This is a genomic window from Cytobacillus sp. GQ23, from assembly GCF_059758675.1.
In genome coordinates, this window is the sequence record NZ_JCAXER010000003.1 from 1 (window position 1) to 115,343 (window position 115,343).

A 115,343-nucleotide genomic window follows, 5' to 3' on the forward strand; every position below is an offset into this window, starting at 1 on the left:
AATCGAAAAGAGAGGCCAAGCCTCTCTTTTCCCTGATTTCTATAATTTTCTTAGCGAGTACCGTCGTTTTGAACTAGCTTTACCATCATATTGGCAATCGCATGCTGCTCTTCAGGACTTGCTACAGACCAAAGATCAGCCAGGATTTTTTCCTGGTCATTCTTAGGCTCAACTTGCTTAGCTAAATAATCGCCGATTTGAAAAGCAAGGTCATTTACTGTTTCTTTATTCATTCCCTGATCCATTCCCTGATGAAGACGATCGCCAAGGAAATCTTTCCATTGCTGCCAGTTATCTAGTACAGACATGATTTTGCCTCCTTTAAATGTTGTACAATTATATTGTGCTTAGGAGCTGAATAAAATATGCATGCACATGGAAATGACTCTTAAAAATAAATGACACTTCTTTTAGCGATTTGCAGTTACGTATACCAGCCGCCGTTTACTGCCATGACCTGCCCGGTAATATACGAGGCCTTATCTGAAAGAAGAAAGGCAATGGCGTTGGCTATATCAGCAGGCAAGGCAAGCCTGCCCATAGGAATTTCACTTTTTACAGTTTCAAGCTCTTCTTCAGTAAAATCATTCAGCATGGCTGTCTCAACTGCACCAGGGGCTATAGCATTAACCCTCACCCCGTTCAGGGCAACCTCCTTGCTTAAAGATTTTGCAAAAGCAATTTGTGCACCCTTTGCAGCTGAGTAAGCAACTTCACAAGCAGCACCTGTTTGGCCCCATATTGAGGAAACCACTATAATATTTCCGCTCCCCTTTGACAAAAGTTTTGGCAGAAGCTCTTTGGTCAAAAGAAGCGGCGAGTTCACATGAAGGTTCATTAGAGCTTCCAATTCGGTTTGATTTATTTCAGTAAGTAGTCCATATTGAGCGGTTCCGCTATTATGGATAATGGCATCAAGCGAAAATATGTTAGAGCTAATTTTTTTATAACCGCCTGGCACAGAAAGGTCTGCCTGGATCGGAATATATTCTCCGCCAATCCTTTGCAGGCGGTCGAGGAGCCTGTTGATCTCCTCTTTATTTTGATTGTAATGCAAATAAAGCGAATAGCCTTCTTCTGCCAGTTTGACGCTGACTGCCTGGCCGATTCCTCCGCTTGCTCCAGTTACTAATGCAAATTTCCTCATTTCAATTCCTCCCGAAAAAAGCAAAGCGCCATTTAATGGCGCTCTGCAGCAACTGCTTCTTATTTCTTAGGGACAACCTGGCAAACCGTAAACCTTTCTTCGCTTATTAAGTTTCCAGCCGCATTTTCCACATCCTCAAGCGTGATGCTTTCAAGGGTCGGCACAACATCGAATAAATCCATATCATTAAAAGCATACCGGGTAAATTGGTTGGCGATATATTCCGGTGAATTGACAGCCCGCAGGAATGCACCTATTTTCTTCTTCTTTGTCCGATCAAGTGTTTCCTGTGAAATTGCTCCCTTTTCCCTTGAATCGAGCAGCATCTTTTGCAGCGTTTCAGCCAAACGGTCAGGATTATTTGTGTCTCCGCCTACCATGGCAAAGCCAAAGCCCTGCTCCTGTGTATAATCATAGGAGAATGTGTCATCAATTAACCCTTCATTATACAGTGTGCTGTAATGCTCAGAACTTTTACCAAATAAAATATCCAGCAGCACATTCAGACTCAGTTCATTTAAAAGCATTTCTTTGCCAGACTGATTTGCCGTACTGCTCTTGATCCCAACCAGGCACTTAGAGGTCTGGACATTCATCTCTAGAACTTTTTTCTTTTCAGCCGTTTCAGGCGGCTCTTCCTCGAATTGGCGTTTGATTTCCGGCATCTCTTTATAATCCTTTTTGCTTTGATTATTCTTCACCTGAGACATAATCTGATCCGGATCAACTGGTCCAACGATGAACAGCAGCATGTTGCTTGGGTGGTAGAACGTTTCATAGCATTCATACAGCATATCTTTTGTGATATCGGAAATGGACTCAATCGTACCTGCGATATCGATTTTAACAGGATGGTTTTTGAACATATTTTCTATTAATCCAAAATATAAGCGCCAGTCAGGATTGTCATCATACATGGTGATTTCCTGGCCAATGATGCCTTTCTCTTTTTCAACAGTCTTCTCTGTAAAATATGGGTCCTGCACAAAATCTATAAGCGTTTCAAGATTCAACTCTACATTTGACGTGCTGGAAAATAGATAAGCTGTCCTTGTAAAAGATGTAAAAGCATTAGCTGATGCTCCCTGCTTGCTGAATTGCTGAAACACATCACCGTCCTCTTTTTCAAAGAGCTTATGCTCCAAAAAATGAGCAATCCCATCCGGAACCTTTATAAACTCCTCTTTTCCGGGGGGCAGGAAATGGTTGTCAATTGATCCGTACTTTGTCGTAAAGGTGGCATAGGTCTTGTTAAATCCCTTTTTCGGCAAAATATATACATCGAGACCATTATCAAGCTTTTCATAATACAATGCTTCCTGAAGCTGGTCGAAAGTGATTTTTTCCATTACTTGCCTGCCTCCTTTCCTGTCAGAAAATACACAGTATCCAAACTGACCTTCTTGGCTGTTAGGGCAATTTCCTCTTTTGTTACCTTATCCATTTCATCCATCCAGGTTTGAAGGGTAATTTCTTTTCCTGAAACAACATTATGGTAAAGGACTTCGACAATCCCGCGTGCTGTATCAACAGTCTCCAGAAGCTGATTTTTAATCACTGCTTTGGTCTGTTCCATTTCCTGTTCAGTAAAGTCACCGTTTTGCATGGCTTCCAGTTGTTCTTTAATGATACTCACTGCCTGATCATAGTTATTGTTATCGATCCCTGACATTACCATCATTAATCCTTTATGGCTTTCCAGACGGCTGGCTACGTAGTAAGCGAGACTGGCTTTTTCCCTGACGTTCAAAAACAGTTTTGAGTGAGAAAAACCACCGAAGATTCCATTGAATACCTGAAGAGCATAATATTCCGGGTCACCGTAAACGACATTTGTCCGGTAGCCGATATTTAGTTTCCCCTGCTTCACATCCTGTTCTTCCCTGACTTCGTTTACAGATTCCTTGGTATTAACAGGGGATGAAGGGGCTGCCTGTGGTGTTCTCTTCTCAAAAGTTAAAAGTTCACCTGCATAGGCTTCGGCATCTGCCTCTTCCACATCACCAATAACATATAAATCGAGTTCATCCTGCGCCAAGGCCTGCTGATAATATTCATAGAGGCTTTGAGGAGTGATATTGTCCACATCATCCTTCTCGCCATGCACATGCAGAGCATATGGCTCATTTTTGCACATTTCCTGAACCAGCCGAAAATTGGAATAGCGCATTTTATCATCGTAAACGGATTGAATTCTCTGTTTAAGCGTCCTTTTTTCTTTTTCAACGGTATCCGGGTCAAAAGCGCCTTCATGCACATTTGGCTTTGTCAAGATTTCCGCTAAAAATTGGAACGCTTTTTTCAAAAGAGGAGTTGGATCTGAAAGAAATTTTTCGTTTGCAATTTCAACTGAAATGGTAATGACATGATACTCGCCCTTTTTGGCCAGATCTACGAAAAGCGTTGCACCATATAATTCATCAAGGTATGCGCGCAGTTTTCCAGTCGCAGGGTAGGACGAGCTGCTGCTCTGCAATACATGAGGCAAAAGGGATCTTAATGTAACAGTACTCTTTTCCAGCGGGGCTTTCATTTTCCAAACCAGGGTATTGGTTTTATATTTCTCTGTTTTAACCACGTGAAGCTTATAGCCATTCATGGGTTTTACGGATTCAGAGATTACGGCCATGTCTTTTCCTCCTGTCAGTTAATTAATGAGTCCAAAGTTCATTCAATAGTAAAAAGAGGGAACATCCCCTATATGTAAACACTTTGCTGCTATCTTCTATAATATCCTTTGTAATAAATCATATTCTTACTATACCTTGCCCTATTTCTTTATTTCAAGTTATTGGCTGTATTGGAAGGTTTATATATATATGATAAGCGCTAGCGGCTTGTACATGAGTGAGCGAACTCCCACAATAAATCTGAGCAAAAAAACCCCATTTCCGAGAAGAAATGAGGCTTTGCTTTTTAACGCTTTCCTTTTATATAAGGAGTACCAGATGCTTTTGGAGCATCGGCACGTCCGATGAAACCTGTTAATGCCAGAATCGTTAATACATATGGTGCAATGAGAAGATATACATTTGGAATATTCTCAAGGAATGGAAGGCTGGAGCCGATGATGCTCAAGCTTTGCGCAAATCCGAAGAATAAAGCCGCACCCATAACACCAAGCGGATGCCACTTACCAAAGATCAATGCCGCCAGAGCCATAAAGCCCTGTCCGCTGATGGTCGCATGCCCGAAATCTGAAGAAATCGATTGTGCGTACACCCCGCCGCCTATTCCTGCAAGTGCTCCGGAGATTAATACCCCAATATATCTCATCCTTGTTACATTGATACCCATTGTATCGGCAGCCATTGGATGTTCACCAACCGCCCGAAGCCTTAGCCCGAATGGGGTTTTAAACATCACAAACCAGGCCAGGAATGCAACGGCGATGGCAGCGAATGACGTATAATACGTGTTTGAAAAAAACAACTTGCCGATAACAGGTATGTCACTCAAAAATGGGATATCCACTTTGCTGAATCCTTTTTGAATGATATCTGTCTGCCCTTTTCCATAAATGTATTTAACCAGGAACAGTGCTGCACCAATTGCAAGAAGGTTAATCGCAACCCCTGACACAACCTGGTCTGCTCTAAACGTAATAGAAGCAACAGCATGCAGGATGGATAGTAAAGCGCCCACAACCATAGCTGCAAGTAATGCAACCCACGGAGTCATACTGCCAAATACATCAACAAATGTCAGGTTAAAAACAATGGCAGTGAATGCTCCAATTACCATCAAGCCCTCTAAACCGATATTTACAACACCGGAGCTTTCTGAAAAGTTTCCGCCCAAACCAGTGAATATAAGCGGGGCTGCCCAAAGCAAGGTTGATGGAATAATAATTAATAAGATCTCCATTAAGCCCACTTACTTCACCCCCTTTTTGCTGATACGGTCAATTAAGATGCGAATCATATAACTTGCTGCAACAAAGAAAACAATAAGAGCAATGATAATATCAACCAGTTCATTTGGAACTCCAGCCTCAAGCGGCATGTTCAAGGCGCCAACCTTCAAGCTTCCGAATAGCAATGCTGCAAAAATAATTCCAATTGGGCCATTGCCGCCTAATAATGCTACCGCAATACCATCAAAGCCTACTCCGGTAAATCCGCCCTTAATAGCTGCATAGCCGAATGTCCCCAACGCTTCCATCGCACCCGCAAGACCTGCAAATGCTCCTGAGATTACCATTGACAGGATGATATTTCTGCTGACACTCATGCCTGCATATTCAGATGCATGCTGGTTAAAGCCTACAGCGCGCAATTCGTAACCCTTTGTTGTTTTTTCCAAAAGGAACCACATAATAAACACACAAGCTAAAGCAATTAAAATTCCCCAGTGCAGACGGGAATAATCAGTTAATCCCTCTAGAAACGGGGAACGCAATGATGCAGATTCTGCAATCATTTCTGTCCGGTCACTTTTTTCTGAAAGAACCGTACGGATAATATAGTTCGTTACATGCAAGGCCACATAGTTCATCATAATCGTGACAATTACTTCATGCACTTTAAACTTGGCTTTCAAAAGGCCCGGTATGAATGCCCACAGCGCACCAGCCGCAGCTGCTGCGAGAACCGCAAGCGGCAGATGAATGAATTTTGGAAGTTCAAATGCAACCCCTACCCAAACAGCTGCAAGCCACCCGACGATCAGCTGTCCTTCAACACCGATGTTAAATAAGCCAGTACGGAAAGCAAATGCAACCGCCAAACCGGCAAGAATATAAGGAGTCACCTGTCTGATTACTTCACCAGTGTAGTAGATTTCTCCGAAAGCACCGTTCCATAGGGCAATAAATGCAGATCCGGCATTATACCCTGTTGCTATCATAATGATTGTCCCTACTAATACCCCGAGGAGAACGGCAACTAGAGGTACGACAATATTCTTCATGCGATTAGACATGGTTTTCGCCACCCGCTTCCTTCCGTTTAGAACCGGCCATCAATAAACCTAATTCTTGTTCTGTTGTTTGTGTCGGGTCAACTACCGCTACAATTTCACCCTCATAAATAACAGCAATCCGGTCGCTGACATTCATAATTTCATCTAATTCAAATGAAATAAGCAGCACTGCTTTCCCCTGGTCGCGCTGTTCAATCAGACGCCTGTGAATATATTCAATTGCACCAACGTCAAGGCCACGTGTCGGCTGAGCAGCAATCAGAAGATCCGGATTGCGGTCAATTTCACGCCCGATTATGGCTTTTTGCTGATTACCGCCGGAAAGTGCCCTGGCAAGAGTAAATTCACTCGGAGTTCTGACATCGAATTCTTTTATCAGCTTTTTTGCTTTGCTGTATATTTCTTTAAAGTTGAGAACTCCCTTATTAGAGAATGGAGCTTTATAATAAGATTGCAAAACCATATTTTCTCCGATAGGAAAATCGAGAACTAGTCCATGTTTATGGCGGTCCTGAGGAATATGCCCTACACCTGTCTCCGTAACTTTACGAGGAGGCATATTCGCGATTTCTTTGCCATTCAATTTAATTGAACCGCTTTCAGACTTCCTCAAACCGGTAATCGCTTCAATTAACTCTGACTGTCCATTTCCGTCTACACCGGCAATACCGACAATTTCACCTGCGCGCACATTAAGGTTTAGATTATTAACTACACCCAGTCCCCGTGAATCTTTCACATTTAATCCTTGAATCTCAAGCACCTGATCCTGCGGGTTAGAGTCTGATTTATCTGTTTTAAAAGTAACTTCCCTTCCCACCATTAAGCTGGCAAGTTCATTCGGGTTGGTTTCAGTGACATTTACTGTTCCAATTCCAACTCCTTTGCGGATAACTGTTACCCGATCACACACTTCCATTATTTCTTTCAGCTTGTGAGTGATCAGAATAATAGATTTGCCTTCCTGAATCAGCGTTTTCATAATTTGGATTAACTCTTTAATTTCCTGCGGAGTCAGAACAGCAGTAGGTTCATCAAAAATAAGGATTTCAGCACCCCGATAGAGAGTCTTTAAGATCTCCACCCGCTGCTGCATTCCTACTGAAATATCTGAAATTTTAGCCTGAGGGTCAACAGCAAGTCCATATCGCTCGGATATCTCCCTCACTTCTTTTTCAGCCTTTTTAATATCTATTTTTCCGCCTTTGGTTGTTTCTTTTCCTAGAATAATATTTTCAGTGACAGTGAAACGGTCTACAAGCATGAAATGCTGGTGGACCATACCGATGCCCAACTCGTTTGCTATATTAGGATCTGTGATGCGCACCGGTTTTCCTTTAACTTTGATTTCACCCTTTTCAGGCTGATATAGGCCAAAAAGGACGTTCATCAACGTTGACTTGCCTGCACCATTTTCGCCAAGCAGCGCATGAATTTCACCTGGTTTCAGCTGAAGCGTGATATTATCATTCGCAACGATTCCAGGAAACTCCTTGCGAATGTTGAGCATTTCAATAATATAATCCATTCGTTTCACTCCTTGCTCAAAATATAAGGAAATCATTAGTAGTAAGAGGTCAGACCTTGGGATTTCTTAGAAAAACCCGGCCGAAAGGCCAAGCTCCTAAATAATATAAAAAATAATTAATGCATTAAAAATCTAAGTGAAATACAGAATCTGTTCTGTCCTTCAATTAAACTTTTAATTTCTATAAAAAAGGAATAAGAGGCCGCAGTGCAACCTGCTTATTCCTTAATTTTATTTATTCAACTGAGAAAGAAGCCAGTTCATCTTTTGAAGATGGAACAGTCAGGTCACCATTCTTAATCTTGTCCTGCCATTCTTTAACTGCACCTTCAATTTCTGCTTTTGTAGATACTTCAGGGTTGATAGGAGCAAGGCCTACACCATCTTCAGCCAATCCGTAAGTAGTTGTTTCTCCGCCAGGGAAATTGCCGTCTTTAGCTTTAGTAGAAAGGTCCTTAACAGCATTATCTACACGCTTTAGAGCAGATGTAAGAATTACATTGTGCTCTTTCCCATCGATTTCAACTACACCTTCAGCTGTCTGATCTGAGTCAACACCAATTGCCCAAATTTCTCTTGCCGGGTCTTTCTTTTTAAGGTCACGAGCTTCCTTGAAAAGACCGTTCCCAGTTCCGCCGGCAGCGTGGAAGATTACATCTACGCCAGAAGAGTACATTTTAGAAGCAATTGTCTGACCTAATTCAGCTTTATCAAATGCTCCAGCATATTGTACTTCTACTTTAATATCAGGGTTTACCGCTTGAACACCAGCAAGGAAACCAGATTCAAAACGCTCGATTACCGGAATTTCCATACCGCCGATGAAACCAATTTTGTTTTCTTTAGTTGCATTTGCTGCAGCTACACCTGCAAGGAAAGCAGCTTCCTGCTCTTTAAACATAATGCTTGCTACGTTCGGCTGATCTACGACCGCGTCAACGATACCGAAATGAGAATCTTTTTGCTGCTGGGCAATCTCATTGATTGCACCTTCCATTAAGAAACCGATTCCAAAAACAAGATCAAAGTCCTGACGTGCTAATGTATTCAGGTTTGTAGAATAGTCAGCATCTGACTGCGATTGAAGATAGTCAAATCCGCCTTTTCCTTTTTCAAGTTCATTTTCTTCACCAAATGCTTTTAAACCTTCCCAAGCAGATTGGTTAAATGATTTATCATCTACACCGCCGACATCTGTTACCATCGCTACAGAGAATGCTTTTTCTTTATCGTCTCCGCCAGCTGTTTCTCCGCCTTTTTCCTCACTTTTGCCGCAAGCACCCAGAATTGTTCCAGCAGCAAGAACTAAAGATAGCGCCAATCCAAATTTACGCTTTTTCAAGGTTGGTACCCCCTAAGAAATTGTTTTTGCATTAGCGGAATGAATGATTGTATTTTCACGCATCCTCAAAAGCTAGATTCTTTTTCTGAGGACATGGAAACTGAACTTATCAGCTCTGAAATAATTGACCGAATATAGAATCGGAGTATCCGCTTCATCGAAATGCATCTGCTTAAGTACAAGCAGTGCAGTTTCCGGGTCACATTCCAGAATAGGCGAAATTTTCTCGTGATAGCCAATAGGCTCGATTTGGGCAACAGCATAAGTGATTTTCCGGTTAGCCTCTTCTTCAAGCATGTTGAAAATCGACTCCTGCTCGTGGGAAAATGTGTCCGGGAGAATATTCTCAGGAACTTTATCCACACAATAAACGACCGGTTCACCATTTGCCGTTCTAACCCGCTCAATCACAGCAATTTCCTGGTCTGAAGCACATGAGAATCTGCGGATATCATCTTCTGTAGGTCCCATTGTTACAGAACTCAAGAAAACGGTTCCAGGCTTCATCCCTGCCTGTAAAATCATATTTGTGACACTATTAAGCTGTTCGATGCCGGATGTAAATAGCGGCTTTGCATTGACAAAGGTGCCTACACCATGACGGCGGATGATGACGTTTTCTTCTTCAAGAATGCGCAGCGCCTCCCGCAGTGTAGCTCTGCTGACACCAAGCTGTTTGGCAAGATCAAATTCGGAAGGAAGTTTTTCTTTTTCTTTATACACTCCATCTTCAATGTCTTGTTTTAATCGATCGATGACTTGCAAATATAAATGCCGGTTATCTGACTTAATAGACATGCAGGGTTCCTCCAACTTCAGTTCTCAAGACATCAGACCTCTGATGTTCAATCATTCCTACTAATCGAAAATACTATAACACTTTTTACCCAATAAAGAAATAGAAATTTATCAATTTGTCGAAAAAAGGTGAAAAGAACAAAAATGTTTATGAATCCCTCTGTACCAATTCTTTTTTTCTGGTATAATACCATATTGAAAACGGTTACATTTACTCCCCATCCATAAATGCACCTCTCAATTAATACTATTTCATGATGAGATGAAAGTACCATACCTCTTTCATTTTATGTAAGCGCTTTTAGTAGTATGGCTTATTCAAGTATATTTTTTATTGTCCTCGTTTTTCAGGCAAGTAAGTTCTTTATACATAAAAAAAATGGCCGTCCGGAGACTGGCCATTTTTTAATATGTCATACTTATAAATTTTAAGAGCTTGCTTCTTCCGAAGGCTTGCCCTGCAGCACAGCCCTTGGCTTACTGCCTTCATAGGGTCCGACAATGCCCCTTGCTTCCATTTCATCAATAAGCCTTGCCGCTCTCGTATAACCTATCCTGAATCTTCTCTGAAGCATGGATACAGATGCCGTCTGCATTTCCAATATTAATTCAACGGCTTCTTCATATAGATCATCATCCACTTCACCTGCAGCTTCCGGGATATCCTCCGGAATCATTTCTTCCTGATATTGCGCCTTTTGCTGGCCAATAACGAAGTCCACTATTTCTTCAACTTCTTCGTCTGACAGAAAGGCACCCTGTACACGGACTGGCTTGGAAGCACCTACAGGCAGAAAGAGCATATCTCCTCTTCCTAGAAGTTTTTCCGCTCCTCCCATATCCAGGATAGTTCTTGAATCAGTCATCGATGAAACAGCAAACGCTATCCTTGAAGGAATATTTGCCTTAATTACACCTGTGATAACATCCACTGACGGACGCTGGGTTGCGATGATTAAATGAATGCCTGCTGCCCGTGCCATTTGAGCAAGGCGCGTGATTGCATCCTCAACATCGGAGGATGCCACCATCATTAAGTCTGCAAGCTCGTCCACTATCACAACAATATACGGCAGGAGAGGCTGCTGTGCTTCCTCCTCGGCATTATGCCTCTTTACATACTCATTGTAGCCTTCGATATTCCTTGTGCCAGTATGGGAAAAGAGCTCATATCGCCTTTCCATTTCGCTGACGACTTTTTGAAGAGCCTGCGCCGCTTTCTTCGGATTTGTCACTACCGGCGCCAATAAGTGAGGCACCCCATTATAAACATTCAATTCAACCATTTTAGGGTCAATCATCATTAATTTTACTTCATGTGGTTTTGCCCTCATTAGAATGCTGGTAATAATTCCGTTAATACAAACACTCTTCCCGCTTCCTGTCGCGCCGGCAACAAGAAGATGGGGCATTTTGTTTAGTTCTGCCAGGACAGCTTCTCCGGTGATATCACGGCCAAGTCCGATCATAAGCTTGGAGTCCGGTCTGTCATTTTGTTTGGATTCAATTACTTCCCGCAGAGAAACCATTGCCACTTCAGAGTTAGGGACTTCAATCCCAATAGCTGATTTACCCGGGATTGGCGCTTCAATCCGGATATCCTTAGCTGCCAGCGCGAGTGCCAAATCATCATTCAGACTGACTATTTTGCTTACCTTAACCCCTACATCGGGATGTACCTCATATTTTGTAACAGCCGGTCCTAAATGAACCTGTGTCACCCTTGCTTTTACTCCAAAACTCTGAAATGTTCTTTCAAGCTTAGCAGCATTCGCGTGGATAAGCTCATATTCACCGCTTTGATCAGTTTGCCTTGGCAGTTTTAAGAGTCTGATAGGCGGCAGCTCGTAATCTTTATTTTCCACTTCTGTAAACGTGATTGGAGGTGCATTCTCATCCTCCGGCTCTGTGACTGCCTTTTCCTGTGGCTGATTAGAAGGTGCTTCGAGAACATCATCCTGATAAGCTCTTTCAGCAAAGCTTGAAATAATTGGTTCGGGAGCTGGCTCAGATAGCGCTTCAGCAGAATTATTGATTGTTATTACTGTTTCAGGTTCTTCTTCCTCCTGAGAATCCTGCTGTGCTTCCTCTCTTCTTGCCTGCCTCTCTTCTCGTCTTTCTCTGCCTTTTTGTATCCATTCTTTCATATCATCTATAAATGCAGTCCATTGTTTCTTGCAGAAATTCAGAATTGCGGCCATCATTTTCCCTGCAGCATCTCCGAATGTTTTTCCTGTAATAAGTACAAAGCCTATTATTATTAATAAAAAGGCTACAATTTTTGAACCTGCTTCATCAAAAAGATAATAAAAGAGAGCAAAAAAGATAGCTCCAAGCATTCCGCCCCCTAAGTCGGTTGTGCTTGTTTCACCCCTGACTTCCATCCGGAATAGTTCCCATGTATTGGCTATTACACTCGGATCATCAAACTTCCCTCCATTTGAGAGAAGCTGAAATAATGTTACATGACTCAACAGCAGAAGGGAGCTGATGATAAGATAAATACCGATTAGTTTAGTGTGGAATAAATAGGGAAGTGCCCTCTTCCACATCAGGTAACCTGAAAAGATAACGAGCCCAATGAGGCTAAGCATGTACCATTCTCCCATAAAGAACCGGAAAAAAAGTACCGTTGCATTGCCGACTGCTCCAAGCTTAGCAATTGATATTACCGCAAGTGCCAGTAAAATCAGGGCAATTAGTTCAAATTTCATCGTCCGTTTCAATGTTTCGTTCTTTTTAGACTTTCTTTTCTTTCTCTTGGCCATATTATCACCTTATCATTGTTCTTATTAACATCTTCATCAAAATTGCATTATGTAATACTTCAGGTCTGTTATGAAAGAAGAAGCAGCCATTTTTTGGCTGCTTCTAACGTTACTTTTATTATATCATAACGCTCCTTAATTAAGTTGTTTTTTGTAAGGAATTATCAGCTTAACTGCGTTAAAGTGATCATGGACCCGGGAGTACATCTTTCATCCATATAATGGGTAGGATCGCTGCTCATGATTCTTAAAATTCGGCACTCCTGTCCTGCATTCATTTCAACCAATAGAGGGATTCCTTCATATGAGACAATCTTCTGCCTGCCAAAATCGTCCTGCTCACTTTGATAAATGAGCTCTTGCGGCATCATTGTATAAAGGATCATTGTACAATCACTTCTTCTTTTGGTTTATTTATATCAATCAGCTCATTCAGCTTTGCAAGCGCAGGCCCGACCCCGCCTACTTCATCAATCAGTCCATATTCAACAGCATCCCTGCCGACCACATTCGTCCCAATATCCCTGGTCAGGTTGCCTTTATCAAACATAAGGTCTTTAAATTTTTGTTCGGAGATATTAGAATGCTTCGTTACAAAATTAATTACCCGATCCTGCATTTTATCCATATACTCAAACGTTTGCGGCACACCGATTACCAGTCCGGTCAGTCTGATAGGGTGAATGGTCATCGTAGCCGTCTCTGCAATAAAGGAATAATCGCATGATACCGCAATAGGCACACCGATGGAATGCCCTCCTCCGAGGACAATGGAGACTGTTGGCTTAGATAAAGAAGCAAGCATCTCTGATATTGCCAGCCCGGCTTCCACATCTCCGCCAACAGTATTCAAGATGACCAAAAGACCTTCTATTTTTGGGTTTTGCTCAATCGCTACGATCTGAGGAATTAAGTGCTCATATTTTGTCGTTTTATTTTGCGGCGGAAGCTGAAGATGCCCTTCGATCTGTCCAACAATGGTCAAGCAGTGAATTTTGGAATCCTGAGAAAGCTGCGGCACATTTGTTTGGCCAAGCTGCTGAATTTTCTCCATAAGGGCAGAAGGTTTATCCTCTTTCGTCTGTTCTTGCCCTTCACCGCTCTCATTGCGGTTATTTTTCATATCGTTTTCCATCCTTATTTCTCCCTTCAAGCAATATATTGTTAGTATGAACGCGAGATCATTTTTCATGCGCTAAATTGCGTGAGGGGAGAGAGCAAAAAGCACAGTCCGGCAATTGATGCGGGCTGTGCTCTAATTGTTATCCCTCCATAAGAATAGGAAGGATCATTGGTCTGCGTTTTGTTTTTTCATAAAGATACTGATTAAGGCTGTCACGCATATCCTGCTTAATGCCTGACCAGTCAAATGCTTCTCTGGCAAGGTTCTGTTCTACCGCTTCTTTTACTATTCTTACAGCTTCCTCAAGAAGCTTTTCTGATTCCCTGACATATACAAATCCTCTTGTTATGATTTCAGGGCCTGCAGATATTGTCTTTTCCTTTTTATTAAGAGTAACCACCACTAATAAAACGCCATCCTGAGAAAGGAGCTTTCGGTCTCTTAAGACAATATTCCCGACATCACCGACACCGATCCCGTCAATCAGCACATTGCCTGATGGGATTTTTCCTCCGGAAACGATTGAACCTTCCGTAATTTCTGCTACATCGCCTTTATCCGGGATGTAAATTTGTTCGCTAGATAATCCGCATTCCATAGCAACCTTTGCATGGGCTTTCAGCATTCGGTACTCCCCATGAACCGGGATGAACAATTTGGGACTCATCAGATTAATCATAAATTTAAGCTCTTCCTGGCTGCCATGGCTGGAGGTATTAAAGGTACCCTTTCCTGGGATCACCTCAGCACCCGCTCTAAACAGCATATCAATCGTTTTAAAAATAAATACCTCTGTACCTCTTAATGGTGATGCTGCAAGTAATACCGTATCACCCTGTTTAATATTGACCTGTCTGTGGGACTGCTTCGCCATTTTTTGAAGGGCCTCGATCGGCTCACCCTGTGTACCCGTAGTAAGAACAACGATTTGATCATCACTGTATTTGCCTATCTCAGTGACAGGAATAATTACATCTTCTCCTACCTGCAAATACCCGAGCTGCAGAGCAATATCATAGATTCTCTGCAGACTTTTGCCGACCACTGCCATTTTTCTCCCTGTTTCGATCGCCGCATCAAAAATATGCTGTATTCGAATTAAGTCAGATGCAAATGAAGCTGCAATGACTCTCCCCTTAGCAGCATAAAATGCAGCTGTCATCTCTCTGGCTACTATAGATTCAGAGTTGGTGTAGCCAGGTTTTTCTGCTTCTGTACTGTCAGATAGAAGGCAAAGAACCCCCTCTTCACCTAAGCGCGCCATCTTGCCGATTTCAGGTTTGTATAAGTCAGCAGCTGCCTGATCGAATTTAAAGTCGCCGGTATACACAATTGCACCCTCTGAAGTATGTATCGCCACTCCGACACTGTCAGGTATGCTATGGCTCGTCCTAAAGAAAGTTACATCTGCCGAATCAAATTCAACCTTGGTATCTGAATTAATCTCAATAAACTGCGTTTTTCCTTTGTATTCCTGTTCCTTCATTTTGGCTTTAGCCAGCGCCAGAGTCAGCTTTGTTCCGTAAACAGGAACATTGACCTTTGCAAGCACATAAGACAGGGCCCCGATGTGATCCTCGTGTCCATGTGTCAGAAAAATCCCTTTTACCCTTTCCTTATTTTGAACTAAATATGTAACATCCGGTATCACTATGTCAATTCCGAGCATTTCGTTTTCAGGAAACATTAATCCGGCGTCGATAACATAAATATCCTCGTCCACCTCTGCCAAATACATGTTCTTTCCAAGTTCTCCGACTCCTCCGAGTGCTGCCACCTTGATGCTTTCATTCTGTCTCTTTTTCAATGTATTATCCTCCCATGCATGTTCAGCCGATCAAGATCAGTTATCCATATTATACTTGAAGTCGTAAAACCATGACAACCAAATTTATACATGGGCATTATTTGCGTGTTCTGAGGTGTTTAAAAATTATTGTCTCTGTTTCTGGAGGTTAAGACAGCTCTATGTCTATCTTTTTTATTTTATAGCCGTTGAGTTTGGTCGCCATGATAGCTTTTTAGCGACTTTTTTCTTTTAAGGCCTTTGATTTTGGAAGTCATAAATTCCCCAAATAAAAAAATAAATGCCAACCAGCAAAACACTGGTTGGCATTCCTGCTATTATTTAAATAAGGCAGCAACTGCACTGCGTTCCTGTTCTGTTAACGGAACCATTGGAAGACGGACTGATCCGACATCAAGTCCTTTAAGCTGCAGCGCTGTTTTAACTGGCACTGGGCTTGGTGCAGCAAAAAGCCCTTCCATAATCGGAAGAATTTTTTGATGAATTTTTGCAGCTTTCTCATTCTCGCCATTCAGGTAAGCTGTGACCATTTCCTGCATTTCATTTCCTATTACATGGGAAGCAACAGAAACAATTCCAGTCCCGCCTATTGCCATGCACGGAAGAGTAAGCCCGTCATCACCGCTGTAAACCATGAAGCTCTCATCCGTATTAGCAATAATCTTTGCCATTGCATTCAGATCTCCGCTTGCTTCTTTCACTGCTGCGATGTTAGAGATTTCCGACAGGCGTATGATTGTCTCAGGCAGAATATTCACTGAAGACCGTCCCGGAATATTATAAACCATTACCGGGAGGTTTGTGCTTTCCGCAATTGCCTTGAAATGCTGGTAAAGCCCTTCCTGGTTTGGCTTATTGTAATACGGTGCCACGATCATGATGGCATCTACACCCAATTGTTCTGCCTTTTTCGTTAACTCAATGGATTCATACGTATTATTGCTTCCAGTGCCGGCAATTACAGGTACACGTTTGTCAGCTACTTTCACTGCGTGTTTGAATAATGCCAGCTTTTCCTCTTTTGTTAAAGTTGGCGATTCTCCGGTTGTCCCGGCAACGACCAATGAATCTGTACCGTTTTCAATCAGATGATTAATAAGCTGTGTGGTCTTGGGAAAATCAATATGTCCTTTATTATCGAAAGGGGTTACCATTGCTGTTGACACTCTGCCAAATAGAACCATATTTACACTCCTTGCAGATGTTTAAAAGATTGGAAAAAACGGGCGGATCTGCCGATTAGGATGCAAATCCGACGTTAACCGCTGAGTGGTTCTTTTTCCTTTTTTTAAACATGTTATTTTCTAATATTAAATATCTGTTCTCTCATATTCCGATAAATCTTCTTCCAGGCGGAAAGCATCGTGCAATGCATTAACAGACTTTATCAAATCTGCCTGTTTGACCAGTACCCAGATTGTTGTATGACTGTCTGCAGATTGCAGGATACGGATTCCCTGCTCAGACAATGCCGTAACGATCTGTGAGGCCACACCGGGTACGCCCTGCATTCCAGCACCCACAACCGAAACTTTTGCACACTCTCTTTCAACCAGCGGATCATGACCAAGGCCCTTTAATATACTAATGGCTTTATCGGTCATTTCTTCCGTAACTGTATAATTGACGCCATTCGGATAGATATTGATAAAGTCAACACTGATCCCATGGTTTGCCATGGCTTTAAAGACTTCAGACTGAAGATCATATTGGTCTTTTTTCGCAAGTACCTTTATTTGTGTCACATTGGAAACATGGGCTATTCCAGTTACCGAACGTTCTTTAATATCAGTTCCGCGTCTGTTCTTATTTAATGTTGTAACAAGCGTTCCAAGACTGTCGGAGTATGTTGAGCGGATTCTGATCGGAATTTTAGCCTGCATGGCAATTTCGACTGCGCGGGGGTGAATGACCTTAGCCCCCTGATAAGCCATATTGCAGACCTCTGTGTAAGTGACCACAGATAATGGGCGGGCATTTTCTGCAATACGCGGATCTGCGGTCATGATGCCTTCCACATCCGTAAAGATATCTATCCACTCCGCATTTAGGGCTGCTCCTAGAGCCGCAGCAGAGGTGTCACTGCCACCCCTCCCAATTGTTGTGACATCACCGGTTTTAGAAGATCCCTGAAATCCTGCTACTACGATAACATCATGATTTTCAAGCTCTTTTAAAAGTCTGTCACATTTCATATCAATGATTTTTGCGTTAGTATGATCATTATTTGTTCTAAATCCTGCCTGTGCCCCGGTCAGAGCTGCTGCAGGGATTCCATGTACATTCAGCATGTTTGAAAATACAACACTTGAAATGACCTCACCGCATGATAACAGAAGATCTGTTTCTCGTCTGCTGATTTTGGCATTATTGCCTTCTACAAGCGAAAGCATTGTGTCGGTTGCATATGGATCTCCTTTTCGGCCCATTGCCGAAACAACAACAACAACCTTGTATCCATCTGCCAGCGCTTTTTTTATATGTGTCATAGCATGCTTGCGGCTGCTCTCGTCGCGTACTGATGTGCCTCCAAATTTTTGAACGATGATATTCATTAAAACACCTCTAACCTCTCAACATGAAGAGAATACGATACCTATTTTATTTTACTATTCCTAGATTAATTAGACTTTCGGCGATTTGCACGGAATTCCATGCTGCTCCTTTAAGAAGATTATCAGAAACTACCCACATATGGAAGCCTTTATCCTCGTCAAGATCTTTGCGGATCCGTCCCACAAATACATCGTTTTTTCCGACACAATCAGCAGGCATAGGGTAAATCTGATTTTCCGGGTCATCCTGCAGGACAACACCTGGAGCATTTTCAAGCAGGCTCTTTACTTCATTTGCAGAAACGCCGTCTGATTCCACTTCAAAATATAGGGACTCTGAGTGTCCGGTTGCCACTGGGAGACGCACGCATGTAGCAGCTACTTGCAGCTCAGGCATATGCATGATTTTCTTTGTCTCATTGATCATTTTCATTTCCTCAAACGTGTAGCCATTTTCCTGAAACTTATCAATTTGCGGAATCGCATTGAAAGCAATCTGATAGTGTTTTTTATCGCTTTTAACAGGAAGAATTGCAGGCTCATATGGCTCATTATTAATTATGGCTTTTGTCTGCTCATTCAGTTCTTCAACTGCAGCTGCCCCTGAACCTGATACAGCCTGGTAAGTAGAAACAATCACTTTTTTCAAGCCGAATTTTTCTTTAACCGGCTTTAGTGCTACAACCATTTGAATTGTTGAACAGTTTGGATTGGCGATAATGCCATTATGCGTATGAAGGTCGTCTTCATTTACTTCAGGTACGACAAGAGGCACATTAGGATCCATTCGGAAAGCACTTGTATTATCTACCACAATGGCACCATGTTCCACTGCATGCGGAGCCAAATCCAGTGAAACGCTTCCTCCCGCGCTGAATAGGGCGATGTCTACGCCTTTAAAGCTCTCTGGCTTTGCTTCCTGAACCGTATACTCCTGGCCCTTGAATGCTACCTTTGATCCGGCAGAACGGGCTGATGATAAAAGGGTTAATTGAGAGATTGGAAAATCTCTATTTTCCAGCGTTTGAATCATTTGCTGGCCAACTGCACCAGTTGCTCCAACTACCGCTACATGAAATCCTTTTTTCTGTTCCAAATTTCTTTTCCCCTTCCAGTACCATTATATTTTTCTAGCAAAATTAATTTTTAGTGAAAACCAATAGCCCAAAATTCAATAGAACGGCAGCCAAAGTCAATTGGCAGCCGTTTCCTGCCTGATTATAAAGATGGCAGGCTTCCATTTATATTATCAGCATATTGTCAATACTCCAAGTGGTTAATAATTTTTTAAACATAGCTTGGAGGTTGGTTATCTTAGTAATCTTTATTCTAACATATTCGTTCACTAAAGGACTAAAATTTTTGCTAGAAAAAATAGGGGGGGCTAAATATCGTCTTTATATCTTTCCACTAAAACCGGCTGAATCTGTTTGCCCTCAATGGCATGAAGCACTGTATCAGATAATGCTGTCATTCTTGCCACCATAGAATTTGGCTTTTTAACTGGATCATCCTGGCCATATGGAATAAAATAAATATTTTTCGTAGCCATTAGTCTCATTAAGTTTACTCCGTTTAAACCCAATGCATCATTTGTGGATATTCCCAGGACGACTGGTTTTCCGTTTCTTAGAGTTGCCTTTGCTGCCATCAGCACAGGAGAATCAGTCATGGCATTCGCGAATTTGCTCATCGAATTTCCGGTAAGCGGGGCAATCACCATGCAATCAAGCGGGATCTTAGGTCCCAGCGGTTCCGCTTTCACTATGGAATCAATCACTTTATGCCCGGTCAAATCCTCAATTCTTTGAACCCAGTCCTCCCCTTTTCCGAATCTGGTCTCAGTGCTCTTTACCGTAAAGGTAACGACTGGAAGAACTTCTGCTCCTGCAAGAACAAGTCTCTCTATTTCAGGGAACACTGCATCATAAGTGCAGTGCGATCCCGTTAATCCGAATCCGATTCTTTTTCCTTTCAAGCTCATATTTTATTCCCCTTTCTCTTTTGCAAATCTTCCTTAATCAGTTGAGAAAGAACATTCGCCAGTATTTGTCCGGCTGTTTTCGGAGCAACGATTCCTGGCAGCCCAGGGGCAAGCAGTGCTTTTACACCCCGTTTTTCTGCGTATCGAAAATCGGTTCCTCCGGGCTTTGAAGCCAGATCAATGATGAGCGTATGTGTCGGCATCTTTGATATGACGGACGCTGTCACCACTAAATGGGGAGCTGTGTTTATGCAAATATCAACATCTTTTACTGCATCCTCAATCTCTTTCAGGTTAAATGGGGTTAGGCCCATTTCCGTTATCCTGGCGATGTGCTCACTTTTTCTTGCACCCACCTTCACTTTTGCCCCTAGTGCATGAAAGGTTCTTGCTACACTCATTCCAACCCTGCCAAGGCCGATTACGGCAATATTAGAACCATGAATGGTGAAATCTGTATGCTGGATCGCCATCATGATGGTTCCTTCAACTGTTGGGATGGAATTATAAATAGCTACATCATCCCTTTCAAATAACTGAACAAGACGCCGGTCTGCCGATTTCGTAATTCCGGTTAAATATGAATTGGTAATGCCGGAATACACTGTACAGTGTGGTGGAGTCTGGGAAAGAATTTCCTCTTCAAAAATCACTTTTTCATTGGAGAAAATGGTATCAATCTGACCCTCCAGCCCCGTACCGGGAACTGGCAGAATAATCGCGTCTATATTGGAAAAGTCCACTTCATCAATTTTTTCTTTTACCGCACCAGAGAACGCATGATCGAGCTGCTCAAAACCAATTAATGCGAGCTTGGCATCAAGCTCGGTCAGTTTACGGATGATTTCAAGCTGCCTTGCATCACCGCCGATAACTGCAATTTGGGTTCCTGTCAGCATGCAACACTCACCTTCTTTTTTCTTTCTTTTTAGAAAGCATTTATTTTTGAAGCCATAAACTGCATGACTTCTGGTAAAAAGTATCTTCGCACCGGCAACGCCGCTAAACTAAACAGTTGCACAAGACAGCAATTGCAAGCAGATTTATCTTTAAACGAAATGTGGCGTTATTTTTTAGCCGGCAATTCAATTAATAATCGTAAGGGAATTGTTGTATTGAACTACTTCAACATCTTATGTATGAAAGGAGCAATAGGTGAGTTTTCCACTTAAAAGAAAATGGTCAAAGGGGGATGGGGTTTAAAGGAAGTTCAAGGGGAGGAGGGAAGTATACAAACTGATAGAAACAAGAGGCTCTTGACGTATCAATTGCTGCATTTCGCCTCTAAATGCTGACCTTTGTTTTTCCCGGGCTGCTCAGCGAACCGCGGATGGGCGGGCGGTGAGCCTCTCTGACAACTTCGCGCCTGACGGGTTTTATCTGTCCCGCTAAGCCGCTGGAGGTTGAAACTTCCTCGAAAGCACACTGAACGAAGAAAATGCGCATGCATTTTCGAGGATCTCAGGACCTTCCGCTGCAATAAAATCTGTAAATAAGATACAAAAAGCACCAAACCTTCCGAAAACAGCCATACAAAAAGGACCTGACTAGGCCCTTTCGTTTAAATTAATCCTGATCTTCTTCCGATTCAGGAATATCAATAATGATCATGTCATTGCCAATCTTCTTGATATGCTGCCATGAAACCCGGATTTCGTCTCCCTGGCGCATGAAACCGAACCACTTTAATGAGGGGATGAGCAATGCCTGAATCTGTCCATTTTTTTCATTTATCTCAAGGTCTGTCTGCCCAAGTACCCCCAGCCGCTCGGCACGCTTCACATCCACAATTTCCTTTCCGCTCAGTTCACTTAACCTCATTATCCGCCCTCCTTTTCTCCTTCTCTATATTTTTATCGCTTAGCCGGAAGTTTTAGAAGTCCTGGACAAAGAAAAGCGAAAGCGCCCAGTTAACGAAGGAACGAAAACTGGGACCAAAAGCTGCCCCTTTTGGTCGTTTGATATATCGCTGCCGTATGCCTCAGCTTTCCATGTCCCGTGGCAACGGCTGGATGCCGGTCATAGGGCCAAACACAAAAAAATCTTACCGGAAATACATTCATTGTTTTTATAGGAAGCTTGCTCGAAAAGTGGAAGCGACTCGCCCAGGGGCGCCAGGCAAAAACCGTTCCTTTAAGCAGGCGTTTTTCCTTCTGAAAGGAAACGGCATATGCCCCCGAGTCCTGGGAGCCGCAGCTAGACAGGATTATGACCTCGAATGGCAGGGGCTGGAGCAGGAAAGTTATATATAAAAATGAAACAGCCTGCTCGAGCAGGCTGTTTCCCTAAATTTGCAATCATACCTCAATATTAAAGATTTTTCGGAAGTTCACCTTCCGGGCTAATTAAAGCCACAGAATAACGATCTGTGAAAATGGAATTTGCCATATTATTTACGCCCTCCATGGTAACTGCATCGATTTCATCGACAATTTCATCCATAGACCGATGGCGGCCAAGAAGCAGTTCATTTTTGCCATTTCGGCTCATCCTGCTGTTTGTGCTTTCAAGGCTTAGCATTAAGCTACCTTTGAGCTGTTCTTTACTGTTATTCAGCTCTTTATCTGTGATGCCTTCTTTTTTCAGAGTGGCAAGAGTTTCCTGAATCGTATCAAAAAGAACATCCAGCTGTTTAGCACCTGTTCCGCCGTAAAGCGTCACAATACCGCTATCCTGGAAGGCAGAATGATAGGAGAAAACAGAATAAGCCAGTCCTTTTTGTTCCCTGACATCCTGGAATAGACGGCTGCTCATGCTTCCGCCCAAAATATTGTTTAAAACAATCAGATTGTAGATATCCTCATGCCCTACCTGCAATCCCTCGAACCCTAAGCAAAGGTGAGCCTGCTCGGTATCCTTTTTACGGGCAAGATGGTTCGAATGAAACTCAGGCTTCTGCTCTGTTCGTTCTCTCTTACCGCCTTCGTAGGAGCCAAAGTATTTTTCAACTTCCTTAATGAAAGATTCCTCGATATTTCCGGCAATGGAAATCACGACATTTTCAGGTGTGTATGTTTCATTCATATACTGCTTTAATGTTTCACCATTAAACGTGGCAAGCGTTCCTTCAGTGCCAAGAATCGGATAACCAAGTGAGTGGTCTTCGTAGATAGCTTTGCTCAAAAGGTCATGAACGATATCATCAGGCGTATCTTCATACATTTTAATTTCTTCGTACACAACATTCTTTTCTTTGTTCAATTCCTCATCCACAAATGTGGAGTTAAAAAACATATCAGAAAGCACTTCAAGAGCAAAATCAGAATGGGTATCCAGTACTTTTGCGTAGTAACATGTATATTCTTTTGAAGTGAATGCATTCACCTGCCCGCCAATGCTATCAAAGCTTTCGGCAATTTCCCGGGCTGATCTTGTTTTCGTTCCTTTGAAGAACATATGCTCAAGGAAATGAGATATCCCATTATTTTCGGGAATCTCATTTCGTGAACCTGTTCCAATCCATACTCCTATCGCTACAGAACGGACGGTTGGAATATTTTCCAGTACGACTCTTACTCCGTTTTGGCATGTATATTTCTTGATCAAATAAATTCCTCCTGTTCTGAAACACTAAGACATCTGCTTACATTAGTTTATATTATTATTGTTATTTTTTCCAAAATCCTGATTATTATTTTGGATTCTCTCTTCGCTTAACAGCTCGGATACGGTTCCAATCTCGAGGTTCATCTGCTTAAGTCCTGTTATAAGTCTATCAAGTGACCTTTCGGTGGATTCTGTAGGATGCATTAGAATTAGTGCTCCATTATGAACTTTTGATAACACTCTGTTTATCAGCTCATCCGGCGAGGGCTTCCTCCAATCCACTGTATCTACAGTCCACATGACAGTGCCAAGGTTTTTCTCGGCAGCAATCTTAACTGTTTCATCTCTATAGCTGCCGCTTGGAGGAGCAAACCACGTAATAGGCTTACTGAGTTTCTCATCCATTGTGGCTTCAATCACATCATTTGTCTTTTGTATTTCTTCCCTTGTCCTGGCTGAAGAAATCACTTTCATATCCGGGTGAGTGTACGAATGGTTGCCTACTTCGTGGCCTGCATCGATAATCATTCTGGCAAGTTCCGGATTATTCTTTACCCATCTTCCTTCAAGAAAAAAACTTGCAGACACATTATGTTTCTTTAAAGTAGCCAGCATATCGGACAAATATTCATTCCCCCATGCCACATTAATGACGAAGCTGACCATCGGTTTATCTGGATGGCCTTTATAGACAGGTGACGGAGGCAGATCCTTTAACCTCACCTTCGGTTCAATTTTTTTAAATACAAGCTTATCCTCATTGAACTTTTTACCCGGCTTCATTTTTTTATATGATGCCTCGACATCTACTTCCATCCCGTTAAGACCGGGAATCGCTTTCCATACAGGGTCTATTATTGCATCCTGTGCAGGAATACTGTATTCCTCTTTTTTTACTGTTATTTCTTCATATAGTGAATCCTTCGGCTTAGAAACAGTTACGGCATCTGTTTCTGGTTTAAGGCCTGTTACATACTGATCAGTAAAAGGATTATTGATAAAAAAAAGTGCCATCACAAACATGATAGTAATATGGATAAACTTTCTCATTCTTCATGCCTCCTTCAATTCATAGTATGATTCGAAGGGACAAGGTAGAACGGAACCACATATCAAGTATGCAGGTTAAGGCAAAAGCCTATAGTAATTCACATATGTAAAAAGCCAGGGTTTCCCCTGGCTTTTAGGAAAGATCGCCCGCAAAAATGCTTCTCCTTTTAAATAGAAGTTAGTATTATTGCTGTGCTTTTTCCTTTTGCTCACGCTGTTCACGCAATACGGCTTTGCGGGAAAGATTTACGCGGCCTTGCTTATCGATTTCAGTAACTTTTACCAGAAGTTCGTCTCCAATTGAAAGAACATCCTCCACTTTCCCTACACGCTCTTCAGCAAGCTCAGAAATGTGGACTAATCCATCTTTACCTGAGAAGATTTCAACGAATGCACCGAATTTTTCAATCCGTTTTACCTTACCCAGATACATTTGTCCAACTTCTACTTCACGTACGATATCTTCAATAATTTTCTTCGCTTTTTGATTCATCTCTTCATTTACAGATGAAATGAATACTGTTCCATCTTGTTCAATATCAATCTTAACGCCTGTTTCTTCGATGATCTTATTGATCTGCTTTCCGCTTGGCCCAATAACATCACGAATTTTATCAGGGTTGATTGACATCATCAGAATCTTAGGAGCGTATTCAGACAGCTCTTTTCTTGGCTGTTCAATAGTGCTCAGCATTGACTCAAGAATCTGCATGCGGCCTTTCTTCGCCTGCTGCAATGCTTCCTCCAGAATCTCACGTGACAAGCCTTCAATTTTAATATCCATTTGCAGAGCTGTAACTCCCTTAGAAGTACCTGCAACTTTGAAGTCCATGTCGCCAAGGTGATCTTCCATGCCCTGAATGTCTGTTAAAATTGAATAATGTTCACCTGATTTAATCAGTCCCATTGCTATACCGGCAACTGGGGCTTTAATTGGCACACCTGCATCCATCATAGCCAAAGTACTTGCACAAATACTTGCCTGTGATGTTGAACCATTTGATTCCAGCACCTCAGATACAAGGCGAATCGTATAAGGGAAATCCTTCTCAGAAGGAATAATCGGCTCAAGAGCACGTTCTCCAAGAGCTCCATGCCCAATTTCACGGCGGCCCGGCCCTCTGATTGGCCCAGTTTCACCTACACTGAAGTTAGGGAAGTTGTAATGGTGCATAAATCTTTTTTCTTCTTCAATTCCAAGCCCGTCCAGAATCTGTACATCTCCAAGAGCTCCCAATGTACAAATGCTCAGTGCCTGAGTTTGACCGCGTGTAAATAAACCTGAACCATGTGTGCGCGGCAGAAGATTTACTTCTGAGGACAGCGGGCGGATAACATCCAAGCCGCGGCCATCCGGACGCACTTTATCTTCTGTAATTAAGCGGCGCACTTCAGCTTTAACAATTTTATCTAGGATCTGTTTGATTTGCTTCAGCTTGTCGTCATCTGCTTCTTCAGCTTCATATTTAGCTGTGATTTCTTCTTTTACTGCTTTAATGGCAGCTTCACGGGCATGTTTCTCCTGCACCTGGATAGCTTTAATCATATCCTTTTCACAGATGCCGCGAACTTCAGCCTCTAAATCCTGGTCAACCTGGTATAAAACAACCTCCATTTTTTCTTTCCCGATTTCAGAAGCAATTTCCTCCTGGAAAGCAATAAGGCGTTTAATTTCCTCATGACCAAACATAATAGCTTCAAGCATTGTTTCTTCAGGCACTTCCTCTGCACCTGCTTCAACCATGTTAATCGCATCTTTTGTACCCGCTACAACAAGGCTGATATCGCTTTTTTCAGCCTGTTCTACAGATGGATTAATGATGAATTCTCCATCGATGCGGCCTACGCTGACTCCCGCAATTGGTCCGCCAAATGGAATATCTGACACAGAAAGGGCTAATGATGATCCGAACATTGCAGCCATTTCTGATGAGCAATTTTGATCCACACTCATCACCATGCTTACAACCTGTACATCATTTCTGAAACCATCAGCGAATAATGGACGAATTGGCCTGTCAATTAAACGGCTTGCCAAAATCGCTTTTTCACTTGGACGGCCCTCTCTCTTAATAAAACCGCCAGGAATTTTTCCGACAGCATACAGTCGTTCTTCATAGTTAACTGTCAGCGGAAAGAAATCCAGATTTTTCGGTTCTTTTGATGCTGTAGCTGTACTTAAAACTACAGTATCACCATAGCGCACTAAAACTGCACCGTTAGCCTGTTTAGCCAGCTGGCCAATCTCTACGGTCAATTTGCGCCCAGCCCAATCAAGGCTGTAGACATGTTTATCTTGTCCCATAATTGTACCCCTCTCTGCATTCACTTAAGGACAGGCTTCTTTTCCGCCTGATCCGTTTAATTTTTCATTATCCTGCATATTCAACATGCATTCCTGCGATAACAGAAGCAGAAGCTAATGAGCCTTGCCTGTTAGCAGTCCAGTTTTATATAAAAGCATGAAATGCTCATTAATCATAATAAAATTAGGCATTCTATAGTATGCACAATTTTCCCGTCTGCTAAAATAGAATAAGTTATGTATGTACATGATCAGGAAGAAAATTCAAGTTTTTAAAGCTAATAAAAAAGCGGGAAAAAATCCCGCTTCTGTTGATTATCGACGTAAGCCAAGCTTATTGATTAACTCACGGTAACGTGCAACGTCTTTGTTGCGAAGGTAAGTTAATAGGTTACGGCGCTTACCAACCATTTTCAAAAGACCGCGACGTGAATGGTGGTCTTTCTTGTGAGTACGTAAATGGTCGTTCAAATTGTTGATTTCTTCAGTAAGGACAGCGATTTGAACTTCTGGAGATCCAGTGTCGCTTTCATGAGTTTTGAACTCATTGATTAGCTCATTTTTACGTTCTTTAGTGATTGCCATCCGGTTCACCTCCTAAATTTTCAATCCCCTGTTACTGAGCAAGCGTCGGTGACTCGACTTGCCAAGCAAAGGTTCATTTGGTACGTTACTTAGAATACAACTTTTTATGACAAAAAGCAAGGCTAAACCCTGTTTTTCTCAAAATATTGCTCAGTCTGCTGTTTATCCTTTTCAATCTGGGCAATCAACTCCTGAATGCCGGCAAATTTCCTTTCGCTTCTAAGGCGATTATGCCATTCAACTGTAACCTTTCTGCCATAAATATCTGAAGAGAAGTCAAAAATATGCACCTCAACAGATGGCCTGTCCCCTTTTTCCTGATTAAAAGTAGGTTTGTAGCCAACATTGCAGACACCTTCATACCAGCTGCCATCTACTTCTAGTCTTACAGCATATACGCCAGGCGGCGGGATGATACTGTCTTCAGAAACGTCCACATTCGCTGTGGGAAATCCAATTGTACGACCTCTCTTATCACCATGGATAACGATTCCGGATGTTCTATAAAATCTTCCTAAAAGGCCTGGCAGCTCAGCAGTTTTCCCTTCACGGATATATTTTCTTACTCGCGTAGAGCTGATTTTTTCGTCTTCTTTTGCCAGTTTTGCAACTACTGAATAATCAAATTGATCCCTCGAATGGAACAGCAAAGTTTCCATTGTGCCGCGTCCCATCCGTCCATAGGAATAATCAAAGCCTGCCACCACATGCTTGGCATTAAGACCAATTAGGTATTGGTCCACAAACTCCTGAGGCAGAAGATTAGCAAATTCCCGTGTAAAATTGATAATAAACAAATAATCTATACCGAGATCAGCCATTATTGCAATTTTATCCTCAAGGGGTGTAATATACTCCACATGCTGAATGCTTTTTCCCAAAACAACCGAGGGATGCGGATCGAATGTCATGACAGCACTTTTTAATCCTTTTTGTTCAGCTATTGACTTTGCTTCACGGATCACTTTCTGGTGACCCAGATGAACTCCATCAAAATATCCAAGTGCTATTGCCAATTCAGGCATTTCGTTACTATCCATTCGATGGGGATGATGTATATGAATAACTTCCATATTAATATTTCACCTTTTCTCTGGACCTATATAAATGTGCAGCTTTTAACAAGTTCCTTATTGATCATTCCTTAACACCTTTACTGGCTTCATTAACCCTGGTTTGCTGGGGTGATGCTCATAAATTGCCAGAACAAGACCCTCTTTTTCCTCTACTGCGATTGGGCCTTTAGTGTCAAGCAATTGATCTGGAATAGTTAATACAGCCCCATTTTTAACTTTCTCTGCTACTTTATCACTTATTTGAAATTTCGGCAAATGAGAAAGCGCTACTTCCATAGGCCGAAGAACTTCGGCCATTGTCCCCTTCTCAGCTCTTTCTTCTATTTCTTCAAATGTCAGGCAATCCTCAAGTGTCAGTGAGGCCGACTGGATCCTTATCAGGTCAGACATATGGGCGGGGTATCCCAACTCATATCCAATCATGACAGCAAGCGTACGGATGTATGTACCTTTGCTGCAGGCTACACGGAAACGGAAGGTAATATTCTCACCCTCGAACATCTCTCTGTCATCGAGAAGCTCGATTGAATAGATTGTGACTTTCCGGGTCGGCCGTTCCACCTCTATTCCCTGCCTTGCATATTCATAGAGGCGCTTCCCATTTACCTTTACTGCTGAATACAGGGGAGGAGTCTGTGTAATTTCCCCAGTCAGGCTTTGAAGTACTTTCATTACTTGTTTTCTGGAAATAGGTTCTGAAACATCTTTTCTCTGCACGACGTCACCTGAGGCATCTTCTGTTGTCGTAGAGTAGCCGATTGTGACTTCTCCCTCATATGACTTCCCTGCATCTGTTATATATTCAGCCACCTTTGTTGCCCTCCCAAGGCAGATAGGAAGTACTCCTGTCACATCTGGGTCCAGTGTTCCGGTATGTCCGATTTTTTTCATTCGCAAAATCTTCCGAAGCCTGAAAACACAATCATGGGATGTCATACCCTTAGGTTTAAAAAGCGGCAAAATTCCTTCCATATTATGTACCACCTTGTCTGTTTGTGTTTAGAAAAAAATGGATAGACACAATGTCTATCCATTCCATTATTCTTCTTCTTTGGAGCTTTCCTCATCTTTGGAACGGTCTTCGTCCTGAATTTGATGTAGCAATGATTCAATACGGTTGCCGTAGTCGATTGATTCATCAAACTCGAATAGAATTTCCGGTGTTTTCCGCAGCCGGATTCGCTGACCGATTTCAGATCGGATAAAGCCTTTTGCTTTAGCCAGCCCGCGAAGCGTATTTTCCCTCTGTTCCTCATCACCCAGAACGGAGATAAACACGGTTGCCTGCTGGAGATCCCCGGTAACTTGAACATCAGTGACTGTTACAAAACCAACCCGCGGGTCTTTGATTTTTCGACTGATGATTTCGCCCAGTTCTTTTTTCATCTGTTCTCCAACTCGATTTGCTCTAAGGCTCATTCTATTTCACCTCTTCTTAAAGCCACTCTAAATCTGTAATTGTCCGTTCAATTTCCGGGAACGAATCAATCAATTTCAGCGCATTTTGCAGCTCGTGCTCAGTTGAAACCTGGGTGGACGAAACGGCCACAATGGCAATTTTAGTCCGCTGCCATAGGTCCTGGTAGTCCACCTCAGATACAGAAACATTGTATCTTTGTTTCAGCCGGGTTAGAATACGCTGCAAAACAGCCCGTTTTTCTTTCAAAGAATGTGTGTCATAAATGATACATTCACAGGCAGCGAGCCCAATTATCATTAACGTTCCACTTCTTCCATAATATATGCTTCGATTACGTCGCCTTCTTTAACGTCATTGAAGTTTTTGATGGTAATACCGCACTCATAGCCTTGGGCTACTTCTTTAGCGTCATCTTTGAATCGCTTAAGAGCGTCAACTTCGCCTTCAAAAATTACAACTCCGTCGCGGATTAAACGCACGCCGCTGTCACGGGTGATTTTTCCGTCCGTAACATAAGAACCTGCAATGGTACCGATTTTGGAAACTTTGAATGTCTGGCGCACTTCAGCCTGCCCGATAATTTTCTCCTGGAACTCAGGATCAAGCATACCCTGCATCGCCAATTCAATTTCCTCGATTACTTTGTAGATGATGCGGTGCAGACGGATGTCAACATTTTCTGCATCTGCTGCACGTTTCGCGTTATTGTCAGGACGTACATTAAATCCAATCACAATAGCATTGAAAGCAGCAGCTAAAGTGATGTCAGACTCGTTAATGGCACCTACACCTGTATGAAGAATACGTACATTAACACCTTCTACATCAATTTTATGAAGAGCAGCAGTTAATGCTTCCGCTGAACCTTGAACGTCCGCTTTCACAACGATGTTTAAGTCTTTCATTTCCCCCTGTTTCATATGCTCAAACAAGTTATCCAGACTTACACGGGTTTTTTCATTTCTTTGAGCCTGCAATGCCTGCTGTGCTCGAGCTTCACCAATCTGGCGTGCTGTCTTTTCATCATCAAGAACAGCGAAGCGGTCACCTGCTTGAGGAACATCGTTAAGTCCTGTAATTTCAACTGGTGTAGATGGTCCTGCATTTTTCACACGGCGGCCAAGATCGTTAACCATTGCACGAACACGTCCAAATGTATTACCGACAACAATTGGATCTCCTACCTTCAATGTACCGTTTTGCACTAGTAGGGTTGCCACTGAACCTCGCCCTTTGTCAAGCTGTGCTTCGATAACCGTACCAACGGCATTGCGGTTAGGATTTGCTTTGTATTCTTCCACTTCACCTACAAGAAGAATCATTTCAAGCAGCTCATCAATTCCTTCGCCTTTAATAGCTGAGATAGGAACAAATATAGTGTCTCCGCCCCATGCCTCTGGAACCAGTCCATGTTCAGTCAATTCTTGCATTACACGGTCAGGATTTGCTGCTTCCTTATCCATTTTGTTTACCGCCACAATAATCGGAACTTCTGCTGCTTTTGCATGGTTGATCGCTTCAACCGTTTGCGGCATAACACCATCATCTGCTGCAACAACAAGAATTGTAATATCTGTGATACTCGCTCCACGGGCACGCATAGTCGTAAACGCTGCGTGACCTGGAGTATCAAGGAATGTAATCTTTTTGCCGTTTTCTTCAACTTGATAAGCTCCGATATGCTGTGTGATTCCACCAGCCTCACCAGCTGTTACTTTCGTGTTGCGGATGGAGTCAAGCAATGTTGTTTTACCATGGTCAACGTGTCCCATGATGGTTACAACAGATGGGCGTTCCACTAGTTCGGCATTTTCATCCTCTGCGAAGTATACTTCAAGATCGGTTGTATCAATTAATACCTCTTCTTCTACTTCTACACCATATTCCCCAGCGATCAGCTCAATGGCATCTTTGTCAAGGTCCTGGTTAATGGTTGCCATAACACCAAGCATAAATAACTTTTTAATGATTTCAGATGGCTCGCGGTGAAGCTTCTTTGCCAATTCTGCTACAGTCAGTGATTCGCTGAAAGTAATTTTTGAAGGCAGTTCCTTCACTTTTTTAGGAGCTGGAGCCACATGCGTCTGCTGCTGTCTGCCTTTGTTGTTTTTATTCTTATTGTTGTTGCGGTTATTGTTATTGTTTCTATTGTTATTGTTTCTGTTGGCATTATTTCCCCTATTATTGCCGGAGAAGTTTTTGCCGGCCTGGCTTCCCTGCCCCTGGCTTCTGTTTTCACCAGGTCTATTCTGAGGCTTACTTTTCGCAGCTGCCGAATTGCCAGCATTAGAATTTGAAGCCGGTTTTTGATTTCCCTGAGGCCTCTGCTGGTTTTGAGAGCTGCTCTGGTTTTGAGCCTGGCTGCCATTCTTGATAAAAATACCGTCAAGCTTTTGGACTGCCGCCGGCTCAATCGTAGTCATATGATTTGAAACCTCAATATTCATGTCTTTTAATTTTGTAATAACATCCTTGCTTGAAATGTTATGTTTTTTCGCATATTCATATACGCGCATTTTACTCATACTTTCACCCCCGCTAGTATTAATCGAGCAACGTTAACAGCTTTTTTGCAAATCCGGCATCTAACACTGCCACTACAACGCGGGCTTCCTTCCCTATAGCCTTGCCGAGTATTTCCCGATTTTGAATCAGCTTATAAGGAACCCCATATGATTTACATTTATCTGTAACTTTTTTTGCCGTATTTGCGGATGCATCTGCAGACAGCAAAACAAGCTTTGCTTTGCCGTTTCTAATCTCTTTAACAGCAAGCTCTTCTCCTGAAGTAATTTTCCGTGCCCGATTGGCTAAGCCAAGCAATGACATCCATTGATTTGAGTTCATTTGGATTGCCGTTTCTCCTTCTCTATTAACTCCAAGAGTTCTTCATAGATAGCATCATCTATGGAAACTTCTAAATGATTGGCTAAGATATTCTTTTTCTTTGCTAACAAAACTGCTTCCTTTTCTTTGGAAAGATAAGCCCCGCGCCCTGATTTTTTTCCGGTAGGGTCAACAGATACTTCGCCGTCTTTGGAGCGAACGATGCGAACGAGTTCTTTTTTCGGCCTCATTTCACCGGTAGCGACACATTTTCGCAAAGGAACTTTTTTACGATTGTTCACGATCATTCACCTCTTCCCTATTCTTTTTCCTCTAAAAGCTCATCATTAAATTCGAAGTCTGCATCATTTTCGTATTCTTCGTTTTCATAATCATCATTATCAAAGTTCAACAGTTTTTCATCCCTCGGATAAATTCCGGCTTCACGGGCATCTGTTTCTGATTTGATATCTATTTTCCAGCCTGTAAGCTTTGCTGCAAGCCTCGCATTCTGACCGCGTTTTCCGATTGCCAGTGAAAGCTGATAATCAGGAACTACAACAGTTGTTGCTTTGTCTTCTTCATTTACGATTACGTCAAGCACTTTTGAAGGACTTAGTGCATTTGCAACGAATACGACCGGATCTGAAGACCATTTTACAATATCAATTTTTTCGCCCTTCAGCTCATTGACTATCGCCTGTACACGTGTGCCCTTAGGACCTACACATGAACCTACCGGATCAACTTCTTCATTGTCTGAATGAACCGAAATCTTGGAACGGTCTCCTGCCTCACGTGCAACAGATTTAATTTCTACAGTTCCATCATAGATTTCAGGAACTTCAATTTCAAATAATCTCTTCAGAAGGCCAGGATGGGTTCTGCTAACAAAAATTTGTGGTCCTTTTGTAGTCTTTTCTACTTTTGTAATAAAAACTTTAATCCGGTCATGGGGCTGATAACGCTCATTTGGCATTTGTTCGTTCGCCGGAAGGATCGCTTCAATCTTTCCAAGGCTCACATAGATGAACTTAGGATCTGTACGCTGAACAATTCCCGTCATGATATCTTCTTCACGGTCGATAAATTCAGAATATATGATGCCTCTCTCCGCTTCACGGACACGCTGGGTAACAACCTGTTTCGCTGTCTGGGCAGCAATGCGGCCAAAATCCTTAGGTGTTACTTCCATTTCAACGACATCTTCCACCTGGTAGTTCGGATTGATTTTTTGAGCATCCTCAACAGAGATCTCAAGACGCGGATCAAATACTTCATCCACTACTTCTTTGCGGGCAAAGACTCTCATCGTTCCGTTCCCTAGGTTTAAATCAATGCGCACATTTTGTGCCTGGTTAAAGTTTCTGCGATAGGCTGACACCAATGCTGCTTCAATGGCTTCGATAATCACATCGCGAGAAATGCCTTTTTCTTTCTCAAGCAATGTCAGAGCATCCAAAAGTTCACTGCTCATGAGATTTATATCCCCCTTTATTTCTCTTATAAAAATAATCAACTCTAAAGCAGCAATTTGCTTTTCTGAAAGACAAGTATTGATTTTTGACATCAATACACGTACAGCTAAAAGCCGCCTATCCCCTTTAAGGTGAGACACCAGATGGGGCTCATGCCGACGCTGCCACAGGCTATGAAATTCTCAGACTGCGTTCCATTACCGGCAAGGCGCCTCCGCTTTTCTTAATAAGCAAGCCCGCAATCAGCCGGTATTAAAAAACAACGGCTAAACGGGCATTCGCTACCTTCTCATAAGGAATTTCAATATTTTTCTTCCTTGTTTTAATTTTGACTTCCACCGTAACGGTTTCGCCGTCAAATTGGGTTAACACACCTTCGAACGTTTTTTCGCCGTCAATTGGCTCGTAAGTTTTAATAAAAACATTCTTGCCGACTGCTTTTACAAAATCACTGTCTTTTTTAAGAGGGCGTTCAGCTCCCGGCGATGAAACTTCCAAGAAATAGTTGTATGGAATCGGATCTTCAGCATCAAGCTTTTCGCTTAGTCTTTCACTGACCATTCCGCATTCCTCGATATCAACACCAGTTTCTTTATCAATAAATACGCGAAGGAACCAGTCTTTCCCTTCTTTAACATATTCAATGTCGACTAATTCTAAATTAAGTTCATCCACAATAGGGGTGACCAGTTGTTCCACCGTTTCAGTCACTTTGCTCATTCATATCCCTCCTTTTTACTGAATTCTAAAGCGTGTTTTCCATTCAATCAATTAGATATTGGCTCTGCTAAACTTTAATTAACATATAGTTTTAACATAGATCCGATCTAAGGAAAAAACCGTACACAACACGAAAGAGTGGGTTGCCCCACTCTTCCTTTTGCGAGAGTTATTCTTAGTATTTCCAATAAAACTATACCATAACCAATTTTTTTATGCAAATGGAATAGCTGTCAGCAGAAGGGTTTGGACCCTTTGCTGGTCTTTTTTTTAGAATAGGGACAGCTGATTTTGTTCCGGAAGGGATTCCAGGCAGCCATGATTATCGAGATACTCGATTATCGTCTTAGATACTTTTCCGCGCTGCTGCAGGTCTTCCTTCGATAGGAATTCCCCTTCTTCTCTTGCTTTAACTATATTGAATGCTGCGTTTGTACCCAGACCCGGAATGGAATTAAACGGCGGGATCAAAGAATTGCCTTCAATGATAAACTCACTTGCACTTGAGCGGTACAAGTCCACCTTCTGGAAGTTAAAGCCCCTTTCGTTCATTTCCAATGCCAGTTCCATTACAGTTAAAAGATTCTTTTCTTTCGTTGAAGCTTCAAGTCCCTTTGCATTGATTTCTTCGATTCGAGCACGTATTGCCTGTGATCCTTTAACCATTGCATCCACGTCAAAGTCCTCTGCGCGGACTGTAAAATATGCTGCATAGTAAAGGAGCGGATGGTGCACTTTGAAGTACGCAATCCGGACAGCCATTAATACATAAGCAGCCGCATGGGCTTTGGGGAACATGTATTTAATCTTTTTACAGGAATCAATATACCATTCAGGGACCTCGTTCTTTCTCATTTCGGCTTCCATCTCATCGCTCAGGCCTTTACCCTTACGGACAGATTCCATTATTTTGAAAGCAAAAGCAGGTTCGAGGCCCTGATAAATTAAATAAACCATTATATCATCACGGCAGCCGATTACTTCGCTAAGATTACAAATGTTATTATGAATTAATTCCTGGGCATTTCCGAGCCAGACATCCGTACCATGAGAAAGGCCGGAAATCTGAACAAGTTCTGAGAAAGTGGTCGGCTTGGTATCTTCGAGCATCTGGCGGACAAATCGCGTACCAAATTCGGGAATGCCAAGCGTTCCTGTTTTACACATGATTTGGTCTTCGGTCACACCAAGTGATTCAGGCCCGCTGAAAATTTTCATTACTTCCGGATCATCTGTGGGAATAGTTTTTGGGTCAATTCCGCTCAGGTCCTGAAGCATCCTTATAACGGTCGGATCATCGTGACCCAGTATATCAAGTTTTAACAGATTATCGTGAATAGAATGGAAGTCAAAATGGGTTGTTTTCCATTCCGATGTCCTGTCATCTGCAGGGAACTGAATTGGCGAAAAGTCGTAAATATCCATGTAATCCGGCACAACAATGATACCGCCCGGATGCTGTCCGGTAGTTCGCTTTACCCCTGTACATCCGGAAGCCAGCCTGTCAATCTCCGCACCTCTTATTTGCAGATTATTATCGTTCTGATACGCTTTGACGTAGCCATAAGCCGTTTTATCGGCAACAGTACCGATTGTTCCTGCGCGATATACATAATCCTCGCCGAATAGCACCTTTGTATAGTTATGGGCTCTAGGCTGGTATTCACCAGAGAAATTCAAGTCAATATCGGGAACCTTATCCCCCTTAAAACCAAGGAACGTTTCGAACGGAATATCATGTCCATCTTTTTTATATTTAGCTCCGCAGCCAGGACAATTTTTATCAGGCAAGTCAAAGCCGGAGCCCACTGACCCATCATTGAAAAACTCAGATGTTTTGCATTCAGGGCAAACGTAATGCGGCGGCAGCGGGTTTACCTCCGTGATCTCGGTCATCGTCGCAACAAATGATGAGCCGACAGAACCACGGGAACCAACCAGATAGCCGTCATCCAATGATTTTTTTACCAGCTTATGAGAAATCAGATAGATAACCGCGAAACCATGTCCAATAATACTTTTAAGTTCTTTTTCTAAGCGTGCTTCCACGATCTCAGGAAGTGGATCACCATAAATCTTTCTTGCCATTCCGTAACTCATGCTGCGCATCTCTTCATCTGCGCCTTCGATTTTTGGCGTATACAAATCATCTTTTATCGGCTTTATTTCTTCAATCATATCAGCAATTTTGTTCGTATTCTCAACAACAATTTCCTTCGCTTTTTCTTTGCCCAGAAATGAAAAAGCGTCAAGCATTTCATTGGTAGTCCTGAAATGAACATCCGGAAGCTGATGGCGATTCAGCGGATTCGCTCCGCCCTGTGAATTAACAAGGATTTTCCGATAGATTTTATCATTTGGATTCAGGTAATGGACATTGCCTGTCGCGACTACCGGCAAGCCAAGCTTGTCCCCCAGCTTTACAATATTGCTGATGATTTCTTCCAGCGCTTTTTCATCTCTTACAAGTTCAAGCTCTAAAAGGTGTGCATAAACGGCTTTTGGATGCACTTCAAGATAATCATAGAATTGTGCTGTATCTTCTACTTCATCTGGAGATTTCTGCATCATGCCTTCAAAAACTTCCCCTTTATCACATCCGGAACCTACCAGTATTCCTTCGCGATGTTTTTGAAGAACTGACCTGGGAATCCGCGGCACTCTGTAAAAGTATTCCATATGAGAGATGGATACGAGTTTAAAAAGATTTTTCAGACCGGCTTCCGTTTGTGCCAGCAGGGTGCAATGGGCCGGCCTTGCACGCTGATAAGCATTTCCCTGACCCATATTATCATTGAATTGATCATGATATTCGATCCCTTTTCCCTCTGCGCCTTTTAGCATCTTAAGAAGCAGATAGCCTGTTGCTTCCGCATCGTATATAGCACGGTGATGCTGGGTGAGTTCTACATCGAATTTCTTGGCAAGGGTATTCAGACGGTGGTTTTTCATGTCGGGAAATAAAAAACGTGCGAGTTCAAGAGTATCTATTACAGGATTAGGCGCTTTTCCAATACCGATCTTTTTATAGCCCACATTCAAAAAGCCCATGTCGAAAGAAGCATTATGAGCTACTAAAATAGCATCTCCTGTCCATTCATGAAATTTCTTTAGAACATCTTCCACTTCCGGTGCATTTTCCACCAAATCATCTGTTATTCCAGTCAGATTAATGGTAGTTGCGGATAAAGGGTGATGAGGGTTTGCAAATGATTCAAATCGGTCAATGATTTCGCCATCATGAATTTTAACTGCTGCAAGTTCAATAATCGTATCATATACAGCTGATAAGCCGGTTGTTTCAACATCAAATACAACAAAGGTGTCATCAGCAAGCTTGCGATGCGCATCATTATATGCAATCGGCACACCATCATCTACAAGGTTTGCTTCAATTCCATACAAAATCTTAATATCATTCTTTTTCCCGGCACCATAGGCTTCAGGGAATGATTGGGCAACAGCATGGTCTGTAATGGCGACTGCTTTATGGCCCCATTTCTTCGCCTGGGAAACCAGTGCACTGACTGATGAAACTGCATCCATTTGACTCATTGGTGTATGAAGATGCAGTTCAACCCTTTTTTCGTCAGCAGGCGATGTATCCTGCCTTTGAATTGGTTTGATTTCATTAATATCGTTGCCGATCATAACCAGGTCACGGACAAAAGTATCGTTCTGAATGCTTCCTCGGACCTTTAGCCACATTCCTTTTTGAATATGCTGGTATAGAGCGGCATCCTCTTTATCACGGGAGAACATTTTTACCAGGATGGAGCTGGTATAATCCGTAATTTTAAAAGTTAATAGTGTCCGGCCGCTGCGGAGCTCTCTTGTTTCAGCAGCAAACACGTAGCCCTCAATAGCTACTCGGCGCTCTTCATCTATAATATCAATCAATTTGCGGTAATCTGCATCGTCCTTAATGGTAAGACCGATTGTTAGCGGCCCCTGTGGTGCAGTGTGATCTGCAGATTCAGCTTCCGCTTCTTTCTTCTGCATCTCGATTGCTGCCTGGAGACCACGCTCTTGATCTTCTTTGCGTTTGGCTTCCATAAATTTTTCATATTCTTCATTGGAACCATCAGCGGCTACTTCAGTGTCCACTGTTAGGGCAGGAAAGCCAAAAACTTGGAAAACATCTGAAATAATGCCGGCATATTTTTTCTTAATAGATAATCCTTCTAAATCATTACGGACTTTAATGATAAGTTTGTTGCCCTGTACAGAAGGAACCTGTTCATTCAGTAGCTTTAAAAGCGGCGGTGCCATTCCATCCATTTCTTTAATGCAGTTATGCCAGTATTCAAGTACAAGCTGTTCAGTAAAATCTTGATTTCTCACAGAGATGCTATATGAAACTTCTGCGATGTGGGAAAATGTCTTTTCAAGCTGATTTGTGAAACGGCTATATACACTGCAGGGCATTATCTTTGGAAAAGCAAAATAAAAGTGCCATTTCCGTGACTGTCTTTCGACTATGACCCTTTCGATCTGGGCATCATGAAAGTGCTGAACAAAGGCATCCTCAGTTAGCTGCATCTGCTGGAGCAAGAGCTGAAATTTAGAAGGTTCGCTCATCTTTCTCTCTCCCATCCATTAATCTTGGTTTCTATTTTTAAGTTAAATTTTATGTGCAATAAAAAACAGACGGACTTAATTATAACATATCGCTTCATGTAGTGATTGAAAAAACGGATTCCATTTTGGAACCCGTTTTTTCGTCTGACTTAGAGGATCATACACATTTTTTATGCAGTAATCCTGGATTCACTTTTTACAGGAAAAATCTCTGAATATCGTTCCAAGTGACCACCAGCATTAATAGCATTAATAGAGCAAAACCAATAAAATGGACCATTCCTTCTTTGTGACGGTCAATTGGCTTTCCTCTTACAGCCTCAACTGCAAAGAACATTAATCTTCCGCCATCAAGCGCAGGAATTGGAAGCAGGTTCATTATTCCAAGATTAATACTTAGAATTCCTGCCCATTTCATCAGATAGTAAATACCGGATTTGGCCACAGTATCTGTTGAAACATAGATACCTACCGGACCTGATAATGCATCAATTGAAAACTGGCCCGTGACAAGTTTGCCAAGCATAACAAAAATTTCTTTCGTCCAGAAATAGGTTTCCTTGGCTCCGTAGGTAATTGCCTTTAATGGAGACTTTTCCATCGGGCTATAAACACCAATTATTCCTATTTTTTCACCTTCTACATCCTGAACCTTTGGTGTAACCGAAATGGTATGCTCCTGGCCGTTTCTTTCCACTAGAAATTCCAGTTCTTCACTTGGATTCTTTCTAATGATTTCCACTACATCTGACCAGCTTGATATCTCGGCTCCATCCACACTTTGAACTACATCGCCTTCCTTAAGGCCAGCTTCATATGCTGCACCATCAGGAGTCAGCTTGCCAAGGGCAGGTTCATTTGTTGGAATCCCCTGCAATAAGGCTATTAGTACAAAAACGATAAAAGCCAAAACAAAATTCATCATTGGGCCTGCAAAAATCGCCATTGTTCGCTGACCTAAGGTCTTTGATGCAAACTGACGGTCATACGGAGCAATGAGCGTTTCGGCACCATCCTCAACCAGTACAGCTGAACGGCTAATTTTAAAGTTTTGGATTGACTCATCCTCTTCGCCCTCAACATAACCTTTTATTATTAAGTCATGCTCTGTATCAGCATCTTCAACTTCAACAATTCTTGCATCAGGATATTTATCTTTGTTGTTTAAAATAATTTTGCTGACTTCCTCATTTTTATCAAGGATTAAGCCAATGCGATAGCCGGGCTTGATTTCCACCATTTCAGGATCTTCACCGGCCATACGTACAAACCCGCCGATTGGCAGAAGACGAATTGTGTATACTGTCTCAGCTTTTTTAAAGGAAAACACCTTTGGCCCGAATCCAATTGCAAATTCCCGGCAGAGTATTCCTGCTCTTTTTGCAAATATTAAATGTCCGAGTTCATGAAAAAATACCAGTGCCCCGAAAATAATAATAAAGGCTATTACTGTACTCAAGTTTTAACCACCTTTTTTTTAGAGGTTGCTCAAATGCCGCTGGTAAGTGCATAAAGTTAGGCACTTTCGTCTAAATTGTTTTTTCGCTTGTCAATGCCGTCTGTTGCTTGCAGCGAAGGGATGCTCGCTGTAATCAGCTCAATAAATATAATTCAAATAACAGCAAACTTTGCGAAAACAGCCTAAAGTTAAATTCTGTTACACACTCTTCAGCACTTGAACACGAGCTTATAAAAGTGAGCTGACATATTTTCTCGTTTCCAAATCTGTTTCCATAATTTCATTCAGACTTGGATTTGAGATAATATCATGGCTGTCCAGTGCTCTTTCGATGAAATCTTCTATTTGCAGGAATGTTATCTTTCCATCCAGGAATGCAGCAACAGCAGCTTCATTCGCTGCATTTAATACGGCTGGCATTGAACCGCCAGCTTTTCCAGCTTCATAGGCAAATTTCAGGCAGCGAAAACGATTAAAATCCATTTCTGTAAAATGCAGCTTGCCAATCTCAGCAAGATTCAGCCGTTTTGCTGTCCGCAGCGGAAGCCTGTCAGGATATGTTAAAGCATATTGTATAGGCACTCTCATATCAGGCGTGCCTAGCTGTGCGATTACACTGCTGTCATGATATTCCACCATGGAATGGATAATGCTTTCTTTATGAAGAAGGACATCTATTTTACTGTAATCAATGGAGAAAAGCCAATGCGCTTCAATAACTTCAAGTCCCTTATTCATCATAGTGGCAGAATCGATGGTGATCTTTGCTCCCATTGACCAATTCGGATGATTAAGCGCCTCTTCAACAGTCACATTCTCCAGTTCCTTGCGGGAGCGGTCTCTGAAACTGCCTCCCGAAGCTGTTAAAATGAGCCTTTCAATATTTTTTTCTTTTTCCCCCTGGAGGGATTGAAAAATTGCAGAGTGTTCACTGTCTACAGGCAGGAGAGCTACACCATTTCGCTTTGCTGCTTCCATGACCAGATGGCCGGCCGTTACAAGCGTTTCCTTATTCGCGATGGCAATTGTTTTCTTTTCCTCAATCGCCTGCATGGTGGGGTTAAGGCCAACACTGCCTAATACAGCATTAACCAGTACCTCTGATTTTTCGTAAACAGCGACTTCCACCAAACCATCATGTCCATATGTAAATGTTATGCCGGGAAACTCCGCTTTAAGAATATCTGCAGAACTTTTTTCTGTTAGTGAGACAAGTTCTGGCTGAAAGTCAGAGATAATCTTCCTGGCAAGATCTATATTCCTGCCGGCAGACATGGCTGCCAGCTTAAATTCCTCCGGGTGCTCCTTAATTATATCGAGAGTCTGCGTACCAATAGACCCTGTAGCCCCCATCAAACTGATATGTTTCATAGTCTCCTCCTAATAAGAAAAGCGGAAGCGCCTCGCTCACCCCTGAAAAGCACAAGTCAAGCATCAGTGAAAAGCGATCTTTGCCTTTCTGGAGCAACGGCTTATGTCTTTTGAGGCGGCAGACGCTGGAGCCTAACAATTATCTAGTGTCCAAAAGGTCCTGCTCTTTAAGTTTACAGCAGGTGAAAAAAGTGCAGCAATGGCAGGACGAATAACAAACTGTCAAAACGGTCCAGAATTCCCCCATGGCCAGGCAGAATATTTCCTGAGTCTTTTACATTATAATGACGCTTTAAGGCTGATTCCACTAAATCCCCTATTTGCCCAAACACGGACAGGATGGCTGTAATTACCAAAAGCCCCAGCAGAGATTCATCAATATCTGTAAAAATAATAAATAATACTGCAACCAGAAGCGCACAGGCTACACCGCCAAGTGAACCTTCGACAGTCTTATTTGGGCTGATTTCAGGCCAAAGCTTTTTCTTTCCCATAGCTTTTCCTATAAAATAGGCACCTGAATCTGTCGCCCATATAAGGAATAATGCAAAAAAGAGATAGGTCAGACCCTGGTCTGCGAAGCGGGTCTCCATAAAGTAGTAGAAACCAATGCCAACGTATAGAGTAGACATAATCGAAAAAGCCACATCATCAAATGTAAATTTATTTTTTGTAGCTACAGTATACGTTAAGAAAAGAAGCACCCCAAAGAGAGCTACCTCAATTTTTGTATAATTCAAGTCGTCCAGGACTGACTGATATTCTTTAGGCAGAAGGAAAACCCACAGTAAAAGTAAAGAAATAATACCTGATATCGAGAATAAACTTAAATTCCTCATTTTTAATAATTCATATAGTGCAATGGATGCCAGCAAGTATGCCAGGATAATGATTGGCATGCCCCCATAGATTATGACTGGCAGGAGGATTGCACCAAAAATAATTGCTGTGATAATACGCTGCTTCATTCAATAGTTCAACACCTTTATTGTACTCCTCCAAAACGCCTTTGGCGGCTTTGGAATACTTCGATTGCTTCAAGCATTTGCTCTTCATTGAAATCCGGCCATAATACATCCGTAAACCAGAATTCTGTGTATGCAAGCTGCCAAAGCATAAAATTGCTTAGTCTGATCTCACCGCTTGTGCGAATCAGCAGATCGGGATCCTTAAGCCCGCCCGTCATTAAGTAGGATGAAAATTTTTCTTCATTTAATTCATTTTCATCCATTATACCACTTTTGCAATCATTTAAGACATGCTTGACGGCTTCGAGTATCTCGGCTCTGCTTCCATAATTAAGTGCAAAGTTCAGCACCAGGCCGGTGTTATTTTTTGTCTCTTCCATCGCTTTGGAAACTGCTTTGCGCGTATGGGCAGGCAGGTGATCGAAATAACCAATCATTTTTACTTGTACATTCTCTTCTATCAGTTCTGGAAGGAAAGTTCCCAGAAATTCTTCTGGCAGCTTCATAAGAAAGTCCACTTCCATCTTAGGCCTTTTCCAATTCTCAGTTGAGAATGCGTATAAAGTTAGGGTCTTCACCCCTATATCACTTGCAAATCTGGTGATCTTTCGGACAACCTTCATTCCTTCATGGTGGCCGGCTACTCTTGGAAGCGCCCGCTTCTTTGCCCATCGGCCATTCCCATCCATAATGATGGCAACATGCTCAGGAATTTGCAATTCTTTTATTTTTTTAACTCTCTCTCGGAGATCGGAAGAACTGTTTTGGGACTTCCATAACTTCATTTTATCAAACATAAGTCTGCTCCTTTAAAATAGGTTAATCCTCCGATAAAAGACAAAGTGTGAAACTTCAATTAGCAAGGGACTTTTCCCGCTTATTGATAGTTGTGATTCAGTCATAGTATCTTTTAGAGATTATTCTAATGGTAAAATGATTGCCTCTTTCCGCATGATAATATCATACCAAAAATAATTAAATATATCTCTATAAAAGAGTATGTTGCCAGAAGTTAATTCAGGTCAGGAAATTGCCTTCATAGCATATTTCAGCAGAGTAAACGCCTAAACGCCTGATCAGATTATGTATGCTTTCCCAAAGAGTAAAAGAACCCCCTATTGATAGAGGGTTCTAACTATAGCATCAATTAGACTGCAAGGATTTCTTTTTCTTTTTCCTTTGTCAATTCGTCAATCTGGCTGATGTGGTCATCAGTAAGTTTTTGAATATCATCAGAAAAACCGCGAAGATCATCTTCAGTGATTTCTCCATTTTTCTCAAGTTTTTTCAGGTCATCATTGGCATCGCGACGAACATTTCGGATGGCTACTTTTGCTTCTTCTGATTCTTTTTTAACCACCTTAACAAGCTCTTTACGGCGTTCTTCTGTAAGCTGTGGAATAGCAAGTCTGATTACACTTCCGTCATTTGAGGGGTTTAAGCCGATATCAGATTTCAGGATGGCCTTTTCAATTTCGCCCAAAATTGATTTGTCATAAGGAGTTATGACTAAAAGGCGTGCTTCAGGAGCAGATACCCCGGCAAGCTGGTTAACAGGTGTCGGCGCACCATAGTAATCAACAGTGATGCGATCAAGCAAAGAAGCATTGGCTTTACCTGCACGGATGCTCGCAAGCTCTCTCGTATAAGCTGAAATTGCTTTAGTCATTCTTTCTTTTGCATCTGCAATAACTTGTTTTGGCATTATTTTTTCCCCCTAACGATTGTTCCGATTGTTTCACCCATTACGGCGCGATTAATATTGCCTTTTTCCATGATTGAAAAGACTATTAATGGAATATTGTTATCCATGCATAAAGAAGATGCTGTAGAATCCATTACAGCCAATCCTTCTTTCAATACATCAAGATAGGAAAGTTCATCATATTTTTTTGCGTTTTTATCAACGCGTGGATCAGCCGAATAGACGCCATCCACATTGTTTTTCGCCATAAGAATTACTTCTGCTTCAATTTCTGCTGCTCGCAATGCTGCTGTAGTATCAGTAGAGAAGTAAGGATTTCCGGTTCCTGCAGCAAAGATTACAACCCGCTTTTTCTCAAGATGGCGGATGGCTCTTCTGCGGATGTACGGTTCAGCAACCTGTCTCATCTCAATTGAGGTTTGAACCCTTGTCTCCACTCCAAGATTCTCAAGGCTATCCTGTAATGCCAATGAGTTCATGACGGTTGCAAGCATGCCCATATAGTCGGCGTTTGCTCTGTCCATACCCATTTCTTCTCCGATCTTACCCCTCCAGATGTTTCCGCCGCCGACAACAACAGCAACTTCAACACCTAGTTCAGCCAGATCCTTAACCTGTTCAGCAATTGATTTAATCACTGAAGGATTAATTCCGAAGCCTTGCTCTCCTGCTAAAGCTTCTCCACTTAATTTCAAGACCACGCGTTTGAATTTTGGGCTGCTCATAAGAACCTCCATATGTAGTATAAAAAGCTCATGCGCTTTAAAAGCGCTATTACTGGATTTACAATTTCATCTCATTCTTGAAAAACAGGGAACACAAAGTGTTCCCTGAGTCATAGCCTGATTAATACTATTCGAAATTACTTCTTAACTTGGCTCATTACTTCTTCAGCGAAATTGTCTTCACGCTTTTCGATGCCTTCTCCAACTTCATAGCGAACGAACTCACGGATTTTTCCGCCTTTAGATTCAACGAATTTGCCAACTTTTTGATCAGGATTTTTAACAAAAGCCTGGTCGTTTACGCAAACATCTTCGAAATACTTGCCAAGGCGGCCTTCAACCATCTTAGCAACGATGTTCTCTGGCTTGCCTTCATTAAGAGCTTGCTGAGTCAATACTTGGCGCTCGCGCTCTACTTCGTCCTGTGATACTTCATCACGGGATACATATTTAGGGTTTAGGGCAGCGATATGCATTGCCACATCTTTCGCTGCATTTTCGTCGGTTGTTCCTTCAAGAACTGTTAACACACCGATGCGGCCGCCCATATGAAGGTATGCACCAAATGCATCGCTGTCAGTTTTTGTTTTGATTTCGAATCGGCGAAGAGAAAGCTTTTCTCCGATTTTAGCAATCGCACTGTTAATGTGAGATTCTAAAGTAGCGCCGTTAGCCATTGTCTGGCCAGCTGCTTCTTCTACAGAAGCCGGCTTCGCTGAAAGTATATGCTCAGCGATTTCTTTAACAAGAGTTTGGAATCCTTCGTTTTTAGCAACGAAATCTGTTTCAGAGTTTACTTCAAGGATAACTGCTTCATTTCCGTTAACCTTTACAGTAGTAAGACCTTCCGCAGCGATACGGTCGCCTTTTTTAGCAGCTTTAGCGATTCCTTTTTCACGAAGGAAGTCGATTGCTTTATCCATATCACCTTCAGTTTCCTGAAGTGCTTTTTTGCAGTCCATCATGCCTGCGCCTGTTTTTTCACGTAGTTCTTTAACCATTTGAGCAGTAATTGCCATTATGAGATCCTCCTTAATGAGTTATGTAATAATATCTTTACCATTTATTGCTGTATAGAAAACTAAACTTTGCCTTTTCTTTAAAAAAAGGTGATAAAGGGTGCTCCCTCTTATCACCTTCTTTAAATCAAGAAAAAGCAATTTAGAGCTCTAAAGCTCCAGCGCCCAAGAGCGCTTCTACTTTTCTATTAAGCAGTTGTAACTTCTTCACCTTGTTTAGCTTCAAGGATAGCATCTGCCATTTTGCCTGTTAACAATTTAACAGCACGGATAGCATCATCGTTTGCAGGGATTACAACATCAATTTCATCCGGATCACAGTTAGTATCAACGATACCAACGATAGGGATGTTTAATTTATGTGCTTCTGCAACAGCAATGCGCTCTTTGCGAGGGTCAATGATGAATAGAGCATCTGGAAGGCTCTTCATGTCTTTAATTCCGCCCAAGAATTTCTCTAAGCGCTCTTGCTCTTTCTTCAATTGAACAACTTCTTTTTTAGGAAGAACTTCGAAAGTTCCATCTTCAGACATTCTTTCAATATCCTTCAAACGAGAAATACGCTTTTGGATTGTTTCAAAGTTTGTTAAAGTACCGCCCAACCAGCGCTGGTTAACATAGTACATACCAGAACGGATAGCTTCTTCTTTAACAGAATCTTGTGCTTGTTTCTTAGTTCCTACGAAAAGGATTGTACCGCCGTTTCCAGCAAGCTCCTTAACGAAGTTGTAAGCTTCTTCTACCTTCTTAACAGTCTTTTGAAGGTCGATGATGTAGATGCCGTTACGCTCAGTGAAGATATATTTCTTCATCTTAGGGTTCCATCGGCGTGTTTGGTGTCCGAAGTGTACACCAGCTTCAAGCAATTGCTTCATTGAAATTACTGACATTTGTGTTTCCTCCTAATGGTTTTTATTTCCTCCGCCTATATCATTTTCAGCCGGCAACTGCATGTAAACAGCACCATCCGGCTAAATCCATAAGCGTGTGTATTAACACCATTTGTTAATATAGCATAAGTGCTTTTCACAATCAAGCTATTCTTGCTGATTTTGACGAAATTTAAGCAATAACTCAACTTCCGTCTTCCCTTTTCCTAGTTTTTTGGCAATATCCTCCGCGCTCATTCCCTTTTTATTCAGAATTAACACTTGATCATTTATTGATGGAGGAATCTCTTCCTTGTATGACTGGCTGCTATCTGTCGGTTTGACAGATTCAGCTTCTTCCAATAAGGATGATAAGCTTTCTTTTTCTATCAATTTTTCCTCAGGCACCCTCGAATTCTGTTTGTAGGCTTTAGTTGCCTGGTGGATGGACACTCTGGCTGCCCGCATTGTTTTCTCATCCGCTTTAGCTGTATCCTGATCCTTTTTCCTATCCATATGTACCGGAATACTTTTCTCATTTACAGAAGGATCGCTTTTTTCATTGATCTTCGAAAATTTGCTAATAAAATCATCGTTTTCTTCTTTCATTTGTATAAGGTAAGATGATATAACCTCTTCCATTTCAACAAGCACTTTTTCCTGTCTTTTCTCTGTATCCATTAATTTGTTCTGACGCATATAGAGCAGAATAATGGCTAATAAGGCCACAATATTTAATAGCATGCTTATCGCTAATAGAAAAGCTGTCATGATATCCCTCTATCCGGTGTAGTCAATAACCTTCCCTTTGTAAGGATGGTTCAGTTTGTCATTGCTGTCTTTTTTCCGGTCTTCTTTCCGATCATTTCCCTCGTTCTCTGTTTGTCCTCTGCTATCATCATTGCCAAGATTAACATTTTGTTTATTCTCCTGTTTTATCACAGTTATCCGCTGTTTTTCAGCATTTTCCTGTGTACTGTCGGCAGCTAGCCCGCTGATTGTCTGTCCTCTCTGCTGAAGCTGTTCCTGAATTTTACCCGCTTCGAACGTTCTTGGCAGTGCGACCTGCATTTCTAATGATTTCAGACTCATCCCGGATCACATCCTTAATAACGGCTCACTTCTTATTTCCCCTTTTGAACAATGGAACTTTAAAGATTTAACAGTTTTTCGAATCACTTTAGAAAACTTTCCAAAATGAATGGAAGTGTTGGGATAGAGCTGCCCATAAATAAGGATTGAAGCATTCATTTTTTCTTCCTTTTCTTTTTCCAATTCAGCCAAGTCTTCATTTATTTTGTGCAATTTATTCATCAAATGCGCTTTTGTAGCCCTTTGCTTGAGAATAATGGTTCTTTGTTCATCTGTCAGCTTTCCTGTTAGCCTTGCCATTTCTGTTAGTCTTCCTTCAATACTATCAAGCTTTTTGATTGTTTCCTGAAGCTGCGCTGTTTCATTTAATAGATTCATTTCAGCGCTATCCAAATGGGAGTCCATGCCGGCAAATAGCTCTGTCTTAGTAAATAAGTGATTGCCCAGTTCTTTTATCTCAATGTCAGAACCTGCCTGAAGCTTGCCTCCAATGACCAATGCGCCGCTGCACCTGATGGCTCCGCCAGCCTGAACATGGCTGTGCAGGATTGATTTTTGTATTATAACGTCCTGTTCTGCCTTCACATTTGCCTGATTTAGATAGGCTGCCTGAACAGACCCCCCTGATATAACTGAACCTTTATGACTGCCGGAATTTCCGCCAGTAATAAGCACGTTATTATCTGCCTGCAGAAATGAGCCTTCAACCAGACCGGCAACAATGATATCGCCCCCTGCCTTAATCTCATATCCTGCAGGAACATTCCCACGAATCACAACATTCCCGACAAAATCTATATTCCCAGTCTTCAGGTCAAGGTCCCCATTAACCTCAAACACCGGATTCACAGAAATGCTGTTCTTGGTGAAACTGACCTGGCCATCTAATAGCGAATAGTATTTGCCTCCATTTACAAATACATTTTTCCCTGCCCTTACCCTTAATGGCTTACCATTCTTTCCGGGTATCACCTTGCCAAAAATGTTTTTTCCGGAAGTTCCAGGAGTAGCAGGAATAACAGATGCAAGAAGCTGTCCCTGCGTAACAGAAGGAATCTGGAGAACATCTCTAAAATTAAATCCTTTTCTCCCTGTTCTCGGGTCAAAAGAGACTTCATTTAAGAGATATGCATCACCGCCATGGTCTGCAGGGATTCCCTTTGCTATTAGTGTGGGGTATTCCACTGAGAGCGGATCTTTGCAGATTCTCTGGATTATTTCTTCGCTCACACCAAAAGTGATTTTTTCGTCAGCAAGCAGTTTATGCAAGTCTTCAGGCTGGACGGCGCCATCCAATTCATCAAAATCTAACGGCTGTATCAATGCGGTTAAACCGCTGGCATCAACTAAAAGTTGAAAATGGTTTTCCATGCTGATTCCTTCCTTTGCAGAAAGTAATGGCAAAACTATATGGCTTTTTCCAGCAGCTGTCTCAGCTTAAATATTGACTTTGAATGGATCTGGGAAATGCGGGATGTTGACAGGCCCATTACTTCGCCAATTTCTGTAAGGGTTAATTCCTCTTTGTAAAATAAACTTAGTACAAGCTGCTCTTTTTCATTCAATTGTAAGATTTTTTCAGCCATTTCTTCCAAAATTTCATTCTTTAATACCTTTTCTTCCGGAATTATTGCTTTTTCATCCTTGATTGAATAACTCGAATCTTTTTCTTCTGAATCTGGCTGCTCATCAATTGAAAGGATGTTTGCGTAAAAGTGTTCGTTCATAACAGAATACACTTCGTCTTCCTGCATTCCTGTTTCTTCAGCAATTTCATGCACTGCTGCATTGCGCATCAGCCGCTGCTCCAGCTTCTCAATGGCAGCTTCAATTTTTTTCGCTTTATCCCTAGTACTTCGGGGGAGCCAGTCTTCCTTTCTTAATCCATCTAAAATTGCACCCCTTATTCGAAAGGAAGCATACGTATCAAATTTCAAATCTCTTGCAGGCTCGAACTTTTCCAGGGCATCGTATAAACCTATTAGTCCAAGACTTCGTATATCATCTCTTGAAACATTTTTCGGAAGGGCAGCGGATATCCGCTGAACATGATAGCTTACAAGAGGCAAATATTTTTTTACAAGAAAATTCCCCGCTTGAGCATCACGAGAGTCGACCCATTTAGCCCAGTATGTACTTTCTTCAGTTATCGTGTCTGCCATGGTCATCCCCCTCAAACGTTTCCATTTCTATTAATCACTGTTAGTATATCAAAATATTTCCTGTAAAAATATTAACTTCATCCAATGTGCTCAGTTCTTATCCATAAAAATAAGGGGCATTGCCTTCGAGGAAATAGTTGGAGAGAGCAATAAATAAGCCGGAGTGAAAATCAGCTTTTATGCCTGGAAATTACTGCCCTGAAGCGTATGATTTTAAGCAGTTCTGTATAAAGCTGATTCATTTGTAACTGTTCCTGATTTAGGCAGGATCCTATATAACAACCTGGCCTTTATTAACTGTTCGAACCATCAATTCCCCTGTTTGCGGATTGAATTCTATTGTTCTGCCGCTATGGCCGCCAACATCTTCACCTAAAATAGCAATTCTCAGTGAAGATAATTCTTTTTTAACAGCTTCAACATTCCTTGGGCCAATCCTCATTAAATCACTCCCGGAGGAATATTGGAACATTTGAGCTCCGCCGGCAATCTTGGCATTTAACCGTGATGATTTGGCACCGCTTTGCAGCATAATTCTCACTAAGTCCCGGATTGCTGTATCAGCATATTTAGCTGAATTAAATCTTGCTCCCTTTGCCAAAGATGAATCCGGGAGCATTATATGTACCAGCCCGCCAATTTCTGCACTAAGATCATAAATCACCACACCGACACATGAACCAAGACCTGACGTCCTGATTAAACCGGGAGTCTTAACTATATTCATATCTGCTATGCCAACTTTTACAATTTCCAGAAGACTATTCATAATCCGGTACTCCCAATGCCTTAAAGATTATTTTAAATGATTCCGGATCAGGAAGCAGAAAGAAATGTCCATTAACAGCATCCGTTTTTTGCAGTTCATCATTTAAAGCTGTATCAATAACAATGGCGTAATCGCTCACCTGCGAAATTTCCAGAAGTCCCGTTCCGATAATTGCACCCACCATATCAATGCTAAGCATCGGCACTGAAGGAAAGAGTGATAGCTTAGTAAAATCCGATAATGAAGATAAATAGGATCCTGATAAAATGTTGCCAAGCTCCTGGAGTGCAGATAGAGTAATTTCATCATATGGCAGCTCATCTGCACAGAAAGGAATGTTTCCAGGCAATTCACGAATAAAAATTTCAGCCTGTGCAAGCGGCAGGACAAAAAACATGCTGCCAGGAGCGTCTCCTTCAATCCTTAGAAACACCCCTGCCACAACATTTTCCGGACCTCCGGCCATATCGATCATTTCGTCAAAAGAAACAATTTTCACATCCGGGACAGACATATCGATTTTTTTATTTAGCAGCGCTGATAATGCAGTAGCCGCATGACCCGCACCGATATTCCCGATTTCTTTTAAAATATCCAACTGCATGCCGGTGATATTTTTTTCTGAAAAATTCATCACGCTAATCCTTTTCCATCATGAGCAGACAATACTTCCGGGTTCAGGATTTTTTCCAAATCTATTAGTATAAATAACCGTTTCCCGATTTTTGTAACACCCTTGATGAAATCTGCCTCTTCTGAACCAATTACCTCAGGAGGGGGTTCAATTGATTCAGGAGCCACATCAATCACATCATTTGCAGAATCTACAATTAATCCGACTTCCATATCATTCAATACTGCAATGATGACTCGTGAATGCTCATTATATTCAGCCTCTTCAAGATTAAATCTGCTTCTGAGACTGATGATAGGTGTCACAACCCCCCGTAAATTGATCACTCCTTTAACAAAACCAGCTGTTCGCGGAACCCTGGTAATATGATCAACCTTTTCAATGGATCGCACTTGATTAACCGGAATCGCATATTCCTTATCCTTCAGCTGAAATACAATCAATTTTAAATCTGCGGCTGCTGTCTCACTCATCATGTCACTCCTCTTTAAAATTTATTATTTTATTAATGCATTGCAGTCCACTATCAGGGCAACCTGGCCATCTCCCAATATAGTTGCGCCGGAAATGGCAAACACGCTTGTTAAGTAGTTTCCAAGTGATTTTAGTACGACTTCCTGTTGTCCGATAAAGGAATCTACCACCAGCCCGGCCATCTTTTCCCCTTTTCTGACAATGACAACGGAAAGGAAATCATCTTCGTGATTGTCTGATGGCACATCAAAGATTTCCTTTAATGAAAGGAGCGGAACAACCTTGCCCCTGAAATCAATCACCTTTTGGTTATGTGCACTTAAGACGCCGTCTTTCCTGATAATGGCTGTTTCAATAATAGAAGATAGAGGAATTGCGTATTTTTCCTTCTCTATTTCGACGAGCATGACAGAAATAATAGATAAAGTTAATGGCAGCTGTATGGAGAAAATGGAACCCTGTCCAAATTTTGAATCAATAGAAACTGATCCTCCCAATGACTCAATTGTATTCTTGACTACGTCCAGCCCTACACCCCGTCCGGAAACATCAGATATTTTATCTGCAGTTGAAAATCCTGAGGCAAAAATAAGCTCATAGGCCTGCTTGTCCGTAAGTGCTGAAGCTGTTTGCTCTGTAATGATGCCATTTTTTAATGCTTTCTTTATAACCTTATCTTTGTTTATGCCTGCCCCATCATCCTCAATTTCAATGAAAACATGATTGCCGCTGTGATAAGCCTTTAAAATGACATTTCCTTCTTCACTTTTACCATTTGCTTTACGGACTTCTGGTGTTTCCACACCATGGTCTAATGCATTTCGGATTAAGTGAACAAGCGGATCCCCAATTTCATCTATAACCGTTCGGTCCAGTTCAGTATCTGCACCGACGATTTCGAGATTGATCTTTTTATTTAAATCTCTTGCTAATTGTCTTACCATTCTTGGAAAACGATTGAATACTGTTTCTATTGGCACCATGCGCATGTTCAGAATAATATTCTGCAGGTCTCCTGAGATCCTTGACATATGCTCAACCGTTTCATGAAGCTCCTGATTGTTTAGTTCCTTGGATATTTGTTCAAGTCTGCCTCTGTCAATCACCAATTCTTCAAACAGGTTCATAAGGATATCCAGTCTCTCAATATTCACTCTAATGGTTTTATTGCTGACTTGTTTTGATGCAGTCGCCTTCTTTTCCTCTTTTGGCATCTCTGAAACGCTATCTGCCTTATTATCTCCATCTGGCTGCAAAGCGTCCTCATCAGTCACAGCTTCCACTGAGCTGCAATCCCGTGTTGAAACCTGAAGCACATCTATTCTATCCACTTCTGAAACCTTCAAAAGTTTCTGACGGATAACATCTGGTTGCTCCCGGGTCACAATTGTTACAGAGAATTCCTGATCAAATTGCTCTTCTTCAAGCTGCTCGACAGAAGGAGTGGCTTTGATCACTTCTCCGCTTTTCTCAAGGACCTCAAAAATCATATAAATTCTGGCTGCTTTCAGCAGACAATCTGCCCGCAAAGCTATTGAAATTTCATAGGCATCAAAGCCCTGCTCCTTGGATTGCTGTATCACGGTCCACTCGAAATCATCATATGTACTCTTAACCGGTACCTCGGGTTCAGCAACAGCTGCAGCCGCTTCGGCTCTTGCTTGCGACTGTGCAGGGCTCTCCCCTTTTTCAATGAGAATTAATTTTTCAACAGATGTTGAAACATCCCTTTTGCCGTCTCCGCCTTGTGCAATTGATTGGACCATTGCTTCAAGATCATCAACAGCAAGAAAAACGACATCAAGAATTTCAGTATTTACCTTAATCTTCTGATTTCTGATTGCATCAAGAACATTTTCCATTTGATGAGTCAGATTCGCCAGATCTTCATACCCCATGGTGGCAGACATGCCTTTCAGCGTATGAGCTGACCTGAATATCTCATTAATTATTTTTATATCATCAGGATTTTTCTCTAATTCAAGAAGCTGTTCATTACATGATTGCAAATGTTCTTTGCTTTCTTCGATAAATACCTCTAAATATTGGTTCATCTCCATGTGCCTGCACCCCTCGGCTTTAAACAAATTTCAATATGGATTTTGCTATACGTTCAATTTTCTGCACATCATCTGCCAGGCCAGACTCAATCACTGCTCTTGGCATTCCAAATACAATTGATGATTCTTTTGATTCAGCAATAACTTTTACTTCACCGCTTTTTTTCATTGCCATTAAGCCATTTCTGCCATCTGCTCCCATTCCTGTCATTATGACAGCAATTTTTCTGACTCCTTTAATTTCACCTATAGACTCAAACATCACATCAACCGAAGGTCTGTGCCCGTTCCTCGGCGGTGATTCATCCAGATGAATAACAAGATCTCTTCCTGACCTTTCTGCAGTTACATGAAAGCCGCCAGGAGCAATATAGGCTGTACCGTTTTCAAGTATATCCCCTTCTTGGGCTTCCTTAACCGATAACGCCGATAACCCGTTAAGCCTGCTTGCCAGCGACTTTGTAAATCCGGCAGGCATATGCTGTACAATCAGAATTGGTGCATCCAGATTACCAGGAAGGTCAACAAGCACTTTTTGAAGCGCTCGGGGTCCTCCAGTGGAAGTTCCTACACAGATAAGCTGTTTGACATTGAGGTTTGATTCATCAGCAAAACGATTGGTCTGAATAGATTGGAATGGTTCTATTTTACTATAATTAAACTTTAGTTCGGCAGTTTTTTTCCCAATACTTGAAAAATCAGCCAGCACTTTAATATTCACTTTGCTTGCCTGCACAACTTTATCTGTTAATTCAGTTTTTATCTTATGCAGGTCAAGGGAGATTGGCCCAGATGGCTTCGCTATAAAATCTACTGCCCCATATTCCATAGCTGTAAAGGTGTTTTCAGCACCTTCCTTAGTTGTGCTTGAAAGCATCACTACAGGAACAGGCATAGTTTTCATAATTATTTTGAGAGCTTCCAGTCCGTTTAGGACAGGCATTTCAACATCCAAGGTTACTGCATCAGGATTTAATTCCTTAATCTTCCTTAAGCCCTCTTCACCGTTTCTCGCTGTCCCAATAACTCGAATTCTTTCATCTTGAGACAGGAGATCCGCAATCAGTTTCCTCATAAAGGCTGAATCATCTATTACAAGCACTTTAACAATGTTCATGCTGATTCACCCCCTATTAAAAAGAAATTTTTTAAGCTTTGAAATAAATTGGGAAGGATAGTGTTCACCAGCTTGCACGCCAGGCCTGCCGCCTGCTTTCTCAGCCATAGTCCGAATCGCTCTTGAAGCAGCTGAATTTCCCTGAAAAATAATGAAAGGGATTTGCCGTTTTACAGCCCGCTGTATGCTGCAATCATCCGGAATAATTCCTAAGAGATCGGTATCCCTGCCTAAAAACCTATCTGCGGCAGCAGCAATCCTCTTATATGTTTCCTGCCCTTCTCTCTCTCCTTCAGCCCGGTTAATAACCAAATGAAATGGAATCTTATCATCCAATCGATGTATATGCTTCATTACTGAGTATGCATCAGTAATAGACGTAGGCTCAGGTGTAGTAATGACCGCAATCTCCTGAACTGAGAGTATAAACTTTGCCGATTCTTCTGTAATTCCTGCACCCATATCAAGGATTATATAATCATAGTTTTGGATAAGCCTGGATAGTTCTGCGGTAAATCTTGAGATTTGCATATCATCGAGTATCAATATATGTGAAAGGCCGGTCCCGCCGCCAATATAATCCAGTCCAAAGGGTCCTTGTGAAATAATATTTTTTAAAGGTATATCCTCTTCTAAAAAGTCGGCAATAGAATATTGAGCTGATCTTCCCATTAGAATCTCGACATTCCCCATCCCGATATCCAAATCAAATAACAATACTCTGTGGCCCGTTTGGCATAGGGAAATAGAAAAATTCAATGAAAAATTTGATTTTCCTACTCCCCCTTTTCCGCTTACTACTGCAATTGTTTTAGATTGATAACTTTGGCTGTCTTCTTCTTTCAGCCTGGCTCTTAATCTTTCTGCCTGATCGTTCATTTCTTATTCCCCATTAGTTGTTTTACAATAACTTCCGGGCTTGCCACAAGGATATCATCAGGAACATCCTGGCCATTTGTAATATAAGCTGCGCCTTTTTTGTATTTATGAATTATGTTGTACATGGCTCCGTAAGTTGACGTTTCATCTGCCTTTGTGAAGATTAGCTTATCAATGTCTATTATTGAAAACTGATTATATATTTCTTCCATATCCTTTTGTTTCGCTGTTAGGGAAAGCACTAAAAAGGTTTCCATTTCCTTCTCAAAATCAATGACATTCTTTAGATCCTCTACATAATGCCGGTTCCTGAAATTCCGTCCGGCTGTATCTATTAATAGAATGTCATATTCCTTCAGCTTCTCTGCTGCCTGTCTGAAGTCATCTATTGTATAGCAAACTTCCAAAGGCATATCCAGGATGCCTGCATATGTTTTTAATTGATCGATCGCCGCTATCCTGTAGGTGTCGGCTGTGATAAATGCAGCCTTTTTTTTATGTTTAATCACACACTCTGCTGCCATCTTCGCCAGAGTAGTTGTTTTCCCTACGCCAGTGGGACCTGCTACATTAACATATTTACTGGTGAATGATATCCCGCTGAATTGAATACCCTCAATTTGCTTCTTAAGTTCTTCATGCAGCCAGGCTTCTACTTCAGCAGCTCTTGCTTTGGCACCGCTCAGGTACCATTTTTCCAGCAATACTTGAAGCAGCTGATCCTGAATAGACTTGTCAATTTCCTGTTCATTAATAAAGTGCATGACTTTTCTTATCTCTTCAGGGTAAACAGCAGGTATCTGCTGTTCTCCGGTCAATGAGGACATCATTTGTTTTAGGCTGCTTATCTCTCTAATCAGCTCATCTGATGTCCCCGATCCTGGAAATTGCGATTTATCAACGTTTTCCTTGAAATAACTTGGAGCAGCAGGAGTTGACACAGGCTTAACAGCAGGTTTATGCTCTATTTCCTGATTTGGTTCTGCTGCTGCCATCACTTCTATATTTCTTTTTTTAAAAAAGCCTAAAACCCCGCCGGTATATACTACACGTGAATTTAATATTACAGCGTCTTTACCCAGTTCCGCGCGTATTTTTTTCATTGCATCAGGCATGGAAGCTGCCATGAATTTTTTTACCTTCAATCTATATTCACCACCCCGACACTTTGAACTTCCGCATTCGCTTCCAGCTCGTTATAGGAAAGGATCGGTATTTGCGGAAAATACCTTTCTGTTAACTGCCTGACATACATTCTGACAGCTGGAGAACAAAGGACAATTGGCGTCTGTTCCATCAATGAAAGCTGTTCAACCTGGGAAGCAATGGATTCAAGAATATTCTGCGATACTGTTGGATCCATTGATAAATAATTGCCATGTTCTGTCTGCTGAACACCTTCTGCAACCATTTTCTCTACTCTCCCTGAAAGGGTCACAACTTTTATAGAGTCACCCTGCTGTGAAATCTGGTTGGTAATTTGTCTGGCCAAAGCCTGGCGGGCATATTCTGTAAGCAAATCTGTATCACTTGTAGATTTTGCAAAATCGGCAAGTGTTTCAAAAATAACCGGCAAATTCCGGATCGAAACATTTTCCCTCAATAATTTTGCAAGTACCTTTTGAACTTCACCAACAGACAATGGATTTGGTGTAACTTCTTCAATAAGAATCGGATAGCTTTCCTTAACATGGTCAATTAGCTGTTTTGTTTCCTGGCGGCCTAATAACTCATGAGCATTGTTTTTTATTACTTCTGTAATATGAGTAGAGACAACGGATGGCGGGTCAACGACTGTATAACCGAAAATTTCCGCCTGTTCCTTCATTTCTTCTGTAATCCATTTTGCAGGCAGGCCGAAGGAAGGCTCAATTGTATCAATTCCTTCGATGCTATCATCTTCTATACCTGGACTCATTGCCAAATAATGATCGAGAAGAAGCTCTCCGCGAGCCATTTCATTTCCTTTAATCTTCAATCTGTATTCATTTGGCTGGAGCTGAATATTATCACGTATTCTAACTACCGGAATAACCAATCCCATTTCAATTGCCAGCTGTCTTCTGATCATTACAATCCTGTCCAGAAGATCCCCGCCTTGATTTGTATCTGCAAGAGGTATTAACCCGTAACCAAACTCGAATTCTATCGGATCTACATTTAATAGGTTAACCACGCTTTCAGGACTTTTCATTTCATCTGTTTCAATTTCTTCTTCCATCTCCAGCAGCTGCTCTTTATCCGGCTGTGGAGTCTTAGCTATCGTATATCCGCCAAAAATCATCAAACCGCCAATCGGCAGTGTTAAAATAAGGCCTATTGGTGTCAGCACCCCCAGCAGAATGATAGTTCCGCCAGTAACATATAACATTTTCGGATAAGCAAACAGCTGGGAAGTAATATCTTTGCCAATATTTCCATCTGATGCCGCCCTTGTTACAACAATACCGGTTGCAGTAGAGATTAGCAGTGCCGGGATTTGACTGACAATTCCGTCCCCAACTGTCAGCGTTGAATACCTCATCGCAGCCTCTGCAAACGGAAGCCCCAGCTGCATCATCCCAATGACAATACCAAATAATAGATTAATCAGTGTGATAATGATTCCCGCTATGGCATCACCTTTTACAAATTTGCTCGCACCGTCCATAGAACCGTAGAAATCTGATTCACGGCTGATTTTTTCACGGCGTTCCCGGGCTTCATGCTCAGAAATCATACCTGCATTTAAGTCTGCATCGATACTCATCTGTTTACCAGGCATTGCATCAAGTGTAAAACGCGCCGCCACTTCGGAAACCCTCTCAGATCCTTTGGTAATGACGATAAACTGAATAATAATGAGTATCAGGAATACTACGAGTCCGACTATGACATTGCCTCCGGTTACGAATGAACCAAATGTTTCAACGACTTTGCCTGCTTCCCCTTCGGATAAGATGGATCTGGTAGTAGAAACATTCAATCCCAGTCTGAATAATGTCATTAACAGTATTAAGGAAGGGAAAATGGAAAATTCGAGCGCTTCCTTCATATTCATGGCCGTCAGCAATACCATGAGTGCAAGCGCAATATTAATGATTATCAATACACTTAAAAGCCAGGGCGGAAAAGGAATGATAAGCATGGCTACTATTAAAATTACACTCATCAATACTGATAAGTCTCTTGCTTGCATCGATACTCTCTCCTTACAAGAAAAGCGAAGCGCCCAGCAATTCTCCGCACTCAATGGGGCAGGCGCCGGAGCTGGCCGGTTATCTCTGTTCAAATATCAAGACTTTGATATTCTTTAAAAAACGGAACCGCCAGCTATTTCATATTTCTCTGGTTAAATTTTGTTTTTAGTTCTATACACATAAGCTAAAATCTCTGCAACAGCTTTGAAGAATTCTTCTGGAATAGCCTGGCCTATTTCAGCCTGACTATAAAGAGCCCTGGCAAGCGGCCTGTTTTCAACAGCAATTACATCATGCTCCTTAGCAATTAATTTAATCTTTTGGGCAACAAAGTCCACACCTTTTGCCACTACAACGGGAGCATCACTTTTTGCTTCGTCATAGCTCAGGGCTATGGCAAAATGTGTTGGGTTGGTGATAACCACATCCGCATTAGGGACTTCCTGCATCATCCTTCTCATTGCCATTTCCCTCTGTCTTTGTTTAATCTTGGATTTAATTAACGGATCCCCTTCAATGTTTTTGTGTTCATCCTTAATATCCTGTTTAGACATGCGGATGTTCTTTTCAAAATCGTATTTTTGATACAGATAATCAAGAACGGATAAAAATAGCAGTGCAGCTGATGCAATTAACCCCATTTGAACGGTAAGGCTGGCGATGGTGGCCATCGCCGTGCCAACTGACTTTTGAGAAAGAATTAATATTTCATCTATTCTAAACCATAAAACCGCAAACGCTGCGGCACCCACAAATGCAATCTTGAGCATGGACTTTAGCAGCTCAACAATCGCCCTCATAGAAAAAATGCGCTTAAAGCCTTTTATCGGATCCAGTTTCTCCAATTTAGGCTGAATTGCTTCTGTTGACAAAAGAGTACCTACCTGCATGAAGTTTGAGAGCACGCCCGCAAGCATAGCAATCAGCATAATCGGACCTAAAAAAAGCACCAGTTCCTTTAAGACATCAAGAAAAATCATCTGAACATTTTCCTCTGTCAGCGGCATCATCATATAATCATTAAATGAATGCGTAAAAATATAAAGAATGATATTCTTCAAATGCGATCCGGCAAACATCAAAAACAGAAACACCGCTAAGAGGACGATGGCTGTATTAACATCCTGACTTTTGGCTACTTGTCCTTTTTTCCTGGAATCCTGCCTTTTTTTCGGAGTGGCTTTTTCTGTTTTTTCTCCGGAAAACAGCTGCAGATCTAAAGAAAGCAATAACTTCATTCTATGAACCTCCCATTAGCTCCATAAGCCCTCTCATTGTCTGCAGCATCGTTTCTATTGCAAGGGAAAAAGCATATATCAGTACACTCATAACAATGATCAGGATGATAAAACTGACGCCTATTTTTAACGGCAGCCCCACGACAAAGACATTTAGCTGAGGAACTGTCCTGGCGACAATCCCTAAAGCGACATCTACAAGAAACAAACTGCCGACAACTGGGATGGACATCTGGAAGGCAATAACGAACATTGTATTCATGGCTTTAATGACAAATTCAGCAATATTTTCATTCCCGAAAGAAATCCATGCCTGATCAAGCGGGATAAAATTATAGCTGTTAAACACCCCATCAAGCATAAGATGGTGGCCATTGACAGTTAATAATAAGAAGAGAGCGATCGTATACAAATACTGTCCCATTAATGGGCTCTGGGCACCTGTCTGCGGATCAATAACATTCGCAATGGCAAAACCCATCTGAAAATCTATAAACCCACCGGCAATTTGAATGGCTGAAAGGATCAAATAAGCTATAAATCCAACCATAAGTCCAACCAATGCTTCTTTTATGATTAATAGAAAATAAGTGCCGTCAATTTCAAGTGCCGGTACATCCATGCCGAGGAACATAATCCATGCCAAAAAGAAGCCAAGGCCAATTTTGTGTGATGCCGGGATGGATCTGTATGAAAAAAGGGGCATCATTAAAAAGAAAGATGTCACCCTGACAAAAACAAGTAAAAATGCAGGAAAAGAAGGCAGAAAATCTATCATGCTATCAGCCTACAAACCTGGTCAAATTAGAAAAAATCTCATTTGCATACGAGAGCATATGGCTAAGCATCCAGGGTCCAAAAAAAACGACACCGACAAGGACCGCAACAATCTTAGGAACAAATGCCAGCGTCTGTTCCTGAATTTGAGTTGTAGCCTGAAAGATGCTGACAACCAAGCCTACTACTAGTGCCAGAATTAACAAGGGACCGCAAATCATTAAAACGGTAATGATCCCTCTTTCTGCAATGGATATAACTGTTTCTGGAGTCATTCTGAATGTTCACCTGCTTAAAAGCTTTGTAAAAGGGATTTAACTACTAAATACCATCCGTCCACCAGTACAAATAATAATATTTTGAACGGAAGCGAAATCATAACGGGAGGAAGCATCATCATCCCCATGGACATCAATACACTGGCTACAACCATGTCGATAACCAGAAAAGGAATAAATATCATAAAACCAATTTGAAAAGCTGTTTTTATTTCACTTATGGCAAATGCAGGGACAAGACTGGTAAGCGGAATATCTTCAACAGAAGCAGGTGCTTCTGCTCCTGAGTATTCAAGAAATAATGCCAAATCCTTTTGCCTTGTGTGGGTACTCATAAATTCTTTAAAAGGGATTGAAGCTTTTTCATAAGCTTGTTCCAGATTTATTTCTTCATTGAATAATGGTGTTAATGCCTGTTCGTTTACTTCCTGCATTGTCGGAGCCATTATAAAGAATGTCAGGAACAAAGATAAGCCGATGATTACCTGGTTTGGCGGCATTTGCTGAGTAGCAAGCGCCGTTCTGACAAAGGAAAGAACGATGACAATCCTTGTAAAGCATGTCATTAATATTAGAATACTCGGCGCGAGAGAAAGTACCGTCAGCAATAAAAAAAGCTTCACAGATGCAGAAACATTTTCTGGAGAACTGCTATTAAAAAACTCCATGAATTCATTCATCTTTCTTCTGGCCCTTTCTTTCTAACTCATCAAACAGTTTTTTTCTGCCCTTTTTCATTTCAGCCAGCTGAGTCCCGAGCAGTGCAGCGAAGTTTTGGCTGCCTTCTTTGTTTTCCTCTGTTTGCTGTGTTCTTTTCATCACCTTTGTCACAATATCGCTTGGATGGATAAGCTGTTCCAATTTGTCATTATGCTCTTTGATGATCTGGCTGCATTCTTCTGAGTTGTCTATTTCTTTTAACAGCTGAATATTTTCTCCTACCCCTACTACGAAAATGCGCTTTCCCACTTTTATCAGCTGAACTGACCTGTTTGCACCTAATGCGGTACCACCCAGGTTTTCAACTAATTGTGACCTGTTATATACCTTACTTTTTTTATTGATGAATTTTAGGAGAGTATATAGTAATCCGATAGTGAAGCCTGTAGCTAAAATCATCTTTATAAAATCCCAGAAGGTAAGGCCGATTTTACCGCTTTCACTCTGTTGAGCCTGTCCTTCAGCTGATTTCAAATCCTTTGATTCTTTTAATTCCTGTTTCCCGCATTCCTCAGTACTTTCCATACATTCTTTAACACTATTATTCAATTGCTCTGCCTGGGCCAGCGGCTGCACGCCCAGCAGAACAATTGAAAACAACAGCAGCAAAGAAATCACTTTCTTTACATCCCACACTATTTTGCACCCTCTAAAAAGAATAATCACTAGCCCAAAGTTTTGCCGATCGCTTCCAGTACTCTATCAGCCTGGAACGGTTTTACGATAAAATCCTTCGCTCCAGCCTGAATGGCATCAATAACCATCGCCTGCTGGCCCATTGCAGAACACATAATAACTTTTGCACTTGGATTAATTTTTTTAATTTCTTTCAAGGCTGTAATTCCGTCCATTTCCGGCATAGTTATATCCATTGTGACAAGGTCCGGCTGTGTTTCCTTATATTTTTCGACAGCCTGTGCACCGTCAGCGGCTTCGCCTACTACGTCATATCCGTTCTTAGATAAAATATCTTTTATCATCATTCGCATAAAAGCTGCATCATCAACTATTAAAATTTTATGTGCCAATCTAATAACCCCCACTTATTATCTTAATTTTTTAATACGGTCACTCTGGCTGATAATATCTGTAACCCTCACACCAAAGTTCTCATCAATGACAACCACTTCACCCTGCGCAATTAACCGGTTATTTACCAGAATGTCAACAGGTTCACCAGCCAGTTTATCCAGCTCAATAATTGATCCTGAAGACAGTTCAAGTATTTCCTTAACGGAACGTTTGGTCCTTCCAAGCTCGACTGTTACCTGAAGCGGTATATCCAGAAGCATATTTAAATTCTTTGTTTCCTGCTCCTGCATTTGGAATGGTTCAAAGCTCGAAAAAGCTGCAGGCTGTACATTCGGCTGCACTCCATTTGCATAAAAGCCTCCGAAATGCTGCGGCCCGTTATACTGCGCCTGGGTTTGAGCAGGTGTATAGCCTGGGTTAGATGCCTGATTCATAACCGACTGTGAAAATGCCGGCTGCTCTCCGGAATAAGCAGTTTGAGTGTAAGGCTGATCCAATCCGCCTGTATGTGCTTCAGGCTTATTATCATTTGAATGCCGGCTTTCCTGATTATCAGCCTGTGCCTGAGCCGCAGACTTTTCTACAGAAACAGAGTTATTTTCGGGAAGTTCCTGCACCGGATTTAATAATTCATTCACAAGACTTTTGCCAAATTCCAGCGGAAGCAGCTGCATAATATTTGAGTCGATCAGACTGCCTATTTTCAATCGGAACGAAATCCTTACCAGCATGTCATCTGCCGGTACTCTATCGGCGCCTTCCCCCTGTGGCAAATCAAGAATATCGATTGCCGGCGGTGAAATATCAACCTTTTTTCCAAATATCGTTGACATTGAAGTGGCTGCAGAACCCATCATCTGGTTCATTGCCTCCTGAACAGCGCTTAACTGAATTTCCCCCATTAATTCAGCTGGGCTGGTTCCATCTCCCCCAAGCATTAAGTCAGCTATGATGGCTGCATCCGATTGCTGTATGACAAGCAGGTTGCTTCCGAAAAAACCTTCCGTGTAACTCACCTGAATTGCTACATAAGGATGCGGGAATTCATCGGCTAATTTCTTGCGCAAAACCACTGAAACAGCTGGAGTTGTGATTTCAACTTTTTGATTCAATAACGTGGACAATGCAGTTGCAGAGCTGCCAAAAGAAATATTGCCGATTTCACCTAATGCATCCTGCTCCATATGGGACAAATAATCCTCGGTTTGAAAAAAAGCTTCATTATAATCTGTTTCGTCGCTGTCGTTAGCGGCTCCCCTTAATAGAGCATCAATTTCATCTTGCGAAAGCATATCATCACTCATCATCCTCATCTCCCCCTTTCACAGTGTCTAAAATTTGCACGGCCATCTTTTTAATCATTTTTCCGGGCTGGCCGATGAATTTTGGAATATTGCCTACTTTTATAGTAAGTGCCTGATCAATTCTCTGATTTAACTCAATGACATCTCCAATATCAAGGGTTAAGAAATCCTGAATGGCAATGTCAGAAGTGCCGAGTTCACAAATAACTGGAACTTCCGCTTTATGAATGTTTTGCTCAAGCCGGGCAATGACCTCCGGCTCCCTTTCCTTTTTATCCGTCTGCATCCAATAATGCACTGACAGCTTAGGAATAATGGGTTCAAGTACGACGTGAGGTATACAAATATTAATCATCCCGCTCGTTTCTCCAATTGTCGTATTTAGTGATATAACGACGACTGTTTCATTTGGAGAGACCATTTGCAGAAATTGCGGGTTAACCTCAAAATCAGACAATATCGGATCAATATCAGCGATTGTACTCCAGGCTTCCCTTAGATTTTCAAATGCCCTTTCAAATGTGGCTGACATGATTTTTGTTTCAATTTCTGTTAAATTTTCAATTTTATTGATGCTTGTCCCTCGTCCGCCCATCAGCCTGTCCATCATGGCATATGCTACGTTTGGGTTCACTTCCATAAGAATTCTTCCATCCAGCGGGGGCACTTCAATTACATTCAAGATTGTCATTTTCGGAATGGACCGGATAAATTCTTCGTATGGAATTTGATCTGCAGATGCAACTGAAATTTGCACATAGGTCCTTAGCTGGGCAGAAAAAAAGGTGGTTAGAAGCCGGGCAAAATTCTCATGAATTCTTGTTAAACTCCGTATTTGATCTTTAGAGAATCTTAAAGCTCTCTTAAAATCATAAACTTTCACTTTTTTCTCTGTCTGTTCCTTTTTTAGCTCTTCTGCATCCATTTCTCCAGTTGAGATAGCTGAGAGCAGGGCATCAATCTCGCTTTGCGATAAAACCTCACCTGGCATCAATCCTCACCTCCATCTATTGCGTTTATAAATTCGGTAATCACTGGAGGAGAGACTCGGTTATGTACACCTGAACGATCTTTCCCTCTTGCATTAAACCGTTAATCTTGGTCTTTAAATCTTCCTGCAGCTTAATTTGGCCTTCTTTCCCCTGAATATCCTCTGCCTTCATTTCAGATAATTCCTGAATGATTAGATTCTTCACCTGAAAATCTCTTTTCTGCAATTCCTCTTTAGCTTTTTTGTTTTCAGTCTGGATTTTAAAAGAAATCCTGATATAATCATCACTCGCTAAATTGGATGTAACTTGAGGAATATCCACAGAGGCCTCGAGCACTTCATCAATCGTCGGCTCTTTTGTTTCTTCACCACCCGAAAACTTCATCACAATCACCAGGGCGATTGCTCCGATAAGTGTGATCGCTACTAGCATAGTTAACATTATCATTAATAGCTTATTGTTCTTCATTTTCATTTCCCTCCGCCAGCTGCTGCCCCAGAAGATTAACAGATTGATAGAATCCTAAAATCGATTGCATGACTCGATCTTCAGATTCCTTTACGACATACTTCTTCCCATTCGTGAGCGTAATTGTTGTATCTGGAAAGGACTCTACTGTTTCTATGTACAGAGCGTTTAATACAAAAGTTTTGCCGTTCAGGCGAGATACTTTTATCAATGTTCATTTTCAGGGCTAAAGATCCTGTGCCTTCAGCCCTGACCCTCCTTTAAATTAACGTTTTAGATTAACAAGCTCCTGCAGGATTTCATCTGATGTTGTAATGATGCGGGTGTTCGCCTGGAAACCGCGCTGAGCCGTGATCATTTCAGTGAATTCTTCTGACAGGTCTACGTTTGACATTTCCAGGGTCCCAGAAACGAGTACTCCAGCACCATTTTCTCCCGGGGTTAATGGGACTGCGTCTCCTGAGTTTACAGTGTCCTTATAAAGATTGTCTCCAATCTTTTCAAGGCCGCCATTATTATTAAAGCGGGCTATTCCAATTGGCCCGGTAGTCTGCAGGGTATCATTCCCGTCTATTAAAAAGTTTATAGTTCCGTCATTCGAAATGCTTAAACTTTTTATAACAGTTGCATCCCCGCCGTTTAATTGGATTGCTGCACCATCAGATCCTTTAACTTTATCTCCTGATGCAGTAACAAGATTTGCATTATCATCAAGATACAAATTCCCGGCACGGGTATAATAGGTGTTGTTTCCTCGCTGCACCATCAAATAGCCATCACCTTGAATCCCTATATCCAAAACACGGCCAGTGGTTTGAAGACTTCCCTGGGTATCAATTGTATCTATGGAGGATAATTGCGAACCAAGACCTACTTGCTTTGGATTGATACCGCCCGAATTGTCTCCACTTCCTGTTGCGCCCGAAATTGTCTGGCTCACCATATCTTTAAAATTTACCCGACCCTTTTTATATCCAAAAGTATTAACATTCGCAATATTATTCCCGATTACATCCAGCTTTGTCTGAAAGTTTTTCATACCGCTTATACCTGAATACATTGAACGTAACATTAGTTAGTTGCTCCTCTCATTATGCTGCTTCTGTCAGTCCGCAGCTTTGGCCCCCTTATATGGTCCAGCCTAGTTATTATCCAGAATTATGGTTCCATTGATATTTGTGAAGATTTGGGTTTGAGCTTCTTTACGATCCATCGCAGTAATCACAGTATTATTCTTTGCACTTACTATAAGTGCTGCTTCTTCAAGCAATACAAGGGAATCTTTAACACCCATTTGCTTGGCCTCCCGAACTTTCTCTTCAATTTGCCCCCAACGCTCTCCGCTTATTTGTATGCCTCTTTGTTGCAGTCTCTGTTGAGCGTGCTTGCTGACAATTAAATTACTCTCAGTCTGTAAGGCCGTCTGGAGGTGGGCTGAAAAAGGATTTTTCGATTGCTTTGATGTTTGAACAGCATTCCCTTTAGGTGTAATTACCGGCTGGGTGTGGATCGGACGATAAATAAGTTTATCCAACCGCTCACTTCCTTTTACTCATTTAATTGAGAAATATTTGCCGGTTCAAGCTCCGTTCCATCATCCAAGATAAATATTGCTGTATTATTCTTATACTGGATAGAAACTACTCTACCAGTTCCTTCTTCTATACTTGGAGCCTGGTTAGGTTCGCTTGATTCGGTCAATTTATGCCAGATTACATTTTTCCCTAAAAAATTATTGTATGTCATCAGCTGGTTCTGCTCCTGAAAAACCAATAACTTCTCCATCGTCTTATTCATATTAGTCATCTGCTCCAAGGACGAAAAGGTTGCCATTTGTGCAATGAAATCCTTGTCCTGCATCGGATTCATTGGATCCTGGTTTTGCAGCTGCGTCATTAAAATTTTCAGGAAATCATCTTTGCCTAAAATATCAGAGCCGGTTTTTCGGGTTTGGCTTTTGTAGTTTGATAGCATTAAAGATGAATCTATTGTATTTGCCAACTATCTCACTCCTATGCTTCTGTATGAAGAAGCGCTTCTTCAAAAGAGCTGTTAAATTCTCTCTCAGGCTGTTTATTTTGGTCATCCCTGTTCTGTTGCTGCCTTTGTTCCTGCTGCTGGGAATCCTTGTTAAAAGACCGATCCTGCTGCGTCAATTGCTGGGAAATTTCTATTCTTTCAATCTGGATGTTTTGGGAACTAAAGGCCTGCTTCAATCCGTTAATATGTGAATCCAGAATTTCCTTAGCCGCTCCAGAGGCAGTAAGTATCCTGGCAATCATCGCTGAGTCCTTTTGAATAAGCTCTATACGCAGCCCTCCAAGATGGTCAGGGTTCAGCTTGATAAATAACTTTTGTGTCCCGCCTGTTTTGAGGAAACTGCTTTTGGATAATATGTTTTCAAATTGCTGCATAAGCTGGTCTGCACTTACTGCCCTTCCCTGATGATTCAGAAGAGCCATCTGTTCAGGCTTTGTAAAGGATTGAACCTGAATAAATCCCTGGAAACCCGCTTCTGACCTATGTATGCTATTTGCACCAGCCTGAAGCGCAGGTTCATTTGCAGCATTATTTGGCTGTTTTACAGAGTTTAGTTCGTTTGCAAGCGGGATAAAGTGCTTCTGTAAAATTCCCTCTCTATTGTTTATCAGACTTTCTACTTTTACCTGAATATTATTCAGGAAATCTTTCAGGTTTGGTGTACTAGTGTAAAAGTCCTGTTTCGCAGACAGAATATCATACAGTTTCAGAGCTTTTAATGCCCCGTTAAAATCTTTCCCCTGCAGGTTGATGCCTTCTATTTGACCAAAATCGGAGAGTACTGAAATTAATAAACCGAATTTGTTTTCTGCATCTATATTTCCTATAGGATATACTTCCTTAAGCTTTACTTCCGGCAGAACCTGTTCAATAAAACCCTCAAGCATCTGGACTAATTCTTCCTGCGAAAGATTTAGCTGCTCTGATATGATCTCAGCTATGTCAGTTTCATTTTGAAAGGTGATCATCTCCAGAAGTTCGCTTCCATTTTCCAATTCGGAGATGTCATTTACTTTAAGAATTCGAATAGTTTCGTTTAACTTTTCGATATGATCCTCATCTGCTGCTAACTGATTAATATTATTCTCATTGGCAGACAAAAAGTTTTCTCCTTGTGGTTTGGCGTTACCGATTAAAGCAGAGAAAAGATTTCCAAAATCAGTGCTGCCTGTATCTTGCAGAGATAATTTATCTTCGGATGAAAATTGCGACTGAATAAATCCCAATCCTCCAATTTGCACTCAATTCACCTCCTCTCAAGATTTTAATTACTGGATCTGTTCTTTTCTTTGGCAGCTGTTAAAAGTGCTGTATATCGTGCAGCGTCTTTAGGTTCCATCTTCTCCATAATGGCAGCCAGCGTGTCAGAATTAACTGTTGATAATATTTTTACAGCTTCTTCATCCTTCATTTCAGTTAAAATAGGTGCTGCTTTTTTAGCAGAAATTCTTTCATAAGTCCTTACGATGTCTTTAAACGCTCGCTTGTTTTCTTCCTTAATAGCCGTAAGCTCGCTGATTTCTTCCTCCAGCCTTTGCTTTTCCAGTCCTGCTCTTTCTATTTCAACCTCTTTGCTGTCAAGCTCGCTTTCCAGCTGGAAAATCCTTGCTTCACGATCTTTTACTTCTGCCCGCAGGCTAATGAGCTGCTCCTCCATCACTTCCTGTGAACGGGATTTTGTATCATCAAAAACCTCAGCTATAAAAGGCACCTTCTGGGTAAATTCTTTAGCTGTATCAAAAATGTTGTTTCCTGTTATTGTAAAAATCAGCAGGGCTACGGTTATTCCGAAAAGGATGGGGATTAAGAATGCATATATAAACCATTGAAACCTGCTTGTTTTGGGAGTCTCTTGTTCTTCCTGCATTTTTTTCATTTAACCACCTAATCTCCCCGATTCATAAACAGCTGAATCGAGATCTCATCCATTTGCCTTCCTTCTGCTTGCTTCATGCCTTCCAGAAAAAATGCTAAATCTTTTTCCTGCATTTTTTCATACTTTTTTACTTCAATGTTTTTTTCCATTAGTTTTTCCTGCTGAAAATTCATTTGGTTTCTTGCATTCGCCACCATCTTTTGATAATGATCAATCGTCTTCTCAAGGCTGCTCACAAAATGCTGGTGATGCCTGATTTCCTGGACCGGAAGTCCATTTTCCAGTCTTGATTGCTGATATTCTTCCAGATCTTCTTTCTTTTTCAGCAGATCGTATAGTTTCTTAGCAGTTTCTTCGAATCGTTTTACAGCCTGATTGTATATATCGAACGCCTGATCTTTTTCTTTTTCTTTGATCTTCAGGATTTTATTGAATTTAAATTGGTACTGCATTTTTTATTCCCCTTTACCAGCTAATCTCTTTAATTGGCTGATGCTTTCCAAGATAGAAATTTTTTCATTCGTTTCTTGTTTTAAAAAAGAGATTATCGAAGGATACAACTGTATAGCTTCGTCTATTTCCATCGATGAACCCCGTTTGTAAGCTCCAATATTAATTAAATCCTCTGCATTGATATATGTGCTTAACATCTCTCTCACTTTTTCTGCTGACTTAATATGAAAGGAATCTGTAATATGATTCATTACCCGGCTTACGCTTTTTAGGACATTTATAGCTGGATATTGCCCCTTATTTGCTAGCGATCTGTCCAGAACAAAGTGTCCATCCAGTATTCCCCTGACTGTATCTGCAATCGGCTCATTCATATCATCCCCGTCCACCAGCACGGTATAAAATGCCGTTATAGAGCCATATTCATTTGTTCCGGTTCTTTCCAGAAGTTTAGGCAATACAGCAAAGACAGATGGGGTATACCCTTTCGTTGTTGGCGGTTCTCCGACTGCAAGGCCTACTTCACGCTGAGCCATTGCCACCCGTGTTACCGAATCCATCATTAGCATGACATTTAAGCCCTTGTCCCTGAAATATTCAGCAATAGCAGTGGCTGTATATGCCCCTTTAATTCTCATGAGTGCCGGCTGATCAGAAGTAGCAACCACCACGATGGATCTTTTCAAACCTTCCGGGCCTAAGTCCCTCTCAATAAATCCCCTGACTTCTCTGCCTCTCTCCCCAATAAGAGCAATCACATTTAAATCGGCATTTGTATTACGGGCTATCATTCCAAGAAGTGTGCTTTTCCCGACACCGCTTCCTGCAAAAATCCCGACTCGCTGACCGATTCCTACAGTAAGCAGGCTGTCGATCATTCTTACACCTACTTCAATAGGCTCAGAGATCGGCGGCCTTTTCAGCGGATTAGGAGGAGTTTGTTCCGTTAGAACTGGCTTCAGCCCTTTTGGGAGCATAGACCCATCGAGAGGCTGTCCGAGTGAGTCTATTGCCTGTCCGATAAGAGCTGGGCCTATCTTCACCTCAAGAGGTCTAGCGGTTGTTTCGACAAGAGATCCTGGTGATATGTCCTGTACATCTGTATAAGGCATAAGGATCACATTCTCATTCTTAAACCCGACTACTTCCGCCTGGATCTTTCTTGTGCGCCCATTACCGATATGGATAATGCAGACATCCCCGATTGAACTTTCCGGTCCTTGTGACTCAATCATCAGACCCACTACTCTTTTTACCCTGCCAAAACGCTTAAAGCTATCTACTTTTTCAATCTCGCTGATCAGCTGTTCAAGCTTCAATTTGATTCACTCTCCAGCATCTCAAAGAGTTTACTTTTTATTTCTTCAAGCTGGCTGTCAACACTGGCTTCAATTCTTCCGTTTGCTGATTCAATGACGCAGCTTGTATTGCTTAATTCCTCATCTGGATAAATATATAAATCTGTCTCTTTAGGAAAAACGCGGATTAGTTCTTCCTTATGAGATAGAACCAAGTCATAATGCACTGGGTGCACATGAAGCTGTATCTCTGTGTATTCTCTTGCTTCCTTTAGAGCCCTTTTTACAATAGAAAGAAATTGGTCACTGTCCTGTTCTAGAACTTCACCAAGTATTTTCCCTGCAACCTTTAATCCAAGATCCAGAATGGTCCGTTCTGATGATTCAATGTGCTGCTGATAATCATGTTTGGCGGAGTCTACCACTTCTCTTGCCATCTGAATCAGGTCAGTGTATTCCGTAAGAGCACTTTGTCTGCCTTCTTCTGCTCCAGCAGCAAATCCATGTGTTCTGGCTTCTTCAAAAACTTTTTGTTTTTCCTGTTCAAGCACCCCTCGCTGCTCTTCCATTTGCCGGGCCAAATTTTCTGAATCTATTCTTGCAGTATTGACAATCCATTCAGCTTCCTCATGGGCCTTGTTCAGCATGGCTTGAACCTCTTCATAGGGTCTCACTGAACACTGCTCCACTTCCTCTTCATTGTGGTTTAAATGGCTGTGCAGATGTCTGATCGAAATGACTTTTTTTTCTTCAATTGGCACTGCAGGTGAGTATGATTTTATTAGCCTAGACAATAATATCCTCTCCTCCGCCGCGGGCGACGATAATTTCCCCTGATTCTTCCAATCTTCTTATAATGCCAACGATTCTTGATTGTGCCTCTTCAACATCTCTTAGTCTCACAGGACCCATGTATTCCATTTCATCCTTGAAGGTTTCAACCATTCTGGAAGACATGTTTTTAAAGACAATTTCTTTAACTTCATCACTCGATACTTTCAGCGATAGCATGAGGTCTTCACTTTCACAATCACGGATGACACGCTGTATTGCGCGGCTGTCTAGGGTAACGATATCTTCAAACACAAACATTCTCTTCTTAATTTCCTCAGCAAGCTCTGGATCCTGAATCTCCAGTGCATCCAGAATTGTCCTTTCTGTTGCACGGTCAACTCCATTAAGGACATCAACCACCGATTCAATCCCGCCGGTCTGAGTATAATCCTGAGTTACAGTAGAAGACAGTTTTCTTTCAAGTATCTGTTCAACTTCATTAATGATCTCAGGAGATGTACTATCCATTACAGCAATCCTTCTTGCAATATCCGCCTGCATTTCCTGCGGCAGCTCTGACAGAATTTGCCCGGCCTGTGCAGGATCCAGATAAGACAATATCAAGGAGATGGTTTGCGGGTGTTCATTTTGAATAAAATTTAGAATTTGTGCAGGGTCAGCCTTCCTCGCAAAATCGAAAGGTCTTACCTGAAGAGAAGACGTCAGCCTGTTTATAATGGCTGAAGCCTGCTCAGTACCAAGTGCCTTCTCGAGAACTGTTTTTGCATAGCCAATGCCGCCCTGTGTTATATAGTCCTGTGCCAGGGCAATTTGATGGAATTCTTCGAGAATTTCTTCTTTAGCGAACGAATCAACTTTTCTGACCCCGGAGATTTCCAGGGTTAATTTTTCTATTTCTTCTTCACTTAAATGTTTATAAACAGAGGATGCAACATCAGGACCGAGTGAAATAAGAAGAATTGCCGCTTTTTGCTTACCTGTTAGTTCTCTTTGTTCTTTTTTTGGCATTTTTTATCCCCCTTAATCTTCTGCGATCCATGTACGCAGCAGCTTTGCAAAGTCTTCAGGCTTTTCTTTTGCCATTTTCTCCAGCTGTTTACGCCTCATTGTACTTTCCGTTTCATGCTCTTCATTAACATCCGGTATGTTGACTGTGTCCAATGCATGTGATTCTATCTCTTTTTCTTGTATATGGTTCTTTCTGGCTTTTATAAAAAGGAAGATTAATAGAGCAATTATTAAAAGAAGCATTCCCCCAATTGCATAAATCCACCAGGGAATCTTGGTGCTTGTCTCATTAGGGAATTCAACTTTACCATTGAACGGCTGTACAGAAACAGCGATTTTTTCCTGAATCGCGTCGTCTGTTAATTCCTCTTCAACTGCAGAATCCTTATTAATTGTTGTGCGGACCACAGTCCCAAGAATTTTTGTAATATCATTAATTCTTTCCTGCGGAAGTGATGCAGGATCATCCGCAGTCGGGGGTTCCACCATTACCTGGATCCCTAAATCCCTGACTTTATATGGACTTTCAACTATTTCTTTGCGAATTTTATTAACTTCATTATTAATAGTCTCTTCTATTCGTTCATAATCCCCGTTTGAATTTCCAATTTCTTGGTAAGAACCTGCATCAGTACCGGCAGGCTCGTCGTTTCCTCCAGCAGGAGTAAATCCGCCTGCAGCATCACCGTTTCCAGTAAACGTTTCCGTTATCTTTTGAGCACTGATCGCCAGCCCTTCCATATTTTCTTCATCAACAGGTGCAACAAGGTTCTCTTCCCTGTTTTCCTGGGTAAAGTCAATATCGGCTGTTACTGATACAACCACTTTATCCTGGCCCATTAAAGTCCCCAGCATGTTCTGCACCTGGCGCTGTACATCCCGCTCGATTTCTTTCTTGATTTCATGCTGTGCCGCAAATGTGCTTTCAGGTGAAGAATTTTGTTCATTTTTCAAATCAAAATACTCAAAAAACTGGTTGGTAATGACGATATTATCAGTGGGAAGGTTTGGTATACTTTTCGAAGCCAAGTGGTAAAGCGCCTGAATTTGCGATTCTTCAAATTGGTGTCCTGGTTTTGTGTTAAGAACAATTGAAGCAGAGGCTTCCTCTGATGGATCATTAACAAAGATGCCTTTTGCCGGAAGGTTAATCATTACCTTGGCATCATTGACACCTTCGATCCCTTTCATTAAATTTGCAAGCTCAGTCTGCATTGCTTCCAGCTTCAGAACATTGAACTCATTTTCAGTCATGCCAATTCCGGCATTTTGGCTAAAAAATGAATAATCAATGCTGCCCGACTTCGGAATTCCTTCTGCAGCCAGCTCTACTTTCAGAGTATCTACTGATTCTTCAGGTACTTTAATTGTTGTTCCGCCATCTGCTATTTCAGATACAATTCCTCTCGTATCAAGACTTTCTTTTATCGTTCCAGTTTCAGAAGGTGTCAGGTTGCTGTATAGAGGAACGAGATTGGTTCTGGTACTGAGGATAGCAGCAGCTGCAATCAGCAGTATACATAATGCAGCTGCACCAATCATTATAGTTTTTTGCTTTTTTGACCTGCTCACCCAGTAGGCTTTCAAATTGCTTATATATATCTGTAGCGTCTCTTTCATCCCAATCCTCCGGTTATTCTGTCTTAGCTAATAACCGCCATAACTAGTTTTTAGCTTTAATCATTTTCTTTCATTAAAAAATTGAAAAAACCCCACCTATCAGAGGATTCTTTCAATTTTCTAAGTTTTTCAATGGAAGTGCCTTAGTATTAAACCTGCATTCTCATCGCTTCCTGATAAGCTTCTATTACTTTATTTCTGATTTCGAGAGCTGCCTGCATCGTGATGCTCGCTTTCTGTGAAGTAATCATCACCTGGTGAAGATCGATATTTTCTCCCTTTGCAAGCTTTTCAGTCATAGCGTCTGACTGAATCTGTGCATTATTTATTTTTTCAATTGATTGCTTTAAAACCGACGAAAAACTTTGCTGAGCATCGAATGATGTATATGTATGAGTCTTTTGGTTTTCAGCGGGCTTTATTGTATTCACTGGCATAAACATGATATTTCTCATTTAAAGGTTCTCCTTATTTGCCGATTTCCAATGCTTTCATCATCATGCCTTTAGAGGCATTAAAAACCGTAACATTAGCTTCATAGGATCTTGTTGCACTAATAAGATCTGCCATTTCTCTTAAAGGATCCACATTTGGCATTTCAACATATCCATCTTCATTAGCATCAACATGCGAAGGATCATAAACCATTTTAGTTGGGGTTACCCGATCTTCTACAATTCTGGACACCTTTACCCCGTTCCCTGCAGAATTTCTCCCCTTTTGGCTTATGGCCATATTCAAGAAAGATGAAAATTGCCCTTCTTTCGGTTCCAGTACCACTGACTTCCTTTTATAGGGTCCGGCTCCATTTATACTTCTTGTAGAATCAGCATTAGCCATATTAGAAGAAATTACATCCATCCGGAGCCTTTGGGCAGTTAGAGCCGATGCTGTATTATTCATACTATGAAACATAGACATTACTATTTGCCTCCCCGCAATACATTCTGCAGACTGGAAAACTTGCCGCTTACTCGTTCAATAACTGCATTATAGTAAATCTGATTTGAAGCCAGATCCGCCATTTCCTTATCCAAATCAACGCTATTGCCGTTATGGTTGTAGGAAGAATCAGGTTTTGTTACTATACCTTGCCCTGGAGATGAAGCGTTTTTAAACTCGTAATGTCTGAAATCACTTTTGTTTGCTTCCATTGAATCATTTAAAACACTTTTGAAAGCTGCTTTAAAGCTTGCATCTTTTGCTTTATAGTTTGGTGTATCAGCATTTGCAATATTTTGTGATATTACTTTTTGTTTGAGCGATGAATAATTAAGTGCTTGTTCTAATGTAGATAGAGTGCCAGAAAACAGCTTCAATCAAAACACCTCGAATAAAAACATTTTTATATGGTAATAATTGTAGAAATTTGTTGATAATGGACAAAATATGTCATCATAAACATTATTGTAATGAATACGAAATAATATGTCTATGTACATAAGAGTAATTTTACTAATACTTTTGGCCTATTTTCGACAAATCTTTAAAATATGCTGAAAGTTACATAAGGTAATTGGATGTATTTACCATAATTACTCCACACCTGATTCCTTCCGAATTTTATTGACATCCACTATAGTAGATCTTTTAACCTATATAACTGATTGATATATTTGAAATTTATATAACACATGACCAATGAACTTATAAAAAATGTTTAAAATACATAAATTTACCAGTATTAAATGTAATGAATTTGTAACAAAAAAACCCGCCACTGAGGGTCGGGTTTAAAGAAATTTATTAGTTTGATTTCAGCTTTTCCAATTCAAACAGGAATTTGTCATTTAGGACTTTGATATAAGTACCCTTCATTCCTAAAGAACGGGACTCAATGACTCCTGCACTTTCCAGTTTTCTTAGAGCATTAACGATTACAGAGCGGGTAATGCCTACACGATCTGCAATTTTTGATGCAACAAGAAGTCCTTCATTGCCGTTAAGCTCTTCAAAGATATGCTCAATCGCTTCAAGCTCACTGTAAGAAAGTGAACTGATTGCCATTTGTACAACCGCTTTGCTGCGCGCTTCTTCTTCTATTTCTTCCGCTTTTTCACGCAGAATTTCCATGCCAACTACTGTCGCACCATATTCAGCAAGAATTAAATCATCATCATGGAACTGTTCCTGTAATCTTGCAAGAATTAGTGTGCCAAGACGCTCCCCGCCGCCAATGATCGGAACAATCGTAGTCAAGCCACTGGCAAAAAGTTCTTTATTTTCTACTGGAAATGCAGTATATTCACTCTCCATATCCAGATTAGAAGAAGTTTCCTGGATGTTAAATAAATTCTTCGTATATTCTTCAGGGAACTGACGATCTTCAAGCATTTGTTTCATGCGCTCGTTTTCGATTTGCTGATTTACAGCAAACCCAAGCAGTTTGCCTCTGCGGCTTACTACGAAGATATTTGCTTCGATTACATCGCTTAGTGTTTCTGACATTTCTTTGAAATTAACCGGCTTCCCGGCTGCTCTTTGAAGCATTGCATTAATTTTTCTAGTTTTTGTTAATAAATCCATTGTATTTCCTCCTATTTGCTGCAACCCATAAACATATATTTTGTTAAAATTAAATAAGTTATTGCTGTTGTTGACTTTTTTCAGTATTCATTTTTCGATACCCTTTGCCTTTGTTCTTTAAACAATGAGGTCACAGTATAAACTGGCTTAAATCCTTATTGCGGGAAATGGCACCGAGTTTCTCCTCAACATATTGAGGGGTAATTGTGATTTTTTCCATGGTGATGTCCGGTGCTTCAAATGATAAATCTTCAAGAAGTTTTTCCATGATTGTATGAAGACGCCTTGCACCAATATTATCCGTATTCTGGTTAACTTCGAAAGCAAATTGAGCAATCCTATGAATAGCATCGTCAGAAAATTCAATTTGTATACCTTCTGTTACCAATAATGCTTCATATTGTTTAATTAATGCATTATCGGGCTCCACAAGTATCTTGTAGAAATCTTCCACAGTCAGCTTAGTCAGCTCCACACGGATCGGAAAACGTCCCTGTAATTCCGGAATCAGGTCAGAAGGCTTTGCCATATGGAAAGCACCTGCAGCAATAAACAATACATGGTCGGTTTTTACAGATCCGTATTTTGTTACTACTGTTGAACCTTCAACCACCGGCAAAATATCTCTTTGAACCCCTTCCCTTGAGACATCTGCAGATGAACCGCCACTATTTTTGCTGGCAATTTTATCGATTTCATCAATAAATATTATTCCTGACTGTTCAGCACGGAAAACAGCCTCTTGGCCGACTTCATCCATATCAATCAGCTTTTGGGCTTCTTCATTTGTTAAGATCTTTCTGGCTTCTCTTACAGTCAGTTTTCTTTTTTTCCTTTTCTTAGGCATAAGATTGCTTAGGGCATCCTGCATATTCATGCCCATTTGCTCCATTCCTGAGCCCTGAAGCATGTCAAACATGGAAGGCTGCTGCTCCTCCACTTCAACGGTAATAACTTCATTTTCCAATTCGCCAAGTGCAAGCTTTTCTTTTACAATCTTGCGCTTTTCCTGGAGGTTTAAATCTTCTGTCTGATACGTATCCTGCTGCTGATCATTACCTCCGCCAAATAGCATTTCAAGTGGATTTTTATAATTAGCTGTTTTTTTGGCACCAGGTACTAGCAGTTCAAGTATGCGGCGATTGGCATTCTCTTCTGCTCTTTCCTTTACACTGGCCATCTTTTCTTCTTTTACAAGACGGACTGATGTTTCCACAAGATCCCTTACCATGGATTCAACATCTCTGCCGACATAACCAACTTCAGTGAATTTAGTTGCCTCCACCTTAACAAATGGTGCACCCACCAATTTAGCCATTCTGCGCGCAATTTCAGTCTTTCCTACTCCAGTTGGGCCGATCATCAATATATTTTTAGGATTTATTTCTTCCCGCAGTTTTTCTTCAAGCAAGCTGCGGCGATAGCGATTTCTAAGAGCTATAGCAACCGCTTTTTTTGCATCTTTTTGACCGATAATATATTGATCCAGGCGCTCAACAATTTGGCGTGGAGTTAAACTTGTTCCTTTACCCATGTAACAGCACTCCTTTTATTAGAGTTCTTCCACAATAATGTTGTGGTTTGTATATACACATATTTCGGCAGCCATTTCCAGAGAGGCCTTGGCGATTTCTCTTGCTGACAAGTGTTCACCTGCAAATCTTTTTAGGGAACGTCCAGCTGCAAGAGCATAATTGCCTCCTGATCCAATAGCCAGAATCCCATCATCCGGCTCAATAACTTCACCTGTACCGGAGATGAGCAGCAGACTATCACTATTCATTACAATAAGCATTGCTTCAAGCTTGCGCAGAACCTTATCGCTTCTCCATTCTTTTGCAAGCTCTACAGCTGCTCTCTCAAGGTTTCCATTATACTCTTCAAGCTTTCCTTCAAACATTTCAAATAACGTAAATGCATCAGCAACTGAGCCTGCGAATCCTGCAAGCACCTTCCCGTTGAACAGCTTTCTGACTTTTTTTGCAGTGTGCTTCATTACAACTGCATTTCCAAAAGTAACCTGGCCGTCGCCGGACATTGCACATTCTCCATTATGATGCACAGCAAATATTGTTGTTGCATGAAATTCGGACATGAAAGACTCCTCCTTTGGAGCATATTGCCTTTAGATTTTTCTGCAGACTATTCGTTATTGGCTTTTTCCGCTATGCTCGCGGATGATGGGCCAAATAAGTTTTTTTCAAGTATTCATTCGTAACATGTGTATATACCTGGGTTGAAGATAGAAATGCGTGTCCAAGCAATTCCTGGACTGTTCTCATATCAGCCCCATTAGCCATTAGATGCGTCGCAAATGTGTGGCGAAGCATATGGGGGTGGATTTTGCCTGTTAAGGATGATTTCTCTATCATCCGGTCAAGAATGGTCCTGATTCCTCTTGCTGTAAGAGGACCGCCCCGGGCATTCAGAAACAAATTTTCCTGCACATTCCCATTTCCAAGCAATTCTTTACGTCCATGGTTTATGTATGTTTCAATTGCGTCCTGGGCGAAGCTTCCGAAAGGGACATACCTTTCTTTGCTGCCCTTTCCCCTTACAAGAACCGTTGATAAATGCATATCCAGGTCCTTTAAGCGGATTTGACTGCATTCACTAACGCGGATGCCGGTTGCATATAATATTTCAAGAAGGGCTTTATTTCTTTGCCCCAGAGGAGTGGCTGATTCACAAGCATCAAAAAGCTGTTTCATTTCTTTTTCATAGAAAAATTCCGGCAGCTTTTTCTGTGCTTTCGGAATGGAAACAAGTGCGAATGGATTCTCAGCAACTATCTCTTCTCTCAGCAAAAATTTAAAAAAGCTCCTTAGGCTTGATATTTTTCTCGCAACTGACTTGCGCGACATCTTTTTTTCGAAAAGATCAGTGAGATATATCCTGACATCCTGATACTCGACCTTTGTTAAGTCTGGAATCGCTTGTTCAGACATGAACATAAAAAACTCACTAATATCATACTGGTAATGTTCAATAGTATATTGTGAATAATTTTTCTCAATTTGTAAATATTCAATAAACAACTTTAAAGAAACGTTCACATTTTCAGACATTAAATGTTCACCTCGCATGGGCTACTAAATATTATCACAACTCAGCAGCCCAATGCAACATAATTTACAAATTTTTCATAAAGTTCTGAATTGTTCCTAATGCTCTTTCAGCATGCTTTTCATTTCTTTCTTTTTTTCCTCTTATTTTTTCGGGAAGTTCAGGGAATAAACCAAAATTAGCATTCATAGGCTGGAAACTCTTCGGGTTTGCTGTGGTAATATAACGTGCCATGCTTCCTATCGCTGTCTCATGAGGAAACTCTATTGGATCTTCGCCTAATACAATCCTTGCAGCATTAATGCCTGCCACAAGTCCGCTGGCTGCCGATTCAACATACCCTTCAACTCCGGTCATTTGCCCTGCAAAGAATAAATCATCCCTATTCCTGAACTGATATGTTGCACGAAGGACTTTTGGAGAATTGATAAATGTATTCCGGTGCATAACACCATATCTTACTATCTCTGCATTTTCAAGGCCAGGAATCAAGCGGATTACCTCTTTTTGTGGACCCCATTTCAAATGTGTCTGAAAACCTACAATATTATAAAGCGTTCCTGCTGCATCATCCTGGCGGAGCTGGACAACTGCATATGGCCTTTTTCCTGTTTTAGGATCTTCTAAACCTACTGGCTTCATCGGTCCGAAAAGCATTGTTTTCTTTCCTCTGTTTGCCATCACTTCTATTGGCATACAGCCCTCAAAAAAGATTTCCTTTTCAAATTCCTTTAGCGGAACTGTTTCCGCGGAGGTAAGAGCCTCGTAAAAGCGGTCAAATTCTTCCTCCGTCATTGGACAATTGAGATACGCCGCCTCTCCTTTGTCATAACGTGATTTCAAATAAACTTTATTCATATCAATTGAATCTTTTTCGATAATTGGAGCTGCTGCATCATAGAAATATAAATAATCTTCCCCGGACAGCTCTTTTAATTTTGCTGATAAAGCTTCACTTGTTAGCGGTCCAGTAGCGATAATAGTTGGCCCTTCCGGAATATCCTTCACTTCTTCGTTAATGACCGTTACATTCGGATGGTTTTTAACTTGTTCAGTTACACGGGCTGCAAAATCATGGCGGTCAACTGCCAGTGCTCCGCCTGCTGGAACTGCACTGCTGTCAGCTGAATGGATGATAACAGAATTCAGCTTTCTCATTTCTTCCTTTAATACCCCGACTGCATTTGTTAAAGTATTTGCACGCAGGGAATTGCTGCAGACAAGTTCTGCAAATTTATCAGTGTGATGAGCAGGAGTCTGCCTTACCGGCCTCATTTCGTAGAGCCTTACCTTGATCCCTCTGCTCGCAAGCTGCCAAGCTGCCTCACTGCCTGCAAGACCTGCGCCAATTACATTCACTGCTGTATCTTTCATTAATTAAACCTCCATATATCCTATGATGACGATGTCATGAATAATTAATATTTTTAGGAACAGTCTCTCTTACTTTACCCTGTTCTTATTCATTTTGCCATTTTACAATACGATTTAAAAATAAAAAAGTTTCATGTCCTAATTTCGCTGAAAAAGCCAGGCGGGCTGGAATTATTTTGGATACTGAACCCATCAATAGAAAAGAGTGAGCATTTAAGCTCACCCTTAACTTTGCTTTTCTTCCTTATAGTCGCATTCAACACACTGAACCTGAACGCCTTTTTTGAGTTTTTTCTCAACCAGAAGGTTTTCGCATTTTGGACAGCTTCTCGGCAGCGGCTTATCCCAAGATATAAAGTCACACTCAGGGAATCTGTCACAGCCGTAGAAGATCCGCCGCTTTTTGCTTTTTCTTTCAATTATATTTCCTTCATTGCACTTTGGACATTTCACACCGATGTCCTTAACAATTGGTTTGGTATTGCGGCAGTCAGGGAAATTACTGCAGGCCATGAACTTTCCATAACGTCCCATCTTGAACACCATAGGATTTCCGCATTGTTCACAGTCCTCACCGGCAGGTTCATCCTTAATTTCTACTTCCTGCATTTCCTTTTCCGCTATTTTAAGATTCTTTTCAAAGTCTCCATAAAAATCATCTATGATCTTTACCCAATTGACTTTGCCCTCTTCTACATAGTCCAGGTCTTTTTCCATCTTTGCGGTAAACTCGATATCAAGAATCTCAGGGAAGAATTCCATGATTAATTCAAGAACGATTTCACCAAGTTCGGTCGGAATAAAACGTTTATTGTCCAGAGCAACATATCCGCGTTTTTGAATTGTATCAAGTGTCGGAGCGAACGTAGATGGCCTCCCAATCCCCTGTTCTTCAAGTGTTTTCACCAGTCTTGCCTCAGTATACCTTGGAGGAGGCTGTGTGAAGTGCTGTTTAGGTTCGATGTCTTTTTTAAGGACTTCATCTCCTTCCTGAAGATCAGGGAGCATATTATCTTTTTCCTCAGACTGATCATCAGTGCCTTCAACATACACTTTCATGAAACCTGGAAATTTCACTTTAGAGCCTGTTGCCCGAAAAATCACTTCTCCATTTTTTAAATCAACACTCATAGTGTCCATAACCGCTGGTGCCATTTGGCTTGCAACAAAGCGTTCCCAGATAAGCCTGTATAATCGAAGCTGATCACGCGACAAGTATTCTTTTAAACTTGCAGGCGACCTTAGCGTACTTGTCGGGCGGATGGCCTCATGGGCATCTTGGGCATTACTGTTTTTCTTTTCTTTTTTCTTTTCACTCTGAAGGAATTCTTTCCCGTAAGAGTTTTGGATATAGTCTGCAGCTTCACTTTGGGCAATTTCAGATATGCGTGTTGAGTCAGTTCTCATATAAGTAATTAAACCGACAGTACCTTCTTTGCCGAGCTCAATTCCTTCATAAAGCTGCTGTGCAAGCATCATCGTTTTCTTGGCACGGAAATTTAATTTTCTTGCAGCTTCCTGCTGAAGTGATGAAGTAGTAAAAGGGGCTGCTGGATTCCGCTTTCTTTCCTTCTTGGTGACTGACTCCACCTTGAATTTATTGCCCTTCATTTTACTTAAAATATTCTGAACATCGCTTTCCGACTTCAATTCAACTTTCTCATTCTTAAATCCGTAAAATGATGCATCGAAGGCTGTTTTCCCTTTAAGGAACTCTCCGTCAATGGACCAGTACTCTTCTGGGATGAAGTCTTTGATTTCCTTTTCGCGGTCGATGATCAATCGGACTGCAACAGACTGCACTCTTCCTGCACTTAACCCTTTTTTCACTTTCTTCCATAGTAAAGGGCTGATATTATAGCCGACCAGTCTATCCAGCATCCTTCTAGCCTGTTGTGCATCAACAAGATCCATATTGATTGGCCTTGGATGCTTGAAGGATTCTTTTATGGCATCTTTTGTAATTTCGTTAAAGACAACACGGCAATTCGAATTAATATCCATATCCAGGCTATGTGCCAAATGCCAGGCAATAGCTTCCCCTTCTCTGTCGGGGTCAGCCGCGAGATAAATTTTCTTAGCTTTTTTTGCCGCAGTCTTAAGCTCTTTTAGAACAGGACCTTTTCCGCGAATGGTTATGTATTTGGGTTCGAAATTATTTTCCACATCTATGCCCATTTGGCTTTTGGGAAGATCTCTGACATGTCCCATAGAAGCTTTTACTTTATATTTTTTTCCTAAATAGCGTTCAATCGTTTTTGCCTTTGCAGGTGACTCAACGATAACAAGAAACTCTGACATCAATAGTCCTCCTTGAGAGGGAATTTTATACATCCAGGCAAAACCTTTATGGAATGCGGTATTTTCACCTGCTAAACTGCCTGTATTTATTATTTATTACCATTAAAGCAGTCTCATTAACTGCGTGTGTACTGAAATATTCATTATTATTCTACATTCTATTCAAGTTTGTCAAACTTAATCAGATTATTTCCGCAACCGTTTCCAAGATAAATCCCTATAATAACTAAATAGCATAGTCTTAATTTCCTTAATACCTGTTGCAAAATGTATAACAGTTTTAATAGAATTTCAACCTTTTTGTAAAAAATCCTTTAAATAAACAAATTTAAAATCAGGGATGTAAGAGAAGAGCCTCTAATTTATCAAGGCTCCATTTTTCATTTTTAACTGATCAGTAAGCAAACTCTTCCAAGATTTCTTCAGCCGATTTTACCAGTTTGGCACCTTGCTGAATTAGTTCATTTGTTCCGACTGAGAATGGGCTAAAAATATTCCCTGGTACTGCAAACACTTCCCGTCCTTCCTGCACAGCATAATTGGCTGTAATAAGAGAGCCGCTTTTGCTTTTCGCCTGAATTATCAGTGTCCCTCTGCAAATCCCGCTTATGATTCGGTTCCTCATTGGAAACTGCCATCTTGAGGGCCTTGTGTCCGGCGGATATTCAGATATTACCAGATGATTTTTCATCATTTCATAAGCAAGCTTCTGGTTTGCCTGTGGATAAATATGAAACAGGCCACCTGCTATGACACCGATTGTTTTTCCTTTATTTTTAATTGCTTCCTTATGTGCAATCGCATCTATACCGGCTGCCAGCCCGCTTACAATAATAATCCCCTGCTCAATAAGCTTCGGAAAAATGGACTGAATGGCTTTCTCGCCATACTCTGTTGCCTGTCTGGAACCAACAACAGCCAGGTGTACCCTGCTATTCAAAAGACTGGTATCGCCCCGGGCATATAAAACCCAAGGCGGCTGGTATGTTTCTTTTAAAAGAATGGGATATTCCTCGTCAAAAATAGTAATGGCTTTAATGCCATTTGGTGAGTATTGGCGAATTTGTTCATGGATTCGATCAGAATGCAGATCCTGGAATACATTGGAGAGAGATTCCTTAGTGGAGTTTACCGGGGGTATTATTCGATAGGGTGCATCATTATACAAAAATTTTAATTCTGGATCTTTCTTAAGAATATAATAAATCATCTTCCAGCTCATTCCTCTGCAGTGATGGAGATGGGTGAGCCTCATATTAAATTCATTCATGGAAGCCTCCTGTATTGTTTTTTAATGAAGGGGTGTGTGCGGGGAAAATGGCAAAGCAGAAATAGTCCCTCAAAAAGAGGGACTATTCTTAAGTTATTTGAAAAGATTAGTGTGTTTTACACTGGTCATAAAGGCCTTTTTCTTTCAGAACCTTTATCAGTGTTTCACCCATTACAGATGGAGTGTCAGCTACCTGAATACCGCACTCATTCATTACACGGATTTTTTCATCAGCTGTTCCTTTACCTCCTGAGATGATTGCGCCAGCATGACCCATACGCTTTCCTGGAGGTGCAGTGCGTCCGCCGATGAAGCCTACAACAGGTTTAGTCATGTTTTCTTTAACCCATTCTGCAGCTTCTTCTTCAGCAGTTCCTCCGATTTCACCAATCATGATGACAGCATAAGTTTCAGGGTCTTCATTGAATGCTTTTAAAACATCAATGAAGTTTGTTCCGTTAACTGGATCTCCGCCGATTCCAACTGCAGTTGATTGGCCGATACCTGCCTGTGTCAGCTGATGTACAGCTTCATAAGTCAATGTGCCTGAACGGGAAACAACCCCAACATGTCCTTTAGTGTGGATGTAGCCTGGCATAATGCCGATCTTACACTCTTCAGGAGTGATAACACCCGGGCAGTTAGGACCTACAAGGCGGGTCTTCTTGCCTTCCATATAACGCTTAACTTTAACCATATCCAATACAGGAATATGCTCAGTGATACAGATAGCAAGATCCAATTCTGCATCAACAGCTTCAAGGATCGCATCTGCAGCAAATGGAGCGGGAACATAGATAACGGAGGCGTTGGCACCTGTCGCCTTAACTGCTTCCTCCACTGTATTGAAAACAGGAACACCTTCTACTTCAGTACCGCCTTTACCCGGAGTTACACCGCCGACAATTTGCGTTCCGTATTCAAGCATTTGCTTTGTATGGAAAAGGGCTGTTGAACCAGTAATCCCTTGAACTATAACTTTAGTATCTTTATTAATAAATACGCTCACGTTAATTCTCCTTTCTGGTCTAAAGAGAGCCATCCTGCGCATAAAGACGTTAAGTAAAATCCTTTGATTCCGCTATATGCCTTTAATACTGAACGGCCGCTCATTTTTGATTCTTAGCCTACTAAAGAAACGATTTTTTGTGCACCGTCAGCCATGGACTCAGCAGCGATGATATCGATATCGGATTCTGCAAGAATCTTCTTGCCCATTTCAACATTCGTGCCTTCAAGACGAACAACTAATGGCACATTCAGGCCTACTTGCTTTGCTGCTTCCACTACACCAGTGGCGATGATGTCGCACTTCATGATTCCGCCGAAGATATTAACAAAAATTCCTTTTACGTTTTTATCAGAAAGGATGATTTTGAAAGCTTCAGTTACTTTCTCAGCTGTTGCTCCGCCCCCAACATCTAGGAAATTGGCCGGGTCTCCGCCATAATGCTTAACGATATCCATAGTAGCCATTGCTAATCCTGCACCATTAACCATGCAGCCTATGTTTCCATCAAGGGAAATGTAGCTCAGGTCGTATTTTGATGCTTCGATTTCCTTTGCATCCTCTTCTTCAAGGTCACGAAGATCCAGGATGTCTTTTTGACGGTAAAGTGCATTTGCATCAAAGTTCAGCTTAGCATCCAGAGCCATAACTTTGCCGTCTCCAGTTACAACTAATGGATTGATTTCAGCAATAGAGCAATCTTTCTCAATATATGCTCTGTATAAGCCCATCATAAATTTAACAGCTTGTCCGACAAGTTTTGATGGAATATTGATATTAAATGCGATTCTGCGAGCCTGGAATGCTGTTAAACCTAGAACCGGATCGATTTCTTCCTTGAAGATTTTTTCAGGCGTTTTTTCAGCCACTTCTTCGATTTCTGTGCCGCCTTCTTCCGATGCCATTAAAACAACACGGGATGTGGCGCGGTCCAGGACAAGACCCACATAATATTCCTTCTGAATGTCACAGCCCTCTTCAATCAGTAAACGCTTTACTTCTTTGCCTTCCGGGCCTGTTTGATGTGTAACAAGTGTTTTTCCTAAGATTTCACCTGCATATGTACGAACTTCGTCAAGATTTTTGGCAACTTTTACACCGCCAGCTTTTCCGCGTCCTCCGGCGTGGATTTGCGCTTTAACCACACATACCTCAGTGCCAAGCTCTTTAGCAGCTTCAACAGCTTCTTCTACTGTAAATGCCACTTTTCCATTTGGAACGGCAACCCCGTATTGTCTGAGGACTTCTTTACCTTGATACTCATGTATATTCATTTCCCATCCTCCTATCGAACTCTTCAAAAAATAGACTGCGCTTTCATTTTATTAAATGACACAACCCTTGTCTACCATTTACTCTAAAATATTATATTTCTTTAAAAATTATAAATATTGGATAGTTCATAAACCCTGGTATTAAAGAGGATTAGACCCTAATTTTATGGAAAAAATATTTTATTAAAATAAAGAAAACTGTCAGTCGATAGCTTTCGATTCTACTTGAATATAAGTATAATACCGCTCCTTGCTTCTAAAAATGATTAGTGTGAGAGAAACATATTGGTTTACCAGAATAGATTAATTCCTATTTCCCCTCTTTCCAGCTTCCTGATCTGCTCTGTAGATGAATGCAAATACCTCTGCAACGGCCTGATAAAGCTCTTCTGGAATTCCTTCATTGATATTAAGCCTGGCAAGAAGCTCAACAAGTGCAGGATCCTCCTGAACCGGAATACCATGTTCCTTAGCCTTTGCAAGGATATTTTCAGCTGTCAGGCCCTTCCCCTTTGCAGATATCTTTGGTGCCCCATTACTCTCAGGATCATAGTTTAACGCTACCGCTTCTTTCCTTTTTACATTGGGATTTTTTTTCATATTCTTATATCTACTCCGCTGAATGATTTGGCAGGTACTATTGAAGTCATTGCTTGTCCTGCTGAAAGTGAATCTCCGGCAGGCTCCGGCTTCTGAAAAGAAACCGAAGACAGCTTATAATTTAATGTAAATAGATTTGCTTTTAGTTCAGCTGCAAACGGGGAAGTTAAACTTTTCATCTCAGTATGCTCATTTATAACTGTAATGCTGATGATTCTGTTTTGGACCTGCAGATCGATAATCGTTTCATTCAGATGCTCTAAATCCAAATAAAAGATAACCCGGCAATGGCTGGGATCAATGTTTCCGTCTTCTGTTCTCCTCCCGCTCCACTGCATTGTCAAATCGGTGACCTTTCCCCATAAAGAAACCGGCAGCTGAAAGATGTAGTGCTGCAATGGTCCGGATTCCTGCGAGAGCGCCTGAAAGCCGGTTATTTTATGCAGAAGCCTTTCCGCTGCATTCTTAGCTGCATGCACAGGTTCTTCGTTTAAGAAGTCCATCAGGAGCGGTTTGAGGGTGTCCAGATTTTCGTCGCCTCCACCACCTTGCTGTTTTAATAAATTTTGGACATGATGTTCATGAGAAAATCCCAGTGTTTTGATTATTCTCTTTAATTCACTATGAATATGACGCTGGTCATATGGCAGAGGAGATTCGGGACGAAGGCTTGTTTTCAGTTCTGCCAGCATTGTATTTTCCTGAGGTGTGAGAGCAGCTGCACCGGAAAGCTTTTCACCTCCCAATAATCTCCCTGCCTGGACAGCAGCCTGCTTGAATTTTTCCCCATCTAATAAATGTCCAGAATCATCATTTATGGTAAGAGATAGAGCTGATTTCAAAAGAGTGTTAAGTACATTTTTTTCTGGAGGAAAAGATAATTTTCCATTCCGAAAATCATTAAGTATTGTTTGTAAAGCTTGACTCTGTCTGCTGCTTTCAGACCTTTGTGCAAAAAAACCATTAAGTTTGGCCAAATTTAAAATGAATTCACGCCTGCTCCCTGATTTGCTTATTTTCAAAAGAGCAGTCAGTGTTTGAAAAATCGGTTTGTTTTGCACGCCTTCCTCAATAAGCTGTTTTACGGCAGCATCCTCGCCAGCTTCACCAGGTAACATCCCCACTGTTTTCAAAAGCTCGAAAGCTGTTCGGGAAGTAGCCAGACCTTCTGCATTCAGCCACTCTGAAAACAGTCTTACAACTGCCTGCTGGCCCAGTTTGTCTCTTGAAGCCATTGTCAAATTCTCAAGTATAGAGTATATTTGCTTTCCTTTGGATGATAAATCAACTCCCTTTAACTCATCCCGCAATACTCCTATTAGTGAAGATAATGGGTCCCCGTTTAAGACTGAGGAGAGCGCTGAATAAACATTCTTCGAAAAGGGAAGCTGCCTTATGATCAGCTCTTTAACAGTCCTCAGGACTTCGGCAGCAGATATGCTTTCATAAATCCATTCCGATGCCATCCTTAATGTTTCACCAGTAATCGGAAGCTGCTCCTTAAGAAAATATTGAATGAGGGTTTTATTTTCCGGGGACACCTGCATTCCAAGCTGTCTTAGAAGGCTTTCTGCCTCAGCTCCTTTGCTTTGGCCTTTTACAGAATCCATAACTCTTAAATGCAGCAGCCCTTCACCCGGCTCGACTCTAAACCAATATCTATAGTCAGCAGACAAAGGGGTTTCCAGCTGTGCAATCACTTTATGTACCCCGATCTGCACCTCTGCCGTCTGATTCGGAAATAACTTCGCTACTTTACCGCTGACAATTTGCCCAGGCCTGAATGAAGCCGCTTTTCCTGCATTGCTTTGCTCATGCCTTATAATTTTTTGAATTAATTCAGACGGCTTCATACCTTCACCTTCTACTCTATTAATTATAAGAATCTTTTATCGGTGCAAAGCTTTTCCGGTGATAAGGCGTAATTCCATGAATTGATATCGCTTCAAGATGCTCCTTCGTCCCATAGCCCATGTTTTTCCCAAATCCATATCGGGGAAACTCCTTGCCTATTTCAGCCATCATTCTGTCTCTTGTGACTTTTGCAATGATAGAGGCTGCAGCAATCGTTACGCTTTTGCCATCTCCCTTTATGATAGCTTCCATTGGATAAGGTGTTAAAAGTTTTACCGCATCTACAAGCAGGAAATCCGGTTTTGGATTCAGGCCTTCAATTGCTGATAGCATTGCCTTTTTTGTTGCTTCAAATATATTAATTCGGTCGATTTCCGCGGGTTCAATGATCCCCACACTGACAGCTACAGCCTTAGTGTTTATCATGTCAAAATATTCTTCTCTTTTTCGTTCAGGCACTTTCTTTGAATCATCTAATCCCGGCAGGTAAAAGTCTTCAGGCAATATAACTGCTGCAGCTACCACCGGCCCCGCAAGCGGCCCTCTGCCGACTTCATCTATTCCGGCAATACATTCAAAACCACGGCTTCTGTACTGACGCTCATAACGTGTCATTTCTTTATGCTTCTCATGTATTTTCTTTTGGAACAACATACGGGAATGCCATTTTGCCAAAACTTGCTGCACACCTTTTCTGTCATCCTGTTTAATTGAGTGAAGGAATGGGTCATCCTCTGATTCAATTGTTTTCATCTTTTCTTCTATTTGGCGAATGGTTAACTTTTCCATGTTTTCTCCTTTTTATGCTAATCTATGTATCGTCATTTCTTCCAAAAAATAAAGGCCTCCTGCGAACAGAAGGTCTTAATAATTATTATTCAGCTTCATTTCGGACTGCCATTTCCTCCGGCAGCTCCAATGTAATTGGCCCCATTTTTTCAGAACGGAATTCCCTGATTACCAGTTCTGTTACCTTATCATAATCAATTTCGCCGCCGCCCATCAGACAGCCTCGCAGCCTGCCGATTTTATCAAAGACTTCAACAATTTCCTCCGGGATTTCTTCGATCTGGTAACGTTCTTTCAGGCGATCCGGATATCTTTCACCCAGAAAGCGCAGTGCATATACTGCTACATCCTGGAGATTTAATATAGTATCCTTGATTGCGCCTGTCAGAGCAAGCTTAAGTCCCACTTCCTGATCCTCAAATTTCGGCCACAAAATTCCAGGGGTATCGAGCAGCTCCAGCTCTTTCCCTACCTTTATCCACTGCTGGGCTTTCGTAACGCCGGGAGTATTTCCTGTCCTTGCAATATTCTTTTTGGCCAGGCGATTTATTAGTGTGGATTTGCCGGCATTTGGAATACCGACAATCATTGCCCGGATTGCCCTCGGCTTTACACCTTTGGCTTTCATTCGATCGAATTTCTCCTGAAGAATTTCCTGAGATGCGGAGACAATTTCTTTCATGCCTTGTCCGGCCTGGGAGTTTATCGCAAGAGCTCTTATGCCCTTATTTTCAAAATGTCTGATCCACTTCTTCGTTGCTTCTTTATCAGCCATGTCAGCTTTATTCAATAAAACAAGCCGGGGTTTGTGCTGAATGATTTCATCGATCATCGGGTTTCTTGATGAATAAGGAATCCTGGCATCAACGAGCTCAAGGATGATATCAACAAGTTTTAATTTTTCTGTAACCTGCCTTCTGGCTTTTGCCATATGGCCGGGAAACCACTGAATCGTCACAGCCGGCACCTCCATCCAATATATATTTATATAGCAGATAATCGTCAATCAACGATGCGAATATCCTCAATTGGCCAGTATATTACTCCGGCATCGCCCAGTACCTCTTCCATTGCAACAGGGCCAATGTGTCGGCTATCCTTGCTGAAGCGGCGGTTGTCACCCATTACAAACAAATGCCCTTCAGGAACTGTTTCCTGTCCGATCTTCTCTTTTAAAGTAAATGGCTCTGTCAGAGGCCCATCAATTACCTGCTTCTTATATTCATCCAGGTAAGGCTCATCATACGGTTTTCCGTTAACAAACAGAGTATCATCTTTATATTCAATCTTGTCTCCCGGAAGCCCTATTACCCGTTTAATGTAATCTTTGTTTTCAGGTGCATGGAAAACAATAATATCAAAGCGCTCCGGCTCGCCAATTTTATAACTGAATTTATTTACAATCATCCGGTCCTGGTCATGCAATGTTGGCATCATGGACAAGCCGTCAACCACAATTGGAGCAAACAGGAAATATCTGATGACTGCCGCTAACAGAACTGCAATTACAAGAGCTTTTGTCCATTCCCACAATTCATTTTTCTTTTTTGCCATTTAATCCCCCACCATTCTTCTAACCCATAACTAACCTGCCATGGAAAGTGTTGTCTTACTTATTTTACAAAAATTCTTCTTAATAAACACGATGGGAATCTTATTTTTATATTATTTAACATTTATGTAATATTATTTGTACTTTACTCTTTCATGAAAGAAAAAGGAGCTTGATTGAACAAGCTCCTTCTTTTCTTTATTATCGAATTTCTTTGATACGAGCTTTTTTACCGCGAAGGTTACGCAGGTAGTAAAGTTTCGCACGGCGGACTTTACCGCGGCGGATAACTTCAAGCTTCGCAATCTTAGGTGTGTGCACAGGGAATGTACGCTCAACGCCTACACCGTAAGAAATCTTACGAACTGTGAAAGTTTCGCTGATTCCACCACCACGACGCTTAATCACAACACCTTCATATACCTGAACACGCTCACGAGTTCCCTCAACAATACTTACGTGTACACGTACAGTATCACCAGGACGGAAAGACGGAAGGTCAGTACGAAGCTGTTCTTTTGTGATTTCTTCAATAAGTTTTTGCATCGTTTTCAACTCCTCTCAACAGACGCTCATGCACAACCTGTGTTTGCAGCGGAACATCTTTATCAGACGAAAGCTGAACAAGTTCAGCCTAAGTCACAAAAAGTATCATAACATATTTGGACGGCAACTTCAATGTTATTTATCTTCTTTTTTTATGTCATCCAGCCATTTTTGCTGTTCTTTTGTTAAATCTGCATCACTAAGAAGGTCAGGACGCCTTAAATACGTTCTTCTCAACGATTCTTTAGCTCTCCATTCTTCAACAAGGCGATGATTGCCTGACATGAGGACATCCGGCACTTTAAGGCCCCTGAATTCTGCTGGACGTGTATAATGAGGATGTTCAAGAAAACCTGTACTGAAGGAATCTTTCATATGAGATTCCTGGTTGCCTAACACATCAGGAAGCAATCGGACGACACTGTCGATGACAACCATCGCTCCAAGCTCGCCGCCAGTCAGCACAAAATCACCAATTGAAATTTCATCTGTCACAACATGCTCCCGTATCCTTTCATCATATCCCTCATAATGGCCGCATACAAAAATCAGGTGATCTGCTTCTGCCAGCTCTTCAGCTTTTCTTTGCGTATAGCGCTCCCCCTGAGGACACAGCAGAATAACCCTTGGAGATGCCCCGCTTTTACTGCGCAGATCCTCAACCGCATCAAATATTGGCTGAGGCTTTAAAACCATCCCTGCTCCTCCGCCATATGGATAATCATCAACCGTTTTATGCTTATTGTCGGCATACTCCCTGAAGTTGACAACATTGTACGTTACCGCTTGGTTTTCTGCCGCTTTTTTTAATATTGAATGTCCCAAGACCCCTTCAAACATTTCCGGAAACAGAGTGAGCACATCAATATTCATCATTAAAGCAATCCCTCAATCGCATTAATTTTCACAAGTTTATCTTCCACATTAACTTCCTTAACAACATCTCCAATATACGGAATCAGAATCTCCTTAGCGCCTTTTGCTTTAACTACCCATACATCATTTGCTCCGGGAGACAGAATTTCTTTGATTTTTCCTATTTCTTCTCCATCAAGTGTTTCAACCGTACACCCGATAATTTCATGGTAGTAAAATTCATCCTCTTCAAGATCGCCAAGCTGATCTTCTGAAATTTTAAGAATGCCGCCCTTCATTTTTTCAATCTGATTGATATTTTCGTATCCTTCAAAGGTAAGCAGATCAAATGATTTATGAGTGCGGTGTGCTTTTACTGTCAACTCAACAGGCTCTCCTTTTGCCTCCGGCATGAACAAGTACAGTTTATTTCCCGGCTTATATCTTTCTTCTGCAAAATCTGTTTTGGAAATGACTCTCGCTTCCCCTTTTATGCCGTGGGTGTTCACAATTTTCCCAACGTTAAACCACTTCTGCATGTATTATCACCTCTAGCGTATTTCATCAACAATTCCATCCTTTATGATGATTGTTTTCCCTTTTTCTATGTCTTCCCAGGGGGTACCCTTTTTAACCTCGATAATCGCCTGGACTTCTTTTTCTTTTAATTCGCTTCCTAAAGGTAGCATATGTAATTGTTCTATTTGAAAATCCAGCAGCTGAACTTTTTCCTGCCTCAGTTGAATTTCCTTTTCAAAGTGCTGCTTCAGATTGGCCGGATGCAGCTTCTTGGTTTTTTCCAGTTTTTTTAGTTCAAACCTTAGCTGATCACTTTCTTTCTGCAGCTGCTTTTTTTTGGCCACGTAGCCTTCCAGCAGTTCTTGCTTGCTATTCTCTGTCAGCACCTGCTTAACTGTAACAGTTTGAATAATGTTCATGTTCAGCGCCTCCCAAATCATAATCCGGATGAAAAAACGGCGTTACTGACACTGCTGTCACATTCTTAGTTGGCGATGATTATATTTATAGATTGTAAAAAAAGGAGGGGAATCCCCTCCTTTTTTGGTAATACCCGCTTACTGCAGGATAATTATTCGATGATCTCTAAAAAGATCTTCTTTTGTTCTGTTGAACCTGCTGCATAAACAACGGTCCGAATTGCTTTCGCAACGCGCCCTTGCTTCCCAATTACTTTCCCCATGTCATTCTTGTTGACAGAAAGCTGATAGGTTACGCGCTGATCCTCTTCTTGGACATTCACTTGAACATCTTCCGGAAAATCAACAAGGGGCTTAACAATCGTTTCGATAAGCTCTTTCATCTTATAATGAATTACTTACCGTTTTTAGCGTTATGGAATTTTTCCATAATGCCTTGCTTAGAGAAAAGGTTACGTACTGTATCAGATGGCTTAGCACCTGTCTGAAGCCATTTAAGAGCCAACTCTTCATTGATTTCAACGATCGCTGGTTGAGCAACCGGATTGTAAGTTCCTACTGTTTCAATGAAACGTCCGTCACGAGGAGAACGAGAATCAGCTACAACGATACGATAGAAAGGGTTTTTATGAGCACCCATACGCTTTAAACGAATTTTTACTGCCATTTTAAATAAGCACCTCCGAATAGTTTCACACAAGATAGTATAATATCAGATAGTTAATTAGTTTGTAAAGGTTTTTTTCTTTACATGTTATGAAAAGCTTAAATAGCGGCTTAGAAAGGGTTAAAAGGAAGCTTAAATCCGCCTTTTTTCTTGCCTTTTTGCTGCATGCCGGCCATTTGCTTCATCATCTTTTTCATATCTTCAAATTGCTTCAGCAGACGGTTAACTTCTGGGACGGTTCTTCCGCTTCCCTTGGCAATCCGTTTGCGGCGGCTTGAATTGATGATTTCCGGATGAGTTTTCTCTTCCTTAGTCATCGACTTAATAATGGCCTCAACGTGAGTGATTTGCTTCTCATCGATTTGCATATTATTCAAGCCTTTGATTTTGTTGGCGCCAGGCATCATTTTCAAAAGCTCATCTAGAGGTCCCATTTGGCGGACCTGACCGAGCTGATCCAAAAAGTCATCAAATGTGAAAGAAGCAGTGCGCATTTTCTGCTCAAGCTCTTTTGCCTTTTCTTCATCCACATTAGCCTGTGCTTTTTCAATTAGGGATAAGACATCCCCCATACCTAAAATACGGGAAGCCATCCGTTCCGGATGGAACGCTTCAAGGGCGTCCAGCTTTTCGCCAAGACCGACAAATTTAATCGGCGTGTTTGTTACGGATCTAATTGATAGAGCCGCACCGCCTCGAGTATCGCCATCCAGCTTTGTCAGGACAACTCCTGTAAGACCCAGCAGATCATTGAAGCTTTGTGCTACGTTAACCGCATCCTGACCAGTCATGGCATCTACAACAAGGAAAATTTCATCTGGATTGGAAAGCTCTTTGATTTGCTTTAGCTCATCCATTAGAGCTTCATCCACATGCAGTCTTCCTGCTGTATCGATTAGAACATAATCGTTATGGTCCTCTTTTGCCTTTGCGATGGCCTGTTTTGCAATTTCAACAGGACTGACTTGATCGCCAAGGGAGAAGACAGGCATATTAAGCTGTTTGCCAAGCGTTTCGAGCTGTTTAATCGCCGCAGGACGGTAGATGTCTGCAGCAACCAGAAGCGGGTTGCGGTTATACTTTTTACGGAGCAGGTTCGCAAGCTTTCCGGTTGTAGTCGTTTTACCGGCACCCTGAAGACCAACCATCATAATGACAGTCGGCGGGCGTTTGGAAACAGCAATTTTGCTTTGTTCTCCGCCCATCAGTTCCGTTAATTCTTCTTTAACAACCTTTATTACCTGCTGTCCCGGCGTCAGGCTCTTTAATACTTCCTGCCCGACAGCGCGTTCACTGACTTTTTTGACGAACTCCTTGACAACTTTGAAGTTAACGTCCGCTTCTAAAAGAGCGAGACGAACTTCTCGCATCATTTCTTTTACATCCGCTTCATTGATTTTGCCCTTTCCGCGGATCTTCTGAATTGTATTTTGCAGTCGGTCGGCCAATCCTTCAAATGCCATTTATGCCGCCTCCTAATCTAATTTCTCAAGCTCTGCCACTGCCTCTTTCAATGCCTCTCGGGAAGGAGAACCTTCCTGAAGCATCTCTTTTATTTCTGCAATCAGCTTGCTGCGCTCTTGAAATTTATGAAATAATAATAGCTTTTCTTCATACTCTTCAAGCATTGCTTCCGTTCTCTTTATGTTGTCATAAACCGCTTGCCGGCTTATATCATATTCTTCGGCAATCTCTCCAAGCGAAAAATCATCCAGGTAGTAAAGGGACATATAGCTTCTCTGCTTAGGAGTTAACAACGATTGATAGAAATCATAAAGGTAGTTCATCCTCGTTGTCTTTTCGAGCATCCCTATTCCCCCTTGTTAAGTGAAAAGCCTTTACAAAGTAAGTTTACATAGAATTTCACAGCATGTCAAGAAAATATCTTTACAGTACTGACAGTAATGCGTCCGGGTGATCGCAGCAGGCATCCTTCAACTTTGATTCCACTTATTTTTTCCTGTTTTTTGCATCCAGCAGTCTTTTCATCCGCTCTTCTCTTTCCTGAGGCGAGGGTTCTGCTGCTGGCCTTGTCCGGTTTGGCTTCCTTGTTTTTATTTTTTCAGGTGTTTCCTTTACAGGTAGTTCCCTTTGAAGACTAACTGACTCCTGATCGGCAGGAGACGGTTTATTTCCGGAAGCTTTAAGTTTTGGTATCTTCACAGGCTTTTCTATCACTTTTCTGTTTTTCTTCAAAATTCCCGCTGCGAGTCCAGTAAGCCCAAAGCGCCTTACTGCAATTTCTAAGAAAAATAGCAGGAATGCAGCCAGAAGCAGCCATTCACTGATCGGCTGTTTGGTGCTTGCCTTTTTTTTCAGCGGCAGGAATGCTTCTTCACCGTTCGCCAGCTCCTTGCCTCCAGTCATATTTGAGAGTGACTTCAAATGCTCTTTATTTGTTCCCTTTTGCAGATACTCTTCAGAATAGGGAACGGTAAATCCGGTTTGATGAACCTGAACTTTTCCATTCTCATCAGTCTGTTTAATATTTAAAAAATACATTCCCTCCCTTTCAGGCATCTGCGCTTCATATTTACCTGGAGCTGTAAGTCTCATATTAGCTTCTACCTGTTCACCCGTTTCTGACACGATGGATGTCTCGATGGGCAAAGAAATGCTTCCCGCAGACTCCAGGGTGAGCACTGTTTTACCATCCTTGTTCTCGACATCAACTCTATATGGTTCACTTTCATATTGCGGCAGGGTTTTAGTAACAAGCTGATTAATAAAGGACAGCCACTTTTCCCAGCTGGCCCATTCTCCCGACCACTTACCCGAAATATCGGATGTAAAAGCCGCTGTCCGCCCTATTCCATATTGCCATTCAGCAAGTATAGGGTCTTTTTTTTCACTTAACAATGGCACCTGTGCCCGCGGCTTGGCCGTTGCAGCTATATAGGCATTCATCTTCGGCACACCATTTTCAAAAAGAGAGGACCAGTCAGGGTAAGGCTGTATATTTGGGTAAAATGGGTTGTCTTCGATATAAGTTCTTGTAGCCATTACGGTTTCACGAGATAAAATGCTAGGTATGACGGAAGAGTCAGTAACATCATAAAAACGCCCTGATCCCATCCCCGCAAGTTCTTCAAGAAGCCCTCTATCAGCATCCTGACCAAGTGCAACAGTTGAGAGAGTAATATTCTTCTCTTTCCCGTTTTTGATTAGAAACTCGTAGTCTCCATTTGCGGCTGATTGTCCATCTGTCAGCAAAATGATATGCTTCCTCTGCAGCTTTAAATCTTCAAGCTCACTATAAGCCTGTTCAAGAGAGGTAAAGATTTCTGTTCCCCCGCCGGGTGTAATGGATTTGATTTTTTCAATGGCCTTCTTCTTATCCTTGAGAGGCTTGGTTTCAAGGATTTCCCATGGGCGGTCATCAAATGCAATAAATCCGAGTGTATCTTCTTCACGAAGCAGTTCAACAGAGCGGGCAGCCGCCTCTTTTGCCAATTCGATTTTATTTCCTGCCATGCTTCCGGAACGGTCCATAACTAACACAAGACCCAAGGAGGGCATTTCTTTCTTCCCTTTGATATCCATATCCACCGGAAGCAATTTCTCAATCGGCGTTTTAAAATAGCCTCCCAGACCGAAGCTTTCTTCACCGCCAAACATGATAAAACCAGTGCCGAATTCCTTCACCGCCTTCTCCATCAGTGTCATTTGCCGCGCTGAAATAACTGTTGCGGGGACATTATTAAAAATGATCGACTGATATTGCAAATAGCCCGACAGAACGGTCGGAAGCTTCTCTGGAATAACCGTATCTGTCTCCAGGCCAGAACCTTTTAACAGATTTGAAATATCACCGGCGTCCTCTCCTTGTACAATCAGAACTTTAGGAGTTCCTTTCACATTCACTATCGAGTGAAGGGTATTATTTTCAGTATAGGCATCCCGGTCTGCTGCTATCTCTGCTTTATAAGCTGTTAACCCTGCGGTATCCGCTTTGTGGGTAAACGTATAAATGTTTTTCCCTTCGTTTACTTGAACAGTCTCCTTTAAAACTTCTTTATGATTTACAGAAAGTCTGATTTCAGCTTCCTTGGCAATATTGCTGGTAACTTCTATTGTAATCGGAGCCTCTTCCCCTAAATATAGTGAAGGAGGAACGTCTAATTCTGAGATTGAAACATCTTCACCTGCTGCTGTTCTTAGTGGAACATGGTCAATCTCGATACTCCGATTTTTTAATATTGCAGCTGCTGCCAGGCTTTCTCCTTCCGTTTCATTCCCGTCCGACATCAAGACAATTCTGCCGGAAGACTCCCTCGGAATGAGAGAAGCGGCAAATTGCAGGCCCGCTTCCAGGTTCGATTGAGAGTTGTCAGCCATCCCATTAAATTCGGATATAACTTCACGGTTTCTGCCCAAATTTTGTTCAAGCACTGCATTTTTTCCAAAAGCCGCAACGGCAAATTGATCATCCTTTTTCCTGTAGCCGGTGCTGTTTTCTATCCAGGCCAGTGCTTCCTCATTTGAGCCAATGCTTGCAGAACGGTCAGCCAGAAATATGACAGTCTGCCCTTTGACGGGAAGGAGTACTTGGGGAATGGTCAGTGCAATAATGATTAAAGAGAAAATAACCAGCCTTAGACCGGCAATCCAAAACTTTTCACTTCCTTGTCCCCTTTGATTTCGAATAAATAAAAAGACGATAATAACAGCAGGGATCAGGAGCAGTAACAGGAAGGGATATTTAACCTCTATACCCACGGCGATATACCTCCCATTCGATAGCAATCAATATTAAAGCTATTAAAGAAAGCCAAAACCAGAAACTTTCATTTGGCCTTTGGGTCATGCTGTTTTTTTCAGATGATTTTGCATTCAGTGTAAAGGATTCTTCTGTTCCTGCACTTTTCTCTCTTTCATCCAGAAGGACGGAAAAATAATAAATCTGATTCCCTGATACCGCCTGGTAAGTTCCGGGGGCTATAGGAGCTTTAAAGGTTTCCTCGTTTAGATCTAGAGAGTATAGATTTTCGTCTTTATTATTGAAAATTTCCCAGCTTCCAGTTCCATTGCCTATATTAATCCATCTCTCTTCTCCGGAGCTGAAATACCCAAGGAATTCTGATTGCTGGGATAGCCACTGGTAAGAGTTATATAGAAAGATTGGAAAACCCGGCAGGAGAGGCCAATCTGTGTCAGCCAGATCAAAATTGACGATAATTATTGGCTGCCCATTATGCATTCCCTTCTGAATTAAAGGAATATCCCCGCTTTTCAATACAGTCTCCCATTCCCCTTTCAGAACGGCGGATGCAGAACTGATATATACCTTCTCAAAATTTGCATATTCCAAAAGCCGATCATCATCACCTGTAATTGCTTCATCAAGTTTTATTCTATTTTTGCTTGTATTGAAAAAGATCATCGGCAGCTCTGGAAGTTTTGATAATGTGCTTCCTTCAGCTACAACGACACCTTTCATTTCCAAGCCTTTGAGGGCAGACGGATCTGTCTGCAGCAGTTCGGCACCAATAGTTTGAAAGCCTTTCACTGCAAATGGATTTACATCTCCCATAGTGTAAACCTTTGGTTTTGGGTCAGTGTAAATAGAGGCTGCTGAGTTATCTGCACTATAGCCATCGCTAATGGTGATAGCTGCCTCGTAATAAGGTTTTACCGGCAGATCTTTAATTTGAACGGTTATATCCTCTTTTGCTTTTAATGATACATTCTGTTCAAACAGTACTTCTTCCTCAGATTTTACTGTAACGCCTGTCTCTATATTTTCAGAAGACTGGTTTTCTATCACTGCAACTGCTGAAATACGATCACCCGCGGCCGCTGTCCCGAATGACTGCAGCGACACATTTGCTGCGTTCTCTCCAATATTATGTACCACCGTGTATAGACCGGCCGATTCCTTCATAAAATCTTTTTTGGCAGCCGAATCTGAAAAAATATGAAGAGCGGTGTCTTTTCCTGAAGATAGGGATTCTGCCAATAAGATGGCTTTTTCCATATTTTCATGTTCATAAGTAAGCTCCAGCTTCTTAATAGTTCTTCGAATAGCATTTGAATCATCTTCCCTGCTTAAGAGAATCTCACTTTTCTCTCCTGCTTGAATCAAGCTTACTTGCTGGCCATTAAGCTTTCCCGCAAGGCCAAGCATTTCCTCTTTTGCGATTTCAAAACGGCTTTTCCCTCCGCTGTCAGCCGACATAGAGGCAGATGGATCTATAATGATGATTATGTGTTCTCCTTTTAATGAATCTTCAAGCCAAAACGGACGCACAAGAGCCAGCATCAATAATAGCAGTGCCAATAATTGCAGCCAAAATAACAGATTCTGCTGAAGTTTTTTAAGCCAAGGGGAAGCCTGCCACTCATTCAGCACCTGTTCCCAGAGCAAATTGGAGGAAATGGTCTTTTCTGTATACTGTTTCCGAAAGAAATAAAATAGGACAACCGCTCCGATAAAAATGGATAAAACAAAATATACAGGATTTAAGAATTGCATTTTGTTCTCACCTGACCAGCCCCTTCGCATACAGATCCCTGAAAAGAACTGTCTGAAGATCTCTTGTTTCAGGGGCATAGATATATTGGCCGCCATACCGTTTGCATAGAATCTCAAGCTGTTCATTATGTTCTTTTAAACGCTTTTCGTATTCGGCCAATACGGAAGGACTCATACTCACATTTACAGCGGCCCCCCTTTCACTATCAATTAACTTTACGTCTCCAGAATATGACGGTTTTATTTCTTCTTTGGCCTGGACCTGAAATAGCCAGAACTCCTGTTTCAGCCCTCTTAACATCCTAAACAGGATTTCCCATTCCTGAAGCGGTTCAAAGCCATCGGCTATTATTACAGCAAGCTGCTGATGTCTTGAAAGAGTGCCTTTTAGATTGCCCAGAAAGTTACTTGAAAGGGCTGATAGTTCTATTTTCTGGATCTCCATGAATGTTCGCCTGCTGTATATAGACCCTTTTCTTTTGATAGGCTGTGAGCCGGAAGAAGAAACCGGTGAAAACAGGAGACGGTCTTCCCCGGAAAGAATCATAAAACTCAAAGCAGCAGCCAGCGCTTTGGCGTATTCCCATTTTTCTTCCAATTTGGTCATGGATGAAGTGGCATCCAGATAAACAGCAATAGATAGTTCCTGCTCATCCAGGAAACGTTTAATATAATGTTTTTGTGTCCTGCCAAAGACATTCCAATCTATTTGCCGGATATCGTCTCCAGGCTGATATGCCCTGAAGTCAGAAAATTCCATGGAAGATCCGAATTTATGTGATTGTCTGGAACCTGAATGAAACCCTCTTTTCCTAGTCTTTACAGAAATTTTACGCTTCTGCAGCTTTCCAAGAAGGATTTGATGGCTGTTCATCAGCTATTAGCTCCCCGGAAATTTTCTTTTATCAGAGCTTCTATAATCGAATCTGCTGTAATCCCCGCTGCTTCTCCTTCAAAGTTTAAGATGAGACGATGGCGTAAAACCGGATAGGCAACACTTTTTAGGTCGCCTATTGAAACATTGTACCTGCCTGAGCACAATGCCCTTGCCTTTGCCATATTTATGAGACTCTGAAGGCCGCGGGGACCGCTGCCATATTGGACGTTTTCTTTAACAGTTTCGGGTGCATACTCTGAATCCGGGTGTGTGGCTGTGATCAGCCATACAGCATAATCCAGGATCTCCTCTGAAACGAGGATTTCTCTTGCAAGTTCCTGAAGAACAATTACATCATTCAGTCCAGCTGCTTTATTTAAATGAGTTTTTAGTACACCTGTCGTTCTCCGGGCAATTTCTTTTAATTCAGCTTGCGTCGGATAAGCTACATTTATTTTACATAGAAACCGGTCCGTTTGAGCCTCCGGCAGAGGGTAAGTTCCTTCCATATCAATTGGGTTCTGAGTTGCAAGAACAAAAAATGGATTTTCCATCCTTTTTGTTTCACCCATAATGGTAACTGTTTTTTCTCCCATTGCCTCAAGCAGTGCACTTTGTGTTTTAGGTGTGGCCCTGTTAATTTCATCTGCCAGGATAATATTGGCGAATATCGGCCCTTTATGAAAACTGAATGTTTGCCTGCCTGCATCGTCTGGCTGAAGCAGCATGGTTCCCGTTATATCTGATGGCATAATATCAGGAGTAAATTGAATGCGGGAGAATTTCAGATCCAGCACTTCTGCAATAGTCTTAATGAGCATCGTTTTACCAAGACCCGGCAATCCTTCAAGCAATACATGACCGCCGGAGATAATGCTCCATAATACTTGTTCGACTACCTCTTCCTGTCCCACTATAAATGATTGAATCTCATCCTTCACTTTCGCAATAATATCTGCTGCTTGTGCGAATTGCTGCTCTTTTTCCTGTGTTGCGGACATTGAAGTCACTCCTTATCCGGATCAATACTTGTAAAATAATTTTTAACAATTTCCTCTAAATCAGCCGGCAGCTTATACCGGTCTGTGCTCTGTCTATATGAATTCTGATAATTCCCAAACACTTCACTGTAAGGTCTGATCGTTCCTTTTAAAACAGGGCCATCCCCTTCAAACTGCTGGCCAGAAGTCCCCTGTCCAAGACTGCCGTTATCATTTTCAATATTTTTCTTTCCTTCCATTCCTGATGGAATGGTAAGCAGATCCCTGGATCCCTGTCCGTGTCCTGCACCTCCTCCAAGACCGCTTCCCGTACCTGTGCCTGTGCCTGAACCTGTCCCTGCACCAGATCCCGAACCATTTCCGGAGCCGGAGCCTGAACCGCTGCCATTCCCGGTTCCTGTTCCTGACCCGCTGCTATTTCCGTTATTTGAGCTAGTTCCAGGCTGATTTTGATTATTTTGCTGATTTGAATTATTCTGCTGTCCTTGCTGAGGCATATTGGAAGTGTTACCAGAGCTGCCCGGCTGTCCAGGCGGAGCGAATGCAAGCTGGCCAGGCGGCATTCCATTCGCTGCCATCTGCTGCTGTAATGATAGTCCTGAACTCTGAAGTGCATCTTGTGCTGCAGCCAGCTGTTTTAAAAGCTCTTCTGAATGCATAGCTTTTTCCAGCTGTTCAAGAAGTTTTGAAAGCTCTTCTTCGGATATTTGTGTTTCACTGCCAGTAAGCTCCTTCAAGGCCTGTTTCTGATCTTCATTAAGTTTCGCATTCTGTTTGTTGAGCTTAGACAACTCTTTTCCAAATGAAGCCAGATCTTTATCTTTCAGCATTTGGCTTAATTGTTCTAACCCGTTCTTTTCAAGATTGTTTTTCATAGTTTCCAGGGCTAATGATTTCTCTTTTTCTTTAATTGCTTTTAACTCAAAGCTTTTTGTTTGTTTCTCTAATTCTTTCAAAGCTTCCTCAGCTGACTTTTTTCCTGCAATCTTCTCTGTTGCTTCCTGTAATGCTTTTTTTACTTGAGGATTCTTTTCCTTCTCGGCTTTTTTCTCAAGTTCCTCTCTGGCTTCTTTAACTATCTCCATTTCCTTCTCCCGCTTTTGGGCCAATTCCATTTTCTCTCCCGGCAGCATGTATAAAAACATCGCCATCCCAAATAAAGCCAAACAAATTAAAAGATGCTTGGGAAGAATGAAAACCTTCTTCCTGCCTAAAACCTGATGGTGAACCTTTTTCATATGTTTGACTGCATCCGCCAGCTGCAATCTTGCGAGAATATCATTATTTTCAAGGAAAGAATGGGCAGTAATGACTCTGTCGTTGGCTACAAACCTATTGAACAGTAATGCCGCCTGAGTTATGTCCGGCCGTTTCTTCCAAATTTTAAAAATAGCGAAAAGTGCTGAGAGTAATATAATCATCAGGAAATAGTTTTGCAGGTACGGGATAACAAAAAATCTTGCTGCAATCATAAGAAAAAAGGCCAGGACAGCAGCTGTTAAAAGGAAAACCTGAAATTCCTTAACAACCAGCTGAAACAGGAGCTGTCTTTTTACCGGTTTTAAGAGTCTAACATATTGATTGCGGTCTTCCACCGATATCATTCCCTTATTATGAATTTCGGGCAAACCCGTCCCCTTGGGATTTGCCCGAATAAACTGCTAACCCTTTTTCATATTGGGACGAAGTTTCTTTATGCTAAGCAGCACAGCTCCAATGAAAATCAATGTGTAAGAAATTAAGTATGAAATCCACAAAGGAAATTCAATGCCTGTTGATCTTGTTATTTCATTGGTCATTTCAGGCTCAAAGGTACTCATCAGAATAATGACCGGATTGAGCATAGCCGGGAAATATGGCAGAGGATTTGTCGGCTGAGTCCCTGAATACCCGTAGGCATTTGTTAATTGCATAAAAATCAAAGTTAGGAATGCCGTTCCGCCTGCTAAAAATAGTGTAACCCCATAGGTGGTAACCATCGAGACAATGGTTTTTCTAATCAGTGTCGAAAATAAAACTCCAATGCTTCCATAAACCAGGATCGTAAACAAATAAAATCCCATTGTGATGAGGAGCTGTCCTGGAGAAATACCTCCAAATAAAAACACAAAGCTATAAAGAGGCAAACTTGCCGCAATCAGCAAAATTAAATATGAAATGGAGGAAATTAGCTTGCTTAATATGATGCTTGAAGAGCTTTGGGTGGTCGTTAGCATGATATTTAAGGTCTGCCTCTCTCTTTCGCTGCTGATAACCCCTGCTGTTAATCCCGGGGTTATAAACAGAATCAGGCCAAGCTGCAGTATAGATAAAACCATAAACATTGTCCGGCTCTGATCCGGTTTAAAAAATCCCGGCATGTTGTTTGACAGTGATTCAATAATAATAAAACCAACAATGATAATCCCTAATGCCAATAGGTAAAAAAGGACACCAAGGTAGCTTTTAAAGCTTCGGAAGCGGAGCTTGAATTCTTTATTAAGTACTGGATTCACGATTAAATTCTTCATGTCAGCTCAACTCCCTTTGTAATTTCCATAAAGACATCTTCCAGATTTGTTTCCACTTCAGCAAAGCTGGTGATTGCCAGATTATTCAAAATGGCCCTTTTAAGAAGCTCTTTTTGCTCTTCAGCAGTCCCTTTATAAATAAACTGGATAGATGCCCCTTCTTCATGCAATGATAATTTGGAAATTTTAGGATCATCTTCAAAAAAGGAAATGGCAGTTTCCACATTTCCAAGAACTTTTACAAGAATCAGCCGTTCTCCTCTGAGCTGTGCCTGGATATCAGCAACCGACCCCTGAGCCACCAGTTTACCCTGATCAATAATGCCGATGGTATCGCACATCTCTGCAAGCTCTGGCAGAATATGTGAAGATATTAAAATCGTTTTGCCCATACTTTTCAATTCTTTTAATATCTCCCTCATTTCAACCCTTGCTCTTGGGTCAAGTCCTGATGCCGGCTCATCCAGGATCAGGACTTCGGGATCATGAATTAGGCATCTGGCAAGACAGAGGCGCTGTTTCATGCCTCTTGATAGAAGGTCCACATATGACTCTCTTTTATGTGATAAGTTAACAAGGTCGAGCAGCTGCGGAATCAGCTTCTCGCGTTCTGCAAATGGAATTCCGTAACTTGCTCCGTAAAAGTGCAGATATTCATCAGCCTTTAGCTGATCATAAACCCCGAAAAAGTCCGGCATATAGCCTATTTGCTTTCTCACAAGCTTAGGCTCCTTTTGCACATCATACCCGTTGACAAAAGCCGATCCCGAAGTTGGGGCAAGCAGGGTTGCCAAAATCGAGAAGGTTGTTGATTTTCCTGCACCATTCTGTCCGACAAAGCCAAAAACACTGCCTTTTTCAATATTAAGGTTTAAGGAATCAAGTGCTGTGAATTTTCCATACCGTTTCGTTAAATCTATTATTTCGATCATTTTGCCACCTCCCCTTTAATTGTTACAGCAGGTAATTGAACGAAAGGATCTCCCTGTGAAGACTTAATAAGCTTCAAAATAAATCGGCCATCTTTTGAAACATACTGTGATAAGTCATCTTTACTTGTCAGCTTTAAGCTCCTTTGATCCGGTTCAATCGGCAGCCATTCACCTGATTTATGGTTTTTAATTGAATACTGAACGCTTTGGCTATTAATCTTTAAGGAAATTTCTTCGAGACTATAGCTTTTCTCTTTCATCTGCTTCGGAAGACTTAAAGAATATTCATATTCTCCGTCTTCAAGCATCATTTCACCACTTGTGCTGCCTATGCCTTTTTCATAAATTTGGCCCTTAGACACATGCCAATCAGCTGCCATCATACTTTCCTTCAATGTAAATGAGCCGGAAAACTCATTTTTAGCCTCAAATGGCTGAAGAATCAAATTGGTATTATTCTGTTTGGCTTTCTTTCCTTTCATTGCTACATCAATGACAGATTCTCTTGTAATACCTGCCAGGACCGGCTGAGATGCATCTCCGAGCAGGAACGTAGAAGAGGCACTTTCAAGCCTTTCTTTTCTTAACCTATTAATGTCATGCTGTCCATTGGCAGGGGATGCTCCATTAAATGTTCCGCCGTACGGTCTGCTCAAGAGGGACTGTTTTATCGTTTTATCTACTTTAATTGTCTCACCTTTTTTGATTGAACCCAGTTTTATTGCATCATTGCCTGACCAAATATATAATTCTTCAAAATTAAAGTCACTCTCATTTTTGATAGTTCCGGTTAATTTTTTTTCTTTAAGAGTCAGGTCCGCTTTTAATTCCCCATTTATTTCCGTTTGAGCTTTTCCGTAGATGGTTTTGGATGACCAATACCCCACCTCAGGGAAAATAATCTCATTGTATTTTACTTTTTCAGCCATGATTCCGCCTCTTAGAGGATCAGAAGACGTTGAATTGTTAGAATAAACCACAGCATTAAATTCACCTTTTGGCATTGAGAGGATATATTCACCGCTTTTATTTGACAGCAGGGTTGAAGCCTGGTATCCGGTAAGCAGATTGTTATTCAACTTATATATCCCCATCTGATTCAGCTGCGGCTGAGAAATTCTGTCTTTTGCTCCCATTCCAAAGACAGCTGCCCCCATCAGTATGGCTATAGAAGGAATGATCCACCAGGAATGCTCCCGTTTATCAAGCTTTCTTAACACAAAATAAAGCACAGGCACTATGAGAATAATATAGCCGGCGAAAAGTCCAATAAGCTGTCCGACTGAAAAATTGGATGCAGGAAAGAATTCATTTACTTCTGCAAATTCCCAATAAAGCTGGTCCAGATAATCCTGTGAATAGGGGCTTGAACCAGTGCCTGCACCTGATGCCTGTTTAATATAGCCATCAAACCATGTGTCATACCCCTGCCATGAAGATAAAGGCTCATCCCCCAATGAAAAAGCCGTCTGTAAAATCGTCCCGCTTCCATACTCCTTCTTCAATGCTGCAGGGAGATCACCGCTTTTAGCAATAACTTCTGCACTCTTTTCAACCGGGCCAGTAAAAAAGTTGAGCTCTTGAAATTCCGGCTCTTCTCCCTTTGCCGGCTGCAGGAATTTGACAGCAGCGGATGATTCATTTTCTAATTTCATCGGCAGCAGAGAATACAGCTCTCCATATGTGCCGCCTGCATCCGGTCCTCCTCCTGCAATCAAAGTTCCACCGCGGAAAACCCAGTCCTTTATCGCTTTTTGCTGTTGGTCACTAAGCTGGGAAATCTTGAATTCATCAATAATCAGATAATCGAGCGTTTCCAATCCTGTGGCGTCATCGGGCAAATCTTCCCTTTTAAGCTCAAGCATCGATTTAGATGGCAGTGTCCTCAGCTCTTTTACTCGATCATAGTTTTCACTAAGAACGCCAATTACTTCAGTTGCCATATCTATAAATTTCGGCTTTAATGTTTTTTCACCAGTAAAACTGACTTTTTTCCCGTCTTTCCAATCTCCTTCATAAAGAGTCAGCAAGGGAATGTTCTGATACATGGAGGGATGATCCTCCGTTATTCCAGGTACCGTAACCAGGTATTCCTTTGCTGAACCGGCCGGCAGCTCTACTTTTACAGTTACTGCACCGCTGGTATTGTAAGAAGGATGGTAACTTATCAGCAAATTCCCGCTGAATGCCTCACCTGTATTTTCCATCTTAATCCTAAGAGGGAATCCCTCACCTCTTTTTACTTTTCCGCCAAAGCCCTCATCCAGACTAACTTTAATGCCTGAGGCAGCTTCTGCTGATTGAAATGGATGAAACATAAATACAAAGCAGAAGAAAGCCATAATAATAACTTTTATTTTTCTGCGCAACCCAATCTCCCCTTTTAATACCTTAAGTATCTGCTTTTAATATTTATAGACTTCCTTAACGACTATAAATTTTTCTCATTCTGATAACTTCTTCCATTTTATAGACGCAGACTAATGACAAAAAGTTCCTGAGAATATAAAATTATTTGTCTTTCAGACAAAAACAAGGAAGAGTACTACATAGTGTAATTTTACACTAATAAATGTAATTTTCAAACTGTTTTTTATTTAAATACCGTAAAAAAACAGCCTGAGAATGTTCTCAGGCTGTTTTGTCAGGATATTTTTTATTCTTCCTCTTCTTCTGCATCTGCTTCTTTTTCGACAATGTCGGCAAAAAGGCCATACACATATTGTTCTGCATTAAATTCCTGAAGGTCATCCATTTTTTCACCTAAACCTACAAATTTCACCGGTATTTCCAGCTCATTTCTGATTGCCAGAACGATGCCGCCTTTTGCAGTACCATCCAGCTTTGTAAGAACAATCCCGGAAACATCTGTTGCTTCTTTGAAGGTCTTTGCCTGTATCATGGCATTTTGTCCGGTTGTAGCGTCAAGAACAAGCAATACTTCGTGAGGGGCACCAGGTACTTCTCTTTCAATTACGCGCTTGACCTTTTCCAATTCTTTCATTAGATTAACTTTGTTCTGAAGGCGCCCTGCTGTATCACATATTAAAATATCAGCCTTGCGGGACTTGGCAGACTGGACAGCATCATACATGACAGCTGCAGGGTCAGAGCCGGCTCCCTGCTTAATGACATCTACACCGACACGTTCACCCCATACCTCTAGCTGTTCAATTGCTCCCGCACGGAAAGTATCACCTGCCGCAAGCAGGACACTTTTTCCTTCACTCTTGAACTTATGGGCAAGTTTTCCGATTGTCGTAGTTTTTCCGACACCATTAACACCTACAAACAGGATTACTGTAAGTCCATCTTTTTGAATGTTTAATTCTGTAGAAGTTTCTCCTGCACTGTCATAAATATCTACAAGCTTCTCAGAAATAACTGCCTGAACCTCGCGCGGATCCTGAATATTCTTGCGCTTCACTTCTTTTCTCAGTTCATCAACCAGTTCCATGACAGTGTCAAAACCGACATCCGCTCCAATTAAGATTTCTTCCAGTTCCTCAAAAAATTCCTCATCTACTTTCCGATATCTTGAAACAAGGTCATTTACCTTATTTGAAAAATTATCGCGGGTTTTGGTTAGTCCGTCTTTAAACTTTTCTGTAACACTATCTGTCTGTTTAGTGATTTTTTCTTTTAGTTTTTTAAAGAAACTCATGTTTTCACTTCCTTTTAATAGCTTTTTGCTGCATGCTGTTTGTTCCGAATGAGTCTCGCATCTTCCGCTTTAATCAATTCAGTAAAACAACTTATTCGGATCAGCTAAATTACAAAACTTCCTTTATGTATAGCAGCGGAACAGTGTTATAACCGTCCCGCCTTAAAGATCCTATTGAGTAATTAATTCCCTTGTTTCCTCCAGCCGCACAGAAACCAGTTTGGAGACACCGGATTCCTGCATGGTAACACCGTAAAGGACATCCGCTTCTTCCATTGTTCCTTTTCTGTGGGTGATCACAATAAATTGGGTTTCAGCACTGTATCTCTTTAAGTATTGGCTGAATCTTTGTACATTCGCTTCATCCAAAGCAGCCTCAACCTCATCAAGTATACAGAATGGAACAGGCCTTACTTTCAAAATGGAAAACAATAATGCAATTGCTGTAAGTGCTCTTTCTCCCCCGGATAATAATCCGAGGTTTTGCAATTTCTTTCCTGGAGGCTGCGCGACAATTTCCACACCTGTATTCAATAAATCATCAGGCTGGGTCAAGCGCAGATCTGCTCTGCCTCCGCCAAATAAAGATTGGAAAACCGACTCAAAATGAAAACGGATCCCTTCGAACGTTTCTTCAAATCGCCTTTTCATTTCAACATCCATTTCATCAATAACCTGGAATAGTGTATCTTTTGCTTCCTGAAGGTCAGTTTTTTGCTCAAGCAGGAATTCATAGCGTTCCGATACTCTTTCATACTCCTCGATTGCTCCAAGATTTACAGCTCCAAGTTCCTCAATAGACAGCTTTATGAGTTTTACACGCTTTCTGGCTTCGTCAACATCAATCTGAAGCTGGAATTCTTCTTTAGCCGCTTCAAAAGACAGCAGGTATTCTTCCCTTAAGTGATTCAGCCTATTCTCAAGCTCAACATCCAGCCGATTCTGCTTAACTTCCTCATCCTTTAAAACTTCTACAAGGCCTTTATGCTGGCGTTTCAATTCTTTCGCCTCAAGCTCCTGGTCCTCTAAAGAAGCTTGGAGCTTTAAACGCTCATTCCTTCTTGAAGAAATCAGTTCAAGCGTTTCATTCTTTTCCTTCAGTTTTTTCTGTGCTGCTTCTTCCAAATGTTGTTCACCTGAAGAGCTGTTTGTCATTTCGGATGAAAGGAGCTCTAAATCTTCTTTAACGGTTTTCTGCTTCTCTTGGGTCACAGCAAGCTCAGAATTTATAGCTGCAAGCTTGTCCTCAGCATGGTTCAGCTGCTCACTCTTGGAAGCGAAGCTGATTTTCAGCTCATTAATTTCAGATACAACAGTTTCCTTTGAAGTCTGCTGGGTGTTTTTTCTTTCTGTTAATGCTTTTATCTCATTATCAAGGCTGGCTATCTGCTTTTGCTGCTGATCTAATAAAGCTGCAAGCTCTCCCTTTCTTGCCAGCAGCCTTTCAATATCTTGAGAAAACTGTGCTTTATCCATATCATAAAGGGATAGGCGCTCATTAATGCTTTTTTCTTCGAACTCAGCTTCTAAGAGCTCTCCTTTTACCTTCTGTTCCTTCAGCCGAAGCTCTTCACCTGTTTTTTTAAGCTGTTCTATGTGTAATTCCTGTTTTTGAATTTCGCTTTTTTGCAGTTTTACTTGCTTTTCGAGATTTGCTGTTTTGGATTCCATATCCACAATTCTGGACTTAAGCTCTTCAAGTTCACCTTTACGGGAGAGAATTGAAGTACTTTTCTGTTTCACCGCTCCACCGGTCATGGAACCGCCGGGATTAACCACATCTCCGTCAATTGTTACGAGTCTCACACGGTATTGAAGAAGCTTCGCAAGTTCATTGGCACCTTTGAGATCCCGGGCAATAACCACATTGCCAAGCAAGTTCTCAATAGCAGGCTCGTGTCTTCCATCAAATCGTATCAGTGAAGCTGCTTCACCGATAAAAGCAGGGTGCCCCTGAACCGTTTTCAATTGCCCGGTACCCAGCTTCTTCCCTTTCACTACACTTAACGGAAGGAAAGTGGCTCTGCCGTAAGAATTTTTTTTCAGGAATTGAATGGCATTTCTCCCATCCTGTTCATTTTGTACGATGATATGCTGCATAGCACCGCCAAGAGCTGTTTCAATCGCAATTTCATACTCTTTTGGCACCTGTATTAATTCAGCTACGGCTCCTTCAATTCCCTGCAGCTTGCCGCCTCTTGCTTTCAAGACTTCCTTTACACCTTGGAAAAAACCCGAAAAATCCTCTTCCATTTCATCAAGCATTTCCTGACGGGATTTTGCCTGCTGCAAATATTGATAAGCCTGATACAAGGTTTTTTCTTGTTTTTGGTAATTGGTCTTTAATGATTCAAGCTTGCGGCTTTCATTGCGGAAAACATGTACTTGATTTTCTATTTCCTTTTGCAAGTTTTCAAGATCTATTTGTATCTTTTGTTTTTTCTCTTCGTTTTTCTTGCGGTCAGCAATATATTTTTCATTATCCGTTTCAAGCCTTGAACTGCGCTGATCCTGCTGGTTCAGCTGCTGATTAATATTCTGCAATTCATTTCTTGAGGCTGCCTGGCTGTTCAGCACTTCAATATAATCACTTTTCAGCGACTCAATTTTCTCTTCTGTGTTTTCACTATATTGCTTTAGCTGCTCCTGCTTTTCCTTTAATGCTTTTTGAAGCCTGACTGCTTCTGACTTCACTTCTTTCTTAAGAGCAGAGTGCTTTTCTTCCTGCTCTTTTAACTCAGCAATCTTCATTGTAAGTTCTCTCATGTTTCTATGGAGCTGGTCTTTATTCTGGCTGGCATTTTTCTTCCGCTCTTTGAGAACTTCTTTTCTGCCTTCCAATTTTTCCAGCTCTTCACTTGCATAAAGGAGAACATCATGCAGATCATTTACTGATTCATCAATTGCAGCAATCTGATCCTTTAACTCTTCGACTTTCGCTTCCTTGTTCTGGATTACTGCCGAGAGCTTCATTTCATCTTCTGTATGCTGCTCGAGCTGGCGTGAAAGCTGCTCCCATTTTGAATGGAGCTCCTCTATCTCATAAACTGTGAGGGCAACCTCTATCTTCTCAAGTGCTTCCTTCTGCTGCAAATAGTCTTTTGCAATAGAGGCCTGTATTTTTAACGGCTCTACCTGAGTTTCCAGTTCATGAAGTATATCGTTTACCCTGTTTAAATTATCCTGGGTTTCGGAAAGCTTGCCTTCCGCCTTTTTCTTTCTTATCTTGTATTTAAGCACGCCAGCAGCTTCTTCAAATATTGTCCGGCGCTCTTCAGCTTTACTGTTTAGAATTTCTTCAACTCTGCCCTGGCTTATGA

Annotated in this window: 108 protein-coding genes (1 of these 108 running past the window's edge); all 108 read right to left on the bottom strand. The window is 41.5% G+C overall.

The genetic code is table 11. The features are described from left to right. Positions 1–50: 50 nt before the first annotated feature. A complete protein-coding gene (locus AC6CHU_RS02965; RefSeq protein WP_159862726.1) occupies positions 51–308 on the bottom strand; it encodes a DUF3243 domain-containing protein in 258 nt (85 codons plus the stop codon). Positions 309–424: 116 nt separating this feature from the next. Then, on the bottom strand, positions 425–1,147 hold the full coding sequence (gene ymfI, locus AC6CHU_RS02970) for an elongation factor P 5-aminopentanone reductase (protein ID WP_159862725.1): 723 nt from the start codon (positions 1,145–1,147) through the stop codon (positions 425–427). Positions 1,148–1,206: 59 nt separating this feature from the next. Then, the gene (gene yfmH / locus AC6CHU_RS02975) at positions 1,207–2,496 is read right to left on the bottom strand and encodes an EF-P 5-aminopentanol modification-associated protein YfmH (protein ID WP_251282844.1); all 1,290 of its coding nucleotides are present in this window, start codon (positions 2,494–2,496) and stop codon (positions 1,207–1,209) included. Continuing rightward, the gene (gene yfmF, locus AC6CHU_RS02980) at positions 2,496–3,776 is read right to left on the bottom strand and encodes an EF-P 5-aminopentanol modification-associated protein YfmF (protein WP_251282843.1); all 1,281 of its coding nucleotides are present in this window, start codon (positions 3,774–3,776) and stop codon (positions 2,496–2,498) included. The genes yfmH and yfmF overlap by 1 nt, the downstream gene beginning before the upstream one ends. Positions 3,777–4,063: 287 nt before the next feature. Further along, positions 4,064–5,023, bottom strand: a complete 960-nt coding sequence (locus AC6CHU_RS02985) for an ABC transporter permease (RefSeq protein ID WP_159862722.1) — start codon at positions 5,021–5,023, stop codon at positions 4,064–4,066. Continuing rightward, the gene (locus AC6CHU_RS02990) at positions 5,024–6,070 is read right to left on the bottom strand and encodes an ABC transporter permease (protein ID WP_159862721.1); all 1,047 of its coding nucleotides are present in this window, start codon (positions 6,068–6,070) and stop codon (positions 5,024–5,026) included. It lies immediately after the preceding gene. Then, a complete protein-coding gene (locus AC6CHU_RS02995; RefSeq protein WP_251282842.1) occupies positions 6,063–7,598 on the bottom strand; it encodes an ABC transporter ATP-binding protein in 1,536 nt (511 codons plus the stop codon). Before AC6CHU_RS02995 ends, AC6CHU_RS02990 begins: the two co-directional genes overlap by 8 nt. 235 nt (positions 7,599–7,833) lie before the next feature. Beyond that, positions 7,834–8,940: a BMP family lipoprotein gene (locus tag AC6CHU_RS03000; protein WP_159862719.1), complete on the bottom strand. Its 1,107-nt coding sequence runs from the start codon at positions 8,938–8,940 to the stop codon at positions 7,834–7,836. A gap of 72 nt (positions 8,941–9,012) precedes the next feature. Then, positions 9,013–9,738 carry a GntR family transcriptional regulator gene (locus AC6CHU_RS03005; RefSeq protein ID WP_159862718.1) on the bottom strand — a complete coding sequence of 242 codons (726 nt, stop codon included), beginning with the start codon at positions 9,736–9,738 and terminating at the stop codon, positions 9,013–9,015. A gap of 428 nt (positions 9,739–10,166) precedes the next feature. Further along, positions 10,167–12,506 carry a DNA translocase FtsK gene (locus AC6CHU_RS03010; RefSeq protein ID WP_251282841.1) on the bottom strand — a complete coding sequence of 780 codons (2,340 nt, stop codon included), beginning with the start codon at positions 12,504–12,506 and terminating at the stop codon, positions 10,167–10,169. A gap of 164 nt (positions 12,507–12,670) precedes the next feature. Next, the gene (locus tag AC6CHU_RS03015; protein ID WP_159862716.1) at positions 12,671–12,892 is read right to left on the bottom strand and encodes a YlzJ-like family protein; all 222 of its coding nucleotides are present in this window, start codon (positions 12,890–12,892) and stop codon (positions 12,671–12,673) included. Next, positions 12,889–13,629: a ClpP family protease gene (locus AC6CHU_RS03020; RefSeq protein ID WP_159862758.1), complete on the bottom strand. Its 741-nt coding sequence runs from the start codon at positions 13,627–13,629 to the stop codon at positions 12,889–12,891. Before AC6CHU_RS03020 ends, AC6CHU_RS03015 begins: the two co-directional genes overlap by 4 nt. A 139-nt stretch (positions 13,630–13,768) precedes the next feature. Beyond that, complete coding sequence (locus AC6CHU_RS03025) at positions 13,769–15,436, bottom strand: ribonuclease J (RefSeq protein WP_251282840.1); 1,668 nt, start codon at positions 15,434–15,436, stop codon at positions 13,769–13,771. Positions 15,437–15,753: 317 nt separating this feature from the next. Continuing rightward, positions 15,754–16,620, bottom strand: coding sequence for a 4-hydroxy-tetrahydrodipicolinate synthase (gene dapA, locus AC6CHU_RS03030; RefSeq protein WP_159862714.1), 867 nt, complete (start codon positions 16,618–16,620; stop codon positions 15,754–15,756). 126 nt (positions 16,621–16,746) lie between these two features. Then, positions 16,747–17,991: an aspartate kinase gene (gene dapG / locus AC6CHU_RS03035; RefSeq protein ID WP_251282839.1), complete on the bottom strand. Its 1,245-nt coding sequence runs from the start codon at positions 17,989–17,991 to the stop codon at positions 16,747–16,749. A 46-nt stretch (positions 17,992–18,037) separates the two neighbouring features. After that, entirely contained in the window at positions 18,038–19,087 is a 1,050-nt protein-coding gene (gene asd / locus AC6CHU_RS03040; protein WP_159862712.1) for an aspartate-semialdehyde dehydrogenase, read from the bottom strand. Between the two features lie 288 nt (positions 19,088–19,375). Next, complete coding sequence (gene dpaB / locus AC6CHU_RS03045) at positions 19,376–19,975, bottom strand: dipicolinate synthase subunit B (RefSeq protein WP_159862711.1); 600 nt, start codon at positions 19,973–19,975, stop codon at positions 19,376–19,378. Further along, positions 19,972–20,874 (bottom strand): dipicolinic acid synthetase subunit A, encoded by a 903-nt coding sequence (gene dpaA / locus AC6CHU_RS03050; RefSeq protein WP_159862710.1) that lies wholly within the window; start codon positions 20,872–20,874, stop codon positions 19,972–19,974. Before dpaA ends, dpaB begins: the two co-directional genes overlap by 4 nt. A gap of 667 nt (positions 20,875–21,541) precedes the next feature. Continuing rightward, on the bottom strand, positions 21,542–21,796 hold the full coding sequence (locus tag AC6CHU_RS03055; protein ID WP_159862709.1) for a YlmC/YmxH family sporulation protein: 255 nt from the start codon (positions 21,794–21,796) through the stop codon (positions 21,542–21,544). Between the two features lie 489 nt (positions 21,797–22,285). Then, positions 22,286–23,521, bottom strand: coding sequence for a M16 family metallopeptidase (locus AC6CHU_RS03060; protein WP_159862708.1), 1,236 nt, complete (start codon positions 23,519–23,521; stop codon positions 22,286–22,288). Positions 23,522–23,563: 42 nt separating this feature from the next. Further along, on the bottom strand, positions 23,564–24,571 hold the full coding sequence (locus AC6CHU_RS03065; RefSeq protein ID WP_159862707.1) for a polysaccharide deacetylase family protein: 1,008 nt from the start codon (positions 24,569–24,571) through the stop codon (positions 23,564–23,566). A 184-nt stretch (positions 24,572–24,755) separates the two neighbouring features. After that, entirely contained in the window at positions 24,756–26,876 is a 2,121-nt protein-coding gene (pnp, locus tag AC6CHU_RS03070; protein WP_159862706.1) for a polyribonucleotide nucleotidyltransferase, read from the bottom strand. A gap of 315 nt (positions 26,877–27,191) precedes the next feature. Then, entirely contained in the window at positions 27,192–27,461 is a 270-nt protein-coding gene (gene rpsO / locus AC6CHU_RS03075; RefSeq protein WP_009330698.1) for a 30S ribosomal protein S15, read from the bottom strand. Positions 27,462–27,583: 122 nt separating this feature from the next. Beyond that, positions 27,584–28,534: a bifunctional riboflavin kinase/FAD synthetase gene (gene ribF / locus AC6CHU_RS03080; RefSeq protein WP_159862705.1), complete on the bottom strand. Its 951-nt coding sequence runs from the start codon at positions 28,532–28,534 to the stop codon at positions 27,584–27,586. Between the two features lie 57 nt (positions 28,535–28,591). Next, positions 28,592–29,509 carry a tRNA pseudouridine(55) synthase TruB gene (gene truB / locus AC6CHU_RS03085; RefSeq protein ID WP_251282837.1) on the bottom strand — a complete coding sequence of 306 codons (918 nt, stop codon included), beginning with the start codon at positions 29,507–29,509 and terminating at the stop codon, positions 28,592–28,594. Between the two features lie 66 nt (positions 29,510–29,575). Continuing rightward, on the bottom strand, positions 29,576–29,956 hold the full coding sequence (gene rbfA / locus AC6CHU_RS03090; protein ID WP_159862703.1) for a 30S ribosome-binding factor RbfA: 381 nt from the start codon (positions 29,954–29,956) through the stop codon (positions 29,576–29,578). A 16-nt stretch (positions 29,957–29,972) separates the two neighbouring features. Further along, positions 29,973–30,254, bottom strand: coding sequence for a DUF503 domain-containing protein (locus AC6CHU_RS03095; RefSeq protein WP_061791030.1), 282 nt, complete (start codon positions 30,252–30,254; stop codon positions 29,973–29,975). Further along, complete coding sequence (infB, locus tag AC6CHU_RS03100) at positions 30,254–32,482, bottom strand: translation initiation factor IF-2 (RefSeq protein ID WP_159862702.1); 2,229 nt, start codon at positions 32,480–32,482, stop codon at positions 30,254–30,256. The genes AC6CHU_RS03095 and infB overlap by 1 nt, the downstream gene beginning before the upstream one ends. Before the next feature lie 19 nt (positions 32,483–32,501). After that, positions 32,502–32,804, bottom strand: coding sequence for a YlxQ family RNA-binding protein (locus tag AC6CHU_RS03105; RefSeq protein ID WP_159862701.1), 303 nt, complete (start codon positions 32,802–32,804; stop codon positions 32,502–32,504). Then, complete coding sequence (gene rnpM, locus AC6CHU_RS03110; RefSeq protein ID WP_159862700.1) at positions 32,801–33,085, bottom strand: RNase P modulator RnpM; 285 nt, start codon at positions 33,083–33,085, stop codon at positions 32,801–32,803. Before rnpM ends, AC6CHU_RS03105 begins: the two co-directional genes overlap by 4 nt. Positions 33,086–33,102: 17 nt before the next feature. Continuing rightward, complete coding sequence (gene nusA, locus AC6CHU_RS03115) at positions 33,103–34,260, bottom strand: transcription termination factor NusA (RefSeq protein WP_159862699.1); 1,158 nt, start codon at positions 34,258–34,260, stop codon at positions 33,103–33,105. Between the two features lie 253 nt (positions 34,261–34,513). Further along, a complete protein-coding gene (gene rimP, locus AC6CHU_RS03120; RefSeq protein ID WP_159862698.1) occupies positions 34,514–34,981 on the bottom strand; it encodes a ribosome maturation factor RimP in 468 nt (155 codons plus the stop codon). Between the two features lie 270 nt (positions 34,982–35,251). Then, positions 35,252–39,562, bottom strand: coding sequence for a PolC-type DNA polymerase III (locus AC6CHU_RS03125; protein WP_251282836.1), 4,311 nt, complete (start codon positions 39,560–39,562; stop codon positions 35,252–35,254). 196 nt (positions 39,563–39,758) lie between these two features. Then, positions 39,759–41,021: an RIP metalloprotease RseP gene (gene rseP / locus AC6CHU_RS03130; protein WP_251282835.1), complete on the bottom strand. Its 1,263-nt coding sequence runs from the start codon at positions 41,019–41,021 to the stop codon at positions 39,759–39,761. A gap of 228 nt (positions 41,022–41,249) precedes the next feature. Continuing rightward, entirely contained in the window at positions 41,250–42,392 is a 1,143-nt protein-coding gene (locus AC6CHU_RS03135; protein WP_251282834.1) for a 1-deoxy-D-xylulose-5-phosphate reductoisomerase, read from the bottom strand. 173 nt (positions 42,393–42,565) lie between these two features. After that, on the bottom strand, positions 42,566–43,360 hold the full coding sequence (locus tag AC6CHU_RS03140; protein WP_251282833.1) for a phosphatidate cytidylyltransferase: 795 nt from the start codon (positions 43,358–43,360) through the stop codon (positions 42,566–42,568). Positions 43,361–43,377: 17 nt separating this feature from the next. After that, positions 43,378–44,157: an undecaprenyl pyrophosphate synthase gene (gene uppS / locus AC6CHU_RS03145; protein WP_159862693.1), complete on the bottom strand. Its 780-nt coding sequence runs from the start codon at positions 44,155–44,157 to the stop codon at positions 43,378–43,380. Positions 44,158–44,507: 350 nt separating this feature from the next. Next, on the bottom strand, positions 44,508–45,065 hold the full coding sequence (frr, locus tag AC6CHU_RS03150) for a ribosome recycling factor (RefSeq protein ID WP_159862692.1): 558 nt from the start codon (positions 45,063–45,065) through the stop codon (positions 44,508–44,510). Then, positions 45,065–45,790, bottom strand: coding sequence for a UMP kinase (gene pyrH, locus AC6CHU_RS03155; protein ID WP_159862691.1), 726 nt, complete (start codon positions 45,788–45,790; stop codon positions 45,065–45,067). Before pyrH ends, frr begins: the two co-directional genes overlap by 1 nt. 137 nt (positions 45,791–45,927) lie before the next feature. Continuing rightward, positions 45,928–46,809 carry a translation elongation factor Ts gene (gene tsf, locus AC6CHU_RS03160; RefSeq protein ID WP_159862690.1) on the bottom strand — a complete coding sequence of 294 codons (882 nt, stop codon included), beginning with the start codon at positions 46,807–46,809 and terminating at the stop codon, positions 45,928–45,930. Positions 46,810–46,997: 188 nt separating this feature from the next. Beyond that, complete coding sequence (gene rpsB, locus AC6CHU_RS03165; RefSeq protein WP_061791040.1) at positions 46,998–47,699, bottom strand: 30S ribosomal protein S2; 702 nt, start codon at positions 47,697–47,699, stop codon at positions 46,998–47,000. A gap of 147 nt (positions 47,700–47,846) precedes the next feature. Continuing rightward, positions 47,847–48,449 carry a DUF6115 domain-containing protein gene (locus AC6CHU_RS03170; protein ID WP_159862689.1) on the bottom strand — a complete coding sequence of 201 codons (603 nt, stop codon included), beginning with the start codon at positions 48,447–48,449 and terminating at the stop codon, positions 47,847–47,849. Between the two features lie 9 nt (positions 48,450–48,458). After that, positions 48,459–48,770 (bottom strand): hypothetical protein, encoded by a 312-nt coding sequence (locus tag AC6CHU_RS03175; RefSeq protein ID WP_251282832.1) that lies wholly within the window; start codon positions 48,768–48,770, stop codon positions 48,459–48,461. Positions 48,771–48,776: 6 nt separating this feature from the next. Next, a complete protein-coding gene (locus tag AC6CHU_RS03180) occupies positions 48,777–50,174 on the bottom strand; it encodes a flagellar assembly protein A (RefSeq protein WP_251282831.1) in 1,398 nt (465 codons plus the stop codon). Positions 50,175–50,176: 2 nt separating this feature from the next. Further along, positions 50,177–50,932, bottom strand: coding sequence for a FliA/WhiG family RNA polymerase sigma factor (locus AC6CHU_RS03185; protein ID WP_159862686.1), 756 nt, complete (start codon positions 50,930–50,932; stop codon positions 50,177–50,179). 271 nt (positions 50,933–51,203) lie between these two features. Continuing rightward, positions 51,204–51,701 carry a chemotaxis protein CheD gene (locus tag AC6CHU_RS03190; RefSeq protein WP_159862685.1) on the bottom strand — a complete coding sequence of 166 codons (498 nt, stop codon included), beginning with the start codon at positions 51,699–51,701 and terminating at the stop codon, positions 51,204–51,206. Then, positions 51,694–52,335, bottom strand: coding sequence for a chemotaxis protein CheC (locus AC6CHU_RS03195; RefSeq protein ID WP_159862684.1), 642 nt, complete (start codon positions 52,333–52,335; stop codon positions 51,694–51,696). Before AC6CHU_RS03195 ends, AC6CHU_RS03190 begins: the two co-directional genes overlap by 8 nt. Beyond that, positions 52,335–52,808, bottom strand: a complete 474-nt coding sequence (locus AC6CHU_RS03200) for a chemotaxis protein CheW (RefSeq protein WP_159862757.1) — start codon at positions 52,806–52,808, stop codon at positions 52,335–52,337. The genes AC6CHU_RS03195 and AC6CHU_RS03200 overlap by 1 nt, the downstream gene beginning before the upstream one ends. A 24-nt stretch (positions 52,809–52,832) precedes the next feature. Next, a complete protein-coding gene (locus tag AC6CHU_RS03205) occupies positions 52,833–54,869 on the bottom strand; it encodes a chemotaxis protein CheW (RefSeq protein WP_498120018.1) in 2,037 nt (678 codons plus the stop codon). A 19-nt stretch (positions 54,870–54,888) separates the two neighbouring features. Continuing rightward, entirely contained in the window at positions 54,889–55,986 is a 1,098-nt protein-coding gene (locus AC6CHU_RS03210; RefSeq protein ID WP_159862682.1) for a protein-glutamate methylesterase/protein-glutamine glutaminase, read from the bottom strand. Positions 55,987–55,992: 6 nt separating this feature from the next. Continuing rightward, entirely contained in the window at positions 55,993–56,865 is an 873-nt protein-coding gene (locus AC6CHU_RS03215; protein WP_159862681.1) for a MinD/ParA family protein, read from the bottom strand. Continuing rightward, positions 56,862–58,010 carry a flagellar biosynthesis GTPase FlhF gene (gene flhF, locus AC6CHU_RS03220; protein ID WP_251282828.1) on the bottom strand — a complete coding sequence of 383 codons (1,149 nt, stop codon included), beginning with the start codon at positions 58,008–58,010 and terminating at the stop codon, positions 56,862–56,864. Before flhF ends, AC6CHU_RS03215 begins: the two co-directional genes overlap by 4 nt. Beyond that, the gene (gene flhA / locus AC6CHU_RS03225; RefSeq protein ID WP_251282827.1) at positions 58,007–60,043 is read right to left on the bottom strand and encodes a flagellar biosynthesis protein FlhA; all 2,037 of its coding nucleotides are present in this window, start codon (positions 60,041–60,043) and stop codon (positions 58,007–58,009) included. Before flhA ends, flhF begins: the two co-directional genes overlap by 4 nt. 153 nt (positions 60,044–60,196) lie before the next feature. Then, the gene (gene flhB / locus AC6CHU_RS03230) at positions 60,197–61,282 is read right to left on the bottom strand and encodes a flagellar biosynthesis protein FlhB (protein ID WP_159862679.1); all 1,086 of its coding nucleotides are present in this window, start codon (positions 61,280–61,282) and stop codon (positions 60,197–60,199) included. 1 nt (position 61,283) lies between these two features. Then, positions 61,284–62,060, bottom strand: a complete 777-nt coding sequence (fliR, locus tag AC6CHU_RS03235; RefSeq protein WP_159862678.1) for a flagellar biosynthetic protein FliR — start codon at positions 62,058–62,060, stop codon at positions 61,284–61,286. A 4-nt stretch (positions 62,061–62,064) separates the two neighbouring features. Next, positions 62,065–62,334 (bottom strand): flagellar biosynthesis protein FliQ, encoded by a 270-nt coding sequence (gene fliQ, locus AC6CHU_RS03240; protein WP_159862677.1) that lies wholly within the window; start codon positions 62,332–62,334, stop codon positions 62,065–62,067. Between the two features lie 17 nt (positions 62,335–62,351). Next, positions 62,352–63,017 carry a flagellar type III secretion system pore protein FliP gene (fliP, locus tag AC6CHU_RS03245; protein WP_159862676.1) on the bottom strand — a complete coding sequence of 222 codons (666 nt, stop codon included), beginning with the start codon at positions 63,015–63,017 and terminating at the stop codon, positions 62,352–62,354. After that, positions 63,010–63,693, bottom strand: coding sequence for a flagellar biosynthetic protein FliO (locus AC6CHU_RS03250; protein ID WP_236566136.1), 684 nt, complete (start codon positions 63,691–63,693; stop codon positions 63,010–63,012). The genes fliP and AC6CHU_RS03250 overlap by 8 nt, the downstream gene beginning before the upstream one ends. Before the next feature lie 29 nt (positions 63,694–63,722). Then, positions 63,723–64,085, bottom strand: coding sequence for a chemotaxis protein CheY (gene cheY / locus AC6CHU_RS03255; RefSeq protein ID WP_159862675.1), 363 nt, complete (start codon positions 64,083–64,085; stop codon positions 63,723–63,725). A gap of 18 nt (positions 64,086–64,103) precedes the next feature. Then, positions 64,104–65,396 (bottom strand): flagellar motor switch phosphatase FliY, encoded by a 1,293-nt coding sequence (fliY, locus tag AC6CHU_RS03260; protein WP_498120021.1) that lies wholly within the window; start codon positions 65,394–65,396, stop codon positions 64,104–64,106. Continuing rightward, positions 65,386–66,384 (bottom strand): flagellar motor switch protein FliM, encoded by a 999-nt coding sequence (fliM, locus tag AC6CHU_RS03265; RefSeq protein WP_159862755.1) that lies wholly within the window; start codon positions 66,382–66,384, stop codon positions 65,386–65,388. The genes fliY and fliM overlap by 11 nt, the downstream gene beginning before the upstream one ends. Positions 66,385–66,424: 40 nt before the next feature. Then, entirely contained in the window at positions 66,425–66,853 is a 429-nt protein-coding gene (gene fliL, locus AC6CHU_RS03270) for a flagellar basal body-associated protein FliL (protein ID WP_159862673.1), read from the bottom strand. After that, positions 66,840–67,064, bottom strand: a complete 225-nt coding sequence (locus tag AC6CHU_RS03275; RefSeq protein ID WP_095242360.1) for a flagellar FlbD family protein — start codon at positions 67,062–67,064, stop codon at positions 66,840–66,842. The genes fliL and AC6CHU_RS03275 overlap by 14 nt, the downstream gene beginning before the upstream one ends. 54 nt (positions 67,065–67,118) lie before the next feature. Then, the gene (flgG, locus tag AC6CHU_RS03280) at positions 67,119–67,925 is read right to left on the bottom strand and encodes a flagellar basal body rod protein FlgG (protein ID WP_159862672.1); all 807 of its coding nucleotides are present in this window, start codon (positions 67,923–67,925) and stop codon (positions 67,119–67,121) included. 69 nt (positions 67,926–67,994) lie between these two features. Beyond that, positions 67,995–68,387, bottom strand: coding sequence for a TIGR02530 family flagellar biosynthesis protein (locus AC6CHU_RS03285; RefSeq protein WP_159862671.1), 393 nt, complete (start codon positions 68,385–68,387; stop codon positions 67,995–67,997). A gap of 14 nt (positions 68,388–68,401) precedes the next feature. Further along, positions 68,402–68,854 carry a flagellar hook assembly protein FlgD gene (gene flgD / locus AC6CHU_RS03290; RefSeq protein ID WP_159862670.1) on the bottom strand — a complete coding sequence of 151 codons (453 nt, stop codon included), beginning with the start codon at positions 68,852–68,854 and terminating at the stop codon, positions 68,402–68,404. Positions 68,855–68,865: 11 nt separating this feature from the next. Then, positions 68,866–70,134 (bottom strand): flagellar hook-length control protein FliK, encoded by a 1,269-nt coding sequence (locus AC6CHU_RS03295; protein WP_159862669.1) that lies wholly within the window; start codon positions 70,132–70,134, stop codon positions 68,866–68,868. 23 nt (positions 70,135–70,157) lie between these two features. Next, positions 70,158–70,769, bottom strand: coding sequence for a MotE family protein (locus tag AC6CHU_RS03300; RefSeq protein WP_159862668.1), 612 nt, complete (start codon positions 70,767–70,769; stop codon positions 70,158–70,160). 8 nt (positions 70,770–70,777) lie between these two features. After that, complete coding sequence (fliJ, locus tag AC6CHU_RS03305; RefSeq protein ID WP_159862667.1) at positions 70,778–71,221, bottom strand: flagellar export protein FliJ; 444 nt, start codon at positions 71,219–71,221, stop codon at positions 70,778–70,780. 3 nt (positions 71,222–71,224) lie between these two features. Further along, a complete protein-coding gene (gene fliI, locus AC6CHU_RS03310) occupies positions 71,225–72,541 on the bottom strand; it encodes a flagellar protein export ATPase FliI (protein ID WP_159862666.1) in 1,317 nt (438 codons plus the stop codon). Beyond that, the gene (gene fliH, locus AC6CHU_RS03315; RefSeq protein WP_159862665.1) at positions 72,538–73,314 is read right to left on the bottom strand and encodes a flagellar assembly protein FliH; all 777 of its coding nucleotides are present in this window, start codon (positions 73,312–73,314) and stop codon (positions 72,538–72,540) included. The genes fliI and fliH overlap by 4 nt, the downstream gene beginning before the upstream one ends. Continuing rightward, positions 73,307–74,323, bottom strand: coding sequence for a flagellar motor switch protein FliG (fliG, locus tag AC6CHU_RS03320; RefSeq protein WP_498120025.1), 1,017 nt, complete (start codon positions 74,321–74,323; stop codon positions 73,307–73,309). Before fliG ends, fliH begins: the two co-directional genes overlap by 8 nt. Before the next feature lie 12 nt (positions 74,324–74,335). Further along, complete coding sequence (gene fliF / locus AC6CHU_RS03325) at positions 74,336–75,943, bottom strand: flagellar basal-body MS-ring/collar protein FliF (RefSeq protein ID WP_498120027.1); 1,608 nt, start codon at positions 75,941–75,943, stop codon at positions 74,336–74,338. A 149-nt stretch (positions 75,944–76,092) separates the two neighbouring features. Then, a complete protein-coding gene (gene fliE / locus AC6CHU_RS03330) occupies positions 76,093–76,398 on the bottom strand; it encodes a flagellar hook-basal body complex protein FliE (protein ID WP_498120029.1) in 306 nt (101 codons plus the stop codon). A 13-nt stretch (positions 76,399–76,411) separates the two neighbouring features. Then, positions 76,412–76,864 carry a flagellar basal body rod protein FlgC gene (flgC, locus tag AC6CHU_RS03335; protein WP_498120031.1) on the bottom strand — a complete coding sequence of 151 codons (453 nt, stop codon included), beginning with the start codon at positions 76,862–76,864 and terminating at the stop codon, positions 76,412–76,414. A gap of 2 nt (positions 76,865–76,866) precedes the next feature. Then, a complete protein-coding gene (gene flgB, locus AC6CHU_RS03340) occupies positions 76,867–77,262 on the bottom strand; it encodes a flagellar basal body rod protein FlgB (RefSeq protein ID WP_159862660.1) in 396 nt (131 codons plus the stop codon). A gap of 427 nt (positions 77,263–77,689) precedes the next feature. After that, on the bottom strand, positions 77,690–78,469 hold the full coding sequence (gene codY / locus AC6CHU_RS03345; RefSeq protein ID WP_159862659.1) for a GTP-sensing pleiotropic transcriptional regulator CodY: 780 nt from the start codon (positions 78,467–78,469) through the stop codon (positions 77,690–77,692). 130 nt (positions 78,470–78,599) lie between these two features. Then, the gene (gene hslU, locus AC6CHU_RS03350) at positions 78,600–80,003 is read right to left on the bottom strand and encodes an ATP-dependent protease ATPase subunit HslU (RefSeq protein ID WP_159862658.1); all 1,404 of its coding nucleotides are present in this window, start codon (positions 80,001–80,003) and stop codon (positions 78,600–78,602) included. Positions 80,004–80,021: 18 nt separating this feature from the next. After that, on the bottom strand, positions 80,022–80,564 hold the full coding sequence (hslV, locus tag AC6CHU_RS03355) for an ATP-dependent protease subunit HslV (protein WP_159862657.1): 543 nt from the start codon (positions 80,562–80,564) through the stop codon (positions 80,022–80,024). Positions 80,565–80,634: 70 nt separating this feature from the next. Further along, entirely contained in the window at positions 80,635–81,537 is a 903-nt protein-coding gene (gene xerC, locus AC6CHU_RS03360) for a tyrosine recombinase XerC (RefSeq protein WP_159862656.1), read from the bottom strand. Positions 81,538–81,601: 64 nt separating this feature from the next. Next, positions 81,602–82,909, bottom strand: coding sequence for an FADH(2)-oxidizing methylenetetrahydrofolate--tRNA-(uracil(54)-C(5))-methyltransferase TrmFO (gene trmFO / locus AC6CHU_RS03365; RefSeq protein ID WP_159862655.1), 1,308 nt, complete (start codon positions 82,907–82,909; stop codon positions 81,602–81,604). A gap of 225 nt (positions 82,910–83,134) precedes the next feature. Further along, positions 83,135–85,210, bottom strand: coding sequence for a type I DNA topoisomerase (gene topA, locus AC6CHU_RS03370; protein WP_498120034.1), 2,076 nt, complete (start codon positions 85,208–85,210; stop codon positions 83,135–83,137). A 394-nt stretch (positions 85,211–85,604) separates the two neighbouring features. Then, positions 85,605–86,480 carry a DNA-processing protein DprA gene (dprA, locus tag AC6CHU_RS03375; RefSeq protein WP_498120036.1) on the bottom strand — a complete coding sequence of 292 codons (876 nt, stop codon included), beginning with the start codon at positions 86,478–86,480 and terminating at the stop codon, positions 85,605–85,607. Positions 86,481–86,586: 106 nt separating this feature from the next. Beyond that, positions 86,587–87,489 carry a succinate--CoA ligase subunit alpha gene (gene sucD, locus AC6CHU_RS03380; RefSeq protein WP_159862652.1) on the bottom strand — a complete coding sequence of 301 codons (903 nt, stop codon included), beginning with the start codon at positions 87,487–87,489 and terminating at the stop codon, positions 86,587–86,589. A 113-nt stretch (positions 87,490–87,602) separates the two neighbouring features. Next, a complete protein-coding gene (gene sucC / locus AC6CHU_RS03385) occupies positions 87,603–88,763 on the bottom strand; it encodes an ADP-forming succinate--CoA ligase subunit beta (RefSeq protein ID WP_159862651.1) in 1,161 nt (386 codons plus the stop codon). A 303-nt stretch (positions 88,764–89,066) separates the two neighbouring features. Continuing rightward, the gene (locus tag AC6CHU_RS03390) at positions 89,067–89,363 is read right to left on the bottom strand and encodes an EscU/YscU/HrcU family type III secretion system export apparatus switch protein (protein ID WP_251282821.1); all 297 of its coding nucleotides are present in this window, start codon (positions 89,361–89,363) and stop codon (positions 89,067–89,069) included. After that, entirely contained in the window at positions 89,360–91,216 is a 1,857-nt protein-coding gene (locus tag AC6CHU_RS03395) for a TP0910 N-terminal domain-containing protein (protein WP_498120038.1), read from the bottom strand. The genes AC6CHU_RS03390 and AC6CHU_RS03395 overlap by 4 nt, the downstream gene beginning before the upstream one ends. Before the next feature lie 19 nt (positions 91,217–91,235). Next, positions 91,236–92,006 (bottom strand): ribonuclease HII, encoded by a 771-nt coding sequence (rnhB, locus tag AC6CHU_RS03400; RefSeq protein WP_498120040.1) that lies wholly within the window; start codon positions 92,004–92,006, stop codon positions 91,236–91,238. An 85-nt stretch (positions 92,007–92,091) separates the two neighbouring features. Next, entirely contained in the window at positions 92,092–92,964 is an 873-nt protein-coding gene (gene ylqF, locus AC6CHU_RS03405) for a ribosome biogenesis GTPase YlqF (RefSeq protein ID WP_498120042.1), read from the bottom strand. 44 nt (positions 92,965–93,008) lie between these two features. Next, positions 93,009–93,560 (bottom strand): signal peptidase I, encoded by a 552-nt coding sequence (gene lepB, locus AC6CHU_RS03410; RefSeq protein ID WP_159862647.1) that lies wholly within the window; start codon positions 93,558–93,560, stop codon positions 93,009–93,011. A 199-nt stretch (positions 93,561–93,759) separates the two neighbouring features. Continuing rightward, positions 93,760–94,104, bottom strand: coding sequence for a 50S ribosomal protein L19 (gene rplS / locus AC6CHU_RS03415; protein WP_009330779.1), 345 nt, complete (start codon positions 94,102–94,104; stop codon positions 93,760–93,762). Positions 94,105–94,239: 135 nt separating this feature from the next. Next, positions 94,240–94,977, bottom strand: coding sequence for a tRNA (guanosine(37)-N1)-methyltransferase TrmD (gene trmD / locus AC6CHU_RS03420; protein WP_201306477.1), 738 nt, complete (start codon positions 94,975–94,977; stop codon positions 94,240–94,242). A gap of 2 nt (positions 94,978–94,979) precedes the next feature. After that, entirely contained in the window at positions 94,980–95,498 is a 519-nt protein-coding gene (rimM, locus tag AC6CHU_RS03425) for a ribosome maturation factor RimM (RefSeq protein ID WP_498120045.1), read from the bottom strand. A 12-nt stretch (positions 95,499–95,510) separates the two neighbouring features. Next, the gene (locus tag AC6CHU_RS03430) at positions 95,511–95,897 is read right to left on the bottom strand and encodes a YlqD family protein (RefSeq protein WP_159862644.1); all 387 of its coding nucleotides are present in this window, start codon (positions 95,895–95,897) and stop codon (positions 95,511–95,513) included. Positions 95,898–96,049: 152 nt separating this feature from the next. Beyond that, positions 96,050–96,280 carry a KH domain-containing protein gene (locus AC6CHU_RS03435; protein WP_159862643.1) on the bottom strand — a complete coding sequence of 77 codons (231 nt, stop codon included), beginning with the start codon at positions 96,278–96,280 and terminating at the stop codon, positions 96,050–96,052. 11 nt (positions 96,281–96,291) lie between these two features. Continuing rightward, entirely contained in the window at positions 96,292–96,564 is a 273-nt protein-coding gene (gene rpsP / locus AC6CHU_RS03440) for a 30S ribosomal protein S16 (protein ID WP_009330784.1), read from the bottom strand. A gap of 110 nt (positions 96,565–96,674) precedes the next feature. Next, positions 96,675–98,027, bottom strand: coding sequence for a signal recognition particle protein (gene ffh, locus AC6CHU_RS03445; RefSeq protein WP_159862642.1), 1,353 nt, complete (start codon positions 98,025–98,027; stop codon positions 96,675–96,677). 12 nt (positions 98,028–98,039) lie between these two features. After that, complete coding sequence (locus tag AC6CHU_RS03450; RefSeq protein ID WP_159862641.1) at positions 98,040–98,372, bottom strand: putative DNA-binding protein; 333 nt, start codon at positions 98,370–98,372, stop codon at positions 98,040–98,042. A 142-nt stretch (positions 98,373–98,514) separates the two neighbouring features. Next, entirely contained in the window at positions 98,515–101,283 is a 2,769-nt protein-coding gene (locus AC6CHU_RS03455; RefSeq protein ID WP_498120048.1) for a VWA domain-containing protein, read from the bottom strand. Beyond that, a complete protein-coding gene (locus tag AC6CHU_RS03460) occupies positions 101,267–103,039 on the bottom strand; it encodes a vWA domain-containing protein (protein ID WP_498120050.1) in 1,773 nt (590 codons plus the stop codon). Before AC6CHU_RS03460 ends, AC6CHU_RS03455 begins: the two co-directional genes overlap by 17 nt. A 7-nt stretch (positions 103,040–103,046) precedes the next feature. Continuing rightward, the gene (locus AC6CHU_RS03465; RefSeq protein WP_498120052.1) at positions 103,047–103,913 is read right to left on the bottom strand and encodes a DUF58 domain-containing protein; all 867 of its coding nucleotides are present in this window, start codon (positions 103,911–103,913) and stop codon (positions 103,047–103,049) included. Next, entirely contained in the window at positions 103,913–104,917 is a 1,005-nt protein-coding gene (locus AC6CHU_RS03470; protein ID WP_498120054.1) for an AAA family ATPase, read from the bottom strand. Before AC6CHU_RS03470 ends, AC6CHU_RS03465 begins: the two co-directional genes overlap by 1 nt. A gap of 5 nt (positions 104,918–104,922) precedes the next feature. After that, positions 104,923–106,521, bottom strand: coding sequence for a DUF8809 domain-containing protein (locus tag AC6CHU_RS03475; protein ID WP_498120056.1), 1,599 nt, complete (start codon positions 106,519–106,521; stop codon positions 104,923–104,925). 57 nt (positions 106,522–106,578) lie between these two features. Further along, the gene (locus AC6CHU_RS03480; protein WP_159862635.1) at positions 106,579–107,427 is read right to left on the bottom strand and encodes an ABC transporter permease; all 849 of its coding nucleotides are present in this window, start codon (positions 107,425–107,427) and stop codon (positions 106,579–106,581) included. Next, positions 107,424–108,359, bottom strand: coding sequence for an ABC transporter ATP-binding protein (locus AC6CHU_RS03485; RefSeq protein ID WP_498120058.1), 936 nt, complete (start codon positions 108,357–108,359; stop codon positions 107,424–107,426). The genes AC6CHU_RS03480 and AC6CHU_RS03485 overlap by 4 nt, the downstream gene beginning before the upstream one ends. Further along, positions 108,356–110,728 (bottom strand): DUF8725 domain-containing protein, encoded by a 2,373-nt coding sequence (locus AC6CHU_RS03490; RefSeq protein ID WP_498120060.1) that lies wholly within the window; start codon positions 110,726–110,728, stop codon positions 108,356–108,358. Before AC6CHU_RS03490 ends, AC6CHU_RS03485 begins: the two co-directional genes overlap by 4 nt. A gap of 287 nt (positions 110,729–111,015) precedes the next feature. Then, positions 111,016–112,023, bottom strand: a complete 1,008-nt coding sequence (gene ftsY, locus AC6CHU_RS03495; protein ID WP_159862632.1) for a signal recognition particle-docking protein FtsY — start codon at positions 112,021–112,023, stop codon at positions 111,016–111,018. A gap of 171 nt (positions 112,024–112,194) precedes the next feature. Further along, on the bottom strand, positions 112,195–115,343 hold the 3' portion of the coding sequence (smc, locus tag AC6CHU_RS03500) for a chromosome segregation protein SMC (RefSeq protein ID WP_498120062.1). Its footprint extends 418 nt past the window's final position; only the last 3,149 of its 3,567 coding nucleotides appear in the window; its start codon lies off the right edge, out of view — the gene reads right to left on this strand; the stop codon is at positions 112,195–112,197.

Excerpts from the sequence above, each read along its gene's own strand:
- AC6CHU_RS03015 (WP_159862716.1), bottom strand. The coding sequence starts at position 12,892 with ATGATCCTTTATACAATGATGCCGCAAGAGCTCATTTATCAAAGTGAG.
- rimP (WP_159862698.1), bottom strand. The coding sequence starts at position 34,981 with ATGAGCAAAGTGACTGAAACGGTGGAACAACTGGTCACCCCTATTGTG.
- lepB (WP_159862647.1), bottom strand. The coding sequence starts at position 93,560 with ATGGCAAAAAAGAAAAATGAATTGTGGGAATGGACAAAAGCTCTTGTA.
- fliG (WP_498120025.1), bottom strand. The coding sequence starts at position 74,323 with ATGCCAAAAAAAGAACAAAGAGAACTAACAGGTAAGCAAAAAGCGGCA.
- sucC (WP_159862651.1), bottom strand. The coding sequence starts at position 88,763 with ATGAATATACATGAGTATCAAGGTAAAGAAGTCCTCAGACAATACGGG.
- AC6CHU_RS03190 (WP_159862685.1), bottom strand. The coding sequence starts at position 51,701 with ATGAATAGTCTTCTGGAAATTGTAAAAGTTGGCATAGCAGATATGAAT.
- AC6CHU_RS03135 (WP_251282834.1), bottom strand. The coding sequence starts at position 42,392 with ATGAAACATATCAGTTTGATGGGGGCTACAGGGTCTATTGGTACGCAG.
- AC6CHU_RS03395 (WP_498120038.1), bottom strand. The coding sequence starts at position 91,216 with ATGAAGCCGTCTGAATTAATTCAAAAAATTATAAGGCATGAGCAAAGC.
- fliE (WP_498120029.1), bottom strand. The coding sequence starts at position 76,398 with ATGAGAAATATCATGTTTATGCCAGTGAATACAATAAAGCCCGCTGAA.
- AC6CHU_RS03020 (WP_159862758.1), bottom strand. The coding sequence starts at position 13,629 with ATGAAAAATAACCGCAATGAGAGCGGTGAAGGGCAAGAACAGACGAAA.
- AC6CHU_RS02965 (WP_159862726.1), bottom strand. The coding sequence starts at position 308 with ATGTCTGTACTAGATAACTGGCAGCAATGGAAAGATTTCCTTGGCGAT.
- AC6CHU_RS03300 (WP_159862668.1), bottom strand. The coding sequence starts at position 70,769 with ATGAAAAAAATGCAGGAAGAACAAGAGACTCCCAAAACAAGCAGGTTT.
- dprA (WP_498120036.1), bottom strand. The coding sequence starts at position 86,480 with ATGAATGAATTTAATATGAGGCTCACCCATCTCCATCACTGCAGAGGA.
- truB (WP_251282837.1), bottom strand. The coding sequence starts at position 29,509 with ATGGAAGGAATTTTGCCGCTTTTTAAACCTAAGGGTATGACATCCCAT.
- trmFO (WP_159862655.1), bottom strand. The coding sequence starts at position 82,909 with ATGAAAGATACAGCAGTGAATGTAATTGGCGCAGGTCTTGCAGGCAGT.
- fliJ (WP_159862667.1), bottom strand. The coding sequence starts at position 71,221 with ATGCAGTACCAATTTAAATTCAATAAAATCCTGAAGATCAAAGAAAAA.
- AC6CHU_RS03200 (WP_159862757.1), bottom strand. The coding sequence starts at position 52,808 with ATGAGTGAGACAGCAGCCGCAGATTTAAAATTGATTGTATTTCAGCTG.
- AC6CHU_RS03065 (WP_159862707.1), bottom strand. The coding sequence starts at position 24,571 with ATGAGAAAGTTTATCCATATTACTATCATGTTTGTGATGGCACTTTTT.
- fliM (WP_159862755.1), bottom strand. The coding sequence starts at position 66,384 with ATGCCAGGTGAGGTTTTATCGCAAAGCGAGATTGATGCCCTGCTCTCA.
- topA (WP_498120034.1), bottom strand. The coding sequence starts at position 85,210 with ATGTCAGAGTTTCTTGTTATCGTTGAGTCACCTGCAAAGGCAAAAACG.
- flhA (WP_251282827.1), bottom strand. The coding sequence starts at position 60,043 with ATGCAAGCAAGAGACTTATCAGTATTGATGAGTGTAATTTTAATAGTA.
- AC6CHU_RS03480 (WP_159862635.1), bottom strand. The coding sequence starts at position 107,427 with ATGAAGAATTTAATCGTGAATCCAGTACTTAATAAAGAATTCAAGCTC.
- AC6CHU_RS03435 (WP_159862643.1), bottom strand. The coding sequence starts at position 96,280 with ATGAAAGAGCTTATCGAAACGATTGTTAAGCCCCTTGTTGATTTTCCG.
- hslU (WP_159862658.1), bottom strand. The coding sequence starts at position 80,003 with ATGGGTAAAGGAACAAGTTTAACTCCACGCCAAATTGTTGAGCGCCTG.
- infB (WP_159862702.1), bottom strand. The coding sequence starts at position 32,482 with ATGAGTAAAATGCGCGTATATGAATATGCGAAAAAACATAACATTTCA.
- trmD (WP_201306477.1), bottom strand. The coding sequence starts at position 94,977 with ATGAATATTGATGTGCTCACTCTGTTTCCGGAAATGTTTGAAGGGGTC.
- codY (WP_159862659.1), bottom strand. The coding sequence starts at position 78,469 with ATGGATTTATTAACAAAAACTAGAAAAATTAATGCAATGCTTCAAAGA.
- frr (WP_159862692.1), bottom strand. The coding sequence starts at position 45,065 with ATGCCAAAACAAGTTATTGCAGATGCAAAAGAAAGAATGACTAAAGCA.
- AC6CHU_RS03210 (WP_159862682.1), bottom strand. The coding sequence starts at position 55,986 with ATGAACATTGTTAAAGTGCTTGTAATAGATGATTCAGCCTTTATGAGG.
- rpsO (WP_009330698.1), bottom strand. The coding sequence starts at position 27,461 with ATGGCAATCACTAAAGAACGTAAAAATGAGCTAATCAATGAGTTCAAA.
- AC6CHU_RS03105 (WP_159862701.1), bottom strand. The coding sequence starts at position 32,804 with ATGAACTCAAATCAATGGATGTCATTGCTTGGCTTAGCCAATCGGGCA.
- AC6CHU_RS03195 (WP_159862684.1), bottom strand. The coding sequence starts at position 52,335 with ATGAATTTTTCAGAAAAAAATATCACCGGCATGCAGTTGGATATTTTA.
- rplS (WP_009330779.1), bottom strand. The coding sequence starts at position 94,104 with ATGCAAAAACTTATTGAAGAAATCACAAAAGAACAGCTTCGTACTGAC.
- AC6CHU_RS03215 (WP_159862681.1), bottom strand. The coding sequence starts at position 56,865 with ATGAACGATCAGGCAGAAAGATTAAGAGCCAGGCTGAAAGAAGAAGAC.
- fliR (WP_159862678.1), bottom strand. The coding sequence starts at position 62,060 with ATGATAGATTTTCTGCCTTCTTTTCCTGCATTTTTACTTGTTTTTGTC.
- AC6CHU_RS03005 (WP_159862718.1), bottom strand. The coding sequence starts at position 9,738 with ATGTCTATTAAGTCAGATAACCGGCATTTATATTTGCAAGTCATCGAT.
- AC6CHU_RS03485 (WP_498120058.1), bottom strand. The coding sequence starts at position 108,359 with ATGATCGAAATAATAGATTTAACGAAACGGTATGGAAAATTCACAGCA.
- uppS (WP_159862693.1), bottom strand. The coding sequence starts at position 44,157 with ATGTTTGATAAAATGAAGTTATGGAAGTCCCAAAACAGTTCTTCCGAT.
- nusA (WP_159862699.1), bottom strand. The coding sequence starts at position 34,260 with ATGAGCAGTGAACTTTTGGATGCTCTGACATTGCTTGAGAAAGAAAAA.
- xerC (WP_159862656.1), bottom strand. The coding sequence starts at position 81,537 with ATGTCTGAAAATGTGAACGTTTCTTTAAAGTTGTTTATTGAATATTTA.
- AC6CHU_RS02995 (WP_251282842.1), bottom strand. The coding sequence starts at position 7,598 with ATGGATTATATTATTGAAATGCTCAACATTCGCAAGGAGTTTCCTGGA.
- tsf (WP_159862690.1), bottom strand. The coding sequence starts at position 46,809 with ATGGCAATTACTGCTCAAATGGTTAAAGAACTACGTGAAAAAACAGGC.
- AC6CHU_RS02990 (WP_159862721.1), bottom strand. The coding sequence starts at position 6,070 with ATGTCTAATCGCATGAAGAATATTGTCGTACCTCTAGTTGCCGTTCTC.
- ffh (WP_159862642.1), bottom strand. The coding sequence starts at position 98,027 with ATGGCATTTGAAGGATTGGCCGACCGACTGCAAAATACAATTCAGAAG.
- fliF (WP_498120027.1), bottom strand. The coding sequence starts at position 75,943 with ATGAAAGAGACGCTACAGATATATATAAGCAATTTGAAAGCCTACTGG.
- AC6CHU_RS03125 (WP_251282836.1), bottom strand. The coding sequence starts at position 39,562 with ATGAGCGAACCTTCTAAATTTCAGCTCTTGCTCCAGCAGATGCAGCTA.
- fliP (WP_159862676.1), bottom strand. The coding sequence starts at position 63,017 with ATGAATGAATTCATGGAGTTTTTTAATAGCAGTTCTCCAGAAAATGTT.
- AC6CHU_RS03055 (WP_159862709.1), bottom strand. The coding sequence starts at position 21,796 with ATGAGGTTAAGTGAACTGAGCGGAAAGGAAATTGTGGATGTGAAGCGT.
- AC6CHU_RS03460 (WP_498120050.1), bottom strand. The coding sequence starts at position 103,039 with ATGCAATTCTTAAATCCTGTATATTTTGTTTTATCCATTTTTATCGGA.
- AC6CHU_RS03185 (WP_159862686.1), bottom strand. The coding sequence starts at position 50,932 with ATGGCAGACACGATAACTGAAGAAAGTACATACTGGGCTAAATGGGTC.
- flgC (WP_498120031.1), bottom strand. The coding sequence starts at position 76,864 with ATGTCTATGTTTCATAGTATGAATAATACAGCATCGGCTCTAACTGCC.
- dpaB (WP_159862711.1), bottom strand. The coding sequence starts at position 19,975 with ATGAGCTTGAAAGGAAAAAGAATCGGATTCGGATTAACGGGATCGCAC.
- fliY (WP_498120021.1), bottom strand. The coding sequence starts at position 65,396 with ATGATGAGTGATGATATGCTTTCGCAAGATGAAATTGATGCTCTATTA.
- AC6CHU_RS03170 (WP_159862689.1), bottom strand. The coding sequence starts at position 48,449 with ATGACAGCTTTTCTATTAGCGATAAGCATGCTATTAAATATTGTGGCC.
- dapG (WP_251282839.1), bottom strand. The coding sequence starts at position 17,991 with ATGAATATCATCGTTCAAAAATTTGGAGGCACATCAGTACGCGACGAG.
- rbfA (WP_159862703.1), bottom strand. The coding sequence starts at position 29,956 with ATGAGCCTTAGAGCAAATCGAGTTGGAGAACAGATGAAAAAAGAACTG.
- AC6CHU_RS03465 (WP_498120052.1), bottom strand. The coding sequence starts at position 103,913 with ATGAACAGCCATCAAATCCTTCTTGGAAAGCTGCAGAAGCGTAAAATT.
- dpaA (WP_159862710.1), bottom strand. The coding sequence starts at position 20,874 with ATGCTGACAGGAACCCAAATTGCAGTTATCGGCGGTGATGCAAGGCAG.
- AC6CHU_RS03175 (WP_251282832.1), bottom strand. The coding sequence starts at position 48,770 with ATGAGTCTGAAATCATTAGAAATGCAGGTCGCACTGCCAAGAACGTTC.
- flhB (WP_159862679.1), bottom strand. The coding sequence starts at position 61,282 with ATGAAGTTATTGCTTTCTTTAGATCTGCAGCTGTTTTCCGGAGAAAAA.
- AC6CHU_RS03470 (WP_498120054.1), bottom strand. The coding sequence starts at position 104,917 with ATGTCCGCAACACAGGAAAAAGAGCAGCAATTCGCACAAGCAGCAGAT.
- AC6CHU_RS03140 (WP_251282833.1), bottom strand. The coding sequence starts at position 43,360 with ATGAAGCAGCGTATTATCACAGCAATTATTTTTGGTGCAATCCTCCTG.
- AC6CHU_RS03095 (WP_061791030.1), bottom strand. The coding sequence starts at position 30,254 with ATGATAATTGGGCTCGCTGCCTGTGAATGTATCATTTATGACACACAT.
- fliL (WP_159862673.1), bottom strand. The coding sequence starts at position 66,853 with ATGAAGAACAATAAGCTATTAATGATAATGTTAACTATGCTAGTAGCG.
- pnp (WP_159862706.1), bottom strand. The coding sequence starts at position 26,876 with ATGGGACAAGATAAACATGTCTACAGCCTTGATTGGGCTGGGCGCAAA.
- yfmH (WP_251282844.1), bottom strand. The coding sequence starts at position 2,496 with ATGGAAAAAATCACTTTCGACCAGCTTCAGGAAGCATTGTATTATGAA.
- AC6CHU_RS03390 (WP_251282821.1), bottom strand. The coding sequence starts at position 89,363 with ATGAAAAAAAATCCCAATGTAAAAAGGAAAGAAGCGGTAGCGTTAAAC.
- ymfI (WP_159862725.1), bottom strand. The coding sequence starts at position 1,147 with ATGAGGAAATTTGCATTAGTAACTGGAGCAAGCGGAGGAATCGGCCAG.
- yfmF (WP_251282843.1), bottom strand. The coding sequence starts at position 3,776 with ATGGCCGTAATCTCTGAATCCGTAAAACCCATGAATGGCTATAAGCTT.
- AC6CHU_RS03430 (WP_159862644.1), bottom strand. The coding sequence starts at position 95,897 with ATGAACATTATTCAAACTGTTACAGTTAAGCAGGTGCTGACAGAGAAT.
- hslV (WP_159862657.1), bottom strand. The coding sequence starts at position 80,564 with ATGTCCGAATTTCATGCAACAACAATATTTGCTGTGCATCATAATGGA.
- AC6CHU_RS03450 (WP_159862641.1), bottom strand. The coding sequence starts at position 98,372 with ATGCTCGAAAAGACAACGAGGATGAACTACCTTTATGATTTCTATCAA.
- AC6CHU_RS03205 (WP_498120018.1), bottom strand. The coding sequence starts at position 54,869 with ATGGAGATGAACCAATATTTAGAGGTATTTATCGAAGAAAGCAAAGAA.
- rnhB (WP_498120040.1), bottom strand. The coding sequence starts at position 92,006 with ATGGAAAAGTTAACCATTCGCCAAATAGAAGAAAAGATGAAAACAATT.
- rimM (WP_498120045.1), bottom strand. The coding sequence starts at position 95,498 with ATGCAGAAGTGGTTTAACGTTGGGAAAATTGTGAACACCCACGGCATA.
- AC6CHU_RS03475 (WP_498120056.1), bottom strand. The coding sequence starts at position 106,521 with ATGATATCGGTGGAAGACCGCAATCAATATGTTAGACTCTTAAAACCG.
- ftsY (WP_159862632.1), bottom strand. The coding sequence starts at position 112,023 with ATGAGTTTCTTTAAAAAACTAAAAGAAAAAATCACTAAACAGACAGAT.
- dapA (WP_159862714.1), bottom strand. The coding sequence starts at position 16,620 with ATGGTTCTATTTGGCAGAGTGTCAACAGCAATGGTAACCCCTTTCGAT.
- flgG (WP_159862672.1), bottom strand. The coding sequence starts at position 67,925 with ATGTTACGTTCAATGTATTCAGGTATAAGCGGTATGAAAAACTTTCAG.
- ribF (WP_159862705.1), bottom strand. The coding sequence starts at position 28,534 with ATGGAAGTTATTCATATACATCATCCCCATCGAATGGATAGTAACGAA.
- rpsB (WP_061791040.1), bottom strand. The coding sequence starts at position 47,699 with ATGTCAGTAATTTCAATGAAGCAATTGCTTGAAGCTGGTGTACACTTC.
- fliQ (WP_159862677.1), bottom strand. The coding sequence starts at position 62,334 with ATGACTCCAGAAACAGTTATATCCATTGCAGAAAGAGGGATCATTACC.
- rpsP (WP_009330784.1), bottom strand. The coding sequence starts at position 96,564 with ATGGCAGTAAAAATTCGTTTAAAGCGTATGGGTGCTCATAAAAACCCT.
- AC6CHU_RS03010 (WP_251282841.1), bottom strand. The coding sequence starts at position 12,506 with ATGGCCAAGAGAAAGAAAAGAAAGTCTAAAAAGAACGAAACATTGAAA.
- pyrH (WP_159862691.1), bottom strand. The coding sequence starts at position 45,790 with ATGAGCAGCCCAAAATTCAAACGCGTGGTCTTGAAATTAAGTGGAGAA.